The 115,343-nt window shown below is 44.3% G+C and carries 94 protein-coding genes and 4 tRNA genes (2 of these 98 only partly in view); 50 read left to right on the plus strand and 48 right to left on the minus strand.

Translation table 11 applies throughout. The annotated features are described in order from the left end of the window. The 4 genes from GJV22_RS04715 to GJV22_RS04730 all read left to right on the plus strand — a co-directional run. Positions 1-565: the 3' portion of a DUF6515 family protein gene (locus tag GJV22_RS04715; RefSeq protein WP_163709398.1), read on the plus strand. Its footprint begins 77 nt before the window's first position; only the last 565 of its 642 coding nucleotides appear in the window; its start codon lies off the left edge, out of view; the stop codon is at positions 563-565. A 158-nt stretch (positions 566-723) separates the two neighbouring features. Continuing rightward, positions 724-1,281: a GNAT family N-acetyltransferase gene (locus GJV22_RS04720; RefSeq protein ID WP_238480278.1), complete on the plus strand. Its 558-nt coding sequence runs from the start codon at positions 724-726 to the stop codon at positions 1,279-1,281. 119 nt (positions 1,282-1,400) lie between these two features. Then, positions 1,401-1,952 carry a hypothetical protein gene (locus GJV22_RS04725; protein ID WP_163709401.1) on the plus strand — a complete coding sequence of 184 codons (552 nt, stop codon included), beginning with the start codon at positions 1,401-1,403 and terminating at the stop codon, positions 1,950-1,952. 256 nt (positions 1,953-2,208) lie between these two features. After that, the gene (locus tag GJV22_RS04730) at positions 2,209-4,599 is read left to right on the plus strand and encodes an outer membrane beta-barrel family protein (protein ID WP_163709404.1); all 2,391 of its coding nucleotides are present in this window, start codon (positions 2,209-2,211) and stop codon (positions 4,597-4,599) included. 375 nt (positions 4,600-4,974) lie between these two features. On the opposite strand, the gene GJV22_RS04735 is transcribed toward GJV22_RS04730, so the two are convergent. From GJV22_RS04735 to GJV22_RS04760, 6 genes are all read right to left on the minus strand, one after another. Further along, positions 4,975-5,050, minus strand: a tRNA-Gly gene (locus GJV22_RS04735). A gap of 22 nt (positions 5,051-5,072) precedes the next feature. After that, positions 5,073-5,156 (minus strand) — tRNA-Leu (locus tag GJV22_RS04740). 8 nt (positions 5,157-5,164) lie between these two features. Then, positions 5,165-5,240, minus strand: a tRNA-Gly gene (locus GJV22_RS04745). Between the two features lie 123 nt (positions 5,241-5,363). Beyond that, positions 5,364-7,946, minus strand: a complete 2,583-nt coding sequence (gene mutS / locus GJV22_RS04750; RefSeq protein WP_163709408.1) for a DNA mismatch repair protein MutS — start codon at positions 7,944-7,946, stop codon at positions 5,364-5,366. 171 nt (positions 7,947-8,117) lie between these two features. Then, positions 8,118-9,293, minus strand: a complete 1,176-nt coding sequence (locus GJV22_RS04755; RefSeq protein ID WP_163709411.1) for a lipoprotein N-acyltransferase Lnb domain-containing protein — start codon at positions 9,291-9,293, stop codon at positions 8,118-8,120. 160 nt (positions 9,294-9,453) lie between these two features. After that, entirely contained in the window at positions 9,454-9,876 is a 423-nt protein-coding gene (locus GJV22_RS04760; RefSeq protein WP_163709415.1) for a DUF1761 domain-containing protein, read from the minus strand. A 141-nt stretch (positions 9,877-10,017) separates the two neighbouring features. On the opposite strand from GJV22_RS04760, the gene GJV22_RS04765 reads away from it, so the two are divergent. Further along, positions 10,018-11,151 (plus strand): PSP1 domain-containing protein, encoded by a 1,134-nt coding sequence (locus tag GJV22_RS04765; protein WP_163709418.1) that lies wholly within the window; start codon positions 10,018-10,020, stop codon positions 11,149-11,151. Between the two features lie 40 nt (positions 11,152-11,191). On the opposite strand, the gene GJV22_RS04770 is transcribed toward GJV22_RS04765, so the two are convergent. The 9 genes from GJV22_RS04770 to GJV22_RS04810 all read right to left on the minus strand — a co-directional run bounded on the left by GJV22_RS04770 (position 11,192) and on the right by GJV22_RS04810 (position 22,212). Continuing rightward, the gene (locus tag GJV22_RS04770; RefSeq protein WP_163709421.1) at positions 11,192-12,109 is read right to left on the minus strand and encodes a mevalonate kinase family protein; all 918 of its coding nucleotides are present in this window, start codon (positions 12,107-12,109) and stop codon (positions 11,192-11,194) included. A gap of 3 nt (positions 12,110-12,112) precedes the next feature. Further along, complete coding sequence (mvaD, locus tag GJV22_RS04775) at positions 12,113-13,144, minus strand: diphosphomevalonate decarboxylase (protein ID WP_163709425.1); 1,032 nt, start codon at positions 13,142-13,144, stop codon at positions 12,113-12,115. 86 nt (positions 13,145-13,230) lie between these two features. Next, a complete protein-coding gene (locus tag GJV22_RS04780) occupies positions 13,231-14,169 on the minus strand; it encodes a GYDIA family GHMP kinase (protein ID WP_163709428.1) in 939 nt (312 codons plus the stop codon). Further along, positions 14,153-15,478, minus strand: coding sequence for a hydroxymethylglutaryl-CoA reductase (locus tag GJV22_RS04785; protein ID WP_163709431.1), 1,326 nt, complete (start codon positions 15,476-15,478; stop codon positions 14,153-14,155). The genes GJV22_RS04780 and GJV22_RS04785 overlap by 17 nt, the downstream gene beginning before the upstream one ends. After that, positions 15,465-16,475, minus strand: coding sequence for a beta/alpha barrel domain-containing protein (locus GJV22_RS04790; protein WP_163709435.1), 1,011 nt, complete (start codon positions 16,473-16,475; stop codon positions 15,465-15,467). Before GJV22_RS04790 ends, GJV22_RS04785 begins: the two co-directional genes overlap by 14 nt. Positions 16,476-16,609: 134 nt before the next feature. Next, positions 16,610-17,770, minus strand: coding sequence for an acyl-CoA dehydrogenase family protein (locus GJV22_RS04795; RefSeq protein ID WP_163709437.1), 1,161 nt, complete (start codon positions 17,768-17,770; stop codon positions 16,610-16,612). Between the two features lie 86 nt (positions 17,771-17,856). Beyond that, on the minus strand, positions 17,857-19,827 hold the full coding sequence (locus GJV22_RS04800) for an acetyl/propionyl/methylcrotonyl-CoA carboxylase subunit alpha (protein ID WP_163709440.1): 1,971 nt from the start codon (positions 19,825-19,827) through the stop codon (positions 17,857-17,859). Beyond that, on the minus strand, positions 19,824-20,630 hold the full coding sequence (locus GJV22_RS04805) for an enoyl-CoA hydratase-related protein (protein WP_163709442.1): 807 nt from the start codon (positions 20,628-20,630) through the stop codon (positions 19,824-19,826). Before GJV22_RS04805 ends, GJV22_RS04800 begins: the two co-directional genes overlap by 4 nt. A gap of 16 nt (positions 20,631-20,646) precedes the next feature. Beyond that, positions 20,647-22,212, minus strand: coding sequence for a carboxyl transferase domain-containing protein (locus GJV22_RS04810; protein WP_163709445.1), 1,566 nt, complete (start codon positions 22,210-22,212; stop codon positions 20,647-20,649). Positions 22,213-22,529: 317 nt separating this feature from the next. Here GJV22_RS04810 and GJV22_RS04815 point away from each other — a divergent pair, with 317 nt between their 5' ends. The 3 genes from GJV22_RS04815 to ygiD all read left to right on the plus strand — a co-directional run bounded on the left by GJV22_RS04815 (position 22,530) and on the right by ygiD (position 24,895). Next, positions 22,530-23,360 carry a helix-turn-helix domain-containing protein gene (locus tag GJV22_RS04815; RefSeq protein ID WP_163709448.1) on the plus strand — a complete coding sequence of 277 codons (831 nt, stop codon included), beginning with the start codon at positions 22,530-22,532 and terminating at the stop codon, positions 23,358-23,360. 106 nt (positions 23,361-23,466) lie between these two features. Continuing rightward, on the plus strand, positions 23,467-23,994 hold the full coding sequence (locus tag GJV22_RS04820) for a YceI family protein (RefSeq protein WP_163709450.1): 528 nt from the start codon (positions 23,467-23,469) through the stop codon (positions 23,992-23,994). Between the two features lie 10 nt (positions 23,995-24,004). Continuing rightward, entirely contained in the window at positions 24,005-24,895 is an 891-nt protein-coding gene (ygiD, locus tag GJV22_RS04825) for a 4,5-DOPA-extradiol-dioxygenase (RefSeq protein WP_205461750.1), read from the plus strand. Positions 24,896-25,067: 172 nt separating this feature from the next. On the opposite strand, the gene GJV22_RS04830 is transcribed toward ygiD, so the two are convergent. Beyond that, a complete protein-coding gene (locus GJV22_RS04830) occupies positions 25,068-26,666 on the minus strand; it encodes a glycosyltransferase family 39 protein (RefSeq protein ID WP_163709454.1) in 1,599 nt (532 codons plus the stop codon). Positions 26,667-26,749: 83 nt separating this feature from the next. After that, positions 26,750-27,106, minus strand: coding sequence for an arsenate reductase family protein (locus GJV22_RS04835; RefSeq protein ID WP_163709456.1), 357 nt, complete (start codon positions 27,104-27,106; stop codon positions 26,750-26,752). A 175-nt stretch (positions 27,107-27,281) separates the two neighbouring features. On the opposite strand from GJV22_RS04835, the gene GJV22_RS04840 reads away from it, so the two are divergent. From GJV22_RS04840 to GJV22_RS04865, 6 genes are all read left to right on the plus strand, one after another. Continuing rightward, positions 27,282-29,183 carry a helix-turn-helix domain-containing protein gene (locus GJV22_RS04840; RefSeq protein ID WP_163709462.1) on the plus strand — a complete coding sequence of 634 codons (1,902 nt, stop codon included), beginning with the start codon at positions 27,282-27,284 and terminating at the stop codon, positions 29,181-29,183. A 188-nt stretch (positions 29,184-29,371) separates the two neighbouring features. Further along, a complete protein-coding gene (locus GJV22_RS04845; RefSeq protein WP_163709465.1) occupies positions 29,372-30,775 on the plus strand; it encodes a right-handed parallel beta-helix repeat-containing protein in 1,404 nt (467 codons plus the stop codon). A gap of 113 nt (positions 30,776-30,888) precedes the next feature. After that, positions 30,889-31,494, plus strand: coding sequence for a hypothetical protein (locus GJV22_RS04850; RefSeq protein WP_163709468.1), 606 nt, complete (start codon positions 30,889-30,891; stop codon positions 31,492-31,494). A gap of 206 nt (positions 31,495-31,700) precedes the next feature. Next, a complete protein-coding gene (locus GJV22_RS04855) occupies positions 31,701-32,090 on the plus strand; it encodes a DUF6122 family protein (RefSeq protein ID WP_163709471.1) in 390 nt (129 codons plus the stop codon). A gap of 322 nt (positions 32,091-32,412) precedes the next feature. Then, a complete protein-coding gene (locus GJV22_RS04860) occupies positions 32,413-32,859 on the plus strand; it encodes a YybH family protein (RefSeq protein ID WP_163709473.1) in 447 nt (148 codons plus the stop codon). Between the two features lie 94 nt (positions 32,860-32,953). Beyond that, entirely contained in the window at positions 32,954-33,388 is a 435-nt protein-coding gene (locus GJV22_RS04865) for a hypothetical protein (RefSeq protein ID WP_163709476.1), read from the plus strand. 88 nt (positions 33,389-33,476) lie between these two features. Here GJV22_RS04865 and GJV22_RS04870 read toward each other — a convergent pair whose 3' ends face one another. The 12 genes from GJV22_RS04870 to GJV22_RS04925 form a co-directional block, all read right to left on the minus strand. Next, positions 33,477-34,847, minus strand: a complete 1,371-nt coding sequence (locus GJV22_RS04870) for a C1 family peptidase (RefSeq protein WP_163709479.1) — start codon at positions 34,845-34,847, stop codon at positions 33,477-33,479. A gap of 341 nt (positions 34,848-35,188) precedes the next feature. Then, entirely contained in the window at positions 35,189-35,791 is a 603-nt protein-coding gene (locus tag GJV22_RS04875; RefSeq protein WP_163709481.1) for an NAD(P)H-dependent oxidoreductase, read from the minus strand. 87 nt (positions 35,792-35,878) lie between these two features. Beyond that, a complete protein-coding gene (locus GJV22_RS04880) occupies positions 35,879-38,236 on the minus strand; it encodes a glycoside hydrolase family 127 protein (protein WP_163709484.1) in 2,358 nt (785 codons plus the stop codon). A 6-nt stretch (positions 38,237-38,242) separates the two neighbouring features. Then, positions 38,243-38,797 (minus strand): DUF6144 family protein, encoded by a 555-nt coding sequence (locus GJV22_RS04885; RefSeq protein WP_163709487.1) that lies wholly within the window; start codon positions 38,795-38,797, stop codon positions 38,243-38,245. A 21-nt stretch (positions 38,798-38,818) separates the two neighbouring features. Then, positions 38,819-41,008 (minus strand): family 43 glycosylhydrolase, encoded by a 2,190-nt coding sequence (locus GJV22_RS04890; RefSeq protein WP_163709490.1) that lies wholly within the window; start codon positions 41,006-41,008, stop codon positions 38,819-38,821. A gap of 48 nt (positions 41,009-41,056) precedes the next feature. After that, on the minus strand, positions 41,057-43,648 hold the full coding sequence (locus GJV22_RS04895) for an alpha-L-arabinofuranosidase C-terminal domain-containing protein (RefSeq protein ID WP_238480279.1): 2,592 nt from the start codon (positions 43,646-43,648) through the stop codon (positions 41,057-41,059). A 27-nt stretch (positions 43,649-43,675) separates the two neighbouring features. Continuing rightward, positions 43,676-45,046: a glycoside hydrolase family 27 protein gene (locus GJV22_RS04900; RefSeq protein WP_163709494.1), complete on the minus strand. Its 1,371-nt coding sequence runs from the start codon at positions 45,044-45,046 to the stop codon at positions 43,676-43,678. Between the two features lie 684 nt (positions 45,047-45,730). After that, the gene (locus GJV22_RS04905; RefSeq protein ID WP_163709497.1) at positions 45,731-47,689 is read right to left on the minus strand and encodes a glycoside hydrolase family 127 protein; all 1,959 of its coding nucleotides are present in this window, start codon (positions 47,687-47,689) and stop codon (positions 45,731-45,733) included. 230 nt (positions 47,690-47,919) lie between these two features. Further along, positions 47,920-49,557 carry a RagB/SusD family nutrient uptake outer membrane protein gene (locus GJV22_RS04910; protein ID WP_163709500.1) on the minus strand — a complete coding sequence of 546 codons (1,638 nt, stop codon included), beginning with the start codon at positions 49,555-49,557 and terminating at the stop codon, positions 47,920-47,922. A gap of 20 nt (positions 49,558-49,577) precedes the next feature. Further along, on the minus strand, positions 49,578-52,856 hold the full coding sequence (locus GJV22_RS04915; protein ID WP_238480280.1) for a TonB-dependent receptor: 3,279 nt from the start codon (positions 52,854-52,856) through the stop codon (positions 49,578-49,580). A gap of 96 nt (positions 52,857-52,952) precedes the next feature. After that, complete coding sequence (locus GJV22_RS04920) at positions 52,953-53,945, minus strand: FecR family protein (RefSeq protein ID WP_163709502.1); 993 nt, start codon at positions 53,943-53,945, stop codon at positions 52,953-52,955. Positions 53,946-54,023: 78 nt separating this feature from the next. Further along, positions 54,024-54,587: an RNA polymerase sigma-70 factor gene (locus GJV22_RS04925; protein WP_163709505.1), complete on the minus strand. Its 564-nt coding sequence runs from the start codon at positions 54,585-54,587 to the stop codon at positions 54,024-54,026. 542 nt (positions 54,588-55,129) lie between these two features. Here GJV22_RS04925 and GJV22_RS04930 point away from each other — a divergent pair. Together GJV22_RS04930 and GJV22_RS04935 are read left to right on the plus strand one after the other, a co-directional pair. Further along, a complete protein-coding gene (locus GJV22_RS04930; protein WP_163709508.1) occupies positions 55,130-55,708 on the plus strand; it encodes a Crp/Fnr family transcriptional regulator in 579 nt (192 codons plus the stop codon). A gap of 710 nt (positions 55,709-56,418) precedes the next feature. Continuing rightward, positions 56,419-57,045 carry a fibronectin type III domain-containing protein gene (locus GJV22_RS04935; protein ID WP_163709511.1) on the plus strand — a complete coding sequence of 209 codons (627 nt, stop codon included), beginning with the start codon at positions 56,419-56,421 and terminating at the stop codon, positions 57,043-57,045. A gap of 282 nt (positions 57,046-57,327) precedes the next feature. Here GJV22_RS04935 and GJV22_RS04940 read toward each other — a convergent pair whose 3' ends face one another. The 4 genes from GJV22_RS04940 to GJV22_RS04955 form a co-directional block, all read right to left on the minus strand. Continuing rightward, on the minus strand, positions 57,328-58,134 hold the full coding sequence (locus GJV22_RS04940) for an HAD-IIA family hydrolase (RefSeq protein WP_163709513.1): 807 nt from the start codon (positions 58,132-58,134) through the stop codon (positions 57,328-57,330). Positions 58,135-58,431: 297 nt separating this feature from the next. Further along, complete coding sequence (gene mtaB / locus GJV22_RS04945; protein WP_163709516.1) at positions 58,432-59,733, minus strand: tRNA (N(6)-L-threonylcarbamoyladenosine(37)-C(2))-methylthiotransferase MtaB; 1,302 nt, start codon at positions 59,731-59,733, stop codon at positions 58,432-58,434. Next, on the minus strand, positions 59,730-61,082 hold the full coding sequence (miaB, locus tag GJV22_RS04950; protein ID WP_163709519.1) for a tRNA (N6-isopentenyl adenosine(37)-C2)-methylthiotransferase MiaB: 1,353 nt from the start codon (positions 61,080-61,082) through the stop codon (positions 59,730-59,732). Before miaB ends, mtaB begins: the two co-directional genes overlap by 4 nt. A gap of 60 nt (positions 61,083-61,142) precedes the next feature. Beyond that, positions 61,143-61,823, minus strand: a complete 681-nt coding sequence (locus GJV22_RS04955) for a ferredoxin--NADP reductase (protein WP_163709521.1) — start codon at positions 61,821-61,823, stop codon at positions 61,143-61,145. Between the two features lie 157 nt (positions 61,824-61,980). On the opposite strand from GJV22_RS04955, the gene GJV22_RS04960 reads away from it, so the two are divergent. Next, positions 61,981-62,484 (plus strand): flavodoxin domain-containing protein, encoded by a 504-nt coding sequence (locus GJV22_RS04960; protein WP_163709524.1) that lies wholly within the window; start codon positions 61,981-61,983, stop codon positions 62,482-62,484. On the opposite strand, the gene GJV22_RS04965 is transcribed toward GJV22_RS04960, so the two are convergent. Further along, entirely contained in the window at positions 62,481-63,191 is a 711-nt protein-coding gene (locus GJV22_RS04965; protein WP_163709527.1) for a tRNA1(Val) (adenine(37)-N6)-methyltransferase, read from the minus strand. The genes GJV22_RS04960 and GJV22_RS04965 overlap by 4 nt on opposite strands. Before the next feature lie 268 nt (positions 63,192-63,459). Here GJV22_RS04965 and GJV22_RS04970 point away from each other — a divergent pair, with 268 nt between their 5' ends. The 3 genes from GJV22_RS04970 to GJV22_RS04980 all read left to right on the plus strand — a co-directional run bounded on the left by GJV22_RS04970 (position 63,460) and on the right by GJV22_RS04980 (position 68,197). Then, entirely contained in the window at positions 63,460-63,660 is a 201-nt protein-coding gene (locus tag GJV22_RS04970; protein ID WP_163709529.1) for a hypothetical protein, read from the plus strand. A 542-nt stretch (positions 63,661-64,202) separates the two neighbouring features. Beyond that, positions 64,203-66,974, plus strand: coding sequence for a TonB-dependent receptor (locus tag GJV22_RS04975; protein ID WP_163709534.1), 2,772 nt, complete (start codon positions 64,203-64,205; stop codon positions 66,972-66,974). 113 nt (positions 66,975-67,087) lie between these two features. Next, the gene (locus GJV22_RS04980; protein WP_163709537.1) at positions 67,088-68,197 is read left to right on the plus strand and encodes a phytase; all 1,110 of its coding nucleotides are present in this window, start codon (positions 67,088-67,090) and stop codon (positions 68,195-68,197) included. 97 nt (positions 68,198-68,294) lie between these two features. Here the strand turns inward: GJV22_RS04980 and GJV22_RS04985 are convergent, their stop codons facing one another. The 3 genes from GJV22_RS04985 to GJV22_RS04995 all read right to left on the minus strand — a co-directional run bounded on the left by GJV22_RS04985 (position 68,295) and on the right by GJV22_RS04995 (position 71,941). Continuing rightward, entirely contained in the window at positions 68,295-69,176 is an 882-nt protein-coding gene (locus GJV22_RS04985; protein WP_163709539.1) for a diacylglycerol/lipid kinase family protein, read from the minus strand. A gap of 4 nt (positions 69,177-69,180) precedes the next feature. Beyond that, positions 69,181-71,028: an LTA synthase family protein gene (locus tag GJV22_RS04990; RefSeq protein WP_163709542.1), complete on the minus strand. Its 1,848-nt coding sequence runs from the start codon at positions 71,026-71,028 to the stop codon at positions 69,181-69,183. A 106-nt stretch (positions 71,029-71,134) separates the two neighbouring features. Further along, entirely contained in the window at positions 71,135-71,941 is an 807-nt protein-coding gene (locus GJV22_RS04995) for a TIGR02757 family protein (RefSeq protein ID WP_163709544.1), read from the minus strand. A 436-nt stretch (positions 71,942-72,377) separates the two neighbouring features. Between GJV22_RS04995 and GJV22_RS05000 the strand changes: the two genes are divergently transcribed. From GJV22_RS05000 to GJV22_RS05070, 15 genes are all read left to right on the plus strand, one after another. Further along, positions 72,378-74,999, plus strand: coding sequence for a valine--tRNA ligase (locus GJV22_RS05000; RefSeq protein ID WP_163709547.1), 2,622 nt, complete (start codon positions 72,378-72,380; stop codon positions 74,997-74,999). A 120-nt stretch (positions 75,000-75,119) separates the two neighbouring features. Further along, positions 75,120-76,601, plus strand: a complete 1,482-nt coding sequence (locus tag GJV22_RS05005; RefSeq protein ID WP_163709550.1) for a glutamine synthetase family protein — start codon at positions 75,120-75,122, stop codon at positions 76,599-76,601. A gap of 24 nt (positions 76,602-76,625) precedes the next feature. Beyond that, positions 76,626-78,008, plus strand: coding sequence for a phosphoglucosamine mutase (glmM, locus tag GJV22_RS05010; protein WP_163709553.1), 1,383 nt, complete (start codon positions 76,626-76,628; stop codon positions 78,006-78,008). 225 nt (positions 78,009-78,233) lie between these two features. Further along, positions 78,234-79,613, plus strand: coding sequence for an efflux RND transporter periplasmic adaptor subunit (locus GJV22_RS05015; protein WP_163709556.1), 1,380 nt, complete (start codon positions 78,234-78,236; stop codon positions 79,611-79,613). Positions 79,614-79,637: 24 nt separating this feature from the next. After that, a complete protein-coding gene (locus GJV22_RS05020) occupies positions 79,638-81,011 on the plus strand; it encodes an ABC transporter permease (protein ID WP_163709559.1) in 1,374 nt (457 codons plus the stop codon). 49 nt (positions 81,012-81,060) lie between these two features. Further along, positions 81,061-82,542, plus strand: a complete 1,482-nt coding sequence (locus GJV22_RS05025) for a TolC family protein (RefSeq protein ID WP_163709562.1) — start codon at positions 81,061-81,063, stop codon at positions 82,540-82,542. A 5-nt stretch (positions 82,543-82,547) separates the two neighbouring features. Further along, on the plus strand, positions 82,548-83,783 hold the full coding sequence (locus GJV22_RS05030; RefSeq protein ID WP_163709565.1) for an efflux RND transporter periplasmic adaptor subunit: 1,236 nt from the start codon (positions 82,548-82,550) through the stop codon (positions 83,781-83,783). A 147-nt stretch (positions 83,784-83,930) separates the two neighbouring features. Then, positions 83,931-84,857: a malate dehydrogenase gene (locus tag GJV22_RS05035; protein WP_163709566.1), complete on the plus strand. Its 927-nt coding sequence runs from the start codon at positions 83,931-83,933 to the stop codon at positions 84,855-84,857. A gap of 157 nt (positions 84,858-85,014) precedes the next feature. Then, positions 85,015-85,467, plus strand: a complete 453-nt coding sequence (locus tag GJV22_RS05040) for a retropepsin-like aspartic protease (RefSeq protein WP_163709568.1) — start codon at positions 85,015-85,017, stop codon at positions 85,465-85,467. 117 nt (positions 85,468-85,584) lie between these two features. Next, entirely contained in the window at positions 85,585-85,995 is a 411-nt protein-coding gene (locus GJV22_RS05045) for a hypothetical protein (protein ID WP_163709570.1), read from the plus strand. Between the two features lie 103 nt (positions 85,996-86,098). Further along, a complete protein-coding gene (gene secDF, locus GJV22_RS05050; RefSeq protein WP_163709597.1) occupies positions 86,099-89,095 on the plus strand; it encodes a protein translocase subunit SecDF in 2,997 nt (998 codons plus the stop codon). A gap of 132 nt (positions 89,096-89,227) precedes the next feature. Further along, the gene (locus GJV22_RS05055) at positions 89,228-89,554 is read left to right on the plus strand and encodes a Sec-independent protein translocase subunit TatA/TatB (protein ID WP_163709598.1); all 327 of its coding nucleotides are present in this window, start codon (positions 89,228-89,230) and stop codon (positions 89,552-89,554) included. Positions 89,555-89,565: 11 nt separating this feature from the next. Next, positions 89,566-90,597, plus strand: coding sequence for a calcium/sodium antiporter (locus tag GJV22_RS05060; protein ID WP_163709601.1), 1,032 nt, complete (start codon positions 89,566-89,568; stop codon positions 90,595-90,597). A gap of 31 nt (positions 90,598-90,628) precedes the next feature. Then, on the plus strand, positions 90,629-91,282 hold the full coding sequence (locus tag GJV22_RS05065) for an ABC transporter ATP-binding protein (RefSeq protein ID WP_163709603.1): 654 nt from the start codon (positions 90,629-90,631) through the stop codon (positions 91,280-91,282). 199 nt (positions 91,283-91,481) lie between these two features. Next, entirely contained in the window at positions 91,482-91,949 is a 468-nt protein-coding gene (locus GJV22_RS05070; RefSeq protein WP_163709605.1) for a pyridoxamine 5'-phosphate oxidase family protein, read from the plus strand. 103 nt (positions 91,950-92,052) lie between these two features. Here the strand turns inward: GJV22_RS05070 and ald are convergent, their stop codons facing one another. Then, positions 92,053-93,165, minus strand: a complete 1,113-nt coding sequence (gene ald / locus GJV22_RS05075) for an alanine dehydrogenase (RefSeq protein WP_163709607.1) — start codon at positions 93,163-93,165, stop codon at positions 92,053-92,055. 253 nt (positions 93,166-93,418) lie between these two features. On the opposite strand from ald, the gene GJV22_RS05080 reads away from it, so the two are divergent. Together GJV22_RS05080 and GJV22_RS05085 are read left to right on the plus strand one after the other, a co-directional pair. Beyond that, a complete protein-coding gene (locus GJV22_RS05080; protein ID WP_163709610.1) occupies positions 93,419-94,630 on the plus strand; it encodes a pyridoxal phosphate-dependent aminotransferase in 1,212 nt (403 codons plus the stop codon). A gap of 156 nt (positions 94,631-94,786) precedes the next feature. Next, positions 94,787-95,473, plus strand: coding sequence for a DUF4919 domain-containing protein (locus GJV22_RS05085; RefSeq protein ID WP_163709613.1), 687 nt, complete (start codon positions 94,787-94,789; stop codon positions 95,471-95,473). Positions 95,474-95,683: 210 nt separating this feature from the next. Here GJV22_RS05085 and GJV22_RS05090 read toward each other — a convergent pair whose 3' ends face one another. From GJV22_RS05090 to recQ, 4 genes are all read right to left on the minus strand, one after another. After that, positions 95,684-95,905: a hypothetical protein gene (locus GJV22_RS05090; protein WP_163709615.1), complete on the minus strand. Its 222-nt coding sequence runs from the start codon at positions 95,903-95,905 to the stop codon at positions 95,684-95,686. A gap of 200 nt (positions 95,906-96,105) precedes the next feature. Beyond that, positions 96,106-96,987, minus strand: coding sequence for a putative beta-lysine N-acetyltransferase (ablB, locus tag GJV22_RS05095; protein ID WP_238480282.1), 882 nt, complete (start codon positions 96,985-96,987; stop codon positions 96,106-96,108). Then, on the minus strand, positions 96,959-98,269 hold the full coding sequence (gene kamA, locus GJV22_RS05100) for a lysine 2,3-aminomutase (RefSeq protein WP_163709622.1): 1,311 nt from the start codon (positions 98,267-98,269) through the stop codon (positions 96,959-96,961). Before kamA ends, ablB begins: the two co-directional genes overlap by 29 nt. Before the next feature lie 347 nt (positions 98,270-98,616). Then, positions 98,617-100,800: a DNA helicase RecQ gene (gene recQ, locus GJV22_RS05105; RefSeq protein WP_163709624.1), complete on the minus strand. Its 2,184-nt coding sequence runs from the start codon at positions 100,798-100,800 to the stop codon at positions 98,617-98,619. A gap of 228 nt (positions 100,801-101,028) precedes the next feature. Here recQ and tatC point away from each other — a divergent pair, with 228 nt between their 5' ends. From tatC to GJV22_RS05155, 10 genes are all read left to right on the plus strand, one after another. Continuing rightward, positions 101,029-101,880: a twin-arginine translocase subunit TatC gene (gene tatC, locus GJV22_RS05110; protein WP_163709627.1), complete on the plus strand. Its 852-nt coding sequence runs from the start codon at positions 101,029-101,031 to the stop codon at positions 101,878-101,880. Positions 101,881-101,914: 34 nt separating this feature from the next. Next, entirely contained in the window at positions 101,915-102,637 is a 723-nt protein-coding gene (gene lptB, locus GJV22_RS05115; RefSeq protein WP_163709630.1) for an LPS export ABC transporter ATP-binding protein, read from the plus strand. Positions 102,638-102,833: 196 nt separating this feature from the next. Continuing rightward, a tRNA-Leu gene (locus GJV22_RS05120) sits at positions 102,834-102,915 on the plus strand. Between the two features lie 141 nt (positions 102,916-103,056). Further along, positions 103,057-104,412, plus strand: a complete 1,356-nt coding sequence (gene tig, locus GJV22_RS05125; RefSeq protein ID WP_163709634.1) for a trigger factor — start codon at positions 103,057-103,059, stop codon at positions 104,410-104,412. Positions 104,413-104,542: 130 nt separating this feature from the next. Then, on the plus strand, positions 104,543-105,214 hold the full coding sequence (clpP, locus tag GJV22_RS05130; protein WP_163709638.1) for an ATP-dependent Clp endopeptidase proteolytic subunit ClpP: 672 nt from the start codon (positions 104,543-104,545) through the stop codon (positions 105,212-105,214). A gap of 28 nt (positions 105,215-105,242) precedes the next feature. After that, complete coding sequence (gene clpX / locus GJV22_RS05135) at positions 105,243-106,457, plus strand: ATP-dependent Clp protease ATP-binding subunit ClpX (RefSeq protein WP_163709642.1); 1,215 nt, start codon at positions 105,243-105,245, stop codon at positions 106,455-106,457. Positions 106,458-106,518: 61 nt separating this feature from the next. Then, positions 106,519-107,139: an ABC transporter ATP-binding protein gene (locus GJV22_RS05140; RefSeq protein ID WP_163709647.1), complete on the plus strand. Its 621-nt coding sequence runs from the start codon at positions 106,519-106,521 to the stop codon at positions 107,137-107,139. After that, positions 107,136-107,924 carry an ABC transporter permease gene (locus GJV22_RS05145; RefSeq protein ID WP_163709651.1) on the plus strand — a complete coding sequence of 263 codons (789 nt, stop codon included), beginning with the start codon at positions 107,136-107,138 and terminating at the stop codon, positions 107,922-107,924. The genes GJV22_RS05140 and GJV22_RS05145 overlap by 4 nt, the downstream gene beginning before the upstream one ends. Positions 107,925-108,031: 107 nt before the next feature. After that, on the plus strand, positions 108,032-109,039 hold the full coding sequence (locus GJV22_RS05150) for an alpha/beta fold hydrolase (RefSeq protein WP_238480283.1): 1,008 nt from the start codon (positions 108,032-108,034) through the stop codon (positions 109,037-109,039). Positions 109,040-109,266: 227 nt separating this feature from the next. After that, on the plus strand, positions 109,267-109,665 hold the full coding sequence (locus tag GJV22_RS05155; protein WP_163709654.1) for an HU family DNA-binding protein: 399 nt from the start codon (positions 109,267-109,269) through the stop codon (positions 109,663-109,665). Between the two features lie 21 nt (positions 109,666-109,686). On the opposite strand, the gene rmuC is transcribed toward GJV22_RS05155, so the two are convergent. Continuing rightward, positions 109,687-111,021, minus strand: a complete 1,335-nt coding sequence (gene rmuC, locus GJV22_RS05160; RefSeq protein ID WP_163709657.1) for a DNA recombination protein RmuC — start codon at positions 111,019-111,021, stop codon at positions 109,687-109,689. 23 nt (positions 111,022-111,044) lie between these two features. Here rmuC and GJV22_RS05165 point away from each other — a divergent pair, with 23 nt between their 5' ends. Further along, positions 111,045-111,365 (plus strand): hypothetical protein, encoded by a 321-nt coding sequence (locus tag GJV22_RS05165; RefSeq protein WP_163709660.1) that lies wholly within the window; start codon positions 111,045-111,047, stop codon positions 111,363-111,365. Between the two features lie 11 nt (positions 111,366-111,376). Continuing rightward, entirely contained in the window at positions 111,377-111,895 is a 519-nt protein-coding gene (locus tag GJV22_RS05170) for an outer membrane beta-barrel protein (RefSeq protein WP_163709663.1), read from the plus strand. 130 nt (positions 111,896-112,025) lie between these two features. Here the strand turns inward: GJV22_RS05170 and GJV22_RS05175 are convergent, their stop codons facing one another. The 3 genes from GJV22_RS05175 to GJV22_RS05185 form a co-directional block, all read right to left on the minus strand. After that, a complete protein-coding gene (locus tag GJV22_RS05175; RefSeq protein ID WP_163709665.1) occupies positions 112,026-112,424 on the minus strand; it encodes an HIT family protein in 399 nt (132 codons plus the stop codon). A 6-nt stretch (positions 112,425-112,430) separates the two neighbouring features. Further along, complete coding sequence (greA, locus tag GJV22_RS05180; RefSeq protein WP_163709667.1) at positions 112,431-112,904, minus strand: transcription elongation factor GreA; 474 nt, start codon at positions 112,902-112,904, stop codon at positions 112,431-112,433. 158 nt (positions 112,905-113,062) lie between these two features. Continuing rightward, a complete protein-coding gene (locus GJV22_RS05185; RefSeq protein ID WP_163709670.1) occupies positions 113,063-113,524 on the minus strand; it encodes a hypothetical protein in 462 nt (153 codons plus the stop codon). A gap of 68 nt (positions 113,525-113,592) precedes the next feature. Between GJV22_RS05185 and GJV22_RS05190 the strand changes: the two genes are divergently transcribed. Next, positions 113,593-114,033 carry a Rieske (2Fe-2S) protein gene (locus GJV22_RS05190; protein ID WP_163709673.1) on the plus strand — a complete coding sequence of 147 codons (441 nt, stop codon included), beginning with the start codon at positions 113,593-113,595 and terminating at the stop codon, positions 114,031-114,033. Here the strand turns inward: GJV22_RS05190 and GJV22_RS05195 are convergent. Together GJV22_RS05195 and ahcY are read right to left on the minus strand one after the other, a co-directional pair. Then, a complete protein-coding gene (locus tag GJV22_RS05195) occupies positions 114,030-114,452 on the minus strand; it encodes a hypothetical protein (RefSeq protein WP_163709676.1) in 423 nt (140 codons plus the stop codon). The genes GJV22_RS05190 and GJV22_RS05195 overlap by 4 nt on opposite strands. 168 nt (positions 114,453-114,620) lie before the next feature. Beyond that, positions 114,621-115,343 carry the 3' portion of an adenosylhomocysteinase gene (gene ahcY / locus GJV22_RS05200; RefSeq protein ID WP_163709678.1) on the minus strand. Its footprint extends 696 nt past the window's final position, so only the last 723 of its 1,419 coding nucleotides appear in the window; its start codon lies off the right edge, out of view — the gene reads right to left on this strand; its stop codon occupies positions 114,621-114,623.

The raw sequence follows: 115,343 nt of genomic DNA on the forward strand, positions 1-115,343 counted from the left end.
CAAGAATAGCAACAGAAGTAGCAAACAAACTACAAACACCCGAAAAAGCAGCACCGAATCAGCAACAAGTTCACGAACAATTACAGTTCAATCTCAACCGGCAAAAGCTTTAAACCAGGTGAGCCGGTCTCAGGTGAGTTATAAAAAAACAACGCCTAAGGTCGTTGCTGTTCGCACTCAGAATCGGTCGAATATGAAGACCGTGAAACACAACAACAAGGACTTCTATTACGAATCGGGAATCTATTACCGAAAGTATAACGACAACTATATAAAAGTCGCTCCTCCCGTTGGGCTAAGCATTCAGTTGTTACCTCAGGGTTCCGTTCGCATTGCGATCAATAACCGGAACGTCTTCTATTTTGAAGGTGTGTTTTACCAACAGTCGAATAATGGTTACGTGGTTGAGACACCACCTGTCGGAGCCATTGTTGATGCCCTTCCGGCTGATTACGAAAGAGTAGAACTCAACGGATTGCTCTATTACGAATACAACGGCATTTTATACAGCCGCGTCCGCTACGACAGTGATCGCGCCTACCAGGTAGTTGGCTACCTCGAATAGCCATCCAGCAATTAAACAACAACAGAAACCAAAGCACTTGGCCCTCCAGCCAGGTGCTTTTGCTTTTACCGGCCTCCTGCAGGCTCTTTTCTCCGCCGAATCCAGACCTTCTTCTTTCAAACTTAAAGGCAAAACAGATAAATCCGTATATTGAATGCGTGACTGATTCAAAACTCAATATTGAACGGATAAAACCGGAAGAGCTTAGCGACCTGCAAGCCATTTGCAAAACAACCTTCATCGAGACTTTTGCCCACCAAAATACCACGGAAGACATGGAGCTTTATCTGCAGTTGAATTTCAATGCAGAACGTTTAACCGAAGAAATCAGCAATCCGGAATCGGAATTTTACGGTGCCCGAAAAGACGGTGCAATTGCCGGTTATTTAAAACTCAACTTTGGTCAGGCTCAAAATGAATTAAGAGACCAAAATGGGCTGGAGATTGAGCGAATTTATGTTTTAAAGAAATTCCAGGGAAAGCAAATTGGACAATCGCTTTACCAAAAAGCCTGTGCCGTTGCCCAAGCCAGGCAAGCTTCTTTTATCTGGTTGGGTGTTTGGGAAAAGAATTTCAAAGCACAACACTTTTATAAAAAGAACGGCTTCGTGGCCTTCAGCCAACACCTCTTTATTCTAGGTGAAGATGAACAAGTTGACATCCTGATGAAACGTTCTCTCCCGATAGATCCTGCCAAGCCGGCTAACCGATTTTAGGCAGCGCAATCATCCCTTCCTCAACCACCCATCAAACTCTTTAACCAAATAAAAACCATTCTGGCATCAATCTTGCGTATCTTTGATTCAGAATATCAGAAATCCTTAAATATCATCTTATGAAAACAATCTCAAAACTTCTAATGATTCTTTCTGTCGCCTTTCTGGTTTCCTGCCAAGGAGATCCCGGACCAATGGGACCTGCGGGATATGACGGACAGGACGGACAGGACGGAACAAACATCCTGGGTATCGTCTTCGAAACAGATGCCTATAACTTTAGCTTTTCGAATGATTTTCTGCTGTATTATGCGTTCCCGAACGATGTGGAAATTTATGACACCGATATTGTTGTGGTTTATGTTCTTTGGGAACAGGACAATGGATTGGATGTGTGGCGGGCATTGCCTCAATCGGTTTTCTTTAATGAAGGCACGATGATGTACAATTTCGATTATACGGCGGGAGATGTCCAGATTTTCATTGATGGAACCATGGACCCAAATCTCTTACCTTCGGGATATACAGACGATCAGATCTTCAGAATCGTGGTATTACCGGCTGATTGGTACAATAACAAATCGGTGGATTTGAATGACTACAATGCCGTGATGAAAGCGCTGAATAAAGAGGTTGAACCGGTTAAAGGAGTTCAGCTCTATAAAAGATAGCTATCTATCGGTTACCTCAAGGGTAGCCAATAAGACCCAAAAGATGACATTCTCAGCTAAGAATGTCATCTTTTTTTTACCCATCACCCATCATCCATCCCGTTTATTCCATCTCCGTAAATATTTCAATTACACCTACTAACTATTTCAGGATTAAGTCGTAGTAATTAAGACATAAATGTCTCTTTTTGGATGTTTACCTAATCCCTTTGCTATGATTGAAAAGAACTTTCAACCCTCCAACCTCCTTTTTACAATGACTTTATTACTGTCTTCAACACTGGCCCAGGCACAAATCCAGGGATCGGTGCGCGACACGACTGAACTCCCGGTTCCTTTTGCCAATGTTCTGCTTCTAAATCAAGCCGACTCAACAGTTGCTGTCGGAGTAATGGCCACCGAAGAAGGAACCTACAACATTAGCAACTTTACCCCGGGAAGCTACCTCATCGGTGTTAGCCTGATTGGATATGAACCGGCTTATTCCAAGCCTTTTATGATTAAAAGCTCCAATGAACACATCCATCGAAACCCCATGTACATGCGTTCCAACTCAAAGCAAATTGAGGACGTAAATGTTGTCGCCAAAAAGCCGATTTACGAACTGCAGATCGACCGGATGGTGGTGAACGTTGAAAACAGTATTACATCGAGTGGGAATACGGCCCTTGAAGTGTTGGAAAAATCGCCCGGCGTCATCGTCGACCGGCAAAACAACAGCATCTCGCTGGCCGGGAAAAGCGGGGTGATGATTATTCTGAACGGCAAGCAAACCCGCATGCCGATAGAAGCCGCTATGCAAATGCTGGATGGCATGAATGCCGAGAATGTCAAAAAGATTGAGCTGATCACCACGCCCCCCGCCAAATACGAAGCGGAAGGAAATGCCGGGATTATAAACATCGTACTGAAGAAGCATGAAGATTTTGGCACCAACGGCTCTTTCTCACTGGGCGCAGGTGTTGCCAAACGGGAAAAAATGAACGCCAGCCTCAACCTGAATCATCACATGGATAAAGTCAACTTTTACGGAACCTATAATGTCAATTACAACAACTTGTTTCACCAAATCGACTCCTACAGAAGATACCTGCAGGATGATCAAGTCAACGAGACAGAAGCCAGCAGCTACAGGGATGCCATTCGGCTGTTTCAGAATATCCGGATGGGTTTTGATTATACCATCAGCAGTAAAACAACCCTCAGCGTATTGACAAACGGATACGTCAGTGGCTGGGACATGGATGCGGTTAATGACATTCTGTATATGACAAGCGGAACGACAACCAAAACTTCGGTAATGGATAATCAGGAAACCAATAAATGGTACCATGCCATGGGCAACATCAACCTGCAGCATCATTTTAAAGAAGAAGAAACATTGGATATCAATTTCGATTACCTGAACTATTACAACGATAACCCTTCAAACTATGACTCGCAGGTTACCGATAACATGGGACAAACAACGTCGGAAATAATTGAAATTGAAAAGACGACGCCCATTGATATTCTCGTAGGATCATTGGACTACTCCAACCAGGTTAATACGGATTTCAAAATTGAAGCCGGAACGAAAATTACCTACACCTTATTTGAGAATGATGTTGCTGTTCGCTACCTGGAATCTGGGGGATGGACTTACGATCCGGAACTGACCAACAAATACAGCATGGATGAGAACATCATGGCCCTATATACTTCTGTTAGTTATAAAATTGCAAAGAACACCAGTTTTGTCGGGGGCTTGCGCTACGAATACATGAACTCGGTTTTGGACTCGGAAACTGAAAAAGGAATTGTCGATTTACACTACGGCGAATTCTTCCCCACCCTTTTCCTGTCGCAGAAGCTCGATGATAAAAATACACTGCAGGCGTCGTACAGTCGCCGGATCAATCGTCCAAGTTTCAACCAACTGGCGCCTTTTTTAATCATGAATACTCCCCAGAGCTTTATTTCAGGAAATGTGAATTTGCTGCCTGCATTCAGCAACATTTATAAAATCGAGTACCAATTTAAATCGGCGATGCTTTCGGTGGCTTATACCGATACCAAAGATGCCATTTCCCGGTTTGCTCCAAAAAACAGTGAAGACGGCGAAAAACAATATTTCTTTTCCCGGAATATCGACAAGAGTCAGACAATGTCGGCCACCTTAGCCATTCCGATCACTATTACATCGTGGTGGAAAATGCAGAACAACCTGATTTGGACCAAGCAGAAAGTCGACACGGAATACGATGGAACGGAGTATAAAATCGATCAGGATAACTACCGGATTACAAGTAACCAAAGCTTCTCCTTGTCAAAACGCCTGTCTGCAGAGATATCCTGTTTCTATAACTCAAAATCAATTTGGGGAATTTACGAGAGCATGGCTTTCGGCCGCGTGGATGCAGGTCTGCAATGGAAACTGAAAAACGAGAACAGCAGGTTTAATCTCAACATCAGCGATATTTTCAAAACCAATATTTACCGGAGTGTCGCCAGCTTGCCGGAGTTAAATATTTACAACCGGTGGCGCCTAGACTTTGAGCCCCGTGTCTTCCGTCTGACCTTCACCCAGAACTTCGGAAATGGTGCTGTAAAAACAAGCCATCGAACTACCGGTTCTGAAGAAGAACAGAATCGTGTTAATCCTTAATAATACAGGTTGCCGAGTGCCAACAACAAAAAAAAGATGGTCGCTACCATCCTTTTCTCCTAACCAAATCCTATCTCTATGAAAAAAAACTACTTATTACTTTGCGTCTTGTACCATACAAAGATACCGCAGACTTCCGTTAACGCCTGCCAAGGAGTGTTAAAGAATCTTATGGATTGAAAAGCGGCGCAACTGTTCCCCGCAATCGCTGTTCGTACCTATCGATAAAGGTTGATTGGAGTCAGAGAGTTGGCCGTCCCGGGAGTAGATCAAAGCTGCTTCACTGAGATTCGGTAGTTATTATTACACAGCAGATGTGATCGGAATAGCTACAAAAACAAAAAAGCACCTCAGAAAACTGAAGTGTTTTGACTTTGGAGCGAGAGACGGGATTCGAACCCGCGACCCCGACCTTGGCAAGGTCGTGCTCTACCAACTGAGCTACTCTCGCAAAAATCAAAAAGTATAAAAAGTACCCGGAGCGGGACTTGAACCCGCACGATCATAATGATCATTGGATTTTAAGTCCAACGTGTCTACCATTCCACCATCCGGGCATCCTGGATGGAGCGAGAGACGGGATTCGAACCCGCGACCCCGACCTTGGCAAGGTCGTGCTCTACCAACTGAGCTACTCTCGCAAATATACTTTTTAGAACTCTGCTATGCCTTTCGGAAACAGCGATGCAAATATATTGCTAATTTTTTTTTATCCAAAAATAAATCTCACATTTTAAAATCTATTTTTCGAGACGTCCCGAAAGCTATTTTAAGCCAGATAGTTTCTTAATTTCATTCAGCTTATTCAAGGCTTCAATCGGGGTCAGATTATTGATATCAAGGGCTGAAATCTCTTCCCGAATCGCTTTCAGCACCGGATCATCCATCTGAAAAAAGCTTAACTGGAAGCCTTCACGCTTCTCGGCCATGCCTTCCAGCGGCTTCGCCAAGCTGTCTTTTCGGTTATCACCTTCCAGTTGAACCAGAATTTCATCGGCCCTTTTCACTACCGACGGCGGCATACCGGCCATGCGAGCGACATGAATACCAAAACTGTGGTTACTACCTCCGCGAACCAGTTTACGAAGAAAAATCACTTTATTGCCAACTTCTTTCACGCTAACATTGTAGTTCTTCACTCGCGAGAATGATTTTTCCATCTCATTCAGTTCGTGGTAGTGGGTCGCAAATAAGGTTTTCGCTTTCGACTGCATCTGCTCGTGAATATATTCAACAATGGACCAGGCAATGGAAATACCATCGTAGGTCGACGTTCCACGCCCCAATTCGTCCAGCAAAATAAGGCTCCGATCGGAGAGGTTATTCAAGATACTGGCTGCTTCATTCATCTCCACCATAAAGGTTGATTCACCCAAAGAAATGTTGTCGGATGCACCAACCCGTGTGAAAATCTTATCGACATAACCGATACTGGCTGAATCTGCCGGAACATAAGACCCCATTTGGGCCATCAGTACAATCAGAGCTGTTTGTCGCAATAAAGCCGATTTACCGGCCATATTGGGGCCCGTTATAATGATCACCTGTTGCTCATCCTGATCGAGCAGCAGATCATTACTGATGTATTCTTCACCAATTGGCAACTGCTGTTCAATTACCGGGTGGCGACCGCCTTTAATCTCAATCACCTTCGTATCGTTTAACTCGGGCTTCCTGTAGTTGTTCGCTTGCGCACTACTCGCAAACGACAGCAAACAATCCATCCGGGCGATGACCACCGCATTCAACTGGATGGCTTGGATATATTCGGACAAGGCCTGCACTAAATCATTGAACAACCTGGCTTCCAGTGCCAGGATCTTCTCTTCCGCACCTAAAATTTTACTCTCGTACTCTTTAAGTTCCTCAGTGATATAGCGTTCAGCACTCACCAGAGTTTGCTTCCGAATCCATTCCTGCGGAACCTTATCTTTATGTGTATTTCGAACTTCGATGTAATAACCAAAGACGTTATTGAATGCGATCTTCAGCGAAGAAATTCCGGTCCGGGCAGATTCCCGCTCCTGCATCTGGTTCAAATAGTCTTTCCCCGAATATTGAATTTTACGCAGCTCGTCGAGCTCCTCCGAAATACCACTTTTAATCACATTCCCTTTATGCAGCAACATAGGTGGGTCATTGACTACTTCTTTCTCAATCCGATCGCGTATGGACGTGCAAGGATTCAATTGTTCGGCAAAGCGGTTCAAGACAGGGTGATCAACTTTTTCCGCATAATGCTTGATCGGCTCAATGGCGTTCAGCGCGTTTTTCAGCTGAATAACTTCGCGCGGGTTGATTCGCCCAACTGCTACTTTCGAAATGATTCGTTCCAGATCGCCGATGTGACGCAAATGCATTTCGAGTTCTTCTTTCTCATTCTCTGAATTCGCAAAATACTCCACTACCGAAAGCCGCTCATTTATCGCATTAATTTCTTTCAACGGTAATGCAATCCAACGCTTCAGCATCCGTGCTCCCATCGGCGAGATGGTTTTATCCAACACCTGAGCCAGAGTTTTCGCACCATCATTAATGACCCCGAACAATTCAAGATTACGAATAGTGAAGCGGTCGAGCCACACGTACTTGTCTTCTTCGATGCGTGAAAGCGCTGTGATGTGCTGAACCTGGTTATGCTGTGTTAAGTCGAGGTAATGCAAAATCACCCCTGAAGCAATGATTCCGTAATTAAGATCATGAACACCAAACCCTTTCAACGATTTGGTTTCGAAATGACGTAGCAAACGGTCATTGGCAGCATCCTCGTTGTACACCCATTCGTCCATCGTATAGGTGTAATACTTGCCGCCAAAATGTTCCGAGAACTCATTCCCTCTCCCCTTTTGGTACAAAACCTCTTTGGGTTTAAATGAATTGAGCAACTTGTCGATGTATTCGAAGCCACCTTCTGCAGTTAAAAACTCCCCGGTTGAAATATCAAGGAAAGCGACTCCTGCCATTTTTTTATCAAAATGAACCGAAGCAAGGAAGTTGTTTTCACGATGTTCGAGAATATTGTCGTTGATGGAAACACCTGGGGTTACCAGCTCGGTAATTCCGCGCTTGACAATCTTTTTGGTCATCTTGGGATCTTCCAGCTGCTCGCAAATAGCAACCCGCTGTCCCGCACGAACTAATTTCGGCAAATAGGTATCCAAGGCATGGTGCGGGAAACCCGCGAGTTCGACATAACTGGCAGAACCATTGGCCCGGCGGGTCAACGTAATCCCAAGAATCTCGGCAGCTTTCACTGCATCCTCACCAAAAGTCTCATAAAAGTCGCCCACCCGAAAAAGCAGAACCGCATCCGGATGTTTGTCCTTGATGTCATAATATTGCTTCATCAAGGGTGTTTCCACATATTTTTTTTGCTTCGACAAATTCAATCGTTTTTGTATGCTTAGCCAACAAAGATAAAGGAACTACCTGCAAGTTTAAAAGGGCAGGCGGGCTTGTTCCACGAAACTTATTAACAAGTTACCACGAAGCCAGTAATCCTAGTGATAGGCAATCGATTACTTTCTATCCAGCAAAAAACGGCTGTGAAACAGCGACCGAACTAAGAGCATCGCAATTAACAGGTAAAAACCAGGAACAATCTCTTGTGGCAGAAAAATACTGAGCGGAAAAAAGAGCAACAACCAGGCTGACAAAGCGACCCAATACCAACGCAACACAGGACGCCACTTTTTGACGAGCCATAAAAACAAGAATGGCAAATTGAGGCACACCGCCCAAAGTTGGTTGTAATTGGCATGCATCGCCGGATGTTCCGAATACAGAAAAAACCAAGCCAGAATTAGCCCAATAGTGCCATGCACAAGTAAAAGAACATAATCAATTCCGTAACGAATCCGACCACTTTTCAGTTGCCTGATGGTCGTCCAGAATATTAAAATCAGAAGGCCCAGAAGAATCAATTCCGGTGAATGAATGGTCAACCAGGAGGCATGGACACTTTCTGCATCATAGAGATCATTTGTCGCCTTTACCAAGGGAACTTGTTTGCCATTCCGCACAATGGTTGCATCGGCGAAATGCTGAAACAAATAATCCGGCAAAAACATTTCCTGGTAAGCCGAAGCGACTTCATCAGAAGGGCTTCCTAAAACCAGCTGAATTCCAAAATTCGTCCAGGGCAATATTTTCTGATATTCAGCAGCATGCTGCCGAAACGTTTTGCCCTCTCCTTCCATTGGAAATTTAACATCACCGTCAACCGTATTTTCCACCACATCGCGTACCCGGGTGGCACAGTTATCCATAAAAAAATTGTAGCGATACTCTCTGTTTTCAGGCTTCGCATTATCAATCAGGAAATTCAGAATGCTTTGTTTTTCGTTCTGTGTCAGGTTAAGAACCTGCTCCCTAATACTCCTTCCGTTTTGTATATATTCCTGGTAAAATTGATTGAAACGCTCCGGAGCCAGCAAATAATTGGCATTCCCCTTGGCAAATCGATAGACAAAATTAGGCTCACGAAAGCTGAAAACACCATAATTGAAAACAACATCCCATTGCTTTACCGGATCATGAACCCGAATAGCCGTATGCCCGTAGATCGCGTGAACTAGGTCGCTGGGGCCACAAGACATGATGCTTATTTCCGCCTGATTACTTAAACTGATTGTTTGACTTCTGGCCGAAAAGCTCATTCCTACGAGAAGGACAAAGAGGAGTATTCGTTTCACAATTTTTTCTTTCAAAAGAAGTAAAAAGCAACTGTAATGAGAAATAGAACAGGAAATTTTTACCTGCTTATCCGCTCGAATCACTTTAATCAAAAAAAAATACCGCAAAAAAAGCTGCCAGGGAAAGGCAGCTTTCAAATTATATGAACAGTAAACCCAATTAGCGCCATGCGCCAACAATTGCTCCCATTACGATATAAGAGACCAAATCATATCCTGCATGAATAAGGAAAAGGGAAAATTTCTGCTGCTCAAACAGGACAGTGTTCAGGCGCGATGTTGAGATCCAGAAAACAGCAATCATGAAGCCGGCAAATACACCGAACATTAGATCGCCTGCTGAACCTAAAAACATGGCCATCGAAAAGGCCGCCAAAAAGGAAGCAATGAAAGAACTTCCGAAAATGACAGGCATTGGTAATGCCCTATCTTTCATAGACTCTTCCGTAAAACCGTTAAGAGACATCCATTTTTCGCCGAAAAGGAAAGGTGAATACCACAGGCCTCCGATAACAAATGTACTTAGCGCTGCAACGATTACAGCCCAGTAGTTTACATGTGAAATCACTCCAACCAAATCCATAAATTCAATTTCATATTATTGACACGAACGCCAAATCAAGTTACAACTATTTTTGAAATTTCCCTTATTTAGACTTGATTAATATAGCTAAAGTTCTAATTTTAGATATTTTTGTCTGAATTTGAATTTAAATGAATAATTATGGGATGTAATGGATGTACCATGAAGATGGACAGTGATCGCCCGCAAATGCTGACAACGCATGATTGGTTGAAAGACCTCCCGGATACGAGTCACCTGAGTAAGATCGTGGAGGTCCGATTCAAAGGAACGCATAAAGACTTTTATAAAAATGAAGATATGCTTTCGCTCAAGGTGGGCGATATGATTGTTGTTGCAAGCAACCCCGGTCACGATGTCGGTTATGTGACCCTCACCGGGACACTGGCAAAGAAACAATTTGAACGGAAAATCAAACGCCCTGAACGTTATACCTGGAACAAAGTTTACCGCAAAGCAACTGAAACCGACAAACAAAAGTGGGAACAGGCGAAAAAACGCGAGTACGCCGTAATGGTTCGCTCCCGACAAATCGCAACGGAGTTGCACCTGGATATGAAAATCGGCGATGTCGAATTTCGTGGCGATGGTTCCAAAGCGATTTTCTACTACATCGCTGATGGACGTGTTGATTTCCGGGAGCTAATTCGCCGGTATGCGCGAGAGTTTCAGATTAAAGTTGAGATGAAGCAAATCGGCGCCCGTCAGGAAGCCGGCTTAGTGGGAGGAATAGGCTCTTGCGGCCGGGAACTGTGTTGCTCAAGCTGGCGAACCGATTTTTCAAGCGTAACTTCCGACGCCGCTCTAAAGCAAGGTCTTTCTCCGAATGCAGAGAAAATGGCCGGACAATGTGGCAAGTTGAAGTGCTGCTTGATGTATGAGTTGGATAGCTACCTGGAAGCTCAGGAAGATTTCCCTTACGAGTTATTGAACCTGGAAACTGAAAAAGGATTAGCCAAACATTTCAAAACTGAAATTCTAAGCAAAAGAGTTTGGTATATCATTGAAGGGGCCTATTCCAACAAACCAATTATGCTCGAACTGAAAGATGTAAAAGCCATCATTCAGCTGAACAAACGCGGTAAAAAACCATCCTTGGATCGCTACCTTGGAGTAGAAGAAAAGCCGGTAAATGAAATGAGCGTTGGTACTGTGGATATGGATCTGATGAAGCCGAAAAAACCGGTCAATAAGAATAGAAGGAAACCGAACCAAAAGCGTCGAAACAATAATCAGCCATCGCGCAACAACAGAAATCAAAAAGCGAACACTTAAGAACTGCGATAAACTGTTTCCGGGTTTGAAGAGAGAAATTTCAGAAAATCCGGAAACTCTTCTTTGTCTGCGGAAATACGACGTCCGTTGGTGCAAACGCCAATAAAAAACCTCCTCCTCCCGATCCGAGCAATTTCACCAGAATTCCTTTCATCTTCAATTCACTTATGAATCCCAAGCATGAATCCGGGATCATTTCCTGAAAATGTTTCAATTGAAACTCATGGAATTTTCCAAGCTGATGAAAAAAGGACTCTTTTTCATTATTCTGAAAAGCCTCAACCGTTGCGTCGTTGGCCGGCAAATAGCGTTTTTGAAACAAATCCGAAAAATCAGCTGTTTCCATCTTCTCCAAAAAAATCTTGACTAACGGTGAGGTCGGACTCGTAATTCCGGTATCAATCAGGTAAACTTTCCACGGCTGATCCTCCAATTTTAAATCGGGTAACCAGATCTTACCATTCTCCACTAAAACCGGCCTGTTCAGAAACGAAACCAAAGGATCAAGCCCCGAACTTCGCCCATGAAAATAGGATTCAAGCACGATGAAATCTTCCCGTAACCGGCTTATGATTTCTCCAGGATTCTCCAGCTTGAAGTCATTTTGGTTCAAAAAGCTGCCATAGCGATCGTATAAGCCAGCACAAAGTGCTCCCGAACTTCCGACTCCATATTGCAAAGGGATGTCGGATTCAAAGTACAATCCGCTTTCTAAATCACTTTTTAGCTTCTCTACGTCAAGCGGAAAATTCATCTGCGAAGCAAGCTTTTTATCTTCAAACCAACTGGCAAAACGATCCAATTCCGTCGCACTGTTCTGTTGGCACTCGTTCGGAGCAACGATATCCATCTTCGCAAAGTAACCTTTGAATTTCGGGAAGGGAACAGCCAGAGCCTTTGCTCCAAACATCAAACCGTATTCGCCAAACAGCAATAATTTCGCGGGATACTTCTTCATACGCTAAGCTTTCAACGGGCCATCACCAACCTGGTCATCCAGCCACTCCCCGTTTTCGGTATGATACAACAATTCGCCCTTAATAAAAGCATGCACCGCTTCCTGATCTTCTCTCCAATACAAAAGATGAATATTCGGTCCTGCATCAATTGTAAATCCGACCGGCAAACCCGTCTGCTGGCGGAATTCGCGAATCAGTTCAATAATTGCCACACTTCCGGGCTTCAACAGTAAAAAGGACGGAGTTGAACTCATCATCAGAGCATGTAGGCTCAGCGCTTCCTGCTCCACCAGATCAATAAAGGCCATGCGATTACCATCCTCCTTCATGAACCGCATGAGCTGTTCAATGGTACTGTTCACTTGTTTTAGACGAGCGGCCTGGTACGGATGATTATTCATCAACTCGTGACCTGCAGAACTGGAAACCTTTTTCTTTTTCGAATCAACCAGCAACACGGCATCACAAAGCGAAAAATAGCTTTTGTGAATCTGTTTTGAAACCGGAACAGCATAACAATCGGTAGACCCCGGCAAAGCATTTGATTTTCCCCACCAGGCGAAACCGCCGTACACCGATCGGGATGCACTCCCACTTCCCATTCTGGCTAGTCGAGAGGCTGCCTGAAAAAACTTATCATCATCATTTTCAACTCCCGTTATCTGCCGGCTTAAATCCTCCAGACAAAGTGCCAAGGCACCAAACGCCGAAGCAGAAGAAGCAATTCCGGTAGAATGAGGAAACGTATTTTCACTCGCTATTTGAAAAGCATAATCATTGATCCAGGGACGTTCAATTGACAACTTATCCAGGTATTTTTCAATCCGAGTGGCAAAAGGAGATTCCTTCCCCTCAAAAAGAAATTCCAGCTTCATGCTTTTTGCAGCTTGCAGGCTAACCGTTGTCCTTGTTCGGGCAAGCTTCAGACTAAAGCTCAACGAAGGATTCATAGGCAATTGTTCCGGCTTTTTGCCCCAATATTTCACCAATGCGATATTGGATGGACAAAGCCAGGTTGAAGTATAAGTTGTCATGTAGAATTATCCTTGTTTTGAGGTCAGAGACCTATTATTTCATATCTCTTTGTATCGGAACTGTTTGGCACAGAAATCAGAAACGCCTATTTCGTTGCATTCAACACCAGCTCCCGCCAAGGAAATACAACGCGCAATCCTTTTTGTTTAAAATAATTCAATACGTCACGATCATCCATCGGTGTTGCAATCAGATAAAAATCACCACCCCATGCGCCAAGCGACTTGACTTCGCCATTAAAATCGGAGAAGTACTGCGATTTTACGGTTGGACAGTCGAGCAACGCGGAGACCATGGCCTCATGCTCGACAATCAGTTTCTGGAAATCGTCCAACTTGGTGGCTCCCGCAAAAGCGTCTGAAAGCTGATTCATTTGCTCAACCTGCTGCAAGCTTACCGCTCCTTCACTCAGAAACCGTCTCACCTCATTCCGGGTACTTTTTTTGGCTCCTGAATAAATAAAATACAACTGATCCAAAAACGAATAGTCCAAATTTACAGGTTTGGGAACTTCATTCTTCGTATAAAAAATAGGTCCTTTGGCTGTCGCGCAAGCGATATCAAAACCACTTCCGTGGAAAACAAGTTCGTTCAATTTGAACGGATCAACTTTCGCCCATGATGCCAGATTCGCGATCAACGTACTACTGCTGCCCAATCCCCATTGGTTGTTAAAATCGATGTAAGTGTGCACATCAAGAGGGCGCTGCGGCTCAAAAGCCGGGTTCATTTGTTGAATGGTGCGAAAAGTGTCGCGTAAAATCACCGCTTTCTCAGCATCCGAACTATTGACAATCTCAAAATCGGGAAGTTTCAAATCGCAGGAGAACCAAAGTCCTTCCTGCATAAAAGCTTTCCAGCTCAAAATTCCGTCCTCTTTCCCGGCAGCAACTTCCATGCGCTGTCCGTATTGCAACGGCAAGGCAATAGATTTTGCTCCGCGCAGCACAAAATACTCCGCGGTCAATAACAACTTGCCGTGTGCCTGATAAGTCTCTTTGACTGTTTTAACGTCCTGTATCATGTTTCAGATATTGCTCAACATCGGAAAAACTCACTTCCCGTTTTTCAAAATAAAGGCGTGCGGCCGCTTTTTGTTCATCGGTCGCATTCAATGTATTTAAAATATTGCTCAAATGCATCTTCATATGCCCTTGCTGGATGCCAGTTGTCACCAACGCACGTACAGCCGACCAGTTCGATGCCAGACCAGCTACTGCCAGGTATTGCATCAGTTCCGTTGCCGATGGATTTTCAAGAATCTGCATCGCCAAACGTGCCATCGGATGCAAAGCAGTAACGCCGCCAACCACACCCACTGCCAGCGAAAGCTCCATTGAAAAAGTGAAGATCCCGTTCTCATTTTTGGCTTCACTCAAACCGGCATATTTACCGTTACGGGCAGCAAAGGCATGTCCTCCTGCTTCAATGGCACGAAAATCGTTTCCCGTAGCCAAAGCCAGTGCATCCACACCATTGAAAATTCCTTTGTTATGAGTCACCGCCCGTGATACGTCATTTCTCGAAATATGGACCGCACGAACAAACTTTTCCGCCAAACGGCAGGCCGCTTCCGGATCATCGTTTTCAGAAAGCTTCTCCACCGGACATTCGACCCAAACACGCACCTTACTAGCGGGCACATAGTTCGAAAGAATGGCCATAATGATTTCCGCCTCACGTTCCTCAGCATCCCAATCAGCTTGACTTGAGAGCCAATGATTGAGACTTTTACCAAACTGCTCCAAACAGGAATTAATGAAATTGGCCCCCATCGCATCTCTTGTCTCAAAGGCCACATCAAGCTGATAGTAATCCGGTAAAATCCCGGGTAAATATTTTAATTCAATTGATAGGATACCGCCCCCGCGTTTCTCCATCTTCTGAGTAATCGGAGCCGCATCAACACGCAATTGCGTTTCAAGTTCGTTAAAGTGAAGCTTCAATTTATCCGGATTTCCTTTCCATGAAAAATGAAGCTGTCCTTTCTTTTCTGTTCCCAAATTCTCAACATGAAAGCCTCCCCGTTTCGCCCAAAATCCGGCTGCTTTTCCTAAAGCGGCTACCACCGAACTCTCTTCAGTGACAAACGGGAATACACGATACTGCCCATTCACCAGGAAATTAGGCGCCACTGTGAAAGGAAAATGGAAATTGGAAAGGTGATTCTCGCTTAGGTCTTCAATGATTTTTTGCGCAGCCACATTCTTCGATTCAAAATCAGCCAGAAAATCAGCCGATGAAGCGTCTAACCCCAACTGTTGAATCAGCCAGTCCGTTTTTTGCGTTTTGCTGAATTTTGAGAATCCGGATATCGGTCTATTTTCCTTCATAATTCGGGTTTATACGCAAATATGCCTCTGCCATTCGGTAGGCTTTCAACAAATTTTCGATATAAATCTTCAAGTCTTTATAATCACCTGTTGCATGTTTCAACACCGACGAAGCCATGCCAAAAACAGCCGGAAGTTTACTTTTTGACACCAGGTAATAGCCATCCAAATAGGTCTTCACTCCGCCCGAAATAATTAAAGCGGGACAAGCCATATCTTGCTCTTCCACTAAACTGTTCACATCCCGTAGCATTTGTGAAGCATTTTGTCCGACGAAAGCAAACGGCTGATGCAGCTGTTTCAACGCCTCATCTTCCCGCATCATCTCAAGCTTTGAAAAATTAGTACCACCATAAGCTGCAAACTCAATCGCTGCCAAAGGCATTTTCAACAACTGCTTCAGACTTTCGCGCCCCATGCCTTGCCCGACTTCTTTCACAATCAGCGGAACATTAATACGCGTCATCAATTGCTGAATAGTCTCCAGTGGAGCTTGTGAAATGTGATCTCCTTCAGGCTGGAACCACTCTTGTAGCGGATTGACATGCACAATCAAACCATCGGCACGCAGATTTCCAACCAAATCGATGATCGCTTGTTCCTGCTTTTTAGCTAACAACTGCTCGACTTGTGCCACACCGAGATTTGCCCAGAATGGTTGTTCAGAACCGATTTCATCGCGCACATCAAAATCGGCCCAATAGGTTTTATCGAACAGAATTTTTCGGCACGAGCCCAAGCCCATTCCCAAACCAAATTCACGGCAGGCGCGTGCCAGATTTCGGTTGATGTCTTTGGCCACACCCGTTCCGCCAGTCATGCTCGACACCCACAAGGGGGCCCGCATCTGCTTGCCTAAAAATGAAAATGGTTGTGGATCTTTCTCCGGATGAGCAGACAGCAAAGGTTCGTAAACGAATCGACGATCCTGCTCCGGATAACTGGTTTGCGAATCAAAGGCCATCTGAATGTGCTCGAGTTTTCGGTCTTTTTCCATGAGTATCTATAAAAGGTAACAGGCAAATGTAAACAATGCATTTGCCTATTCCTTCCTATTCAGTTCAAAAATATTTTTGCGAGAACTTTGTACGCCGGAGCAGGTGCTCCACCCGCCATATCTCCATCTCTTTCTTACTTGTCTTTCAGCACATCGCGCGAAATCACCATACGCAACACTTCCGACGTTCCCTCTCCGATCGATAATAAACGCTGGTCGCGGAAGAATCGTTCAATCGGGTATTCATCGTTACGGAAGAAACCGGCGCCACCAAAAATCTGCATCGCTTCGCTGGCTACATCACTGGCAACCTGCGAGCAATACAATTTTGCCATCGCTGACTGTGTTCCAAAAGGTTCACCATTGTCTTTTAACCAACAAGCATGGTAAAGCAAGTTTCGCGCAGCTTCGATCTTAGTCGCCATGTCGGCCAGTTTAAAGGCGATGGACTGAAATCCGGAGATCGCATGACCAAACTGCTTTCGTTTCTTCGAAAACGACACTGCCATTTCGTAAGCCCCCTGTGCTAACCCAAGCCCCATTGCTGCAATCGACAAACGACCGGAGTCAATGGTTTTCAGCATGATTTTAATGCCCTGTCCGCGCTCTCCAAGCTGGTCTTCAGCTGGAATTTCAACATCTTTGAAATAAACCATTCCATTATCGGCGGCCCGCCACAAAAACTTTTGTTTCATAAACTCACGGGTGTAGCCCGGCGTTCCTTTCGAAACCATGAAAGTGGTAAATTCCTTCTTCCCATCAGGCCGCATACCTGTTTGGGCAACAAAACTAATTCCGGCTACCATGTCCGAAGCAGCATTGGTGATGTACTTTTTATGCCCATTCACCAACCAGCCTTCTTTTGTTGCCGTTGCGGTCGTTTCAACACCCTGTGCATCCGAACCGGCATTTTCTTCGGTCAACCCAAAAGCCCAAAGGTTTTCAGCTGTGCACAAGGCTGGTAAATATTTTTGCTTTTGAGCTTCCGTCCCAAAGGCCATTATCGGCCCAATACCGAGTGAATTATGTGCAGCTACCGTAGCAGCCACCGAACTGTCAACACGAGCCAACTCTTCCACAGCAATAATGAATGAAAGATAATCACTGCCTTGTCCACCATATTCAACGGGAGCATGCATCCCGAAAATATTCAGACTACGCATCGACTTGATCAACTCCATCGGAAAGATCTCCAAAGCCTCAAATTCGCCAATTACAGGCTTGATTTTTTCTTCAGCAAAAGCCCTTACTTTGGCTCTCACCTCGTGGTGTACTTTCTTGAGTAAAGCGTTCATAAATGGTTTTTCGTTTAAGGTCACTGACCTATTCTCTACTTTAGTTGTTTGCCACCGGGCAATATGAAAGACTTGAAACCACCATTTTACTGGGATTCCAAATCAACTAATATTTCTTTATCCTGAACGATTTTGCCTTTTGTCACATGAATGGTTTTCACAACCGCATCAACCGGGCTTTGTATCGTAAATTCAGTTTTCATTGATTCAATAACCAACAAATTCTGTCCTTTAATCAACTTGTCGCCCGCAGCTACAAACACGTCAATTACTTTACCGAACAAATCGGCAACAATGCGCGACTGTAACTCGCCGTTCAATTTCGACGATTGCCTGTTTAAACTCACCTGACCAGGCACCTGTTTACTCTTCAATTCAAAACGGAAGGTTTGATACTGGATTTCAGTTAAATTCTCCTTTTCAATCCAAAAGACATCCTGTTTTTTTCCGTTTAGGTTGAATGAAACGCAATTATTATTGTAAAAAACACGATTAACGGCAAGCGGTTCATTTTTGATGAAAAATAAGTAGTCTTTTTTATGCTTTCGAACATTGATTTGACAAATTTTGCCATCAACATCCAACTCAAAAGCCTGATTGAGACGCCAAAACCCAAACTTATTTTCGTCCGTGGTTTCTTCATAAAAATGATGCAAAATATAAGCGATGGCAGGAACTGCCGGGGAAATCACGCCCCGCGTATCTTCCAACTCTTGCAATAAGTCAGGCAATTTTTGTTCAATGTACTTCGTGTGAATCTTCATGCTTCGAAAAGCATCGTCTGCCGTCAGTATTTTCAAGAAAGACTGATTGGTTTTAATTCCCCCCAAAAAATGCAAATACAGGGCCTGACTCATATCAGCGATGGCCTGCCTGCGAGACGCCGCATGAACAACTAACTTCCCCAACATGGAATCGTAGGCCGGTGAAAGCTGACTTCCCGCACCGACAAAACTATCCCAACGCACGTTATCCGGAAATTGAACAGCAGAGATTGTCCCCGATGAAGGCACAAACTGATGCTGCGGATCTTCCGCACAAATACGCACCTCAATAGCATGTCCGCAAGCCTGAATTTCATCCTGCTTCAAAGGCAAACCATTTCCTGCAGCAATGTCGATCTGCCATTCCACCAAATCCAGTCCTGTGATAGCTTCCGTTACCGGATGCTCTACCTGAAGCCGGGTGTTCATCTCCAGGAACCAGCAGTTCTCCCGCTCGTCAACCAAAAACTCGATCGTTCCGGCTCCACGATATTTTGATGCCTTAGCTATTTGTAAGGCGAATTGATGCAAATTGGCTTTCGTTTCATCTGTAAGATTTGGGGCAGGTGCCTCTTCTACCACCTTTTGGTAGCGCCGTTGTAGACTGCAATCGCGTTCAAACAGGTGCACTGCATTTCCGTTACCGTCGCCCATCAGCTGAACTTCAACATGGCGAGCTTGTGCCAAATATTTTTCGACGAACAACTCGCCATTACCAAAGTACTCGTGGGCCTGACGTTGTGCTTGTTGCAATGCCAGTGGCAATCCGGAGGCTTCCTCCACAATCTGCATGCCCTTGCCTCCACCTCCGGCTGCGGCCTTGACTAGCAAGGGAAATTCCAAACCGCTGATGTCTCGAATAATATCACTCACCGCTCCCCGAACGCCGGGAATTACCGGAACACCGAGTTCCTTTACAAAATCAATCGCCTGAGTTTTCTCGCCCATCAAGCTGATCTGCTCCGGCGTAGCTCCGATGAAAGCAAGACAATTGGCCTCAACCAAAGCTGCAAAAGCAGCATTTTCGGATAAAAATCCGTAGCCGGGATGAATGGCGTCAGCTCCGGCTTCCTTTGCGAATTGAACCAACTTTTGCTGATTCAAATACGTTTCAGACAAGGTGCTCCCATCCAGTAAAAATGCCTCATCAGCTAAAGCTACATGAAGCGATCCCGCATCGTCCGACGCATAAACTGCCGCGGTACGAATGCCCATCTTTTGAGCCGTACGAATAATCCGAACGGCTATTTCACCCCGGTTCGCAATGAGTATTTTATGAAATTTACGTTTCAATTTTCGCTAACTTTTAATGCATTCCAGTCGGGCTTTCTTTTATCCAAAAACGCCCGCAGTCCTTCTTGCCCTTCTTCCGATTCCAATATTTCGGCCAAAACCCCTGCTGTATATTCACTGCTGTCGATATTCACCTCGCCCGAATCAACTTTCAAAATTAACTGCTTGCATGCTTTCACTGCATTTGGCGAAGCCTGCCTCAATTCCGAAATTAGCTTATCGACCACTTGCATCCGCTGATCATCACCGGCTACAAAATCCACCAAGCCAATAGCATGTGCTTCACTAGTCCAAATGCGTTCACCTGAGAACATCAGTTTTTTCAGGTTTTGAGTTGACAATCGTTTCGCCACAAAAGGCAAAATCGTAGCCGGAATAATACCCAGCTTCACCTCGCCAAATGCAAAAGCTGTTGCCTCCTCTGCAATTGCAAAGTCGCAGGCAGCCAAAATACCGTTCGCGCCTCCCAACACATTTTTATGTGCCGCGCAAATGGTCACTTTCGGGAAGTTGTATATTTTTTTCAGCAAATCGGCCATATGCAGGTATTCCTGCCAGTTCTCCGACTTGTCGCGGTTTACAGCATTGGCAAACCAACTGATGTCGGCACCGGCACAAAATGATCTCCCTTCACCGGCAATCACTACAAAGTGAATCTGTTCGTCTTCTTCCAACTCATCCAGCACCTCGTGTAACTCCGAAATCAACTCCGGATTCAATGCATTGTGTTGCCTTGGGCGGTTCAACAAAATAGTTGCCCGGTCATTTTCAAGCTGAAGAAGGATATGTTTGAATTGTTTCATTGTTTCAATTTTTGATTTACATGCGGAACACACCATAATTGGCTTGTCGAACCGGCTGATTCAAGGTCACCTTAAACAGGAATCCGAGCAGGTCGCGTGTATCTACCGGATCGAAAATCCCGTCGTCCCACAAACGTGACGAACTGTAATAAGCCGTACTTTCCTGATCAAATTGCTCAATCAGACTGTTTTCCTTACCGCTTCCTCCAATAGTTTGCAGTACGCCCGAAGCCTGTTCTCCACCCATCACAGCAATGCGTGAGTGAGGCCACATCAGCATAAAATCAGGATCGTAAGCGCGACCTGCCATCGCGTAATTTCCGGCACCAAACGAGCCACCCATGACCAGAGTAATCTTTGGAACAGTTGAATTGGCCACAGCGTTTATTAGTTTCGCCCCATCGCGGGCAATGCCTTCGTGTTCGTATTTTTTCCCGACAATAAATCCACTGATATTCTGCAAAAACAACAGCGGAACTTGTCGTTGATTACACAGTTGAATAAAATGGGCTCCTTTACGCGCAGCTTCGGCTGTCAGGAAACTCTGGTTTCCTAAAATCCCAATTGGAATACCCTTAATTCGGGCAAAGCCGGTCACCAACGTTTTGCCGTACTCCGCTTTAAATTCCGGAAAACGGCTCCCGTCAACCAGTCGCTCAATAATAGCCCGCACATTAATCGGCTTTTTCAAATCGGTTGACAGAAAATTGTACAGTTCTTCTGCCGGATAAACCGGTTCAACCGATTTTTCAATATCAATTTCCCGCTTCGAAACACGAGGTAACCCCTCAACCAAATCACGACAAATGCGCAAGGCATGTACATCGTCATCCGCTAAATGATCAGCTACACCCGAAATTTTGGTGTGCACATCGCCTCCGCCCAGATCCTCGGCGGAGACTTCTTCTCCTGTGGCAGCTTTTACCAGCGGCGGGCCACCAATAAAGATTGTCCCTTGGTTGCGCACAATAATGGTTTCGTCGCACATGGCCGGAACATAAGCACCTCCGGCAGTACACGAACCCATAACTACAGCGATTTGCGGAATACCTTCAGCCGATAAACGGGCCTGATTAAAGAATACCCGCCCAAAGTCGAATCGATCGGGGAAAACCTGCGCTTGTTCGGGCAGGAAAATACCTCCCGAGTCAACCAGGTAAATGCAGGGCAGCTGATTTTGCATGGCAATTTCCTGTGCCCGAATATGTTTCTTAATGGTCTCGCGAATGTAGGTTCCCCCTTTTACCGTGGCGTCGTTCGCCACGATCATGCACTCGCGACCATGCACAAGCCCGATTCCGGCAATAATTCCGGCTGAGGGGAAAGCGTCATCATACTGCCCGTAAGCAGCAAAGGACGAAAGCTCAACAAAAGGCGTACGCGGGTCAACCAGCAAGTCGATGCGTTCGCGCGCCAAAAGCTTGCCCCTCTCCCGATGTTTCGCCACGGCTTTGACGGTCCCATGCGAAGTGACAGCTACTACACGACGGTGAAATTCAGCAATTGCTTCGCGATATTCAGCGCCAGGTTCGTTACCGTTACTTGCCTTTTCGGCAGGATCATTGTGTTTAATTTTCTCCATACTCTGATTAAACAGAAAAAGATTGAAAAATCTCTTACTACGACAATAAAGCAGGACATAAGTTCACCTAATACGCTACTTTTTTCATGACACCAGGAACCAAACGCCAACTGTCTGAAATACATCGAATCGAATAAGTCTTCCAATCCCAATAAAGCGGAAAAGTATAAAAGATATTTATATCTTCATCTTTTAGTGCGATTTCAAAGTGAAATAATAATTCAAATTTAGCATGCCTGCTGCCAATGTTTAAATGAAATTATGCAACTTTCACCTTGCAAGCACTTTTTACTTAATCGTTGTTCTAGTTTTTGCCTATGATCGAAACGTTCAAAATATTTCAGCTTTCTTCCGAGGATGTGGAAAGCATTCAGGCGTCGGAGAACGAACCACACACACACGACTACGAAGAGTTATTAATTGGCGTGGAAGGGCGTCTGGAGCATTTCATCGATTTTGAATCGACCAAAATGGATGCCCCTTTTGTGAGTTTCGTAACCAAAGGTAAAGTTCACCGGGTAATCCCTTATTTAAAGGATGGTCGATGTAATATTTGGGCCGTCAGGTTTCGGAGTGAGTTCATTCCGGAAACGACTTTCCAACTGTACGCATACTATCATAATAATGCCAACATTCCGCTCCCTTCCAACCGATGCTTTCAACGTATGGAGACCATTTGCGAGTTGATGCAGGAAGAAACCCGGGAACGGAATCCGGATTATTCGATCATCCGCCATTTGCTGAGTGCCTTATTCACAATGGTGGAAGCCGAACGCAAGAAACTGGAGCCCGATCAATCGCAGTTGGTAAAAACGCAGAGTTCAACCTTCAAGACCTTCCTGCTTACCCTCGAAGAAAATTTCCGCCGTCCGGAAGGCGTGGAGTTTTATGCTGAGAAGTTATTCATGAGCAGTCGCAACCTCAATATTATTTGCCACAACATCATGCAACTAAGTGTTTCGGAGTTGATTGAAACCCGCAAACTGATTGAAGCCAAAAACCTGCTAATGACCACCGACAAAACTATTGCCGAGATCGGGTTCGAGCTGGGATACAATGAAAAATCATACTTCACCAGCGTGTTTAAACGGAAGTCCGGCATGACTCCAAGCGAATTCCGCAAGGAGATGCAACAGCTCATTTCCTGATATTACAACTCATTTTCCGAAAAGTGATACCCCTTGCGCCGGGGGATGTTGCAACTTTGTATCATCAAAATAAAACAAAGTAGAAACAATTTAAAATTCGAAGAAAATGAAAACAATTTGGACATTAGACCCGACTCACAGCGAAGTGAATTTCAAAGTAAAACACTTGATGATTTCGAATGTAAAAGGTGAGTTTAAAAATATCTCGGCAACCCTTGACGGAGATGATTTTGAAACAGCGAAAGTCAACGCAACCATTGAAGCGGCTTCAGTTTTCACGAACAACGACGATCGTGACAATCACCTGAAAAGCGCCGATTTTTTCGACATTGAAAATTACAAAGAATTGACCTTCGAAAGCAAGTCATTCAAAAAAACGGAGGACTACGAATATAAACTGACCGGAATTTTGACCATCAAAGGTGTCGCCAAAGAAGTGACTTTCGATGTCGAGTTCGGTGGAATCAACAAAGACCCTTGGGGTAACGAAAAAGCCGGATTCTCGTTAGAAGGTAAAATCAACCGGAAAGACTGGGGCCTGAACTGGAATGCCGCACTCGAAACAGGCGGCGTATTGGTCAGTGAAGATGTAAAAATTCAGGCCGAAGTTCAGTTCGTTAAACAAGTATTATAAACCAAATGGCATGAAACGGAAACAATTCCTGACAACTCTTTCTTTACTGCCATTAACAGGAACAGCTATGAAACTGAATGAATTAAATAAATTAACATCGTCCTTCAGCAGCACGGAACAGTTGCCCCTGCTGTTTTTGGGACACGGCAGCCCGATGAATGCCATCGAGGAAAACGAGTTCACCCAGGGTTTCCGCGACATCAGTACGAAATTCGAAAAACCCAAAGCGATATTGTGTATTTCAGCTCACTGGGAAACCCGCGGAACCTTTCTGACAGCGATGGAACATCCGCAGACAATACACGACTTTGGCGGCTTTCCGCAGGCACTTTTCGATGTGCAGTACCCGGCGCCAGGAAGTCCTGAACTAGCGCAGGAGGTGCAACAACTTATTACGAGTACCGATGCTGGCCTGACAGACAAATGGGGACTTGACCACGGTGCGTGGAGTGTGATTCGCCACCTGTATCCCCATGCTGACATCCCTGTGATTGAAATGAGCATTGACTATACCAAAGGGCCGGAATATCACTATGAGTTGGGCAAAGAACTGGCTGCCCTTCGCCGCAAAGGCGTGCTGATTATCGGCAGCGGAAACCTGGTGCACAACCTGCGCATGGTCGACTGGAAACGCATGAATGACATCGGCTATGGATTCGACTGGGCAGAAGAAGCCCGGGCTAAAATGAATGATTGGATTCTCTCGGGAAATCATCAAGCACTGATTCAATATGAACAGCAAGGATCTGCTTTTAAGCTGGCAATTCCGTCGCCCGACCACTATTTGCCTTTGCTATATGTGTTAGGCTTGAAAGATACCAAGGAAGAAATTTCACTTTTCAACGATAAAACCATGGCCGGTTCGTTAAGTATGACTTCGGTTTTTATCCATAAATCTTAAACCGGGATTTAGCGCTAGAATCCGACAAACTTTGACAAATAGCAGGAGAACAAATCGGGGAAGACAGAAGAGGTTGCCGCATAGCACCTCTTTTTTACTGTCAGAGCTTCTCCTCTGATGGATCAGCAGTACAATCAACCGCACCATCGTCAAGTGAACGCGAAAGTTTTACTCAAGGCCTCTGGATCTGGTAAACAGAGACATCGAAATAATTATACATCACTCTCTTTTCAACTTCAGTTAATTCGTGTGCATTGAAATTTGTCTTCAAATCATTCAATAAACTATCGGATAAATACATGGCATAAACCGTATCGTAGCTCTTCAGATCAAAGTCCTTTTTAAAATCGGGGTATTCCGGTTTGGCGTAAATCACATCTATATTCTCATTCTTACTAATGCGCATTAACGATAAAAATGCGGTATACCAATGCGGACTAACCACTTTAAAATCCGAAATAATCAAAATATGCTCATTGCCGGAGAACCTTTCAGCAGCATCTTTTACATGATAATACGCATCGGCTCGTTTCCCATCGGCGACATCGTTTGCTTCCTTTAACGATGACGTAATACCCAAAGCGATAACGATCAAAAACACACATCCAAACACCATTGGCCATTTAACCAGTGCACGCTTCAGCGAAAAACTGACTAAGACATAAAACCCAATAAAATTGAACAACAAGTAGCGTGACAAGTCAGAACTACCGCTTGAGCGGATCAGATCCATGGCTATTAGAACAGCCACACCCAGAAAAGCAATCAGCCCTACAAAAAGCTTCGGCTTCGCCTCGGCCCGCCGAAAAAAAACGATGACCGCAAGTCCCATGAGAATCCCGTAAAACCACCTACCTGCGGTTTGCCAAAACTCACCGACACCCAAATTGAAAAAATAAGTGAATGAATCAATGGTGTGGTTAATATGTATCAGGAGCAAGTCAAAAACCGACAAGTCACTCCACGAACCTATTTTTTGCCAGGCTAAGCTCTGAATAATATCTTCCCGATTAATAAAAATGAATATTAACCACGGCACACTTGTCAGAAAGATTATAAACTGACTCAGAACAATTTTCTTCCACAGTGCCCGATAATAGATCAAGCCATAAATGAAATGAGCCAATAAGGTTATAAAAACCAGGATCGTTGTGTGAATGGCAAAAAATCCGAAAAAAACGTATAACATCCACCACTTTACAGCTTGTTTCTCCAAAGCCATCAAAAACAAGTAGTGCATCAGAATAACTGCAAAAGCCCACAGCGTATAGTATCGGGCTTCTTGTGCATATTCCTGAAAAAAAGGTGAAACCGTGTAAAAGCTGATTGCAATCCAGCCGGCAAGACCGGAGTTGAAGATCTTTTTGGTCAGGAAAAACAGAATGGGAACAGATAGTAAAAAAGCAACCAGTGAAAAATAACGGAACACCCGGTAATCATCCCCGAAAATACGTGTCAGGAATATAAAGTAGTAGTAATGCCCCGGAGTTACCTGTGGCATTTCCATCAACCCGACAAATTGATCAGAAATCTTCAGGCCCCTGTCATTCAGTTTAAGTAAATCGTCGAAATATTTCTTGTGCAGTATTTGGTTGACCGGGATCTCCTTTTCATACTGAGACATCGGAACTCCGGACGTATGAAGAACGGTACACACTTCATCATCCCAAAAAAACTGCTGATTAATTTTATAAAATTTCAGCGAAACGCCTATAAGAACGATTACCAGAAAAAGATAGGGCGAACGGAACAGTTGATTGAGTTGAGACATAGTCAAATAATTGTATTCCTTTGCTTACGCAACACAGCTCAATATAGTTCAATCACCCCGGGGCAAAGTATCGGCGATGAATGCTATTCCCCTGATGCCACTTTAATTGCCTCAACGGTTTTCCTGGCATTACCCAGAAAGAGTTGGCCGTTAATTTCGAAGACAGGTCGCTTAAGGAACGTGTAATCCATCAACAACAGCTTTTTGTAATCAGCATCCTCTGTTATCGGGTTTTCGGCCAAGGCATCTTTCAGTTTACGGGCGCGCTTGTTAATCAACTCCTCGTAACTACCGGTATGCTTGTAGAAGCTCTCCACCTGCTCCTCAGTAACCGGATTGAATTTAATGTCCTGTTGTTCAAAGTTGTTGTCCACTCCAACTTCTTTCATGATTCGGTTACAGGTGTCGCAGGTCGACAGGAAATAGACTTTTCGTTGCATTGCTGTTTTCATTTTGTGGCGGGAAGATAGAAAAAAGTGAGCCTCAATAAAACAGGAACATAAACACTTTCGTTCGCTGTTGCGTATTTCTCAATTAGGAGCACTCCGCGAACAGCTTGTTCAATTCAAACACCCCGTGATTGTAACTTTGAAACTGGTATTTAAATCGCGACCCATGATCAACGGCCTTTCTACAGACCCGGAGTTTTTGAAAAAGCTCGGCAAGATCGTCGAAATGAATCTTGCTGATGAAAACTTTGGGGTGAAGGAGCTGGCGCGTAAAACGGGAATCAGCCGCACCCAGCTTCATCGCCGGCTAAAAGCCGCCAACAATCAATCGATTAGCCAGTTTATCCGCGAAATAAGATTGAACAAGGCCAAAGAAATGCTGCAACAAGAACTGGGAACTGTTTCCGAAATTGCCTACAAAGTGGGCTTTGGCAGTCCGTCCTATTTCATCAAATGCTTTCACGATTACTTTGGTTATCCCCCCGGTGTTATTCTGAAATACAATCCGGAAAAAGAAATCGCAGTGACGGAAACTGAAACGCCTACGCCGAAAGCGAAAAAAGGAAGTCTGCCACGACTTATGGTGGCCATTATGGGGTTCGTAATAATCGCCCTAAGCTTAACCGTTCTATTCGGAAATTTCGGAAGTAAAAAGGAGGACGTCTCCACAATGCTTGCGGCAACCACCAAATCGATTGCCGTACTTCCCCTCAAAAATTTAAGTGAGAACAGTGAAATTCAATACCTGGCCGACGGGATTATGGAAGACATCCTGAACCGGCTTTCGCACGTTCAATCCATTGATGTGAAGTCAAGAATATCCTCCGAACAATACCGCAATCCCCAAATCTCTGTTCCCGAAATTGCGAAAGAGATGCATGTTACACATGTTCTGGAAGGCAGCATATTGAACCAGGGAGACAAAGTCCGGATTTACGTGCAGCTTATTGATGCCAAAAATGACATTCATGTCTGGTCGGACGAGTACAACAAAGATCTGACGGATATCTTCAACTTCACATCGGAGGTATCAAAACAGATTGCAGAGGAGCTCGAGCTAATCTTATCTGCCGGGGAGATGGCCAATATCGAGAAAAAACAGACAAAAGATAAGGAAGCTTACAACTTATACTTAATGGGCCGTTACTTCTGGCACCGGAAAACAACAAAAGATGTGATAACCTGCATGAATTTTTACAAAATGGCCATTGAAAAAGATCCCAACTACGGCCTGGCCTATGCGGGCATAGCAGACGCCTACAATACGCTCACCTGGAATGGTTATTATCCTTTCGAAGAATCGGTGCCAAAGTGTAAAGAATATGCCATGAAAGCCATCAGCCTTGATCCCAACCTTGCCGAGGCACATGCCGCGTTAGGAGACTGCGCATCCGATTTTCTATGGGATTGGAAGCTTGCGGAGAAAGAGCTTAAGTTGGCCATCAAACTAAATCCCAATTTCGCACTGGCACACAAATATTACGGTGATTATTTAAATATTTTGGGAAAGAATGCCGAGGCCCGGAAACATTTAAATAAGGCCATCGAACTAAATCCTTTGGCCTATTCCATGTATCATTCAAGCGTGACGCTGTATTATAATGAGGGAGACTTTGATGGTATGCACAATGATCTTAAAAAGGCTATGGAGTTTAAGAAAAATTCACGTTCGGAACATTTTACCCGGCTAAAAGCGAACTTGTTCCAGGGGAAAGACCAAGAGGCTTTTGACGAATTGAAACGCTGGATTCCCTTTGTAGAGGATTCTGTAAATTACGATGACACATTGGACCGAATTTATGCTCAAACAGGAATAATCGGGGTGGTCCGGTGGAATTTAGATTACTTTTTCAAAACCTATAAGCCCGATGACAATTATCAGTTAGCCTCGCTTTGCGCCTATCTGGGCGATAAAGAATCAGCGATCGACTATCTTGAAAAAGATTTCAAGAATACGGAAAAACGATATAAACTAGCTAAAATTAAAAACGATTTCGACTTTAAGGTACTTCATGGTCATCCCCGATTCACTGCGTTACTAGAGAAAATGAACCTGGCGGACAACTAATCCCCATCGTAGTACCCCTCCTCTCGGACACTTTTAAACCCCTGCACTATTTTTTTATACTCTATCAAAAAAAATTGATACGATTGGAACATAGCTAATTAGTATCACCTCGCTAATTATCCCAACTTTGACAATAAGGTTCAGGTCTTTAATCACGATTTGTTTAACTAATGCAGGAGGAGATAATTATGAGACAATTTTTTCTGGCACTTATTAGCACAATGCTTATATTTTCATGCTCACAATCTCGCGATGAAGATTTTGCCGAAGATTTTTCAAATTTGAAATCTCAATCATTATCGGGTTGCGACGTGTATGTTGCTCCAAGCGGAGATCTCTCCGGAGTAACTGATGCGAATAATATCGAGCTGGCTCTGGATGAAGTAAAATCATGCGGAGGCACCGTCTTTCTTACTGATGGCAACAAGAGTTCCGTTGACCATTATTATACCAGCAAAAACATTGTTATAACTGGCTTTCAAGGGGTATTGACCGGCGAAAGTTTAAAAAACACGCAAATCCATGTTGTCCGGAAATCAGCGTCGGTTGGTTTTGAGGGAGCCTTTTCCCCCTGGTGGTCTCAAACTGACAGTCCGTACACACTTCCAACTCCAACGGTATTTCAACTCGATAACGCAGCAGGGGATGTTATAATCCGGAATCTTTCAATTTTTGTCAAAGACGATCAACCGTCAGATATTCACCCCGACTATTATGGCATCAACACAACATGTATCTCAACCATCATCGAGATTTTGGGTGGCGAGCACAATACCTGCATTGAAAACATCCGGATTGAAGGCAAGGAAACAACCGCTGAAGGCAATGTCCTCGGTATGAATATCGATGTAGGCATTCATGTTATGCTGGGAAGCCCGGTTGCAGGAATCAACGACACAGGCACGCTCTCCATAAAAAATGTTGAAGTCGAAAATACAGGCAATGGTGCAATCCTGTTTATGAGATTTGCTGCAGGTTCAATGGTATCGGTTGAAAATGTTCGTGCTACCAATGTCGGACAGGGAGTTTATGCCGGTGGTATTTTCGACTCACAGGTAAACATTTCCGATAATTACTTTTCAACACATGCCACCGGATACCAGGGCATTGCCTTGTGGAATATCCCGTCAGGTTTGCAGATCGTACATAATACGATACGAGAAAGCAGGTATTTTGGCATCTCCTTGTGGGATAATGTCCATAATGCAACCGTTTCGGACAATACCTTTATTGATCTGATGAAAAAGTTAAATTTTAGTGCAATTCTCACTTACGGATCAGGAAATACGTTTTCGCTGAATGACTACAGGGAAAGTAAATTACCCGGATGGACTGATGAAACCAACGGGCCAGGTGCGATAATCCTTACTGCCAGCTCTTCGAACAATTTGGTTCATGAAATGAAATTTCCTACAGGCAATTTCTCACTTTGTGAAATGATTTCGGATCGGACCGATAATCCCGGAACACCGGAATACGATGGACTGAATAATATTCACAACTACCAACCTTGTGATAACAGGGCAAGCCGGAATATGGCATTCGAAGAGGAGGGATTGGGATTCTTTGCGGGGTATAAACACAATCCCTAACTGATCATTGCAGCCGATTAGGCGATGTAAAAAAGCTCACCTCATCTGAGAGCAATAACTTTAGTTTGGCAAGACTATAAAACAAAGTGAAACTAACATTGGAGAAAAAAACCATGAAAGCATTACACAAATTTTTATTCGTGGCATTTAGTATAGGGCTTTTGCTCGCCTGTTCCAACAGCCAGGATGAAATTCTATCCGGCAAGCTGAAAAGCGCCAACTTAGGTGCAGACAAAAGCAGTGAAGTGAAAATGGTAACCGTACCGTTTAAAGCTACATTTACCGTGTGGCGGGCACTTCCACCAGGCACTGGTGAATGCGAACCGGGTAGTGCTCGAGAAACTATGATGATGAAAGGAAGTGGGCAAATGGCGCATCTAGGTCAAATAAAGGAAATTTATATGACATTTTGTGTAATCAGCGATGGTTCATATTCATTTGTCGAGCCGGGTAAATTTGTGGCAGCCAATGGAGACGAATTATACTTTATTGGTGAAGGTCAGGTATTGCCGTATACTGGTGATAATGTTGAATATCAGGCTCAGTTCAACGACGAATTTTCTTTTATTGGTGGAACCGGCCGTTTTGAAGGTGCATCTGGCAGTGCTAAAACCAATGCATATGTTCATGCCGGAAGTACCGATAATGAAGGCGATGATCCTTTCTATACCGATTTCTTTATAACCGACGGAACCATTACATTGAAGAAAGGAAATTAATCGCGGACCAAAACCGGTTTCAAATATGACCAACTCATGCCAGGCTGCAACCGAAGCGTTTCGATTGCAGCTTCGCTATGGTCTTTTCTGAATGTGAAAAACCAGCACTTATCTTGCCGCTGTGATTGAATAATTTGAATAACTTGCGGCACTGATTTTCCTGGCTCTGTAAAAGATTCGGGAACGGGATTAAGCTGCAAGCAACCATGCAAACATTCATTCACTACTTTTTACACTTGGTATTTCCGGCAATCATCGCCTGGCTGTTCTTCCGCAAAGAATGGAAAAAAGTTTATCTCATCTTTCTATTAACCATGCTGGTCGATTTGGATCACCTGCTGGCAACTCCGATATTTCAGGCTAACCGGTGCAGTATTGGTTTTCATCCGCTGCATTCGTATTATGCCATTGCCGGCTATGTTGTTTTGCTCTTCTTCCGAAAACCATTCAACATCATCGGCATCGGGCTGCTCTTCCACATGTTTACCGATTTAGTTGACTGCCTGTTTACCTTCAGCCAATGCCCGGATTGCCTTGTCAGTTCACCGGCTTACAAACTACTTCTTTCGATTGCCAATTGCATTGGGTTGAACTGAAAATAAGAGAAGAGAGGAAGTCACTATCCTGAACGAAAAAGTCACGACGTTGGAAGAGCAAGTCTTTGCCGTCTGTTACGGAACCGATTCGTTGCATCATTCATCCAGTTTGCTTTGCTATGCAACCGACAGGTTCTGTTTTTGAACCGGATTGCGGAACTGTTTTGCATCAAAGTTCCGGTGCAGACCGCGATAACCCGGAGGCACTTCAGAATCACTCTGGATAAAAGACTAAAATATCTTATTTTTAACACCAATCGTGTAACTCATTCACAAAAAAGCAGTAAGCTACTCTGTTACATTTAAGAAAGGAGTACATACTATGGCAAATGAAGAGGACGTTCGTAAAGCTTCGCAGGAGTTTTACAAAGCATTAAACCTGATGGTGAATGGTAATGCGGAAGCATTGAAAGTCATATGGTCGCACAGCGAGCAAGCCACCACCATGCATCCCGTTGGGGGAAGGCAGGTTGGTTGGAACGATGTTTGGAACACCTGGAACCAGGTAGCACAGGTATCCAGCGATGGGAAAGTTGAGCTGGAAGATCAACTCATTTTTGCATCCGGCGACCTGGCTTATGAAACCGGGGTCGAGAATGCCGGATTTAAAGTGGCCGGCACTAAAACCGAAGGTCAGGTTCGGGTAACCAACGTCTACCGGAAAGAAAACGGCAGCTGGAAGATTGTGCATCATCATACCGATTTGGTTCCGGCAATGGTCGAAGCTGTAAGCAAGCTGCAGGCAGGAGCGAAAGAATCTGCTGTTTAAGATTTCACATGCAAGTTAGAACAACACAATCAAGCAAATAAATGCCCCTTCAATTACACCAAACAACCCTACTTAAATTAAAGGAGGATAAATTATGAAGGTCAAATCACTAATCAGTGCATTCCTTTTCACAGTGTTCATTTACGGCGGTGTTGCGGTAGCCCAAGCTCCGCTTGAAGGCACCTGGCAGGCAACCTATCTCGAATTCAGTACACCTGATACAACTTTCACGCTCTCCGGCGACGAGGCTGCTTCTCAAATAAAAGTGATCAATCAAACGCATTTTGCAACTATTAAGCAAGGGGAAAACATGAAGTCAAGTATGTTTAACGGAGGAACCTACGATTTGACAGATAATACTTACACGGAGCATCTCAAATATTTTTCAAACACGGCTCAAATTGGACAGTCTATTACGTTTAACAGTAAGCTCGATAAGAATAAATGGGAAATCAGCGGTCCAATTGTAAAAGATGGCGAAGAGCCAGGCCCCTGGAAGCTACGCGAAGTTTATACGCGAATTGAGTAGATCACAATCTATTCCGGCTAAATGAAAGAGACAGTCAATAACGAAGGACACCTTTTGGGGTGGCCTTCGTTATTAGTTCGTTCTCAAACTAGAACATTGGATCCCAAGGTGGAAGCATTTCTGATTTCTCACCATAAATATCCAACACTTTTTGACTGATAAATTTCTTGTTAACGACGATGCGGAACATGTATTCATTGAACCATTCGTCGGTAAAGGTCAGGTATCCTTTTTCTCCCGCTTCGGCTCCCCAACTGTTTTCGAATTGCCATTTGACCGGCCTTTCATTTTGATCAACCTCAACAGCAATCAATGCCATTCCGTGGCTCGAACCACTTTCTTTCGTCTGAATGCGTTGAGCTTTATTCATTGTAAACGGCACATCATACACTGCTTCATAGTCGAAATTATCAACATCTAAAACGCCAAAGTCGCGGCGCAACTGTTTGCCCACATCACACGAAGCATACATCGCCTCGTTATTCTTAATCGACTCGATGCAGAATTGCTTGATCACCTCATTCGGCAGGTTCACATAGTGCCAGTTCTCGCCTTCCTGCACATTGCGGTAGTTTTCCACTTCGTAGTGTTTCCAGAACGGGCGGGTTGGGTCGTTCATCAACATCACATAGTCGCTCAACTGAATGTCACCCAATACTTCTTTCATGAACGACTGTGGGGTGAAGGTTTTCGCTTCGGCCAGTTGACCATCTTTATCCTGGTAGCGGTATTGAAATTCAACAGGCGGTTCACCTAAGTTCAATGCCAACATGCGATAGATCACACCCAGCATCTCAACTTTCCGACTGTCTATCACGTTGTCACTCTTATCGGCGTTTTTAAGGTCGCGCAGCTCCAGCGCCTGTTCACGCAGCTTGCGTTTCAACAATTTGGTCATCCAGGCTGTATTTTCGCTCGAATAGGTTTCTTCCATAGCTTCGCGCGGCACCATGCCGTATTTGTTGGCTAGGTTCACAAAGTTGATCCACTGCCCGCCGTCGTCAACGGGAGAGCTAAAGTACCAGCGCACTTTCTCGTCGTCGAACCCGCGATCGGCTGTCGCTACAACATTATTCAGGAAGAGATTGGATTTCTCGAACAAATCCCAGAAATAAAGGTAGTTCTGCGAGAACTCGAACGCTTTGGTACTGAAATGTTGCATCGCCATCGGACGAAACACATTAAGCGAGGTAAATAACCAGCAACGCCCTGAACTTTTTTGGTTCGTAATACCGGATACATCAACCTTATAAGTAAAATAATGATCGGTTGTACCTTCATTCTCGCGACTCCACGCCAATTTGGTAATCGGGTTCGCAGAAAGCGCATTTTGCATTCCAACGGTGTAATTGTCCTTCACAAAACCGGACCGAATCTTCTCCAAATCCTGCTGATCAACGCTTTGTGCCATCCCCCAAAAGGGCAAAGCCAAGCCGGCAAGCATAAGCCATTGCTTCATTTTCATCTATTTTCAGATTAATTGTTTTCAACTGGCGTCAAAAATAACAAAACCGATGAATTCGTTACCTGATGAAATTCATATCCATAAAACCAACGTCACTACCACAAATTCAATTAGCCTGAGGATACCTCAGGCTCGCGCTTATACTTCTGAATTATTTTAAAATCTGAAGTAGAGGGCTACAGCATCGCAGCAAAACGCGGATGATGGCCTATGGCAGCAACGTTCCTCTGCTATCCATTCCGGTCCGACAAAATTGATACTGACTGAAACGCCACCGAAGCATCCTCTTGGCCCCACTATTCCTGCTAAAGCCCTGTTTTTATCGGGCTTTTCACTTATATGGAATAAATAACCTTATTGAGATCGATTCTGGATTTTGGTTTCAGCGATGGCTGATTAAAGTCGTCCGGATCGCGATACCCCAAAGCAACCGCAAACAGCGTCCGGTATCCCTCGATGTTCAATATCCGGTCGTATTCCGCCGTGTTGATACCTTCCATTGGGGTTGAATCGACGCCAAGCGAAGCCGCACCACTTAAAAAGAATCCCAGCGACAGATAAACCTGGTGCGCCATCCACGCTTTAATTTCCGCTTCGGTACCGGGTTTGATGTTCTTGTTGTAATAGCCAACCGCCCCTTCGGGCAGGTTCTCGTTGATCTGCTTTTCAAACAAGTCAATGTTGTCAATTACACTGAAAACAACTAGGTGACTGGCATCCTTTACTTTCTCTTCATTGTGAAACGAACATGGAGCCAACTCTTCTTTCAATTTCGGGTCGCTTACAAAGGTAAAACGCCAGGGCTGGCTGTTAATCGACGAGGGGCTCAAGCGCAAAATCTCCTTCAACTCCGCAACCAGCTCTGCTGAAATCTGCTTTGTCGGATCGTACTTTTTGGTGGTGTAACGATCCGCTGCCAATGTCCTAAAATCCGTCATTTCTGTTCTTGTTTTCGTTGCTGGTAAAACTACAAAAAGAAAGCCCGACAACTGCCGGGCTTCCCTTGATATCAATTTTATTTAAGATTATTTTTTCATTAGCCGAACTTCGTAGATTCCGCCGGCAACAGAACTGGACTTCGCTTCAAACTTCACCCGCAATTTGCCCTCCGCCTGATCTAAAACCGACTGCGGAATTTCGTAATCAACGGTAAAGAATTCAAAGCCCTTGCTGCCATCCAGCGTCACATCGGCCAATTTTTCACCGTTTAGGCTAATGGCAAACGCTCTTCCACTATCCAGTCCGAAGTACATGATGCGCAATTTACGGGCTTCTCCGTTTTCATCGTTCAACTGATAACTAAACCAACCGCTTGCATCGCGCCAGTGCTTGCCTTGATTGACCCCCGAGTTGGTATTTTCAGACTGAATAAAGTGATCGGATTCGGGCTGTTGTTCGCCCGGAAAAACCAAATCGATGGTTGCTTCCGCCAAGGCTTTCTTCTCCGCTTCTTCCTTCGCCGTTTTATTTTCTAGGGCCTGCAAATCAGCGGCACTCACCACCTGAAAATAAATCATATACCGAGACTCGTGCAAGCGGAAGAATGGAATCAGCTCCAAATCTTTCCCGTCAGACAAACCACTCAGTGTAAACGTCATTGGCTTTCCGGCAACCGGCTTCACCATCGATGCCAATTCTGAAGCATCGCCAACGACCACCGGTATTTCGTTCAAGGGATATTTGGGGCCGGCAGCAATGTGTCCGCCACGGCTGTCGTCGGCATACAAACCGACCTGATTCGCGGTATCTGTTTTCGCCGCTAAAACAATTGGTCCGCGAAGAATCGAATAATAATTTTCACCGTCAGGCAATTGCTCAATAGTTGTTTGCATCGGGAAGTTCAACGCAACTTTGTCGCCTTTCGTCCACGTGCGTTTCAGAGCAACATACTCACCCGGCTTTCCGGCAACCGCCTCATCTTTCCCATTTACCCGGACTTTCAAAGCTCCGGTTTCCACCCATTTCGGATAACGAATGTACAGGGTGAACTCGCTTTTTTTCTTCGGATTGATGGTCAGCGTGCTGGTCTCCGCGTCCGGGAATTTGGTTTCCTGTGTGATCTCCATCGCCTTTTCTTCCCAGTTCAGGGTTGAAGGGATAAAGAGATTCACATAAATATCGTCACCGGAATGTGCATAAATTAGCTCTCCGTATTTCGTGTGATTTTCGAGCCCGGAACCAACGCAACACCAGAAGCTGGTTTGCGGTTGCGAGTACACCCGGTAATGACCGGGACGCATCGGCGTGAAATAGACAAAGCCTCCGTGATCGGGCTCTTCAGTCGACAAAATATGGTTGTACAAAGCTCGTTCGTAGTAATCCATGTATTTGACTTCCGGATCACTCAGGAACAAGTGCTTCGTTAATTTCAGCATGTTGTAGGTGTTGCAGGTTTCCGGTCCCTGCTCGCTCTCAATCATCGAGCTAAAATCATCAATCGGATGAAAATGCTCACGAACGCTGTTCCCTCCGATGGAGACCGAGCGCTTGTCAACCACGTTTTCCCAGAAATAGCGCGCAGCATCAGCCCACGCCTCATCGCCATCAACTTCGGCAACACGTTTATAACCGATAACTTTAGGTATTTGCGTGTTGGCGTGCATCCCAGTCAGGTGATCTTCGTGCTTGATCAAAGGTTCCAGAATACTTTTTTGCGAGAACTGTTTCGCCAGCTTCACGTATTTCTCATCGCCTGTAATGGCTGCCACATCGGCAAAGACTTCGTTTAGTCCACCATGTTCACTACGCAGCATATCCTGAATTTGATCATCCGTCAGGTTTTGCACCAGATGAATCGCCCAATCGGTGAGTTTAATCAGCATCTCTTTGGCTTCATCACTGCAACCAAAAAGATAGGCATCGCAAAGTCCGGCATAAATTTTATGAATATTATACAGTGGCACCCACTTCTTATTCAGGCTGAAAGATCCGGCATCAATCTTGCCTTCTGAAATTTCCTTCCACATGGCCTTTCCCCCCGGAACACCGGAAAGATAACCATCGCCACTGGCATCCTGTGCGCGCTTCAGTTCCGACAACATATAGTCCATTCGCTTTTTCATGCGCTGATCGCCGGTAGCTGCGTACATCTTGGACAAAGCCGATAAGTAGTGACCACCAATATGACCATCCAAGCCGGTATTTTCCCAGTTCGTGTAGTTTTTGGCCTTCGGCTGAAGACCGCCTTCTTTGAGGTAAGGCGCTAACAACCGATCCATATCCAAAGCAAGAATATAGTCCATATCGGTCATCATGGCTTTTTTAAAGGGGCTATCGAGCAAACGCACCTCCGACAGCGGGAACGCCTCGGTTGCTTGCCTTTGCTGCCCAACCGCCAACATCGGCACCAAGCCAATCAGGAAGATTAAATTTCTAAGTTTCATGTCAGGTTATAGTTTGATCTGATATTTGCACCGGTCGTTTCCCCGATGAATGGAGGAAATTACGTTGGCCTGAACTTGATGCCCTGCTACTTTCGAGAACATCAACTCGGCAAAACCCTCGGAGCAGTAACACAGCACGCCAATGTCCAAACCTTGCTGATGGTTGACCATTGGGCACACGCAAAAGTTTTTGTTTTCGTCGGCATGAATGATTCCGCTTTCTTCATCGAAATCGACTTTCCAGTTCCAACTGTCTTCCAGAAAATTGATAAACTCTTCCAGTTTACCGGCATAAGGTTGCAAAACCTCATCCATCTTCAGCTGGTCGTAATGCGCACGGGCACAACTTTTCATGATTTGACGAGATACTTCGCTGTCTGTTTGTTCATCCAGGCTAATCACCAATATTGAGATCCACTCCTGCATCAGCTTCTTTTGAGCATCCCCGGCAGCAGAATCATTATTGGCTTCAACTTGTTGACCAGCGAGGAAAGAGAAACCGCAGAAACACCCTCCTGCGGCACAGGCTTTTTTTAGGAAATTTCTGCGGTCTTTATTCATTTATTTTTGTTTAAGTCTATCTTACTTCACCGGATCAATCCCCTTGAAAGTAGGCTTTACTTCCAATATGTGTCCATCGGCATCAAACTCCAGTTTGTCAATACAAACTTCGCGATGAAAACCGCCGGAACCATTCGGCATATCCACGCCTTTGGGATAAGTAAACCGGTGATACACCAGGTACCACTCATCTTTACCCGGCACCTGAATCGCGGAGTTGTGACCTGTTGCAAAAATGCCGGTTTCAGGATCACCTTGCACCACAATGTTGTTTTCCGGGATTGTCAATGTTCCCATTGGGGAATCAGTCGTTCCGTAGCGCACTTTATAGTTCGGGCTACGGGTATCATCTTCCGACCACATGAAATAATAAGTACCGTTGCGGTAGATCACATAAGTACCCTCGCGGAAAGTTCCGTCGATATTGAATTGCTTCAAGGTTTTCATGTTCAGCGAAATCATGTCGTCATTCAGCTCGGCACCGGCCATGTAACCATTTCCCCAGTAAAGGTAGGTTTTGCCTGTTTTCGGATCGGTGAATACATCGGGGTCAATTTCCTGACCGCGATTTACACCCAACGTTTTGAAATCAATCAAAGCTTTACCACTATCCGTAAATGGTCCGGTTGGATCATCAGCGACAGCGACACCGATTTTCTGTGCTGCTGTGAAATAGTAGAAATATTTGTATTCACCGTTGACTTTCTTTTCGACAATACAGGGCGCCCAGGCATTACGATCAGCCCAGGTTACATCCTTGTGCAAATCAAGGATAGTCCCCTCTTCGGTCCAATCCACCATATTGTCGGACGAAAACACGTTGAAGTAATAGCCTGACCAGCTGTCGAAACCATCAGTCGTTGGGTAAATGTAATATTTGCCTGTTTTTTCAGAATACAAGATATCGGGGTCAGCATGGTAACCTTCCAGCACCGGATTGTGGTCTTCGGAAGCAGTCACCGAATAAACCACATCACCTTTTCCTGCAATAGTGAAGGTGTAAGCTACCGGTCCGCCGGTGAAATCCTGTGGTCCTTCCGGCTGCACCGAAATTCCCGGCCAACATTTAAATTTCGGATCAAAAGCTGTCAGGTCAACACCTGTTTTTACCGGCAAATGAATCGTTTTGGCATCTCCTTTCATATCGACATTCAACTTTTTCAGTTCTGGAGAAGTCGCTTCAACCAACAAATCATCGAAGCTGCCCCATTGACTCACCAGTCGTTTCAGTTCTTTACCGGTAATTGGCATCACTGTTCCATGACGGGGGTGAAAATTCATCGACACCTCTTCATCAATCACAGAGAAGTGTTGCAGGTCGGTACTTTTGGTAAACTGGTAGCGACCACTGGTGTACATATCGTACATCAGAATATATTCGTCCGAATTATTCAGTTTAAAAATACCACTGCCTTCAACCGGTCTGGTTTGACAATCAACGCGCTTATCACTCACTAATTCGTAGCCTTCAGTCAGCTTGTCTGAAATAGCCAGTTTGATCCCGGGATCGCCGTCTTCAGCCTTGTGAAACAAGTAATATTTCCCGTTAAACGGAATGATGTCGCCATCGATACAAGCTTTGGTATTACTATCAGCAGGCGGGAAGTATAATTGCTTCGGAGCAGCTTCCAAGCCGGTGAAATCTTTGTTGGCATAGGCATAGTAGATAATATCCGGATTGTCGCCCTGCTTCATCGAGAAGTAAATCATATACTTCCCGGTAGCCTCATCGTAAATGGTTTGCGGTGCCCAAACACGGTGCACATCACCCAATTCATCCGGATAAGTTTCCGGAATATTGATTACTGAGCTCTCCCAATGAATCAGGTCGGTTGACTTCAACATGATCATGGCAAAATTATTCCAGCCCTGCTCCGGTACATACAAGTCGGTAGCAACCATATAGAAGGTTTTGCCATCGGCACCACGCAAGATATGCGGATCACGCACTCCTCCGGATGTACTGATTTCTTTTGAATCGACCACCGGCTGATTGTCATTCAGCGCCCTGTAATTATAACCGTCTAAACTAACGGCAAATCGAATGGCCTCTTCGCCCGGACCATTACCGGTAAAATAAGCAAACAAATAAGCAGAAAGCTCATCATCAGCCGAATCCTTAACAGCACAGGAACTTAGCATTGACAGTGCAAGAACCAATACGCTCATCCACTTAAATGAAGATCGTTGTTTTTGATTGTGTAAACTCATAGTTTTTCCCTTAGTTCTCATATATAGATGAAGATTGTTTTTGTGTTCTTATTTGACTTTAAATCTGATTACTGAAAATGAATAAGCGGGAATGTTGTATTCAAACTTCGAAGCGACAGCAATCGTGCTGCTTTCCGGCATGGCCTTTTCGTCGGTCACTTCGCCCTGCAGAACGGTTAACGCTGCCTCTCCGGCTTCAACAGGCAAATTGGCCAGATCGATTTTGGAATTCACAGCAACAGGCAACAGGTTTGTCAACTTCAGAATATAATCCCCGGTTTTACTGTCGCGAACCAATGAGGAGGCGACCCGTTTGGTCATTTCCTTTTTACTCTCCGACAAGCTGACTTGCGAAGCAATGTACTCGTCGCCCGCGTTTTGACCGAACAACTTTTGCACATAGTAATCGACTGTTGGAAACACTTCCGTATTGTTGAAATAAATCAGGTCGGGATTCCATTGCGTATGCCCGTGTTTTGCAAGCAGCGGTGCGTAAGAGGTCATGCTCACCACATCGGCATTTCGTTCAACATTAATTAAGTGAAGTGCATCACACAAAGCAGTTTCGATGGTGAGTTTCCTGCCGGGAATATGTGTTGCATATTCACCCAGGTACACCTTGGGTTTTGAACGATCGTAGCGATCGTAATAATCCTGGTTGTTGAGATACCAACCCGGTGGCTGATAGTAATGCTCATCAACCATGGGTACCTCCAATTTGGAGGCAATATCCCAGCCAACCCGGTAATCGGTTCCTTCAGAGAACGGACCAACCGTTCCGATCACGGTAATCTCCGGGTACTTCTCTTTAATTGCGTTGAATATCATGGTGAAGCGTTCTCCGAAAATATCGTTGATCAGGTCTTCATTCCCAATCCCTACATATTTTAGCTTGAACGGCTCGGGATGACCGGCCTCTGCCCGTAGTTTTCCCCATTTGGTATTTTTGTCGCCATTGGCCCATTCAATGAGATCGAGAATATCCTGCGTGTATTGATCCATGTCGCACATCGGGATACCGCCTTGTTGACCATGCCCCCCGGTTTCGGAGTTTTGGCAAGGCACACCAGCAGCGATAACAGGCAGTGGTTCGGCACCGATATCTTCGCAAAACTGAAAATACTCAAAGTACCCCAGTCCCATTGATTGATGGTAATTCCAGATGTTACGGTCTGGCTTCCGGCTTTCCAGCGGGCCAATGGTGTTTTTCCAACGGTAAATGTTGTCCAGTCCATCGCCGTGTGAAACGCAACCGCCGGGGAAGCGAACAAAACGCGGATGAAGGTCTGCTATGGTCTGCGCCAAATCCGAACGTAAGCCATTTTTATGTCCTTTAAATGTTTTCTGCGGAAAAAGAGAAACCATATCAAGCGCCACCTTTCCGGTGAACTGTGGAATCAGCTGCAAACGGGCATTGGCAATATCTTCTTTCGCCGTAAGCGTCAGTTCCAGCTTTTTCCAGTCCTTACCAACCGACTTGCTGGTTCCTTCTGCGTAAACTTTCCCTTCGCCATCAACTAACCGGATGAGCAATTTTCCTTTGGCACCACCTAATCCCCGGGCAAAGACAGCAAAATTGTAGTTGTCGCCGGCTTTCATCGGAATGCCATCAAAGCCTTCGTTTTCCAATGCATCTCCTTGTTCTGCAATCGTGAGAACAGCATAATGCTTTTGATTGGGATGAACGGGCGCAATGGTATCGATTGAAAAGCCAGCGTCATCGCCGGTATAACTCCAGGCTTTCCTGCTATTCCAGTTTTTGTCGCGGAATTTGGTATCAGCTGGCTTGTACTCGAATCCCCTGTTTTGAACCAGTTCGGCATACAAACCACCATCGGCAGCATAGTTGATATCTTCAAAGAAAACACCAATTAGCAAGTCACTTATCGCCTTGCTGTTTTCAGGCACCGCCGTGATTGAGGCGTCCAATGGTTTCAAATCGGCGTAACGATCAACATCATCCGTCAACCGCTCGGCACGCTGCCATTCGTGATATTTCGTCAATTCATAAAACTTGATTATCCCATCAATGACCGACCACGAAACTTTCGAAACCGTCCCCAACTGCTTTTCACCGTCGATCAATACTTCTTCGCGCGCATTCAGTCTGTCGCTTTCAGTACCTTCAACTGTTGCTGTATAGGTTTCAAAGTCGGTTGTTGTTGTTTTACAGACCTTTTGACTACCATCCTGATCGCTCAGCCAGGTAATTAAATAGTGCTGTTCAGAAGTTTGATACGAAACTTCTGGCATCATTACATTCCCGTCGGTCATCACTTCGGGGTACGTTTGGGGCTCCCAGGTATACAGGTCATTCGTTTCGGCATGTGCAAATTGCCCGATTTTTTCATTTAGGCTCCAGATCTCATGCCATGTTCCCTTCTGATCTTGAAACAGGAAAGGTGTGAGCATGCGCTTTTGCGATCCCCAAGTTCCAAAATCGCAAAACAGGAAACGAAACTCAGGTCCTATGCTTTGCCAGTTTTCCCGATCGATACTCCAGGCGTAGTGCAAGCCATTCTTACCGTTATTTTTAATTGTAGCGTAAGAAAAGACATAAGCCGAATCAGGTTCGTTGGCAAATCCCTGCCCAACCACACTCAACACAAAAATAGCCAGTAGCCAATATGTTTTTTTCATCATTTATCAGTTTACAAGTTGAAATGATTAGTGAATGACCCGGTATAAAGCCGAAGCGTGTGCAGGCAATTGAACCTTGTAGTCTCCTGAAATATTTCCGGAATCTTCACCGGTCCACAGGTTGATGAGGGCACAATCACTGATATATCCAAGAGCAGTCATGTCAACAGTAATTTCAACCGGCTCCGGGCTGTCCGACATATTAAACAGCGCCAAATACAGATCGCCGCTATTCGGATTTTTTGAAACGATGGCCACTTTACCGTCTTCGTTGAAAAGCTGATGCACATCAGTACTTTCACGATGCATTTTCAGTACCTCTTTGTTGGTCAATAATGAAAGGGTAAATTCATCATTACTTGGCAGGTCACCACCAAACATCAACGGTGATTTAAAAATGGTGAACAGCGTCATCAAACTGTACTGCTCATCTTTGGTTAAACGTGTCATACGGTCTGCACCGCGTTCACCACGAATAGAGATGCGTCCCAATGGAATCATGTCACAATCGGGCCAGGTGCCGGGAGCAATATAAGGGTACCATTTCTGACAAATATCCATCAAATGAGTGATGTGCGGCCAGGTATCCCAAACATCATCAACCATGCGCCACATGTTGGCATGTTCTTTTACATGGCCAGCAGCTTCAATTGGTGTTTCACCCGGCGAAGTACTCAACACAATTGGACGACCACACTGATCAATTGCGTTTCGGATCAACTCAATTTCGCCTTGATGATATGGCCGGGAAAGGTCATCAACTTTTACAAAGTCAACTCCCCAGTCAGCATACAGATCAAAAATGGAGTTGTAGTATTCCTGTGCACCCGGCTTATCGGCTACAATCGTATAATTATCGCGCAACCATTCACATTGTAACTCAGTTGAATAAATCTGGTCGGCAGTAATGCCGTCTGTTCCTTTAATTGGCAACTTATTTTCGACCGCCACCTTCGGAATACCACGCATAATGTGAATCCCGAATTTCAATCCCTTGCTATGAATGTAGTCAGCCAGTTCTTTGAATCCTTTACCATCTTCGGCTGAAGGGAAACGGTTAACGGCAGGTTGATACCTTCCATATTCATCAATTACATAACGTGGATCGGTTTGGTTGTAACCACCGGCTTTATCATTTTCAACAAACCAGCGAATATCTACGACAATGTATTCCCAGCCATAATCCTTCAGTTTTTCAGCCATATAATCAGCATTGGCTTTCACTTCAGGTTCCTCAACCGTTGGACCATAACAATCCCAACTATTCCATCCCATCGGAGGGGTTTGTGCCCAGGTTTTAAATTCACCTTTTTTGAACGGTTCAGCCTTCTTTTTCGTTTGACAAGACGAAAAGAATGCCACCAAAGAAATTAGTAGAAATAAATTCAGAAGTCTCATTTTATGCAATTGTTTAGTATTGATTCCAGATGTGTTTAAAATTTTAAAGGTAAAAAGTACGTTTTTTCCGGTTATTGCACAATTATTAGTACTAACACAAATTTAAAAATGACTATTAAAAATTCACAAAAAACTATCAATGTGATCATTACGCGAACACCACCAATGACATCCCCCTAATAATTCAGTCGGATTCTAAACTAGCGGAACGTAATTTTGGAACACTGAGAAACCGTGAAAACAACAAGAAGTATCACTCCCTTTTCAAAAGAAACACGTTTATATAAAGACGTAGAAAGATTGTAAATCCCCTAATACTTTTTTGCGGACTGACTAAAATAGAGGAAAAGTCCACGGTAATCCTAAACCGGTCCCCTCAACACAAAACTTATCTAAAAACTGTATGAATCGTGGCAAGTGGTTTCGCATTTCCTTATTCATCCATGATGAAATTTGAGCTGCCCACTAGCCTTAACATTATAGGTACATCCCCGGCTAATACCCCGGCCAGATGTTACCTCCACATGCTTTTTACATTCCCTTTATAAATGGGTTTAATGAATAACACTCCGGTACCATTTCTAATTTGATTCCTATTCCGTCAAATTTTCCGTCCACCGCACATTAACTAAAAGCCCGGCAATACCGGGCTTCAAATACATGCTGGAATTAAACTGACTGGACTCACTCTTCAGTCAACCAAACTTTCATTTTGTTGGCACCACGGTTGTCCCAAACGTAATAGGGAATCGAGGTAAAAGCTTTTCCTTTAGCATCAGAAGCAGTAATTACTTCCACTCCCCCCAACAGGTCGGCCTCAAACGAATTATCGAAAGCTGTTTCCGGGGATACGCCAAGCTTGTCAACATCAGTGTTATCCGCTCCTTCAACACAATACACAATCGGGCCGCGCTCCAATGCAACCAAACCTCTGTCCGCCTCAACCAACTCATTCGCTTTTACTTTTCGAATTTCCATTGGAAGGCTGTATTCAATTACATCACCTTTTTTCCATTTGCGGGTCAATGTTGCATATCCGTTTTCCCGGGCATACTCAACAACCCCGCCATTCACGTTCATTACAACCGGCAATTGGCTGTTATTTTCGTAGGAATACAAATCGGAAGGAACCGGTTTGTTCTGAGCCCATCCCGGAATACGAATACAGACGGTGAATTCCTGCTCTGTTTCAGGAGATACTTCCAGCTCAACATCGCCACTCCATGGATAGTCCGTTTTCTGACTTAAGCCAACGCCAGTACCTGCAACATTGATATTAGTCGCGCTTTGGATGAACAGATTCACAAAAACTTTGTCCTCATCCTGCGCATAAATATAGCCCGGAACAGAAGGCATAAAGCGACAAAGGTTGGTCGGGCAACAGGAACAATCGAACCAAGGCTCACGGGTCAGACTTCCCCCTGAGTTAAAATGATATTCCATATCACACTCGAGCGGATTTGGATAAAAGAAGGTTTTCCCGTCCAGACCAACGCCTGAAATAACGCCGTTATAGAGGCTACGCTCCAATACGTCGATGTATTTGGAATCGCCATGAAGCAAGAACATGCGATAGTTCCAGTACACGTTCGCAATAGCCGCACAGGTTTCATTGTAAGCTGTCAGGTTAGGCAACTCATAATTATCTCCAAAAGCCTCCCCCTCATGGCGGGAACCAATTCCACCGGTCAAATACATTTTCTTCGATACGATGTTGTTCCAGATATTATCCACTGCTGTCCGGTAAGCTGCATCGTCATACAACGCCGCCACATCGGTCATCCCGGCATACATATAAGCTGCCCGCACGGCGTGACCTACGGCCTCATCCTGTCCCAAAACCGGCTTATGATCCTGCGTATAGGCCCCTTTGATTTCACGGCGAGTGCTATCTCCCCGTACATCCAGGAAATGGCGGGCCAGTTTTAGGTATTCTTCGTTGTGTGTGATCAGATACAATTTGATTAAGCCGGTTTCCACGATTTGGTGTCCGGGAACTTCATTGGGAAGCTTATTGTTGAAAACATCGACCAGCAAATCAGCATTCTTCGTTGCAATATCCAGGAAATTGGTTTTCCCGGTCGCGTGATAATGCGCTGCTGCTGCTGCCTCAAACATGTGTCCGCTATTGTACAATTCGTGGCTACATTCCAGGTGTTCCCAGCGTGCTCCGGCCGGACACCAGGGCCAACGAACGAAAGTGGTATCAATAGTTTTGTAAGTGGTTAAGTAACCGTCCTTTTCCTGTCCTATTTTAATAAGCGAGATAACAGAGTCGACATAATGATCCAGTTCCGGATCAGTGGTGGTGGTCATAGAATATGCCGCGCCTTCAATGATTTTATACACGTCAGTGTCATCAAAAGGCATTTCCCCTTTAACCGGGCCTTCCATTTTTCCTCCGGCAATCAGGAAATTATCCATACGTCCCATCTCCTCACATTTTGCAAAGGAAGCCGGGATGGTAACAGTTCGGTTTGTTTCAATTTTTGGAGCCCAAAAACTATCACTCAGGTGAACTTCGTTGAACGGAATTCCCTGGATAGCATAATCAGGTGTGTACTCAACATTCTCTTTCGTCTTTGGTTGACAAGCCACGGCCAATGTTACGACAAGGAATGCGATAAATTTTATTTTTTTCATTGTATCTGGCTTTATATTTATTCTTTAAGGTTGAGAACTGTCTCTCCGGCAGTCTCTTTCAATCGACTGAACTTCGTAAACGTCATCGCAACAGATGCACCTTAACGCTAATTTCAGCACAGTGACAAAAAACGAGCTTTTCTCTCAAGAAAAATTTATTGGTCCCTGGGAAAAAAGGAAAAAGTGGAGAATCGTCCGAAGAAGTTCTCCACTTTCGTAATTCATAAAGCTTATTCTACGTATCCGGGATTCTGCTCTAAATTTGAATTTGTTTCTCTGCGTCCACGTGGAATCGGGTAGATTGACCGATAATCTCCATTCGGTGAATGTGCAAAGAATGATTTGGTTGTGTACACACCAAAACGAATCATATCCTGACGACGACGACCTTCCTGGTTAAATTCCCAGGCTAACTCATCCAGAAAACGACCGTATTCAATATCATCACCACCTTCATGAGTCTCGGCACTCTGAGTCCGCAAGCCATAATCATAAACACTACCGTCCATCAGCTCAGCTCCTGTTACCGTGGCTTTTGCCGGATTGCTCTGGAATGCACGACTACGAACTTCTGATACAATTGCAGCTGCGCCGTCTGCATCGCCAGTCCTAAGCAGACATTCAGCTTTCATCATCAACACATCAGTATAACGGAAGAGTGGATAATCATTATTAAGCACATTGGATGATCCCAGACCAATCTCGAACTTTTCGAAGCGAAATCCGTGAATTTCTTCTGAAAAACCGATATCAGGAACTTCGTTGATCAAATTTAGCGGTTGACCAACAAGCCCACCCATTGTCACTTTCAACTCTTCTCCTGTGGTCGAATATTGCTGTCCCCTCATGAAGTTCGCTGTTAAACGACTATCATCCGGGTCAAACGTGTCGATGAACTGAGGAATGGCACACATACCGCCCCATGGTGTTTGTGTCAAATTATATTTTGCCTGCATGGACGGCTGGCAGGTTTGCATATGAATGTCAAAATCATTCCATCCTTTGGTATATTGATCATCAATAGCAATACCAAAAATAATTTCCGCGGAATTTTGATTCTCGGTTACAAAAACACTTTTCTGATTCGCTTCCATTACATAACCGGCTCCGGAGTTGATGATTTGGTTACAGGCATCAACACAGTCTGACCAATGTGCCGTTCCGGTATACACCTCTGCATTAAGATACATTTTAGCCAATAGTGTTAAAGCTGCCCATTTATTAAATCTTCCGTAAGTTGCAGCACTTCTTTCCTCACTCAACGAGGGAAGACTTTCGTTGATCTCACTAACAATAAAATCATAAACTTCCTTACGTGTATTTTGCTCGGGCAAGTAACCTTCAGGCACGTCAAAATCGGTTACAATGGGTACATTACCATATAAATCGCACAAGACGTAGTAATAGGCTGCACGCAGAACTCTCAATTCGGCAACGACTGATTCTTTGATATCTCCAACTGGAATAAACCCGGATTCAATTTGATATAGAATACGGTTACAGGTTGCTATCCCAAAATAAGTGCGATCCCATGTTTGGTAAACAATATCTTCATCGACTGTCCATACATGTTCATGAACGCGACGATAAATGCCACCATCAACCCATCCGTTCGGACGTGCAGGAATAACAATTTCATCAGCCCCTAATTCCTGAACGCGCCAAAAGCCATTCCAGTGATTTAAAATAGGAACCCAGGATCCGTAAGCATTTCCAATGATAGCCGGCACATCTTCTGCAGTAGGATCAAACTGATCTACTAATATTTCACCATAGCTGGAGTCGTACAATTTGGTACAACTTGAAAAGAAAGCTACAAGCGAGATTAACAGGATGCTCAATGCATTTTTATATTTATGAGTATTCATGTCAAACTAATATTTAAGGTTTAGAAAGTTAAATTAACACCAAGTGTAAAAGTTCTTGTTGTCGGGTATTTATCCCGTCCGTCATTCCCGGGAGTCAGACCACCGGAATAAACTTCAGGATCTATTCCTTTATAGCCTGTAATCACGAAGGTGTTCAATGTGGAAGCGTAAACTCTTGCTTTGCTCACATATTTACCTAAATTGTTGATTGTATAACCTAACGTTATATTGTCAATCTTCCAGTAGTCACCATTTTCAATGTAGTACGAGTTATACTCCAGATCCATATCGGTGCTCAATACAGCTTTTCCAAAAACAGGATCGTAAGCTGATTTCAACCGGTTGTATTGAACGGTCTTGGTGTTTTCCAGGTACATCCGTTCGAAATTCAGGATTTGGAAATCGAAAGCACCGCGCATGGTAATGGACAAGTCAAAATTTTTGTAGCGGAAGTTATTATTCCAACTACCAATGAATTTTGGAATACCGTTACCCAAAACTTGCTTATTCTCAAATGAGTGGTTAAAGTCGTCGTAGTTGACAGCATTTCCTTCAGCGTCTTCGTAAATCCACTTTCCGCTTTCATCAACATCAATTACCTTAAAACCATAAAAGTTACCAATCTCGCCACCAATATCCACTCGGTGTGTAAAGGTTTGAATGGGTTCTCCGGTTCCTCCGCCAGTAAAATAATCACTTGTTGACTGGTATAGCTCATTTGAAAGACTAATCAACTTATTGCTATTGGTGGAGAAGGTTACATTGGTGTTCCATTCAAAATCTTTGCCTGTAACAGGTATCGCATTGATCAGAATTTCAAGCCCTTTATTTTCCATCACCCCCACATTGGCACGAGTTGTATTCACGAGGTTTGGAGGAGTTGGAACGGCAAAGTCATATAAAAGACCATCAATTTTACGTTTATAAAGGTCGATGCTACCGGAAAGACGGTTCTTCAGCATGGCGAAGTCGACACCGATGTTCGTTTCTTTTTTCTCCTCCCATCGCAGGTATGGGTTTGGATTACGTCCCGGAGTCAGGGTTTGAATCCACTCTCCATTTGTATAAAAGGGACTACCGTATGACAGTGTACCGACACCAAGGAATAACTGATCGGGCTGTGTACCGGTAACACCGTAACCAGCACGCACTTTCAGGTCATTCAGAAAACTAACATTTTCCATGAATGATTCTTCAGTCAAGCGCCACCCCAAAGAAACGGCAGGGAAAGTTCCCCAGGGATCTTTAGTTCCATACAATTGGCTGGCAGCTTCGTGACGCACACTGGCCATTAACAGATAACGGTTTTTGTAGTTGTAATTTAAACGTCCGAAAAATCCAATCAGGTTAGTTTCTGTTTTTTCACTTCCAACGCCCCAGGAGGTACTGCCATTTATAATACCGGTACCTAAACCAATATTATTGTATCCGAACAGGTCAGTCGGGAAATCATTATTGTTGACATAGAAACTTCGTCCAACAAAGTCCTGCCAACTATAACCAGCCAAAACAGTGAAATTATGATCGCCGATACTTTTCTTATATTCGGCTGTTAAGTCAATCAATTTTTCTGCATTTTCATTCGCCGAGTCAGAAGCATATCCATTAACACCACTTCGAACATTCGAAATGTGGTTTTTGGTCTCGTAATAGCCGTAAGTTTGATTCCATTTTGAATACGACATCAAACTTTTCAGCGTCAACCCTTGCACTGGTGTTAAAGTAACCGAACCGGTAATCCGGGTAAGGTTTGTACTTGTTTGTCCTTCTGATTCCTTAATCCTTGCTAAAGGATTATCGTAGTTGAAAGCACCGGGTTGTTCTACCCATGCACCATTTTCATCTTTAATCGGAGATGTTGGGTTGTAAATAACCGACTGGCGATAAGTATAGCCGTTAAAGCCATTTAATTTCTCCGTACGGGACAAAATCCCCAGGTTGAAATTCAACATATCATCCAACATCGAATGGTTAATATCTGCTCTCGCTGTCAAGCGTTCAGTATATGACTCCAGAAAGATTCCGTCAATATCGCGGTAGTTAATGGTTGCCAGGTAATTTGTCTGGGCATTTCCACCTCTGAATGTCAGGTTATGAACATGATTGATTGGCGTTTGTGTAATCTGATCCAACCAATCGGTATCCGCTCCCAAATCATCTGACTGGGCACGTGTTCCGGCAGCGATTTGATCGCGATAATCCTGCGCAGTCAACATATCCAATTTGTTGGCAATGGTTTGTGTACTTACATATCCGGAATATTCAACATGGCTTTTCATATCCTTGCCAGCTCTTTTGGTGGTAATGATAATTACACCGTTTGTACCACGGGTACCATAAATGGCCGCAGCCGAACCATCCTTCAAAACGTCAATCGATTCAATATCTTCCGGGGCAACCGTATTCAGACTACTTGGAACGCCATCAACTAAAATTAACGGGTTCGAGCTTGTTCCGAAAAGTGTTGTATTTCCACGCAGACGAATGGCGGTTCCTGCTGTGGGGTCACCACTGGTTGTGTTTAACGAAAGACCGGCCACCTTACCGGCAATTAATTGTCCGGCATCCTGAACACTACCGGCATTGAAGTCTTCAGCTTTAACGGTTCCAACCGAGCTGGTTACGTCACCCTTTTTGATGGTACCGTAACCAATGGCAACAACTTCTTCCAATCCGATGGTTTCTTCTTCCATACTGACAGAAATTGTACTTTTCCCGGCAACCGGTACTTCAATTGGTTTCATACCAACAAACGAAAATATCAGTACAGCATCCGATTCAACAGCTTTCAGTGTATAGTTCCCATCAAAGTCGGTAATCGTACCGACAGTTGTTCCTTTAATAACAACCGTTACTCCGGGCAATGCTTCACCCGTGGCGTCAGTCACATTACCCGACACTTCACTTATTTGCTGAGCAAACGCTGAAACGGTGTCATCGCCTTTCTTTTTCAACACAATGTAGCGGTCGATCATCTTATAATCGAGCCCGGTCCCTTGTAGCAGCTGGCTCATCAACTCGTCGATATTACCATCTTCAACTCTAACGGAACCAGCCTGCACCCCTTGCACGTCGGGGTTATTATAATAGAAGTAATAGTCAGATTGTTCCTCGATTTGCTTCAGTGCATCGGTCAGCAACCCATTTGAAATCGTTAGGTTTAATTTCGAGTTCTGAGAATAACTGTTCGCGTGAACAGTGACTGTTAGCAGTATAACAAAAAAGGTCGTTAACTTCATAATACGCATAATCTTTTTAAGCAACCAGGGGTCGCTGTAAAACATACGATGATTTTTCATAAATTTGGATTGAATTAATAATGAAACATTTTTGTTTTATTGACAGGCGGTAAAATGTTTGCAGCATTTTATCGCCTTGTTTTTCTTACATAGGCCTTATTTTTTATAGATATTGATAATGTCCTTCTGATTTGATTTTGACAGATATTCTGTCCGAATAGGCGCTAAAAATTCGAACGCCTGAATAATCTGCTGAACCGGCTTATTCCGCAAAACAGTTCCGGTGATTTTATAATCAACCAGCGAAGGGTCCTGAATTTTTATTTGAACATTATACCAACGTTCCAGTTTTTGAGCAATTTCACCCAGCGATTCACCCTTGAACTCAAGTGTGCCATCTTTCCAGTTGGTATAATAATGGGTATCCACTTTTTTGACTACCAGCTTATTGGACTCCTGGTCCAGTTTGGCCATTTCCCCGGGAACTAATCTCGCAATCCCAGTTCCGTTCATCTGATTGAGTTGAACGCTCCCCTTTTCCAACACAACAGCTACGTTCGGATCATCGGTGTAAGCCGAAACATTAAACGATGTTCCCAGCACCTCAACTTCCATTTTACGCATCCTAACTTTAAAAGGGAGCTCTGCGTTGTGAGCTACCTCAAAATAGGCCTCACCCTCCAGGTACACATCGCGGACGTTCTGATTAAACTCTTTCGGATACTTTAACCGACTACCCGAATTCAACCAGACTTCGGTACCATCAAACAGGAAAAGGTGTCCCATCTGCCCGTCCATCACTTCTATTTCAGCATATTGGTTGCTGGTGTTTTCGCTTGTCTGCATCTGCAGGAGATATCCTACAAAAAGACTGACGACAATGATCGCTGCGTATTTAAAGGTGTTAAGGGTGATTTTACGAACTTGACCGTTGCGGATTTGCTGCCGGATAGCTAGCCAGGATGCACCTTGATTGGGAGTAGCCAGATGACTTAGTTCATCCAATCCTTTTTTAATTTTACCTGATAGTGCCCAATCATCCGGATTTTCCTTCTGATGCTGTTCCAGGGCGGCTAACTCATCGTCAGAGAGTTCATGTTGATGCTTAGCAGCAAAAAGTTCCCAATTTGTAGGTTTGTTCTTATCCATCGGTTCGTCGTTCTATTACTATGACGAAGAAAGATCGAAAACAGGGTGACAGGAAAATGATTTTTTTTTTGAATTTTCCTATTCTTCCGAAAAGCAGACGGTCAAAAACAAGAAAAAACGCTTAGCCCCAATCTCCTCTTTTAAAAACTGATAGGCACGTCCCATCTGCGTTTTCACCGTATTGACGGAGATATTCAAATTTTGAGCCACTTGTTTGTAGGTCATCGACTGAAAGGCGGCCAACTCTAATATTTGCCGGCGCTGATCAGGCAACTTAGCAATCGCCCGATATAAAACAGCATAGAATTCATGTTGATTGATTTCTTCCTCCGTAGGAATTTCAGGAATCTCGTCGGTCGTTGCGATAAGCCTGTTTTTATCGGAACGGATATAGTCCACCACCTGGTTGCGAACCATAAAATACAGGTAGGCCTTAACCGATTGATGGATCTCAATACTTTTTCGCTGTTCCCACAAACGCAAAAAACAATTCGAAACTAATTCCTCGGAAACAGGCAACTGGTGCAACGATTTATCGGCAAAATTGCAAAGTGAAAAAAAATACCGATCGTGTAAAAGCCTGAGTGCCTTCACCTCTCCGTTTCTTATTTCAGCCCAAATTTCCTGATCAGTTTGTTGCATAAGTCTTTGCTGGTAACACAAAAGTAAAGATTACTTTTAAAAACACATCAGAACAACTATTTAATGTTACAGAAACAAATCGAATTCAGCAAGCCTCCTGGTTCCGGTAAACCCGGCTCTATTTCAGAATTCGTCGAGTCGAAAACAGATTCCTCTAATTTTGACAGACATTTATTAAAGCTGCACGAGTCCTCTATTTGACTCATCAGACAAACATGCACACGAACAAGATCGTCAGCTATTTCTTTTGAATGCCAAGTATGGTCAATGAAGAAAAGGGTGGCCTTGGATTTCTTCCCTTTTGTTGTTTCAAATTGAACCACCTAAATGTTCGGATGTAATTATCGACGGACTCGCAGGCTTTTCGTTCCCCTCTCTATGCAACGAAAAAGAAAGGGTATCGCCGGAAAGCCCGGTTAGAGTCGCAAAGAACAAGCATCAAAAGCACAATCAAACCCATACATACTTCTATGCATCTGCTATTTAACTTGATTCTTAACAGTATTTGAATTAACTTATCTACCGTTAAAATTGCCTATCCTATGATCAACCTGATATCAATCGCTGATTTCCTCCGTCAATTCGGGGATTTTGAGAATAATGACTTGATTTATATTGCCAGTAAAATCGAAGAGTTCGATTTGAAAGCAGAGACCTGTCACCTGCAATCGCCTGTTCCGGCTTGCCGAATTAATTATTTGGTTGGTGGTATAATTGGTACTTTTTGTATTGACACGGATGGTAATGAATGTCTTCGTCACTTTATTCCGGAGAAACACTTTTTCACCGATCCCGACGGCTTTTTACCGGGGCGGTATGCCACATATACCTTTCGCGCCCTCACCGACTGCCAGGTACTGAGCATGAGTGCAACCAATGTGCTCGCCTTGATTGCCGAAATCCCTAACCTGGAAAAATTTTATCGTAACATCCGGGAACAAAGCTTGCTCGATCTGCTGAAAAGCTACGAATTTGTACGCACCGGAACAGCCGCAGAACAATACCAGCGCTTACTCATCTGTCATCCCGAAATCATCCGCAGTGTTTGGTACAAACACACTGCCGACTTCCTTGGAATTACACCTCAATCACTCAGCCGAATACGACATTTTCGACAATGATTTTTTAACCTAAGGTAAAAAATCTTTCAGTGGGTTATCCGAAATTTACAGTATCAATAATCAACCCATGAAATTCATCTTCTGTTTCTCCTTTTGCAAGCCTCTCTTCAGCCGATTGACCGGCATCCGATTAACTGATCAGCCGTTGTCAGGCTCCCGGGCTAAAAAGCAATTGACTTCCCCGCCCTTTTCTGAAACGGTTGCCGATGAAATTTCAAAACCCGACGACTTCCGGTCAACTCATCCGAATGACAACAAACAGTGCAGTCAAAAGCACAAAACTGACATTCACTTGTATTTAATTTGCCGTCACGTATTCAAATACAGCATTCGCTTGATCGAAAATCAGGCTATTTCTTGCAAACAATACAGCATTGTTCTCAAACAATGTGCTATTGTTGTCAAACAATACGGCGGTTCCCGGAAACAAAACACCATTGTTTCCAACCAATACGGCATTGTTTCCAAACGTGACCGTGTTGTTTATTCCTTTCGCGCGCAATCCCAGCCTTTTCGACCAGTCTTCCTACCAGCTGTCACTCATTCAAAAAGCTTAGTTGACCGGGCTTTCCAATGGCTGTGGGTACCTGGCTTAAGTTGCCGGGGACTTTCGAACTGCAGAGGACAATACAGCCCATTGACGACGACTTATTTTCGGTATCCAAAAGCTTCTTTCTTCTACTTTATACTAACCTTAATACCTTATAAAAATGACAATGAGTAAAGTATCCATCGACTTTTCATCGGGCAAGTTTCCCGATGCTGACTTGAGTGTGAAAATCAACCAGATTCTGGATAAGATGACCGGCAACCTGACCTTTCCCGATCCTGTTCCCACATTGGATGCCATACGTGCAGCCAATGTCAGCTATTACCAGGCCCTCGACAATGTGAAAGATGGTAGTCGGGAGGATACAGTTATCAAAAACAACTTACGCAAAAGTCTGGAGGCCGACCTTCACCAGTTGGGCGACTATGTACAACGCATGAGCGGAGGCGATGAAGCACTGATATTAAGCAGTGGGTTCGATGTACATAAAAAGCATGAAGCCGTAGGTCCGCTGTCAAAAGCCACCAACCTGGTGGTCAAACCGGGAAGCAATAAAGGCAGTATGGAACTGTCGTGCAATGTTGTTGACCATGCGACCTTCTATGTGTTCGAATACCACGAACTGCCCTCTGAAAATGCAAACGGATGGGTGCAAACCACCACAACCAAGCGCAAAGTGCTGCTTGATGGGCTGACAAGCGGAAAACAATATGCATTCCGCGTAGCAGGAGCCGGCTCAGACCCCTCCCGCAACTGGAGCGACGAAATAAACAGCTACGTCTTATAAACACTTCTTCAAGATTTTTCGGCCGAGGACGATGCTTAAGCTTACCGGCCCGACAAAGCTCAAAGCAAAAAAGAGAATTGATGTATTTCAATTCTCTTTTTTTAGTTTTGATTGCTTACAAGTTTCTCAACTCAAAAAATCACTAATTGCCACATCCTTTAGCTACTATTCCTCAGGGTTTTCAATTCTGACGACTTTAACTGCGGATTTAAAATCAGGATAAACAGGAGTTGTAAACTGCAAACTAAATCGGATTGCCGGTCCAGCATTATCCAGGAGCGACTATTCGCCCTTAAAGTCTTTCACAATCTCATTCACCCCTTCCAACACAAAATGCGGACGGTAGGCAAACTCATTGATCGTTTCGCGGCTCGAGATTCCGGATAATACCAGACAGGTATCAATTTCGGCTTCAATGCCGGCCACAATATCGGTATCCATCCGGTCGCCGATAATGATGGTATCCTCGCGTTGTACATTCAACTTTTTCAGGGCAATGCGCATCATCAGCGGGTTGGGTTTACCCACAAAATAGGCTTGCTTGCCCGTGGCCAGTTCAATGGGGGCAATCAATGCTTTGGTAGCCGGAGCAATGCCGTTCTCAATCGGACCGCTTAGATCAGGATTGGTACCAATCAATTTGGCTCCGCGCGCCACCAGGTTTACAGCCTTTTCGATCACCTCGTAACTGTACGACCGGGCTTCACCCATGACCACATAATCAGGATCAATGTTATTGCTCGAATAGCCAACATTGTAAATTGCATTAATCAAACCGGCTTCACCAATAATATAGGCGCTGCCGTTGGGCCGCTGGCTTTGTAAAAAAGCAGCCGTTGCCAACGCACTGGTATAAAAGTGCTCCATGCCAACATCGAGCCCCATCCGTGACAATTTCCCCTGCAACTCTTTAATGGTTCGCTCGCTGGAGTTGGTCAGAAAAACAAACTTCTTGTTTTCAGCTTGTAACCACGATACAAATTCTTTCACGCCATCAAGGATCTTATTGCCGTGATAGATAACGCCATCCATATCGCAAATGAAACCTGATTTATTCCGTATTTTCTCAATAATTGACTGATCGATCATAACTTGATTTTTGACTAATTTTTCGAGCCTTAAAGTACAACCTTTACAGCGATAAAAGTTCCTGACACCGCTGTTTTTCTGATTAAACTACGATCTGTCAAAACTAAATTACAACCCGTGCAGCTGCCTTTGCGCGTCTTGATTTGTAATCCTGACCTTGTTAACAGCGGATTATAAATCGGCTTAACCGAAATACAAAACGGAATTACAAATCCGATCCGGCGAACATCCGGCACAAAAACAAAAAGCGATCACATCAATGATGCAACCGCTTTCTTAGATCTTTTCAATCGTTGACTAACCGACTAATTCGCCGATCACCCGGGCATCTTCTCCCCGACCTTCAACTTTCACTAATTTCACCCTGGCAAAGGTATTCTTCTCCAATCCTTCCGCTTTAAAATGAACCGGAATGTAATGTTCACCGTAACCATTGGCAACCTGCTGCTTGTTGATTCCTTCAATCAAAACAGTTTCGGTTTTTCCAAGGAATGAATTCAGGTAACGATCACGACTGTCTTCTGAAGCTTCGCGAATTCGGGTTGAACGTTCCGTTTTAATTTTATCGGGAATGTGGTTATCCATGCGTTCGGCACGGGTACCCTTACGAACCGAATATTTAAAGGTATGCACATGTCCGAAATTATAGCGGTTCACCGCATCGATGCTTTCCTGAAAATCATCTTCCGATTCATCAGGGAAACCAACAATCAGGTCGGTGGTGAAATTGAAATCGGGATATTGTGCACGGAAAAGGTTCACGGTGTGTTCAAACTGCTTTAAATCGTACATGCGGCGCATGCGAAGCAACACTTTATCGGATCCACTTTGCAAACATAAATGCAGGTGTGGGGTCATTCTCGGATGACTAAACAACTTCACAAAATCGTCGCCAAAACCATCCGGCTCCAACGAAGAGATCCGAACGCGAAAATCTCCTTCAACACTTAAGATCGCTTCCAGTACATCTTCAAAACGTTTGTCTTCCCATTCGTAACGACCAATGTTCACGCCGGTAATCACCAGCTCTTTGAAACCATTGGCCAGGGTATTCTTGACATTCTCTATAATCTGCGGTAAGGGACGGCTCACGGCGCGACCACGTACCGTTGGAATGATACAAAACGTACAAAAATTGTCGCAACCATCCTGAATCTTGATGGCACTACGGGTATGGAGGCTTTTGTCAACCACCTGGTAGCTGAACACATCAGCATGCAGTTTTTCGGGGTGAATGAGTTCACCACCAAAATGGCCGTCAACCAAATTTAAAATTGAGCCTTTGCGGTTGTTTTCAACCACATAGGTAATCTTGTCTTCCCCTTCGAGCTTTTCCTTATAATTGTTAGCCATGCAACCGGTCACCACAACCACCGAACCTTTGTTGTTCCGGGCAGCCTGGCTAATGGTGTTGCGCGACTTTTGATCGCTCTGGTTAGTTACCGTGCAGGTATTTACCACCACCACATCGGCATGTTCTTTAAAATCGACCACTTCGTAACCGGCTTTATCAAAATCAGAAACCAAGGCATCGGTTTCGTATTGATTCAAGCGGCATCCGAGCGTTTTAAAGGCTATTTTTTTCTTTGCTGAATTCATTCGTTGATTGTTTCTTCCTGCAAAACCAATTCCCCACTCATTGAAAAATCCGCAGCTGTCGTAATTTTTACATCCACGATTTTCCCCATCAACTCCGGAGCTTTCCGGTCTAAACGAACATTGATCTTTCCTTCGGTCAAGCCGGTTGACAATCCGGTCTTCCGATCGGTTCCGTTTACCAACAACCGAATGGTTTTCCCAACCATGCTTTCGTTGTATTCCTTGGTATATATTTTCATCACCTCCGACAAGGCGTGATAACGTTCTTTTTTGACATCCTGCGATACTTCATCCTGCCAACGGTAGCTCGCTGCTCCCGGACGTGGTGAGTACATCGCGATGTAAGCCATATTGAATTTGAATTCGTGGAAGGCAACCTCGGTATTTTTATAGGCTGCATCATCTTCAGCCGTAAAACCGACAATGATATCAGTAAACAAAGTTGCTTGTGGAATCAACTCGCGAATGTCAGCTACAATCCGACGGTACTTGTCCATGGAGTGACGGCGGTTCATCTTAATCAGCACTTTCTCGTCACCACTTTGCATGGGCAAGTGAATCTGCTTGGCCAGGCAAGGATATTCCGAAATCACCTCAATGACGTCGCGGGTCATATCGTGCGGATGCGGCGAAGTGAAATACACCCAGAATTCTTCATTCGACTGTTTTCCGTATTCACCAATCTCGCGCAGCAGTTGTGCAAACGTAATTTCTTCCCCTTTTTTATCCAGACCATAAGAATTCACATTCTGCCCCAGCAGCGTGATTGATTTATAACCTTGATTAACCAGGTGGCGCACTTCGTCTACAATATCGACAGACGGACGCGAAACTTCCCGGCCACGTGTATAAGGCACCGCACAGAAGGTACAAAACTTGTCGCAACCGTTTTGGATCGGCACAAAGGCTTCGTAAGTCGATTCGTATTTCGGTTTGATCTGCCACAAATCAACGATATGTTCATTTTTCGGCATGACTGGCTTTGGCGTCTGTAACGAAGCCGCATTCACAACTCCGTAGTTACGGATCATATCCGGGAACTGACTTAGCTCGCTCATCGGGAAGATCAGGTCGAACTGCTTCAACAGCTTTTCTTTGTCAGCTGCCAACACGCATCCCGACAAAAAAGTAATCAGGTTGCGCTTATTTTTTTCCTTATTCCATTGGGAGATCTTGTTGTACACCTTGTCGATCGGCTTTTGCCGAACCGAACAAGCCAACATGCCTAACAAATTGGCTTCTTCCTCTTTATCCGTCCGTTCGTAGCCCATTTGTTCCAACACAGCTGAAACACGTTCGCTGTCGGACAAATTCATTTGGCATCCCAATGTAATTAAGTGATATTTCATCTTTTTAGTTTCAACGTAATCAATACAGTAGATACGCACCGCCGTGCTTATCTACTACGATTAAAAATATACTTCGCAATGAATTTGATCACGATCGAAACCTTTGTCTTTCAAGATCTCAAGCGCATCGAAAATCATATTGCTGTTACCACAAAGGTAGAATTGTGTCTTCTTCTCAAAGCTGGCACTCTTCAGGTATTTCGTCAATCGTCCGTGTACTTTTCCGGTTTTATCACCCGAAGTACACAGAATATGACGATCAGGTGCATATTCGTCTTTATCGTAGGCCTCTTTGCCGTAACGCACGCCGTGAATCAAAGTATAATCAAGATCCGGGTAAGTGCGAACCATACTGCGGAAAGGCGCGATACCCGTTCCACTGGCTACGAACACGAATTTATGATCGGCAGTTTTCTTCTCGTCAATTTTGAATTTCCCGAAAGGTCCGTTCACCTCAACCAAATCGCCGGGTTTCAACTTGCTCAATTTGGGTGTAAAGTACCCGTCTTCGACTTCTTTCACCAACACTTCCAGGCATTCATCGTTTTCACCACTGTAAATCGAATATTCACGGCTTTGATAATCGCCCTGAATCCCTAATGATATGTGTTGTCCGGCATGATAGGTAAAACGACTCTTCGGCAAACGAAGAGAAAAAGTTTCTTCCGTTAATCTTCTGACTTCTTTAACCTTATAAAAGGTCTCATCTAACTTAATGTCCGGTTTAAAATCCATTGTCATGGCAAAATATTTTGGGCTGCAAAGATATTCAATTTTTTTCAATAAAAGACATGACCGTCCTATTCGATATCTTTTCGCCGGTTAATTGCTTTACTTAACCGATAAAAAGCTACTTTGTTTGGTGCTAAAAGCTTAATTTTAACAGAAAAAGCCAACTATGGGAACCGTGATTATTTATATGTCCACGCATGGTTGTACAGCTCAAGTTGTTCAACAAATTGCCAACCGTCTGAGCGGCGATATTTCGATCGTCAACCTGAAACAAAAGCCAACCGTTGATGTCAACATGTACGAGCGTGTTATTATCGGCGGATCGATCCATAGCGGGAAGATTCAAAAAGGCATTGCTAAATTTTGCGAGTCCAATTTAAAATCCCTCATTCAAAAAGAAGTTGGTCTGTTCATTTGCTGCATGTACGAAGGTGACAAAGCGCGTGCCCAGCTGGAAGGTGCTTTTCCGGAACTCCTTCACCAATATGCCAAAACAGAAGCCATCATGGGAGGAGCGCTCAATTTTAAAAAGATGAACTTAGTTGAACGCTTTGTGGTAAAGAAGATTTCGGGACAAAATAAGAACACCGAAAAAATCGACAAGCAAGCCATCAGTAAGTTCTCGCGTGAAATGGAAAAGACTGTTCCCGACTTTTTACTATTTCATTAAAACGAAAGGTAGTAATCGCGGGTAAGCGTCCGGTATTGATCTGTGTAGACTCCGGTATCGGATTTTCGAAGGTAGATGCTTTCGATATAATCAACCTTCTGATTAAAGGATAACTCGACTAAAATCCGGTGCGACTGCTTGGTTTCATCCGAAAATACCCGGGCGCATCTAGTTACAAAAAGCTTGGATCCCAATGCCAATTCCCGCAACCGACTTTCCTTCTCAGCCGGCAATATTAAACTGATTCTGCCATCATCAGTCAACAGTTCTATCGACTTTTCCAACAAATCTTTTAACTTCAAGCTATCGGCATGCCGCGCTTTGGCTCTCTTTTCATCGCCCGATTTTACTGTGGTCTCAAAAAATGGCGGGTTCGAAATAATATGATCGTACTTATAATCAACCTCAAATTCCTGAAAAGCCAAACCATGAACAGTGATTTTATCAGCCCAGGGAGAATTCGTGAAATTCAACCGCGCTTCTTCTGCAGCTTCCGGTTCTACCTCAACAGCATCAACAAAAGCGGCTGTTCGTTGCGCCGCCATCAGAGCAAGTAAACCTGTTCCGGTACCAATATCGAGGATCCGAAGTTCCCCGTCAAAATCTGCCCAAGCTCCCAGCAAAACACCATCAATACCGACTTTCATTGCCGCTTTTTCCTGAATAATCTTAAAGTGCTTGAATTGAAAAAAGTTGTTTCCTGCCATACACTAATTTAAAATCACATTGACTCTTGCTGAATTTTCAGCAATCAAAAATAAGTGTTTACCGAGAATTAAATGTAAATTTCAGGTTACGCACAAAATAAATCACAACATTCGACTCAATTACAAACACTTACACATAAACTGTTATTAAATCCTTACTCCTATTTCAAGTTTTTTGCTTTTTGGGTACTTATTCGGTTGCGGATATAAAGTATTTTTTACTTTTGCCCCCGTAAAAAAATAAGCGCGTCGGCGCTTGATGACAGATATGAAGAAAAGAGATTATTACATTTTGGCAATTTTAGGCTGCTTGATTGTATATGCAGCACTTCACCGTCGCTCATTTGCGGAACAAGGCGTGAGCAAAATCGATACTATTCTGAAGCAAAATCAAAATACTGAGGCTCTTTCAAGCGCGAAAGACTCTCTGAAATCTGAAAATCTGAGATTCATGAAAGCAGAAATCTAGTCGCTTTCCCGAACTTGCTTCATCTCCCTAAACTTTAAAAATTCAATACTCCACCGTTTCTTCGGAATGGAAATATCCCTATTTCCTGTTCCCGAATCAGCATTTTAGCATCCCCATTTTAACTCAAAAACAGCACTTATCTTTTGCTGTACCGACAACATCACCACCCCTGACATTCTGAACTTGTGACCGAATTGTCTTCTATGAAAACGATCTGCAATAACCTTGTAATACGCGTTATTTCTATTGCAACCAATATGTATTATTTTGTTAAGAATTAATTTAGGTAGCCTTTTTCAGTCTGTCCAGTCACCATCAGACTATGAAACAAGCATTTATCCCGCCGAATTCATTTCGTCTTAACAAACAACAATGAAGATTAACCTTCACCTCACATTGAACGAACAGAATTAAATGCTGATATACCGCATCTTACGGAATACCAAAAGAGACCTTCATTTAGCAATCAGGTAACTTGTGATTAACATATTTTCAGGTCCTACCCCTCTACTTTTGCGCTCATTCAAACAAAATCTATCACTATGAATTCCAAACTTCTCTTATTGCTTGTTGCAATTTCTTTATTCTTTAATCAATCAATTTTTGCAGAAAATGAACCCGAAGGTGATCTGCCAACAAACTTTGGCGTCATTGCCGGACGAGTTCTCGATCAAGATAAATTGCCTTTGCCAGGAGCAACGGTCATGATAAAAAGTCTGAATCAGGGAGTGGTGTCTGATGTAAACGGCTTTTACCGGATCGTAAAGCTTAAAGCCGGAACCTATGAGGTCATCGTTAGCTACATTGGCTTCAAAGATGCCAGCCAGGAAATCCAGGTTGAACTGGGTAAGACTAGCAGCTTGAACTTCTACCTGGAAGCCGGGATTGACCTAAACGAAGTTGTCGTAAACGGTTCGATGCAAGGACAATCAAAAGCCCTAAACCAACAAAAGAACAGCGTAAATATCACCAACGTCATCTCGTCAGACCAGGTTGGTCGCTTTCCGGACGCCAACGTAGGAGATGCTTTGAAGCGAATCCCCGGTATCAGTGTACAATACGATCAGGGGGAAGCACGCTTTGGTACCATCCGCGGGGCATCTCCGGAATACAACTCTGTGACCATCGATGGTGACCGTATTCCTTCTGCTGAAGCGGAAACCCGGGCCATTCAGCTCGACCTGGTTCCATCAGACATGGTTCAAAGTATTGAAGTTAGCAAGGTTGTTACCTCCGACATGGATGCCGACGCGATTGGTGGTTCAGTGAACCTGGTAACAAAATCAAACCCATACGCCCGCAGAATCAGCGGAACAATCGGAGCAACTTATAACATGCTGACCGATAAAGCTGCCGAAAACATTTCACTCTTGTATGCTGATCGCTTTTTGAACAACAAGCTGGGGATGACCCTGGCAGGATCACGCCAGAACAACAAACTCGGTTCGGACGACTTGGAAGCAGAATGGGACGAAAGCGATAATGGAATGATCATGACCGAATTGCAGGTACGCACCTACTATGTCCAACGCTTGCGTCAAAGTTATTCCGCTGCTTTCGACTTCGAAATCAACCCTTCGAATAAAATTGAAGCTAAAATGATGTACAATCACCGGAACGACTGGGAAAACCGCTTCCGTGTTGTTTACAAAGACCTGGACGAAACCGGTGATTCAAAAATAGAACGTGAAGTAAAAGCAGGTACAAACAAGAATGCCCGTCTGGAAGATCAACGCACCTGGCACGTCGCTGTGAAAGGTGACCACCAGCTTGGTGCCTTTGAAATGAAATGGCAAGCTTCATACTCGAAAGCGAACGAAGACCGTCCGAACGAACGCTACCTGAATTTCACTTACAAACACGTCGATATTCAACAGGAGTTGACGGATACTGAAAAACCTCAGGTAGTTGTATCAGATCCGGATGCTCAGGATTTCAACGCCAACTGGGGCTTTGATGAACTGACTGAGGAACACCAATACACTGAAGATATCGACAAAGCATTTAAAGTTGATTTCAAACTGCCACTTGCAGAGAGCAGCAAATCGAAGGTGTTGCGTTTTGGTGCCAAATACAAAGGCAAATCAAAATCGCGCGACAATGACTTCTATGCTTACGAGCCAACCGACGAAGACGCTTTTGTGGCCGACGCCGTTGCGCACACAAAAATCCAAACCAAGAGCAACTACCTGGCTGGTGACTATACTGCCGGAACATTCGTAACCAAGCAATTCGTTTCAGGATTAAACATTGAAAATTCGTCAGACTACACGAGAGAGCAAGATCCGGAAGAACTTGCCGGCAACTTCGATGCCAGCGAAGACGTGGCAGCAGCTTATCTCCGTTACGATCAAACGTTCGGAGATCTGGACCTGATTGCCGGTGTTCGGATGGAAAATACCAACCTCAAATACTCCGGTTACGCAGTTACCTTAAATGAAGACGGAGACTTTGAAAGTCTGGACAAAACACCGGAAGAAAAAAGCAAATACACCAACATCCTGCCTTCATTGCTATTTAAATACAATTTCAACAAAAACACACAATTGAAGGCTGGCTGGACCAACACCATTGCCCGCCCGCGCTATTTCGACTTAGTACCTTATGTTGAAACAAACCGCGAAGACAATGAAATCAGCGTTGGTAACCCCGAACTTAACCCAACTTCATCGATGAACTTCGACCTGATGTTCGAACAATACTATCAGTCTGTCGGGATGCTCTCCGCCGGAGTGTTCTACAAAGACATCAACGACTTCATCGTAGAAAGAACCGTGGAGGACTACAGCTACCTGAACAACTCCTGGGACAAATTCACCCAGCCCATTAATGCCGGCGACGCCAAACTATATGGTTTCGAAGCAGCCTTCCAACGCCAGTTCGACTTCCTACCGGGCTTCCTGAGACAGATGGGATTCTATGCCAACTACACGTACACCAAATCAGAGGTGAGCAACTTCCAGATTGAAGGACACAACGAAGATGATGTGACTTTGCCAGGTACGCCTGAAAATACAATGAACGCATCGTTATACTATGAAGGCAAAAAGCTTTCGGCCCGCATTTCGTTCAACTATGCGAGCGATTTTGTTGACGAATTTGGAAGCGCAGCTTTCGAAGACCGCTACTACGACAAAGTAACTTACCTGGATGTGAATGCCAGCTACGCATTCAGCAAACGTTTCCGCTTTTTCGCCGAAGCCAATAACCTGCTGAACACACCGCTTCGCTATTACCAGGGCGAATCGAAATACACCATGCAGGCAGAATACTATGATGTAAAACTCAACATAGGATTGAAGTTCGATTTATAATTTAAACAGCGAAGAGATCCCCGACTTCTTTTCTGAAGCGGGGACTTCTTTTTTTTTCAATCGGCGACGAGTTTGTATCTTCTCGCCGAAAACAAGCAAGAAACTACAGAACTATGAAACAGACATATTCAACATTAAAACACCTGACACTAATTGTCATGCTGCTGGCTGGTTTTGCCTGCCAACGAATCAGTGAAGGGTCAAAAAAAGCTTCCGAAAAAATTAAACTGACCACGACTGCACGTTATGAAACAACAGCGATGCCTCAACCTGTTGATGAGGATGCCGCTGACGATCCGGCCATTTGGCTGAACCCCAAAGACTCGACGCAGGCATACATTATTGGCACAGACAAAAAAGGTGGTTTAGCAGTTTATGATCTCAAAGGCAAGCAACTGCACTATCATGCCGACGGCAACATGAACAATGTTGATGTCTGCTACGGCTTTGTTTTAAATAACGACACTCTTGATTTGGTTTGTTGTACAAATCGCAGCACCGAGGGGCTTTCAATCTATAAAATACAAGCCGATGGCAGCTTGGTAAACGTTTCCAACCGCGCCATTAAGACACAAATGAGCGGAGAAGTTTATGGCTTTTGCATGTACAAAAGTCCGTCAACTCAAAAAATCTTCGCTTTTATGAACAGCAAAGAAGGAGACGTGGAGCAATGGGAATTGTTTGCATCCGACTCCTTAGTTGATGCCCGCCTGGTTCGAAGTTTCCAATTGGGAACCCAGGTTGAAGGGATGGTTGCCGACGATGACAATCAAGTGGTTTTTATTGGTGAAGAGGTCGATGGAATTTGGAAGTTCGACGCGGAACCGAATGGCAGACCCGAAGGTGTAAAACTGGCCAAATCGAGCGAAACGGATAATGAAAACATCAGCTTCGACATTGAAGGCTTGTCGATTTATTACCTCCCCGATGGTGACGGCTATTTGCTGGCATCAAGCCAGGGAAATTACAGCTATGCTGTTTACGAGCGCCAAGCGCCACACAAATACCTCGGTAGTTTTCGCATTGCCGACGGCGAAGTTGATGGCGCGGAAGAAACCGATGGAATTGACATTTTCAGCACTTATATGAACGAGGACTTCAAGCATGGCCTGCTGGTTGTTCAGGATGGCTACAACTATGACGGAGAGCAAGCCATTGCACAAAATTTCAAATTGGTGCCTTGGGAAAACGTTGCCAATCTTTTAAAATTGAAGCAGAACTAAATACGCTTAAGAACAGTATGAAACGGAAAGCGGCAAAGGACCTCGAGTCTTTTGCCGCTTGTTTATTGTTAGTAATCGCTTAATTCAATTTGTGGAACTATTGCCCAGGCACAAGCAGGTTCAGCGCTTTCTCTTCCAAACTTATCTTCACCGGCATTTGGGCATCATATACATCTCCGTCGCAATGAAAGTAAGCTGAAGCAATGGATCGGACTTCAACCGTTTTGACTTGCCGTATTTCGACATTCGGAAGTTTATGAATCCACTTTCCCATCAAAGCCAGGGCCAAAACCGGAGCCATAACCAAGGGAAAAGGACGAATGAATGTCACATCCAATAAACCATCCTGCAAATCGGCATGAGGAGCAATAAAAGCATCGTTGCCATATTGATTGGCATTAGCAAAAGTTACGGTAAAAAAACGGCCACTCAGGTCTTCGCCATCTAAAACAAGGTGAACCTCAACACCCCGATAGCTCCAAAATTGGTTGAACACCGAACGCGCGTAGGTCCAAAAGCCACGAGTCTCGCTTTTGCTAAAATCATGAGCAATCAACGCATCGAAACCGAAACCGCAAGTACAGAAGAAGTAGTCGTCATTAATTTTCCCGACATCAATCAAGCGGCCAACTCCTCGCTCCAGGTAATCCGGAATCTGATCAATCTTTCCGGGGATTTTCAACATACGGGCCAAGCCGTTTCCCGACCCGCGGGGAATGTGAGCCATTTCACGCGAAGTACCAACCAGCACCGAAGCAGCTTCATTAAAGGTGCCATCTCCACCAACCGACACAATAACAGCTTCTGATTTGACAAGGCGTTTCTTGACCAGCTTGGGAGCATGACCAGCACGTTTCGTCTTTTTACTATCGAAAGATATTCCTCGTTCCCGCAGCTTCGCTTTTAGCTGCTTAAAATATTTGACATTATCCCGTGGCCCGGCAATCGGGTTCACAATAAACTCGAAACTTCTTTTCATCAGATCAGTCTTTTAGCGGATCGTCGTGCAAATACTGCACATAGGCTTTGGCGAAATTCATGACCGAATCGACTTTCGCCGGTGCATAGTTATAAAAGAAATCCTGCTTCTGCGTGTTTTCATTCATAAACCAGCCCATTTCGGGAGAAATAAAACCCCAGCCTTCACCCCGAAAATAAAACGCATAACTGTCATCAACAAGAAAGTCTTTCGACAACAGGTCGGGTTTGTGCTCCCACCCCAATTGTTTTACCAACATGGGTGCCAAATCGTTGTGATTACCGATGCGTTCGCTAATGAAGTGCTGTTTCACCACACCGCCGATAAAAATAAGCGGAATACGATAAGTCGCCGGCTCGGTTATATCACTGGGACCCGGCTCCAACGAGGTATGATCGGCCGTGATCACCACCAGGGTATGATCCCACATGGGTGTTTGCCGCAGCGAATCGATAAAAACGCCCAGGCAACTATCAGCATAGGACGCGACGTTTAAATACCGGTCCTGAGTACTTTTCCCCGGGAATTTATGATAGCCGGGAATATCGAAAGGCTCGTGACTGCTAATGTTATAAACCATGCTAAAGAAAGGCTCTTTCTCCTGTTTCAAATCTTCGAACATGCGGGCATAAAGAAATTCATCCGGCACGCCCCACTTTTGTTTTAAAGCCAGCTCGAAAGGGAAATCTGTTTTCGAGACAATCTTGTCAATCCCGGATTGTATCATCACGGCACGCGTGTTGTAAAAGTTCACATCGCCGCCGTAATAGAAAGACATATTATAGTCGTGCTTGGCAAAGTACTTCGGAAAGTAATCCAGCTTGCTCATTTTATCGGGAAAAGCCAGCACTGTTGTTCGGCTCATATCCGAAGGATGTCCACCAATCAATGCCGATATCCCTTTATCGGAACGGTTACCGGTTGAAAAGAACGACTTAAAAGCAATTCCTTCGTCGCAAAATTCATTTAAACGTGGGGTTACACCGGGCAATCCGCCCAACGGCTCAATCACTTTATTCGAAAAGCTTTCCAGCAAAACCACAACGACATTGGTCGGCTTTCCTTCAACCGGGTGAATAATCTGCGGAGCTTGCAAGCCGTTTTTGTCATGTGCCTTCAAAATGGCTTCAGCTTCATCGTGCGCCATGTATTTTACCTCAACCTTCGACTTTTTATTCTTCAGGACACTGTGCATGAAATTCCAAAAGTAGTTATATGCAAATTGATTGGCCTCCAGGTGATCGCTAAAATACACGTTACTGTGGTTCATCGGTGCCCGGTCAACTCCGCCCCGGATCGGAATAATCAAGGCAGCAGTCAGAAACAGAACCACCGGAATACCGAACCACTTCATCCGGATTTCAGCCAGCTTTTTACGTGGCAGAAAACGGTTATAAGCCCCGAAGCCTACCCACACAATTCCAAACCACAAGACCGGGAAAAGGATGAGCTGCCACCAGCTCATCGAAGCATAAATACCTCCGGGAGTTTCCAGGTACATGAGTAGTTGAGCATTCAACCGGCTCCCCCAAGCCGGATAAAGTCCGGCATCAGACAAGCCAAGAACCGTTAAAAAGATAAGAACGCCTAAGGTGTAATATTTTAAGAAGTATGAACTGAAACGACTGGTAAACAAAAATCCAAGTGTAAAAATTAAGCCTGGCACCATACTGAAATAACCGGCAACCGACAGGTCCATCACAATACCATGGCGAAAGATCCCCCAAAAGTCAGCCGATGGCAAATTAGCGACTACATCGTAATTGTAGACAACAAAGAATACTTTAAAGGCGGTCAGAAAGAGAACCCAAAAGAGGTAATATTTTAAAAAAGCAACGATTACTTTCTTCATCCGAAAACATAATTTTAGAAAATGCGACCGGCGAAATTACAAAATTATTAGCGAGGCTTTAATTATTTTGTATTTCATTAACAGAATGGCAACCTGAAACAGGAAGCTAAAGCTGCGTGAAAGCTCCCAGCCCGAACAAGGCAAAATCGTATTTTATCGGATCATTCGGATCGAATGCTTTGAGGTGCTCCGTGACTTCCAGCACTGCTTTCCAGTCATCCTGTTTCCGGGTCAGTAAGCCCAACTGCCGTGCCTGCTTACTCGTGTGCACATCCAACGGCAGCAGCAATTCCGATGCCGGGATGCCATTCCAAATACCAAAATCAACGCCGGCGTCATCCTTCCGGACCATCCAGCGCAAGTACATATTTAACCGTTTAGCTGAGGCTCCCTTGTCAATATTCGAGACATGCTTATGCGTTCGGCGATCGCCTTCAACTTCGAAGAACACCTTGCGGAAATAGCGCAACGCTCCGGAAACAGCCCCTTCCTGTTCGTAACCGTGGGTAAAAACGGCTTCCAGCCCACCGTGATTTTGGTAGATATTCTTCAGCGAACGCAGAAAGAACAGGCAGTCGACACCGTTGAATGTCCGATGCTTAAATCCCTCGAAATGCAGCCATTCATCTTCATTCGTATTCAATAAAAAAGCATACGGATCATGATCCATGGCTTCCATCAGCCATTTCCCGTTCTTAATAATCGTGGGCCGTTGTCCCCAGGCAATGGTTGCCGCCAGGAAACCGGCAATTTCAATATTTTCTTTCTGTGCGAACTGCCGCGGAATCTGAATCGGGTCAGTCGCAATAAAATCCACACAATTGTATTGCCGCGCTTTCTCTTCGAGCAATTCAAAAATTTCAGAAAAAGCTAATCTGTCAGTTACGTCTATTTTGGGGTTACTCTTCGCCATTATCTTGCTAATTGTTTACAGCCGGTCAAACCGGAATTTGCATTTCCGCTACCAGAACAACAAATTAAGGCTGAATGTTCCTGTAAAATCTGACTGCCGCTTGCCGGGCTAATACAACCGAGCCTGGGATTGACCCGCCAAAGACTTCAGCAACAAATCCGACCCTCAGATTGGTCGCCTGAAGTGCCGGGTCGCAAAAACCGACCCTCAGATTAGTCCACCGAAGTCTTCATCCGCAAATCCGAGCCTGGGAATAGCCCGCCGAAGTGTCGGGCAGCTCCCCCCGCCTTTACGTAGCTGCTTAAACCGAGCTATCATTCAAGCGAAATTTCGTTTCCCGGCTCAACTTCGCCCACAGATAACCTCATATTCGTCAAACTTTTATATTTTTGCAGCCTCAAATAAAATCATTCGAAATACACAATTAATAGATACGATGGAGATTCCCAGCAAGTATAATCCGGCCGAAGTTGAAGACAAATGGTATAAGTATTGGATGGACCAGCGTTTTTTCCACTCTGTTCCCGACGATCGCGAACCGTACACGATTGTCATTCCGCCGCCAAACGTAACCGGCGTGCTGCACATGGGGCACATGCTGAACAATACCATCCAGGACATCCTGACCCGCCGTGCGCGCATGTTGGGTAAAAATGCCTGCTGGGTGCCGGGAACCGATCACGCGTCGATTGCAACCGAAGCGAAAGTGGTTAGCAAACTGAAGGACGAGGGAATCTCGAAATCAGACTTAACCCGTGAAGAGTTTTTGGAACATGCCTGGGAATGGACCCACAAACATGGCGGTATCATTCTGGAGCAGCTGAAAAAACTGGGCGCTTCATGCGACTGGGACCGGACGTGTTTTACCATGGACGAAAAACGCAGCGAGTCGGTTCTTAAAGTGTTTGTCGACCTGTATAAAAAAGACCTGATTTACCGCGGTGTGCGCATGGTAAACTGGGACCCGGCTGCCAAAACGGCCCTCTCTGATGAAGAGGTGATCCACAAAGAGCAAAGCGGAAAGCTTTATTACCTAAAATATAAAGTAGAGGGTGAAGACGACTACGCAGTTGTAGCAACGACCCGCCCCGAAACCATTTTTGGCGACGTAGCTGTTTGTGTCAACCCGAACGACGAAAAAACAGCCCGTTTCCGCGGGAAAAAATTGATTGTTCCGATTGTGAACCGAGTGGTTCCCGTTATCGAAGATGACTATGTTGACATGGAATTCGGTACCGGATGTTTGAAAGTTACCCCGGCGCACGACGTGAACGACTACATGCTGGGTGAAAAATACCAACTCGAAACCATCGACATTTTCAACGATAACGGCACTCTGAATATCCACGGACTTCACTACAACGGCAAAGACCGTTTCGATGTTCGTCAAGAAATTGAGCAGGAGTTAACCGGTAAGGACCTGATGGAAAAAACCGAAGCCTACACCAACAAAGTAGGTTGTTCGGAACGTACCGGCGTCCCCATCGAGCCGAAGCTTTCGACCCAATGGTTCCTGAAAATGGAAGATTTGGCGAAACCGGCATTGGATGCGGTAATGGACGATATCATCAAATTTGTTCCCGAAAAATTCAAAAATACGTACCGCCACTGGATGGAAAACATCCGCGACTGGAACATCTCGCGACAACTGTGGTGGGGACACCAGATTCCGGCTTATTACCTGCCCGATGGCAGTTATGTGGTAGCCGAATCAGCAGAAAAGGCACTACAACTGGCACAGGAAAAACAACCGGATCTGAAACTGGAAGATCTGCGTCAGGACGAAGATTGCCTGGACACCTGGTTCTCGAGCTGGTTATGGCCAATCTCTGTTTTCGATGGCATCAACAATCCTGAAAACGAAGAAATTCAATATTACTACCCAACCAACGACCTGGTTACCGGACCTGATATCATTTTCTTCTGGGTAGCCCGAATGATTGTTTCGGGTTACGAGTACCGCCAGGAGCCCTGCTTCAAAAATGTGTACTTCACCGGTATTGTGCGTGATAAGTTAGGCCGCAAAATGTCGAAGCAACTGGGGAACTCACCCGATCCACTCGACCTGATTGCCACTTATGGTGCCGACGGTGTTCGCGTGGGAATGATGCTTTGTTCGCCTGCTGGTGGTGACTTACTGTTCGACGAAAGCTTGCCACAACAAGGATCCGGTTTTGTTACCAAACTGTGGAATTCGTTCCGCCTGGTAAAAGGGTGGGAAGTGGATAATGCCATCCCTCAACCCGAACATTCGAAATTAGCCATTGAATGGTTCCGTCAGCAGTTCAGCCAAATTGTTGCGCAAACCGACGATCATTTCGACAAGTTCAGGATCTCGGATGCGCTGATGAATGCCTACACGGCTGTTCGCGATGAATTCTCAGGTTGGTTACTCGAGCTGGTAAAACCGGCTTACCAACAACCAATCGACGCGAAAACCTACAGCGAGCTGATCGACATCTTCGACGAAGTGTTGCGCTTCATTCATCCGTTTATGCCATTCGTTAGTGAAGAAATCTGGCAATACCTGAAAGAACGCAAAGAAGGCGAAAGCATCATGATTAGCAGCTGGCCAAAAGCGAATGGTTACGATGCAGACTTCCTGCAAAAATTTGAAGATGCCAAAGAAATCATTTCAGGCATCCGCAACATTCGTACAAAAAACAACATTGCCAATAAAGATAGTCTGGAGCTCTCTGTAATGCCGGGCGACAAAGGCTACAATGCCGAATTGAACTCCGTAGTCGCCAAACTTGGAAATCTTTCAGCCTACACAGAAGTAAAAGAAGAAGTAAGTGGCGCCGGTTCATTCCTGGTAAAATCGAGTACCTTCTTTGTTCCGCTTGGTGAACTGGTCGATGCGGAAGAAGAACTGAAAAAACTGGAAGAAGAGTTGAAATACACTAAAGGCTTCCTGAAATCGGTGATGGGCAAATTGAGCAACGAGCGTTTTGTGAGCGGTGCACCCGAAGCTGTTGTGGCTAAAGAACGCGCCAAACAAGCTGATGCCGAAGCCAAGATTAAGGTTATGGAAGAACAAATTGCCAAACTGAAATAAGCAATTCAAAACAATAAATACCGAGAGCCTTCTGTTTTACAGAGGGCTTTTTTATTTTACGAAAGCGATTAATTCCCGAAAGTCTGCTTATTTTTGAGCTCGTAACCATTTAGTCAGAATATGCTAACACACCCAAATCCGCTGGTTCAATACCTGCAAAAACCGGCTTCGGCTTTTACTAAAGAAGACATCATCAGGTATGTTGAAGAACGACAGATTGAAATGGTGAATTTTCGATACACGGCCGAAGATGGCAAGCTGAAAACCATCAATTTCATGATAACCAGCAAAGAGGATCTGGATATGATCCTGACCTCGGGAGAGCGGGTGGATGGTAGCGGTGTTTTTTCATTTCTTCCTCCGAACAACAGCGATCTCTATTTGGTTCCACGTTATAAAACGGCTTTCATCAATCCTTTTTCCGAGATCCCGGCAATCGACATTTTGTGCTCGTTTTATGCGCCCGATGGTGATCCGCTGGAAAGCTCGCCAGTTTATATCTTGCGAAAAGCTCGCAATCAGTTCAATAAATCCACCGGGATGACCATCAAGATGATGGCTGAGCTGGAATACTATGTGATCAGCGATATTGATGAGCGAACAGTCGTTGCCGAAAACGGATATCATGGCTCTGAGCCATATTCTGCTCATGGGAAGTTAAGAGTTGAAGCCTTAAAACTAATTGCCCGTTGTGGCGGCAAAGTTCGCTTTGGACACGCCGAAACCGGAAATTTCATATACAATAAAAAACTGTACGAGCAGCATGAAATTGAATTCGCTGTAGGAGATCCGGAAGATGCTGCAGACCAGCTGGCGGTGGCGAAATGGATTTTACGCATGCTGGGTTTAAAGTACAATGTTAATGTGACCTTCATCCCCAAGATTGCCCTTAACCAACCAGGCAGCGGATTGCATATCCATTTCATGGTTGAACATGGCGGGAAAAATGTGTTAATGGACCAGGAAACATTGACAACAACCAGTTTAAAAATGATTGGAGGGCTGCTCAACCTGGCACCTGCCCTATGTGCTTTTGCGAACCCAACACCGGTTTCGTTTTTGCGATTAATGACCGGACAGAAAACGCCCAACTCAGTTTGCTGGGGCATGCAAAACCGCTCCACATTAATCCGTGTTCCGCTGGGATGGAATCGGATGGAATCCCTTTCTGCTCATGCTAACCAGAATGTTGATAACCCAACTGACTTCACCTCAAGGCAAACGCTGGAATACCGGGGTGCCGACGGGTCGGCTAACCCTTACTTTCTTATCGCTGCAATAATCGTCGGAGTGCTGTCTGGATTGATGAATCCTGAATCAGTCAAAAAAGCTGATGGGTTGGAGACGGATGCGAATCTGTTTCTCGAGCATTCCGATTCGAAATTCGAGCCCCTTCCGAATTCCTGTGACGAAGCTGCACTGGAGCTTGAGAAATGCCGGGAATTCTTCGAAGCAGATGCGGTTTTTCCGCCTTCAATCATCGACCACACCATTACGAAACTTCGTTCATTCAACGACAAAGAATTAATCAACAACTTCAAAACATATGGCGAAAACCAGGACTTTGTAAAACTGGTTGACAGCTATCTTCATTTTATGTAACCGAATTGACAAACAATACTAGATATGACTTTGATAAAATCTATATCTGGAATCCGCGGAACGATTGGCGGAAAACCCGGAGACGGACTTTCTCCGCTTGATGTCGTGAAATTCACGGCTGCCTATGCCAAATGGCTAAAAAGCGTTTCAGCCACCATTCGACAAAAAGTGGTTGTTGGCCGCGATGCGCGAATTAGTGGCGAGATGGTGAATGCACTGGTTTGTGCAACTCTTTCCGGAATGGGCATTGATGTTGTAAACCTGGGCCTGGCAACCACCCCGACGACTGAGATCGCAGTTACGGCAGAACAGGCCGACGGCGGAATCATCCTGACGGCAAGCCACAACCCCAAGCAATGGAATGCGCTGAAACTACTCAATGCTAAAGGTGAATTTATTTCGGCTGCCGATGGAGCTGCCATTCTGAAATATGCCGAAGAAGAAAGTTTTGAGTTCGCGGAAGTTGATGACTTGGGTAAGATGGTTGAAAAGGACTATACCGCCGAACACGTTCGCCAGGTTTTAGAACTGAATTTAGTCGATGTTGAAGCCGTACAAAAAGCGAATTTCGCCGTTGCATTCGATGCCGTCAATTCCGTTGGCGGAATAGCCATTCCTGCCCTGCTCGAAGCAATGGGTGTTAAAAATATCGTGCCCATCAACGACGAAGCGACGGGCCAATTCGCTCATGTGCCGGAACCACTTCCCGAAAATTTGGTTGACACCTGCCGGATCGTGAAAGAACAAAAAGTTGATGTGTGTTTCGTTGTTGATCCCGACGTTGACCGGCTATCTATTATTAGCGAGGATGGCAGCATGTTTAACGAAGAGTACACGTTGGTAGCTGTTGCCGATTACATTCTTTCCAAAACTCCGGGCAACACCGTTTCGAACATGTCCTCGTCGAGAGCGCTTCGCGTTATCACCGAAAAATATGGTTGCAGTTATGCAGCCGCTGCTGTTGGCGAAGTAAATGTTGTTAGCAAGATGCGGGAAACGAATGCCATCATCGGCGGAGAAGGAAATGGTGGAGTAATCTATCCGGCCAGCCACAATGGCCGCGATGCCTTGGTCGGCATAGCACTGTTCCTGACCCAACTGGCTAAATCGGGGCTAACATGTTCTGAATTACGCAAAACCTTTCCGGATTACTTCATCTCGAAAAACAAGATTGAATTGACACCGGAAATTAATGTTGACAAGGTGCTCGAAAAAATTGAAGCCTTGTACACAAACGAACAAGTCAGCACAATTGACGGCGTGAAAATTGACTTCGCGGACGAATGGGTACACTTAAGGAAATCGAACACCGAACCGATTATCCGGATTTACGCTGAATCCACGTCACCCGAAAAAGCCGACGAATTGGCTAAAAAGCTAATTAAAGACATTCAGAATCAACTGTAGCAAGATTAACAGATAGAATAGGAAGCCGGTATTTACCGGCTTTTTTTTGGTACAATAATTGTGATTAACAATATTTAATTAATCCCACCAATGGCAAACAACTGAAGATAACTCAAACTATCAATTTTTGTTAAGATTTCATAAACAGTATGAAAATATTACTCATATAAATTCACAGTTCCGTAAATTTGCTTACAACCTTTACAAACCCCGAACAAAGCCGTTATGAAAAACAAAAAAAACCTATTCTTCCTGTTAATTCCCATTCTTTTGCTGATCTTGATTTTTGCCTTTCGGGCCCAAAATGAGGAAAATGTTCTACTAACCGCCAAAGTCAAGCGCGGCGACTTCCAGGTAAAAGTCTATTCCTCCGGACAAATCGAATCAGAAAACAAAGAAAACATCCAGGTGCCAGCCAAACTGTCTGATCGCAGTCTCCGGATTTGGAATCTGAAAATTACAGAATTGGTGGAAGAAGGAACCTATGTGGACTCTGGTGACTTTGTAGCCCGGCTCGATCCGGAAGCAGTCCTGGAGCAAATCAAAAACGTGCAGGACGAAATGGACAAATCCTTCACGGAATACGAAGACGCAAAAATTGATTCGAACCTGAATTTATCGAACCAACGCGATGCCATTACCAATGCCAGTTTGGATATGGAAGAAAAAGACATCATTGTGAAAGAATCAATTTATGAGTCGCCTTCCATCCAGAAAAAAGCGCAAATGGATTACGACAAAGCAACACGCAAACTGGAACAGGAAAAAAATGCTTATGTCCTGAAAAGAAAGCAGGAAGAAAATAAGGTTAACCGGCAATTCATTAACTACCGCCAACTAAAAGAGCGCCACGATGGGCTACAGGAGCTTTTCAATTCGCTAACAATTACAGCTCCAAAATCTGGCATTATAACCTACATTAAAAATCCGTGGGGCATCACCAAAGTTGGTTCCGATGTTGGAGGCAACGGTTCCGTAGCGACGATCCCGGATATGACCAACCTCATTTCACGCACATTCATCAACGAGATAGATATATCAAAGGTCAAGGAAGGGCAAAACGTAGCGCTCGGCATTGATGCCTTCCCCGATAAAAAGATGACAGGCAAAGTGCTCACCATTGCCAACATCGGGCAATCGATGCCGAACAGCGATGCCAAGGTTTTCGAAGTAAAAATAAAAGTGTTCGGCGAAGACAAAGACCTGAAACCGGCCATGACAACCAGCAACGTGGTTTATGCCAACCTCTACAAAGACACACTGAGTATACCGGTGGATGCCGTTTTTAAAAATGACAGCCTGCAATTTGTGTATCTGAACGACGGAAAAATCACTCGCCAAATCGTTAAACTGGGTGAATCGAACGAGAACTACGTGATCGTGACCAAAGGGTTGGATGAAGGAGATATTGTTTGTTTGAATGAACCGGACAACGGGACGGAACTTTCGCTGAAAGGGATGGAGATATACGAAGAGATCAAGCAGGAAATCGAAGCACGGAAAAAGCAAGCTGAAGAAGAGCAATTGAAAGGCGAAAAGCAACCGGACAAATCGCCTGATCATGCTCAGGCCGGCGCTCCCCAAACGATCGTGATTAGCCAGTAAAACCCATCCTAAAATTCAGCTAAAATGATTATCAAAAAATACTTGCACGACATCGTCATTGCAATCGAAGCCATTTTTGCCAACAAGGTAAAATCCCTGCTCACCGCGCTTGGAATCATCTTTGGAGTAGCAGCGGTTATCAGCATGATGGCAATTGGGAACGGCGCCGAACATGAGATCCTGGAACAAATCAAGATGGTTGGTGTGAACAACATCATCGTAACCCCCTCCGATTTTGTTGTTGGAGAAAACAACACCAATAACAGCGACGAAAAAAACTCAGGCAAAAAATTTTCCAAAGGGCTGACCCTTATGGATGTTCAGGCCATGAAGGAAATTATCCCCTCTGTTTCAAAAATATGTCCGGCCGTTTCATTCAACTATTCCGCGATGATTGACGGGAAAAGTAAACCGGTTGTACTGGAAGGAACCACCGAGAACTATTTTGAACTCTTCAACATCAATCTCCAGAGCGGCCATCTGTTTAACGATTTTCAGGATAAATCGGGGCAACCCGTTTGCATTATCGGCGACAATGTCAAGTCCGTCTTCTTCAAACAGGACGACCCTGTTGGCAAATACATCAAATGCGGCAAAATATGGTTGAAAATTATCGGAGTGGCCGAACGACGTGACTTCACGGCATCTGCATCCGACGAAATGGGCATCAGCAGTTCCGACAACAAAATATTTGTCCCCATACAAACTTTGCTGCTTCGATTCAAAGACCGCTCGCTGATTCGTGCCGACGAAGTTGAAAAGGTGAACTCGAACAAAGGAGGCGGCGGCGGCATCATCATCATAGGCGGTATGGAGCAAAAAGATGATGCCATTGATGAAGACCGGAATATCAACCAACTCAGCAAAATTGTCATTCAGGTGAAGGAAACCGAGCAACTCAGCGCGACAGCCAGCGTGGTCAAAAAAATGCTGCTACGTCGCCATTCAGACTTGTACGACTTCGAGGTAACCATTCCGGAACTACTGCTGAAACAACAGCAGCGAACTAAAAACATTTTCAACATTGTGCTGGGTGCCATTGCCGGCATTTCTCTTATCGTAGGTGGCATCGGGATTATGAATATTATGCTGGCTTCTGTTTTGGAACGCATCAGGGAAATAGGTCTGCGCCTATCAATCGGGGCATCCAAGAAAGATATCGTCGCCCAGTTTTTAGCCGAATCAACGCTGATTAGCATTACCGGTGGCTTCATCGGAATCATCTTCGGCGTTGGCCTTTCCATGGCGATTACAGCAATCTTTGACATCAAAACCATCGTTTCCTTTTTCAGCATCGTAATCGCCTTTGGTGTTTCCGCCATTGTTGGAATCTCCTTTGGTTACATCCCTGCGAAAAAAGCCGCAAAGAAAGATCCGATTGAATCGCTCCGACAATAAAATGACAACCCAACTTTTCAAAAAAAACCAAACTGAAAAACACACAACAATGAAATATATCGCACTCCTTTTAATTGTATGTAGTATTTCGGTCAATGCATTTTCGCAGAACGACCACTTGCAGCTGACCCTGGACGACGTGATTGAAATGGCCTCCCTAAATTCAATCGATGCCTTTCGTATTCAAAACATGTATCGCGCCAGTTTCTGGGAATACCGTTATTATAAGGCTGATCGTCTGCCCACCCTGACTCTCTCGGCCACGCCGGTCGACTTTAACCGCTACCGAACCCGGGAATATAACTTTCAAACCAACGAAGAAGAATACGTTCAGCGGGAATACCTGAATTCTGACTTCAGCCTTTCGCTGACTCAAAATATAGCGCTTACCGGAGGTAATTTCTTTTTGAGTTCCGATCTGGGAATGGTTAAAAACCTCGGCGACAGCCAGAACGACAGTTACCAGTCGACTCCAATTAGTATCGGCTACCAGCAAAGTCTGAACGGCTACAATGCCCTGAAGTGGGAAGCGAAAATTGAACCACTCAAATTCGAAAAAGCAAAAAAAGAACTGATCGAATCCCGTGAATCATTGTCAATCACGGCCTCCTCAAAATTTTTCAACTTGGTTGATGCACAAATTCAACTCAATATTGCACAAAACAATCTGGCCAGCAATGACACACTTTATCGGCTGGGGAAAGGTCGTTTCCAGGTGGGAACGGTAACCCAGGACGATTTGCTAACTTTAGAATTGAATTTACTGAAAGCTAAACAATCCTTAAACGAATCAAACTCGGAGGTGCAGCGGGCCCAGGCCGACCTGAATTCGTTCTTGGGATTAGATAAAACTACGGTGATCGATTGCACCATTCCTACTGATATTCCGGACATGCAGATTAAGGCCGCCCAGGCAATTGACAAGGCGTTAGAAAATAACCCAATTACACTCGAGCATCAACAACGACTGCTGGAACAAGATGAATCGGTCGCAAAAGCGAAGGCAGAGGCTGGTTTCAATTCGAGCATATATGCGGTGTATGGTCTAGACCAGTCATCCAATGAATTTTCAGAAGTCTACAAAAGCCCCGAAAATAGCCAACGTTTGCGTCTGGGCATCAGTGTCCCCATTGTCGATTGGGGCCGCCGCAAAGGCCGTTACCAAATGGCTCAGTATAACCGGGAGGTTGTGAAAGCGACCATTGAGCAAGCACAGATCGATTTTGAGCAAGAGCTTTTCCAGGATGTTATGGAGTTCAACCTGCAGGCCGAACAGGTAAAAACTGCCGGACTGGCCGATACGGTTGCCCACAAAGGATATGAAGTCGCTCTGCAACGGTTCCTGATTGGCAAGGTTGACGTCGTGAAACTCAATATCGCCCGAAATGATCTTGAGACCGCCCGCCGCTCTTACATCAGTGCTGTTCGCAAATACTGGAACTATTATTACACCCTCCGAATGAAAACCTTGTTCGATTTCGTAAAGAATGAAACACTATCCGCCGAATACGATAAGTTACTTGAAAAATGATCCTCATGAAACAAAATAAAAAGATCTTATTCATTGCGGCAGCAGCAACTTTGATCGTCACAATTGCCGTCATCACGTTGACGACGGGGACTGAATCAGGCAATAGCAAAACGATTCGACGAGGCAACCTGGTAGCTGCGATCAATGGACGTGGCGAAGTTCAAGGTGAAAAGTCCGTCCGAATTGAGCTGCCAGAGGCCGTTCAGGATAACCAATTTCGGGTTTGGGGTTACAAAATAACCGACATAATCCAGGAAGGGAAGAAAGTAAAAAAAGGCGATTTCATCGTCCAACTCGACCCGAGCGAATTAATGAACAACATGCGGGAGCAAATGACCAGAAAAGAAAAGGTTGATGCCGACCTTAAAAATGCGGTCATTGACAGCACCGTAACACTGACTGCCAAGCGCGAAGACATATTAAACGCCAAACTGGAATTGCAATACAAACAGATTGACCTGGACATGTCCCAATTCGAATCGGGAGCAGAACAGCGGAAAGCCATGATGGCCTACCAAAAAGCGCAAATTCAACTCGACAAATCGAAACGGGATTACCTGCTGGCACAAAACAGGTTGAAAATTAGAATCTCCCGATACGAATCGAATGCTTATCAACTGCAACAACTAATCAACAGATTCCAACAAGCCTTGGCAGCCATGCGCATTTCATCGCCCGGCGAAGGAATTGTAATGATCGGAGAAGATTTTATGGGAAAGAAACTAAGCAAAGACAGCCGCATCAGCACCTGGATGCCGCTGCTGGCCACCCTTCCCGACATGTCATCCGCTATCGTTGAAACTTACATCAAAGAAATTGAAATCACCAAGATCAATCTGGGAGATTCAGCCAGCATTGTGGTTGATGCGATCCCAAACAAAACCTTTACCGGAAAAGTGATTAAAATTGCCAATATGGGTGAGGAGAAAAGTGGCTTCGACATGAAAGTATTCCGCGTCATTATTCGCTTCGACCATGTTGACGGAGATCTGAAACCCGGGATGACCTGCAACAACGACATTATCTTCGCGAACTACGGAAACCAGCTGTTGGCACCACTCAAAGCCATCTTTTCAAAAGGCGACAACCGCTACGTCTACCTGAAACGCAGCGGTGAAGTTGTGGAACAAGCTGTTGAACTGGGTGCTGAAGACGATCAGAATGTCGTTGTCATAAAAGGCCTGAGTGAAGGTGATCGGGTTCTGCTGTACCAACCCGACTCGACTGAAATCAAGAGTTAACCCTTCTAGAGACCATAAATATTGATTCCAAACACGGAGTCATTCTGACAAAATGTAAAAGATCATTAAAATCAGTCGCCTAATCCACAAAAGATTTTATCTTTGTTTACCGTAAAAATTAGTGAAAAAAAATCAAAATATTAAGTTATGAAAGTTACAGTAGTTGGTGCAGGTGCTGTAGGTGCTAGTTGTGCAGAATATATCGCAATTAAAGATTTCGCTGACGAGATTGTTTTAGTTGATATTAAAGAAGGTGTTGCAGAAGGAAAAGCAATGGACTTGATGCAAACTGCTTCATTGAACGGGTTCGATTCAACAATCACCGGTTCAACGAACGATTATTCAAAAACAGCAGGTAGCGATGTTGCAGTTATCACCAGTGGTATTCCGCGTAAACCAGGTATGACTCGTGAAGAATTAATCGGCATCAATGCTGGTATCGTAAAAACAGTTGCTGAAAACCTGATCAAATATTCTCCCAATGTTATCCTGATTGTTGTTAGTAACCCAATGGATACAATGGCATATTTGGCTCATAAAGCAACAGGTCTGCCTAAAAACCGCATCATCGGCATGGGTGGCGCATTGGATAGTGCTCGTTTCAAATTCCGTTTAGCTGAAGCGTTGGATTGCCCGCAATCAGATATTTCGGCAATGGTAATCGGCGGACACTCTGACACTGGAATGGTTCCTTTAATTGAAAAAGCAGTTCGTAACAGCGCCCTTGTTTCAGAATTCCTTTCAGCAGAAAAAATGGCTGAAGTTGTTGAAGCAACCAAAGTTGGTGGTGCTACTTTGACAAAATTACTGGGTACAAGTGCCTGGTATGCTCCAGGAGCAGCAGTTTCCGAATTGGTTCGTGCCATCGCACTGGACTCTAAAAAAATGTTCCCATGTTCGGCGTTGCTGGAAGGCGAATACGGCTTGAACGATATCTCGATCGGTGTACCTTGCGTACTCGGTAAAAACGGAATTGAAAAAATCGTTGAGGTTTCACTTTCTGATACTGAGAAAGAAAAATTAGCGACCAGTGCCGAAGGCGTTAAAAAAACGAATGCCTTACTTCAAGCTTAAAATCTACTATTTCAACATAGAAAATGCCACTGCAATTGTAGTGGCATTTTTATTTTCCGGCCAACCGCTCCCCTGGTCTAAACATTACACATTTGGAAGAAAATTAATTCCCTTATATTTAGCCTCTCCGAAAAAACAACGATTTAATTGAGAACTGATGTTTCGAAAAACGATTGAGTTGCCCCTTGAAATGATTGAGTTGGAAGAAGACAATTACCACCTGATGCTCAAAAGCCGCCTATCGGACGGAGAAGATGCCTGGTGGATTGTTGATACCGGCGCTTCAAAAACTGTTTTCGACCGAAATCAGGAACACTATTTCACGTTGGTTGAAAGCCAAAGCAAACAGCAATATCAGAGTGCCGGCATCAACGAAGGCATGGTTGATACCAAAGTGGGAAATATCACGAAAATCCAATTCGGCCCGCTGAAAATAAAAAACCTGAAAGTCGCGTTGATTGATCTGAAGCATGTCAACGACATCTACCAAAAATACCACGACAAGCGCGTTGCCGGGCTGTTAGGAAGCGATGTGCTGGCCGTTTATGGCTGCCGAATTGATTACCTGAACAAAAGCATTTCCTTTCAAACCAAACCCATTCAAAAATAAGGAGCAAAAAAACTGTTCTAAAATAGATTACGATCAGGTGCACTTTCTCTAAAAATGAATATATTTGCGACCTGTTGAAAATAATGCAGAGCTAATTAGCTCATTTAATTGAGGTCGATGAAAGTCAAAAAATACATAACCCGAAAATTGATTTGCCGCTTGTTGCTTTTTGCAGCAGTTGTGCTTTCGGCTGTATTATTCGACACTTATCATCAGGGATCTGAGCAATTCGCCCAGGAAATGAGTCACCGTTCAGAACCTACTCAAAGCACAATTAGCACACCTGAATTTTGCGTCACCCCCTTAAGCTCCTTCAAGCTACTTAGCGGTGCCGACAAACTGTTTTCAGGCTTGGTTTTCGCCGGAAGCCAAAATGATTTGCTCGCTGCCTGGCACAACTACCGTTCCTTTCACCTGCTAAAAGCTGATTCGGTAAACTTGCCAAACACCTTCTTACTTTCGGCACATTTCATGAAATTTAATTGTTGTCACCACTCCAGTCCCGACGACAGTCCCGCTTCTGCTTAATTCATTACCAAAACTCAGGCCAATTTCCGCAATGGAAGAATTGCGCCTTCCCTATTCGAATCATTTTCAATATAAAAACGATAGATTTTAAACTTTATACCAAATGCAAAACAAAGGATTAATCAGAACTTTTGCCATTTTGCTGGCATTGGTTTGTGCTTATCAGCTCGCCTTTACATTTGTCGCTCGCAAAGTCGAAAACGACGCCAGCGAATATGCTCAAGGTGACAAAATGAAGGAATTGGTTTACCTGGATTCAGTATCCAGCACAACCGTTTACAACTTCCTTGGATTGAAAAAATACACCTATAAAGATGTGAAAGCCCTGGAGATGAACCTGGGTCTTGACTTGAAAGGTGGTATGAACGTTACGCTGGAAGTTTCTGTTGCTGACTTGATCAAGTCACTTTCAAACTACAGTACCGACACAACTTTTAACGCGGCCCTGTCTCTTGCAAAACAAATGCAACGCGACAGTCAGGACGACTTTGTAACTCTGTTCGGAAAAGCTTTTGAAAAAATCGACCCTAACGCTCAGTTAGCTGCGATCTTCAATACGCTGGAACTGAAAGAAAAGGTGAAATACAACTCGTCGAACGCGGACGTCATGAAAGTTATCCGCCAGGAAACAGAAGCGGCCATCGACAACTCGTTCAACATCATTCGTACTCGTATTGACCGTTTCGGTGTTGCACAGCCAAACATCCAAAGACTGCAAACTCCGGGACGCATCCTGGTTGAACTGCCGGGAATCGACAACCCTGAACGTGTTCGTAAACTGCTACAGGGGACTGCTAAGCTGGAATTCTGGGAAACCTACGACAACAGCGAGGTTTACCCGATTATCATGCAGGCAAACGAAAAGATCAAAGAAGTACTTTCGCTGTCTGATGAAAAAGAAGCTGCCGCTGCAACAACTGAAAGTGAAAAAGCAACAGCCACTGCCGATACAACCGGCAACAGCTTGCTGAAAGAACTGGAAAGTTCTAATGATTCAGCTTCTGTAGATCAAATGGCTGACTTCAAAAAGCAATATCCTTTATTTGCAGTGATGCAACCAAGTACTAGCGCTGACGGACAATTGTATCCGGGACCGGTTGTTGGTACATCTCACTTCAAAGACACCGCTACAGTTAATCGCTACCTGAAATTACCACAGGTAAAATCAATTATTCCACGTAACCTGAAATTTATGTGGACTTCGAAACCTGTTGACGAAGGTGAAAACTACTACCGTTTAATCGCCATTAAAGTAACCGGTCGCGACGGACGTGCTCCACTTGATGGTGACGTGATTGTTGACGCTCGCCAAGACTACGAACAATTCGGTAGTCGTCCTGAAGTGTCGATGACAATGAACTCGGAAGGTGCAAAAATCTGGGCTCGTCTGACAAAAGACAACGTTGGCAAATCAATCGCCATCGTTCTGGACGGCTATGTTCGTTCATTCCCGAATGTAAACGGTGAAATCACCGGCGGTCGTTCAAGTATTACCGGTTTGGAATCGGTTGAAGAAGCGAAAGACTTAGCAAACATTCTGAAGTCAGGTAAAATGCCTGCTCCGGCACACATTATCCAGGAAGAAATCGTAGGACCTTCATTAGGTCAGGAAGCCATTAACAGCGGTATATGGTCATTCGCGATCGCTTTTATCATGGTATTGGGTTACATGCTTTTCTTCTACAGTAAGAAAGCCGGTCTGGCTGCAAACATCGCGTTGCTTGCCAACTTATTCTTTGTGATTGGCGTGCTCGCTTCAATCGGAGCAGTATTAACACTGCCCGGAATTGCCGGTATCGTATTGACCATTGGTATGTCGGTGGATGCGAACGTACTTATATACGAACGGATACAAGAAGAAATTAAAGCCGGTAAGGGCTTGAAATTAGCGATCACTGATGGTTATAAAAATGCTTACTCTGCCATCATCGACGGTCAGGTAACAACATTATTGACAGGTTTCGTTCTTTACTTGTTCGGTTCAGGTCCAATTAAAGGTTTTGCAACAACCCTGATCATTGGTATCTTCACCTCTTTGTTCTCTGCCATCTTCCTGACTCGTTTGACTTTCGAACGTCAATTGTCAAAAGGTAAAAGCATAACCTTTACCTCTAAGATGACTGATAACTGGTTGCGCAACGCGAAAATCAAATTCCTTGAAAAACGCAAAATCGCCTACTTCATTTCAGGTGCCTTAATCATCATTTCATTGCTTTCAATCGCTACCCGCGGATTCAACTATGGTATCGACTTCAAAGGGGGACGTACGTTTGTAGTTCGCCTGGATGAGAACGTGAAAGTAGCTGAAGTTGGTAAATCATTGGCGGCTGTTTACGGAGAAAGCCCGGAAGTAAAAACATTCGGTGGCGCCAACCAGGTTAAAATTACAACCGAGTATAAAATTGACGAGTTGTCAAGTGACGTGGACGATGAAGTAGAACAACTGTTGCTGAAAGGTTTGCAGGAAGGTGGATTCATCGCATCCGACGTTAACATGGATAAATTCGATTCAGAATACCGAATGAGTTCTCAGAAAGTTGGCCCGACCATTTCTGATGATATCAAAAATGACGCGATGATCGCTATCGGCTTCTCGCTGATCATTATCTTCCTGTATATTCTGCTTCGTTTCCGCAACTGGCAGTTCGGACTGGGGGCGATTGCCGCCTTGGCTCACGATACGATTATCACCCTTGGTTTCTTCTCAATGCTGCATGGCCTGCTGCCATTTTCACTGGAAATTGACCAAGCCTTTATTGCGGCAATTCTGACCGTGGTTGGTTACTCGATTAACGATACCGTGGTTGTGTTCGACCGTATCCGTGAATACCTTGTGATTCACCCAAAACGTTCGAATGAAATTAATATGAACGAAGCGATGAATTCAACACTGCGTCGTACCTTCAGTACTTCGTTAAGTACCTTGGTTGTATTGCTTGCCATCTTCCTGTTTGGTGGTACTTCAATACAAGGCTTCACATTCGCCCTGTTGATCGGGGTTGCTGTGGGTACTTATTCTTCGATTTTCGTTGCGACTCCGATTGTATACGACACTTACAAACGAGTTGAAAAAGTTAAAACAAAGAAAGCAAGCAAATAATTTCTGCTTGACACAACATAGAAGGCCTCCGGAAATCCGGGGGCTTTTTTATTGCACAGTCAAATATTGAATTTTCGATCAAACTAAGGAAGTCATAAAGTTGTTTGTATATTTGCTTAAAATTGATTGGATATGACGCATTCTTTATTATTTATCAGTGGTGGCGAAATCGTGATGGTTATGCTGATTGCCCTTTTATTTTTCGGGTCGAAGGCGATCCCCGATATTGCCAAAACATTAGGAAAAGGACTGCGTGAATTTAAAAAGGCGACTAACGAAATTCAACGCGAATTGGAAGCCAACACCAGTGACTTCAAACGCGAAGTCAATGATATACAATCAACGGTTCGAAAAGAGACAACACGGATCTCTGAAGATATTAAAACCACCTCCAGTCACTTGGAGGGAAAAGGCCGGGAAATAAGCAAAAGCGTTGAAGAAGAGCTCAAAAAGAATTAAATCCTTTCTACATGTTCGACTTAGTCCTTTCTGCAGCAGCCATGTTGCTTTGCTTTATTTTACTGGCTCGTATTGTTGACAAATTTTTTGTTGCTTCGCTCGACCGAATTTCCCACGACTGGAAATTATCATCCGACGCTGCGGGAGCAACCCTAATGGCTGTTGGGTCCAGTGCTCCGGAGCTGTTTGTGGCCTTGTTTGCCGTCATGAGACCCGGCGACCACGATGCCATCGGGATCGGAAGCATTGTTGGAAGCGCCCTGTTTAACTTACTCGCTATTGGTGGTTTGGTAGCCCTTGTGCGTAAATCGACACTGACCTGGCAACCGATGTTCCGCGATATTCTGTTTTATTTCATTGCCGTAGCCTTACTGCTTTGGGGAATTATCGACGGCGATTTCAGCATTGCCAATTCAATTGCTTTCCTGACACTTTATGTCATTTATGTATTTGCCGTTGTACGTTGGAAAAAATGGTTCCCTTATAAAGACAACGGCAGAGACCATACCGAAGAGGAAGTGGAAGAAGAAAAACCGAACCTGGTTGACCGGTTTGTCGGTCTTTTCTTTCCCAATGAAAAACATTATTACTGGATATTTATCATCTCCATCTTACTGATCGCCGGGATGAGCTGGGTGCTGGTCGAAACAGCCATCCATGTTTCGCACATCCTGGACATCCCCGAGTCAATCATTGCTCTGACCGTATTGGCAGCAGGCACCTCTATCCCCGACCTTATTTCGTCGCTCATTGTCGCCAAACAAGGACGTGGTGATATGGCCATCAGCAACGCCATTGGCTCTAACATTTTCGATATTTTAGTTGGTCTGGGCTTTCCGTTCCTGCTGGTCATCTTAATCAGCGGCCGAACGATCGAAGCAGGCGGACAAAACCTCGAAAGCTCGTCAATCGTGCTCTTTGCCTCTCTCATCGCCTTCACCATTTTGCTTTTGGTCAAACGATGGAAAATCAATTGGTTTACCGGAGTCGTCTTGCTGGGACTTTACGTCGCCTATTTAGCACGCGAAATCATTCTACTTTAATTATCTTTAGCTCAACAAAAATCAACACCAATTGATAACAGCTAAAAACATTACCAAAGCATTTGGTGACCTGCAGGTTTTAAAAGGAATTGACCTTGAAATTCCGGCCGGCAAATTGTACTCCATTGTCGGCCCAAGCGGAGCCGGAAAAACCACCTTATTGCAAATACTGGGAACCTTGAGCAAACCCGATTCCGGTGACGTGGAAATTCTGAATAAATCGGTTTTTGGCTTGGGCGAGCGTCAATTGGCTGCCTTTCGAAATAAGGAGATTGGCTTTGTATTCCAGTTTCACTATTTGTTGCCCGAGTTTAACGCGTTGGAAAATGTCTGCATCCCTGCCTTTATTGCCAAGAAAAGTAAAAAGGAAGCCGAAACCCGCGCCAAAGAACTGCTCGACTTTTTAGGCTTGTCGCAACGGCTGACGCACAAACCTGCAGAACTTTCCGGTGGTGAACGCCAGCGGGTGGCTGTTGCCCGTGCACTGATTAACAACCCCGCAGTAATTATGGCCGATGAGCCTTCCGGCAACCTCGACAGTCAAAATCGCGACGACTTGCACGATCTTTTCTTTAAGCTGCGCGACGAATTCAACCAAACCTTAGTGATTGTTACCCACGACGAAGACTTTGCCCGCCAGTCGGATCGTATCATCCGCATGCGCGATGGACTGATTGAAGAATAATTCCCTTCATCAAGGACATACGAGAACTCTCCCCGCTTCAACCACCGCGGTCTAAAACACTTTTCCGTAACTTCCGGAGAACACAACTTTATCTTTTCTTTTCTATTCGGGCTTTCATCGGAGCTCAATGGAAGTCGATTCTGCAATTTCAATAAGTTTGCAAAAACACCATTAATCAACAAGCACTAAATACCCAATTATGCAAGCTCGAATGAAACAAAATCAGCTTTCGCCCGAAGCAATCGAAGCGCTGATGAACAAACAGGAGGTAGGTCACCTGGCCACCCAAAATATTGACGGATTTCCGTATGTCGTTCCGGTACACTTTGTATTTACCGGCAGCGAAATTTACATCCATGGTTTAAACTGCGGACAAAAGCTCGCCAATATTCAGGCAAACGCTAAAGTTTGTTTCGAAGTAGAAGAAATGGATCGTCTCATCATGGACGAAAAAGCCTGCGATGTGAATACCAAATACCAAAGTGTAATTGCCTTTGGCCATGCCGCAATGATTGAAAAAACCCCAGAAAAAATTTCAGCTTTGGATAAAGTTGTTGCCAAATACACGCCACAACTTGCGGGACAGGAATACCCGGAGAACATGCTTAAAGCAACCGGCATTATTAAAATTACCATCGAAAGCATTACCGGAAAATATTTTGGATAAAGACTTCCGAACACGATTGTTCGAAGATGATTAATCCAAACCGATCTGCAACAAAAACCCCTGCCTGCCGGCAAGGGTTCTCATTCAGAATAATTTTCATCAATTATAATACGGTATCAACAGCAGTATAAGGCAGGCCAAAAGCTTCGGCTACTCCTTCGTAAACTACTTTCCCGTCAACTACATTCAATCCTTTACGGAGTGCTAAATCATCAGAACAAGCCTGTTTCCAGCCTTTAGTGGCCAGCTGCAACGCATATGGTAAAGTTGCGTTTGTCAATGCTAACGTTGATGTACGAGGAACGGCTCCCGGCATGTTCGCCACACAGTACTGAATCACGTCATCAATCACAAAAGTTGGATGGTCGTGTGTTGTGGCCTTGGTTGTTTCAAAACAGCCACCCTGATCAACAGCCACATCAACCATTACCGTTCCCGGGCGCATGGTTGGTATCATATCGCGAGTCACCAATTTCGGAGCTTTCGTTCCCGGAATCAACACAGCACCAATAATCACGTCATGTGTTTTCACCATTTCGCGCAAGTTGTAATCATTGCTCATCATGGTTTTCACGTTGGCTGGCATAATATCGTCGAGGTAGCGCAGACGCTTCAGGTTTACATCCATAATCGTTGTGTCTGCACCTAAGCCGGCAGCCATTTTTGCTGCTTCGGTACCCACAATACCACCACCAATAATCAACACCTTAGCAGGAGGCACTCCGGGAACCCCGCCTAGCAGCACGCCATAGCCACCGTAAGTTTTCTCGAGATACTTGGCACCTTCCTGAACCGACATACGACCGGCAACTTCCGACATCGGTACTAAAAGCGGTAACGAACGATCGTCAAGCTCAACAGTTTCGTAAGCCAAACAAATCGCGCCACTTTCAATCATCGCATTCGTTAAAGGCTCCGACGAAGCAAAGTGAAAATAGGTATACAGAATCTGTCCTTTTCTGACCAGTTTATATTCCTGCTCAATGGGTTCTTTTACCTTCATAATCATCTCGGCAATGCCATAAACATCCTCAATTGTCGGTAAAAGCCTGGCCCCAGCATGTTCGTAATCTTCATTAGCAAATCCACTACCATTTCCGGCACTCTCCTGAACATACACAACATGACCACGTTTGACTAACTCTGCAGCACCGGCTGGCGTCAATGCCACGCGGTTCTCGTTGTTCTTAATTTCCTTCGGTACACCAACTATCATAACGATTTTTTTTATTTTTTTGTTTGACCAAATTAGTTTGGTCTCCTGTTGCAAAACATGATAAAAGACAACAATTTCGCTTTTTACTGCAATTTTGTCTATCAATTAAGTGCGAATCATTACTAATTGTTCACTCCCTTATAATTTATAAGAATAAATTGCAAGAATATTTCATTTTTATGCTGTTGCAGCTCATTCAATTTAAATTTGATAATTGTATATTTGCCCTCCGAGCAAAAATTTGTTACTGAATATGCCAACTACGTCCATTCGGGGAAATAAAATGCCTGATTCACCGATCAGGAAACTGGTTCCATTGGCCAACAGCGCCAAGGAAAGAGGAATAAAAGTGTACCATTTAAATATTGGTCAACCGGACTTACCGACACCACAACGAGCGTTAGATGCCATTCGGAGTATCGACCGGAAGATTTTGGAGTACAGTCCAAGTGAAGGCACTTTGTCTCTCCGTCAGAAACTGGCGGCCTACTACCACAAATTCAAAATCAATGTGGAGGTTAAAGACATTATTGTAACCACCGGAGGTAGTGAAGCGGTCACCTTTGCATTTATGTCGTGTTTAGATCCGGGTGACGAAATTATTGTTCCGGAGCCGGCCTATGCCAACTACGAAGCATTTGCCATTGTTGCCGGAGCGATTATCAAATCGATTCCTGCTAAAATTGAAGAAGGTTTTGCTCTTCCTCCAATTGAAGAATTTGAAAAGCTGATCACTCCGAAAACAAAGGGGATCATGATCTGCAACCCCAATAATCCAACAGGATACCTGTATACCCAAACCGAAATGAATGCCATTCGGGATTTGGTGAAGAAATACGATTTGTATCTTTTCTCGGATGAAGTATACCGCGAATTTTGCTACACCGGGGCTCCTTATATCTCTGCTTTCCATTTGGAGGGTATTGAGCAAAATGTCATCCTTATTGACTCGGTATCGAAACGGTACAGCGAATGCGGCATCCGTATCGGCGCGTTGATTTCGAAAAACGAAGCTGTTCGCCGCAACGTGATGAAATTCTGCCAGGCACGGCTTAGCCCGCCATTGATTGGACAGATTGCTGCTGAAGCATCGCTGGAAGAAACCGATGGCTATTTAATGGATTCGTACAATGAATACGTTGAACGCCGGAAGTTCTTAATCGACGGCCTGAACCGGATCGACGGTGTTTATTCGCCCATACCTATGGGAGCTTTCTATACCGTTGCACAACTACCTGTTGACGATTCTGACAAGTTCTGCGCCTGGCTGCTTGACGAATTCAATTATGAAGGAGAAACCATCTTTATGGCTCCGGCTACCGGTTTCTACACGACCCCGGGATATGGAAAAGATGAAGTCAGGATTGCCTATGTCCTAAAAAAGAAGGACCTGGCAAAAGCCCTGAAAATACTGGAGGAAGCATTGAAAGTGTACCCAGGAACCGTCTACAAAAACCACCATTAAGAAATAAATTGCACACAAAAAAGGCTGATCAAATTGATCGGCCTTTTTTTTATGGATCCAGTCAATCACTTTTTGCCAAACAAACTGCCACTATAATATTTCACAAATGCATTACGTTTATTCAAGTAGACTAATCACTTAAGCTGCTTGAACCAAATGAAAAATGCGTCATTAACCATTTGCTGTTGCTTGCTTCTCAGTCTAACTATATCGGCTCAAAGCACAGACGTTGAACGCCCCGATTACCGAAAAATCAGAAAAGAGATCGAACAGAAAAAAAGTTCCTTTTATTATCCTTACTTGATGCAACGTTTCCTGGTGGCTGATTCAACGTTAACTCTACAGGAAAAAAGGCACCTATACTATGGTTATCAATTCCAAGCCGGATATGCACCTTATGCTTCCCCGAAATACATCGATCATATTCTTGTCATATTAAAAAAGGAGACCCAGAGTATAAACGATATCGATCGAATCATCCAATTGTCGGATTCAATACTGGTCAAAAATCCGTTTTCGATGCAAGCGCTGAACTATCAACTTTACGCCTTAAGGCTACAAAAAGATGAAAATCAGGTTCAACTTCGAACGACGCAGATTCAGATTATCTTGGACGCACTTTTAAGTTCCGGAGACGGAACCACTAAAAAAGACGCTTTCTATGTCATTGATCCATCGCACGAGTACGCAATCATTGATGCGGTAGGTCTGCAGTTTCGCGGCGCACAGTACCTAGTCGACCACTATGACTTTTTGGAATTGAAAGAAAACGAGCTCGGATTAAAAGGCTTGTTTTTCGACGTTAGCCCTAGTCTAAACCATCTCAATAAAATCTTTCCCTAATCTATCTTTTCAAAATTTCGGGCAGGTCAAAGCTAACCCAATCGCGGCTATATTGCTAAGCAATCTGCGAGCCCTGACCAACTCCGTCGAGAATGAGGGGTGTGGGTTACGGATTACTTCTGCCAATACAACACACGGCATTAATTAGTGAGCGCCATTTGACTCTGCTCGATTGCTGGCACGATGCACAATGATATGGGCTGTGATTAATCAACTAAGATCTACCTTCAGGGTGTAAAAAGGTGCCTGTTCCCGGTTAGTCAAAACTTCTTTTGACTCTAACGAACTGACATACTGTTTTCCTTTTTGGTAGCTTAATTTTAAGTGCATCAAAATGTCTCCCATCATGCACTTTCCCTTTTTGTGAACCAACTTGATGATTTCACGTTCAACTTCGTCTGTTACTGTTTTCAAGTCTAATGTCTCTTTCATAGGCTTCTATTGTTTTTTATATGGCGTTGCTGTTGACGGAACTTCGTCCTCCGTCTCAGCTAATTGAAATCTCACACAGTTTTTCCACCCTTTAATTCCACGGTTGCAAAAAACATTCTTAATCAGCATCAATGGCGCCTTTTCAACAATCAAAGTCCCATGAAATACAGGACAGTTTGATGAAAATGGACATCGTTTCCCTAAATATTGAATTCCGGCCATACCTCTATGTTTTTATAAAACACATTCATACTTTCAATTTGCCCGGCTATCTGTGTATTATTGACCAGTACGCCACCAAACCGATAGCCACTGTTTATGAAGGTTTTATTCATACCGGGCGATTTTAGCCGACAAATTGTATACAACACCCGAAAACCTTCAGCAGTCATTTCTTTTTCCATTTCCTGCAACAGATAAAGAGCCAGCTTGTGTCCTCTATAAGAAGGCAAAACCGCAAAATCGGTCATCTCTGCATTTCTATTTCCCCGATCAAGCTCTGCCGAACTCAAGCCAACCAACTCTGCTCCTGCCCAAACACCAAAATAAATTACCTGTCCTTCCTGTATGGTTTCCTTCAAATATTCCGGATCAAAAATTGGGAACGGATATGACTTAAATACTTGCTGATATAAATTAGCCATTTTTCCGCAATCCGCCATTGTTATCCGGGCAATATTAAACGTTTTCTTAAAAGAATAATCATTTTTTCTTATGCCCTCGCCGAGCCAAACATCAAACGATGCTTTCTCATCCTGATCCACCACGCTCCGAAACTGATCGAAATATTTTGCCATAAAAGCCACGGCATCACCGCTTTCGAAAAAACCAGGAATATGAGCCTCCTGCCGATACCCGGCAGCTTCAAAAACAGCCAAACTCCCCATGGGCACTTTGCCTATAATTTTTGTATACCCGTTTTGAAGAGCTAAAGCCTCCAGCTGTTTAGTAATAACTGGTACATCATCTGAATGAAGCTTCAATAGATACACGCGATTATTTTCCGAGCCATGGTGTATGAGCGATTGACCTAACTTCTCAACCTTATCCATGCTACACCTTTCTCCTACTATGCCGATCATTATTTTCAGGAATCAATGAAATTGAATCATTTTCGTCCGACAATAACTTTTCAATTCCCAAAGCGTGAAACTCATCTCCTTCCTGAAGGTTCAATTCAAGTTTGCAATCGGAACAATCGCGATCACAGAATTTATTTTCGTAATGCTCTGGTTCTTTGTAAGTCGTAATAACACCTTCGTAGTTCCGCAGGACAACCTTATTGGTCGACCAACTAATCAAATAGTTAGGCATAACCGGTATTTTACCACCGCCTCCGGGGGCGTCAATCACATAGGTTGGAACCGCAAATCCGCTGGTATGTCCAATCAGGCTTTCCATAATTTCAATACCCTTACCAACTGGCGTACGAAAATGCGAAAGACCTTCCGATAAATCGCATTGATATAAGTAGTAAGGACGAATGCGGTTCTCAACCAATTTTTGGACAAGCTTTTTCATGATTCGCGGACAGTCGTTCACGTCGGCAAGCAACACAGTCTGGTTTCCCAATGGAAAACCACCGTCAGCCAATTTCCGAACAGCCTCTTTTGCCGAACTCGTAAGCTCACGAGGATGATTAAAATGTGTGTTTATCCACACGGGCTGATATTTCTTTAATATTTGAACTAAATTATCCGTAATCCGATAGGGTAAAACGACTGGCATTCTAGTTCCTATACGAATAATTTCAACATGTGGGATAGAACTTAGTGCACTCAGAAGCCAATCGATCTTCTCATCCGACAACATAAATGGATCACCACCGGACAAAAGTACATCGCGCACAACCGGGTTATTTCGAACATACTCAATACCTTTTGCCAGTTGCTCTTTAGATGGGATAAAATCGTGATCACCAACCTTGCGTTTACGCGTACAATGCCTGCAATACATCGAACAGATATTGCTGACATGGAATAAAACCCGGTCAGGATAGCGGTGGGTAATTCCCTCGACAGGGCTATCACTTTCTTCTGACAGCGGGTCTGCCATCTCGTTCTCCAATACGATTAGCTCCTTGCTATCAGCCATCGCCTGTTTAAAAACCGGATCATTTTGGTAATTGTCTTCATCAATAAGTGAAGCGTAGTAAGGTGTAACCGACAATGGAAACTTGTCTAATGTTTCTTTCAGGTTTTCCTTTTCATCTTCAGTAAAACGGATTCCGGTCAGGAACTCAAACTGGTCAATGGTTTTAATTGTATTTCGCAACTGCCATTTCCAGTCTTTCCAATGTGAGATCGTTGAATTTTCTTTAATTCGGTTTGCAATAACTTGCTGGGGTTCGTTAAAAATCTTCATCAATGCCTTTAATAGTTTCTATACGAACAAAACTACACCAATGCCCTGTAACCCCAAAATCAGGCGACCTTCACAAATCAGTTAAAATCAGGAATGACACGACTAACCAATTGACTGCTTGCGAAATGAAAGGCTTGTTTAGAATGAGAATAGATTAAACACATGATTTACTGAATGATGAAAGAACAGAACCGCAGCTCGCGAATTCAAAATCAACAGAAATTCGATTTCCAGCAACAAAAAAACGATGTCCATCGACATCGTTTCATTTATAAAGTTAATACAATACTAGTTCATTATCTCAATTATTCGCATAGAAACTATTTACAAAAAAAGTAAACTCCAAACTAATTCCCAAGTTCCGACATAAACTTAATCCGCATAAAACGGATATCCTCTTCCGAGTAATCGTCTTCCCCCAATTCGTCTAAAGCAGCCTGAATGGAGTCATCTTCCGCTTCCCTAAAATATTCGAAGACTTCTTCCTGATGCTCTTCATCCATCAACTCATCGATATAATAATCGATATTTATTTTAGTGCCTGAGTTCACAATCGCCTCAATCTCACTGATTAACTCAGGCATTTCAATCCCTTTGGAATCAGCAATATCTTCAAGTGACATTTTCCGGTCGATGGCCTGAATGATTTCAACTTTAGTTTTTGATTTATTGGCAACAGTTTTCATCACCAAATCCTGCGCCCGCTCAATACCATTATCCTCGACATAGCTTTTGATCAGAGCTATAAATTCCTTCCCGTATCGCTTTGCTTTCCCTTCACCTACTCCCTGAATATTTTTCAACTCATCGATCGAAATCGGGTATTGAATAGACATATCCGACAAGGAAGGGTCCTGAAAGATTACAAAAGGAGGTAAATTCATTTTCTTCGCCACTTTCTTACGCAAGTCCTTCAATTGCTGAAACAATTCCGGATCACCGGCGGACCCCGAAGCGGCCCCCGACACAGCATTGTATTCTTCCTCTAACTCATTATAATTGTGATTTCGAACGAGCAAAAAAGGCTCCGGTTTTTCAATAAAGGCCAATCCCTTGGGTGTTAATTTCAACAACCCATAATTCTCGATATCTTTACTAATCAAGCCTGCGATCATGCTTTGACGGAAAACAGCATTCCAAAAACGGTGACTGTGTTCAGCGCCATTTTTAAAAGCTTTCAATTCATCGTGATGAAATGACTTAATCGCGGCAGTCAGCCGACCTGTCAAAATATCTGAAATATGCTCGGCTTTGTACTTCTCTTTCACCTCCTGAATCGCGATCAGAGCGCGTTGCACTTCATCTGAAGCTTCCACCTGCTCTTTTGGATTGAGGCAGTTATCGCAATTACCGCAAGGCTCCTCCAGTGTTTCTCCAAAATAATTCAGCAGAATAATCCGGCGGCAAATAGCCGATTCAGCGTACGATGCTGTATCCAACAACAATTGTCGTCCAATCTCTTGTTCAGCAACGGGTTTACCCTGCATAAACTTCTCCAGCTTCTGAATATCCTTATAAGAGTAGAAGGCAATACACTGTCCTTCACCTCCATCGCGGCCCGCTCGCCCCGTTTCCTGGTAATAGCCTTCCAGACTTTTGGGAATATCGTAGTGAATTACAAAGCGAACATCGGGTTTGTCAATTCCCATCCCAAAAGCAATCGTTGCAACAATAACATCCACGTCTTCCATCAGGAATTTATCCTGGTTTCCACTTCGTGTAGCAGAGTCCATTCCGGCATGATAGGCCAAAGCACTAATTCCGTTCACCATTAACAGCTCTGCAAGTTCTTCGACCTTCTTGCGGCTCAAGCAATAAATAATACCACTTTTCCCCTCATTTTCCTTAATAAACCGAATAATCTGAGCTTCCGGTTTCACCTTGGGTTTTAAAGCATAATACAGGTTCGGGCGATTGAAAGAGGCTTTAAATACATTGGCCTCCAACATCCCAAGATTCTTTTGAATATCGTGCTGAACCTTAGCAGTTGCTGTCGCAGTTAAGGCAATAATCGGCGCACTCCCGATTTCATGAATTATTGGTCGAATACGTCGGTATTCTGGTCTGAAATCGTGCCCCCACTCTGATATACAGTGAGCTTCGTCTATCGCGTAAAAGGAAATTGTTATCGATTTTAAGAAATCAACATTTTCTTGTTTCGTCAATGACTCAGGCGCAACATATAACAACTTTGTTCTTCCACTGCTAACATCTTCCTTCACCTGCTGTACGGCCTGCTTCGACAATGATGAGTTTAAAAAATGGGCAATCCCATCATCAGTTCCAAAACTTCTAATTGAGTCTACCTGATTCTTCATCAGGGCGATCAGCGGTGAAATAATAATGGCGGTTCCATCCATAATTAACGCCGGAAGCTGGTAACACAACGATTTACCACCACCCGTCGGCATCAACACAAAAGTGTCATTTCCATCCAAAACACTTTTTATTACATCTTCCTGCTGACCCTTAAAACGATCAAAACCAAAGTATTTCCGGAGTTGATCGGTTAATATGAGATTATTCTCCATAAAGCCAATAAAATTTGATCTCCTTTATCACGTTTTCGTAAACGAAATCTAAGATAGCTAAAAACATTCTCAAAATACAATGATTTTTTTTTTGAAAATAGCCCACATTAACGATGCTTATGAAATTTTAAGGTTTTGCTTTTTAGTACAATTATGAATATAAAACTATATTTGTTCCCGCCTGCACAACCCAATTCGTGCAGTTAAGTTTCAACCCATTTGCGCATTATGGCCGAAGAGCAAAGCACAAAAAAAAAGAAGAAAACAAAAGTCGAAGAAGAAGAAATGTCCTTTCTCGACCATCTGGAAGTTCTGCGATGGCATTTAATCCGGGCATTCGCTTCTGTATTTATTTTCTCGATTTTGGCATTTATTAATAAGGACATCATATTCGATAAAATCATCATGAGTCCGAAGTTACCTGGTTTTTGGACCAATCGAATGTTCGGGAAACTGGCGGACTTAACAGGGGCTGATTCGCTTCGAATCAATACCTCGGAGTTAAAATTAATCAGCATCTCCATGTCGGGACAGTTCATGACTCACATCTGGACATCGATTATTGCCGGATTGATCATTGCTGCGCCTTATGTTATCTGGGAATTTTGGCGTTTTATAAAACCTGCCCTTTACGACACCGAGCGACAACATTCCATTGGTGCCGTTTTCTATATGACATTCCTTTTCCTGACCGGTATTCTTTTTGGTTACTATCTAATAGTGCCTTTATCCGTTCACTTTTTAGGATCGTATTCCATTAGTGTCGAAGTAGCCAATCAAATCAACATATTATCGTACATCAGTACGGTTACATCAATTACTCTGGCCTCCGGCGTTATTTTCGAACTACCGGTATTTGTGTATTTCCTGAGCAAAGTGGGAATACTCACCCCCGAGATGATGAAAAAGTATCGCCGTCATGCCTATGTCATTCTGTTAATACTTTCAGCAATCATCACTCCACCCGATGTATTTAGCCAGATCATGGTTTGTCTGCCCCTGGTTTTTCTGTACGAGGTTGGAATTGTTATTTCGAGAAGAGTTCAGAAAAAAGCGAAGGAAGCCATGGACGCCATTTAATATTGTAATTTTGCAGCAAAAGCACAATTAAGCTATGAAGTTAAGAGCCGATAACATTGTAAAGAAATATAAAAAGAGAACGGTCGTAAAAGGCGTGTCATTTGAAGTCAATCAAGGTGAAATTGTAGGGCTACTGGGTCCCAACGGTGCCGGCAAAACAACGTCATTTTACATGATTGTTGGATTGGTTCAACCCTTGAGTGGTAATGTTTACCTCGATGATATGAACATTACCAACATGCCTGTTTACAAGCGAGCTCAAAAAGGCATCGGCTATCTGGCACAGGAAGCGTCCGTTTTTCGGAAATTAAGCATTGAAGACAACCTGCGCGCAGTTTTGGAAATGACCAAACTAAGCAAACAGGCACAAATCGAAAAAACAGAATCGCTGCTGGAAGAATTCAGACTAACCCACATTCGGAAAAGTAAAGGCTATCAACTTTCAGGGGGCGAACGACGCCGTTGTGAAATTGCCCGGGCACTCGCTATCGACCCGAAATTCGTATTGCTGGACGAACCTTTTGCGGGGGTCGACCCAATTGCTGTTGAAGATATCCAGGACATCGTTCGGACTTTGGTCGAAAAAAACATTGGCGTTTTGATTACAGACCACAATGTACATGAAACCTTATCGATCACCGACCGCTCTTACCTGTTGTTCGAAGGCTCGATTCTTAAAGCAGGTACAGCCGAAGACCTGGCAAACGATGAAGATGTCCGTCGTGTTTACCTGGGGCAAAACTTCACCTTGCGTTAGCAAATCCCGTCAACAGAGATTCTCAACTCCCCTAATACCAACACACACAGCTGCAATACAGCGCCTTCAACTAATTAATCCGCTCAATGTCAACCCCTAAACACCTGAGCAATTCTATTTTCCACCTTTTTCATAAAAAAGATTCACGAAGCACTTGGGGAATAAAAAAAAATGCTCTACATTTGCGCCTCGATTAGCGGACGTGGCGGAATTGGTAGACGCGCTAGACTTAGGATCTAGTGCCAAACGGCGTGGGGGTTCGAGTCCCTTCGTCCGCACAAAAGAAAGCTCAACCGCTATGCTTGGCGAATTCGCCAAGCAAGCGGTTTTTATTGATTTTAGACGTTGGAGAACAACCAACTTTCGATGGTAACTATTTGGTTATCAGATCTTTTTCCAAAAAATTAAGTGGAACTTTTATGAATATTACAAAAGACAACATCAACGAGCTAAATGCTACAATTACCGTAAAAATTGAAAAAAACGATTACGAAGCTACGGTAAATGAAGTTTTGAAAGACTATCGCAAAAAGGCTAACATGCCTGGCTTCCGTCCTGGTAAAGTTCCTGCCGGTTTAGTGAAAAAAATGTACGGAAAAGCCATTTTGGCCGATGAAGTCAACAAGATGTTATCTAATAATTTGTCAAAATATTTGGTTGACGAGAAATTAGACATTTTGGGAGAGCCTCTTCCAAACGAAGAAAAACAACCAAAAATTGACTGGGATACTACTGAAGATTTCGAATTCGTATTCGACATTGCTTTAGCTCCCCAAATTGACGTAAAACTGGATAAACGTAACAAGTTTGGTTACTACAACATCGAAGTTGATGAAGACATGGTAAACAAACAAGTTGAATCATATACAAGCCGTTTCGGACAAAACGAAGTTGCTGAAGTTGCCGGTGAAAAAGACACACTGCGCTGCGACATCGTTCAACTGGATGCTGAAGGCAACGAATTGGAAGATGGAATCAAAGCTGAAAAAGTTGTGATTGCAATCGAACAGATGAAAGACGAAGCCGCTAAAAACGAAGCGATCGGCAAAAAAGCCGGCGACGTATTGGTTTTCGATCCAATCGCTGTTTACGGAGACAGACACGAAGTAGGCCACATGTTGAATGTATCTCATGAAGAAGCTGAGAAAATTGAAGGAAACTTCAAATTCACCATCGCTGAGGTACTGTCATTCCAAGCAGCCGAAATCAACGAAGACTTATTCAAAAAAGCTTTCGGCGATGACACTGAAATCAAAACAGAAGAAGAATTCCGCGCTAAGCTGAAAGCAGAGCTGGCTGAAAACTTCATCTATTCAAGCGATTATAAATTCGCCATGGACAGCCGCGATGCATTGGTTGAAAAAATCAGCATGGAGCTTCCTGAAGAATTCCTGAAACGCTGGTTGAAAGCAACCAACAACGAATTGACTGACGAGCAAATTGAAGCTGATTTCGATAACTTCATGCAAGACCTGCGCTGGCAATTGATCAAAGACCGTTTAGTAAAAGACAACGAGCTTAAAATTGAAGAAGGCGAAATCACCGAATTGGCCAAAAAAGTTGCTGCGATGCAATTCGCCCAATACGGTATGCAAAACGTTCCGGACGAACACCTCGAAAATTACGCCGGACACATTCTTCAAAACGAAGAAGAACGCAAGCGTTTAGCCAATAAAGCAATCGAAGACAAAATCCTGGAAGTGATTAAATCAAAAGTAACCTTGGAAGAAAAACCAATCAGTTACGATGAATTTAACAAACTACTTGAAAAATAGCCCCCGACCATAGGGCAAAAGCATATTTTTTTAACTTTGTAAAAGTCGGTTCTCATGCGCTTTCTAAAAGGTAAGTGAGAAAGTAGAAACCGACTTTTACAAAGTTTTTTTTTAACTGGAGGACTATTAAATGAATGACGCTAAAGAATTCCACAAATATGCTACCAAACACAAGGGTATCAGCAGTTTATCAATGCATCGGTATGATTCTGTTATTACAAGCAGTCTGACACCCTACATCATTGAAGAACGCCAATTGAACGTAGCATCAATGGATGTCTTCTCTCGCTTGATGATGGATCGCATCATTTTCCTGGGAACCCCAATCGATGATTACATTGCCAACATTATACAGGCGCAGTTATTATTTCTGGAATCAACAGATCCAACAAAGGATATTCAGATTTACTTTAACACACCGGGGGGATCTGTTCATGCAGGTTTAGGTATTTATGATACCATGCAATACATTTCACCCGACATCGCCACCATTTGTACAGGAATGGCAGCCTCAATGGGAGCTGTGCTGTTAACAGCCGGAACCAAAGGCAAACGCTCTGCACTAAAACACTCACGCGTGATGATTCACCAGCCAATGGGTGGTGCTCAAGGTCAGGCATCTGACATTGAAATTACAGCTCGTGAAATTCTGAAGCTGAAGAAAGAATTGTACGACATTATCGCTAAACACGCCGAAAAATCATACGAAGAAGTTGAACGTGATGCTGACCGGGACTACTGGATGACATCAGAAGAAGCCCAGGCTTATGGTATGATCGACGAACTTTTAGTGAGAAGCTAAAGTTATTTGACAAAGGAGAAATTACACTATGGATAAATGTTCTTTTTGCGGACGGGAGAAAAAAGATGTAAACCTGCTGATTGCCGGGATGGAAGGTCACATCTGTGACCGATGTATTGAGCAGGCGTATGCCATTGTCGAGGAAGAATTCAAAACTGATACTGAATTTGACTTGTCTGGCGTTCAGCTCCTGAAACCAAAAGAAATTAAAGAGTTTTTGGATCAGTACGTCATCGGTCAGGATCAGGCTAAAAAAATCCTTTCCGTTGCGGTTTACAATCACTATAAGCGTTTGAACCAAAAGGCACAGTCGGACGAAACAGAAATTGAAAAGTCAAACATCATTTTAGTTGGCCAAACCGGAACTGGTAAAACATTGCTGGCCCGGACGATCGCTAAAATGCTACATGTGCCCTTCACCATTGTTGACGCAACGGTACTCACCGAAGCCGGTTATGTGGGTGAAGACGTGGAAAGCTTGTTAACCCGCCTGTTGCAGGCTGCCGATTACAATGTTGAAGCAGCTGAGCGAGGTATCGTTTTTATTGACGAGATTGATAAAATTGCCCGTAAAGGTGATAATCCGTCCATTACCCGCGATGTTTCCGGAGAAGGTGTTCAGCAAGGTTTGCTGAAACTGCTGGAAGGTTCAACAGTGAACGTTCCGCCACAAGGAGGACGCAAGCACCCCGAACAAAAGATGATTGCCGTGAATACCAAAAATATTCTTTTCATCTGTGGTGGTGCATTCGATGGTATCGAGAAAAAGATCGCCAACCGCATGAACACAAAAGTCGTTGGTTACGGTGCCCAAAAGAAAAGCGATAAAGTTGACAAGGAAAACCTGTTGCAGTATGTTGCTCCTCAGGATCTGAAAAGCTTTGGTTTGATTCCGGAGATCATCGGTCGTTTGCCGGTTCTCACTTACCTGAAACCGCTCGACAGAGAAGCACTGCGCGACATCCTGACTGAGCCGAAGAACTCCCTGATCAAACAATACGTCAAGCTATTTGCGCTCGACGAAATTAAACTTGCCTTTGAAGAAGGTGCTTTAGAGTACATTGTTGACAAAGCAGTTGAGTTTAACCTGGGAGCACGGGGTCTCCGTTCTATTTGTGAAAATATCATGATTGATGCCATGTACGACAGTCCGTCTGATGGTGTGAAGGAATTGCTAATTTCACGGGAATATGCGGAATCCAAGTTTGACAACGAAGATCATCATCGCTTAAAAGCAAGCTAAAATATTAAATGCCGGATTCATTTCCGGCATTTTTACTTTTGTCAAACCTTACTTATGCTTCATGATTCGCTTTAAAGACGTTTCCCTGAAGTTGGGGAATAAGCAATTACTCGAGCACTTCAATCTCAACATCGCGAAAGGCGATAAGATTGTCATTTCCGCTCCTTCCGGCAGCGGCAAATCGACCCTGTTAAAACTCATCCTGGGATTTCACCAAGCCGATCAGGGCAAAATCATCTTCAACCAAAAGGAAGTAAATTCCGAAAACATGCGCGCCATCCGGAGCCAAATCGGGTACCTGAGCCAGGATATCGACCTCCCGAACGGCAAGGTCGAAGAGGTCTTCAACGAAATCTTTCATTATACAGCCAACAAGAACCTGCCATTTAGCCAACAACTGCTGCTGGAAAAGATTCGCGAGGTACAGCTGGGCGAGGATATTCTGCAAAAGAACACCAGTGACATTTCAGGCGGAGAGCGCCAACGCCTCGGCTGGATCCTGATTATGCTGCTGGACCGCCCGGTGCTGCTACTGGACGAACCAACCTCTGCACTGGACGAACCAATGAAACACTTTTTCGTCGATTACATGAAGCACACAAACAAAACGGTTATCTGCTCCAGCCACGATAAAGAGTGGCAAACCGAGCCTATCCGGGTCATCTCAAATCTACTCTTATGAACACACCCCTTATCAGTACAAGCGGGATCCTGGCAGGTCTGTTACTCCTTGTTCCAGTTGTGCTGCTGGTGTGGAAACTGAAACTGGGTTTCAACCGGAAGCTTTTGATTTCGGTTGCCCGAATGCTGGTACAACTTGGCCTTGTTGCGGTATACCTGATCTACATTTTCAAACTCGACAATGTGTTTATCAACCTGGCCTATGTGTTTATGATGGTGTTTTTTGCGGCTCTTTCCGGCATCAAAAACTCAGCGCTCCGGCTGAAGCGCTTCCTGACACCCACTTTTTTGGCCATGCTTATCCCCACCATCTTCACCCTGATGTACTTCAACCTGGCGATTGTCCAGATTGAAAACCTGACAAGAGCCGACATCCTGATTCCGATTTGCGGACTACTGTTGGGGAACATTTTACGGTCGAATATTGTGGCGCTGAAAACCTTCTTCACCCTCGCTGTAAAAGAGGAAAAGGTGTACCTCTACCTGCTTGCAACCGGTGCCAGCCGCAGCGAAGCACTACGGCCCTTTTTCAAAGAAGCGGTACGCACAGCCATGGCGCCCAATATTGCCACGATGGCTACAGCCGGTTTGGTCTCGCTTCCCGGGGTCATGACCGGTCAGATTCTTGGAGGTTCCGATCCGGCACTGGCAGTAAAATACCAAATCATGGTGATGTTGATTATCTTTTTCACCGGGCTTCTAAGTATCATCCTTCAGCTGCTGTTTGCCAGTAGCCAGGGCTTCGACAAAAACGACCGGTTGGATAAACGCATATTCCGCCCCTAACCGGCGATCGTCTTATCAATTATTAACAAAACAATTCGTCCCCGCCATCAACCATCGCGATTACGGACTGTTCTTCTTTTCAACAAACTCCAAAAAGAAAGCAGCATATGAATTTGAAGAAGATGATGAGTTTTGTACTCGTATCGCTCAGCCTGATCAGTATCACCACGGCCCAAAGCAGCCAATTAAAAGAACTGGATATCAATCTCGAAAATTACGACTATCCGTTTCCGGTGCATTTTATTACGCTCAACAACCAACACGTTAAGCTGGAAATGGCCTATATGGACGTTCATCCTGAACATCCAAACGGCAAAAACATCCTGCTGTTGCATGGGAAGAATTTCAACGGCGCTTACTGGGAACAAACAGCCAAACGCTTGGCTGACGAAGGGTTTCGGGTGATTATCCCTGATCAGATCGGCTTCGGCAAGTCGACCAAACCGGCCAATTACCAGTACACCTTCCAACAATTGGCTCTGAACACCAAAGCCATCCTCGACAGCCTGGGGATTGAGCAAACGAGCGTGCTCGGACACTCCATGGGCGGCATGCTGGCAACCCGTTTTGTGTTGATGTTTCCGGAACGGACCGATAAATTCATCCTCGAAAACCCCATCGGGCTGGAAGACTGGAAGCTGAAAGTGCCTTACAAACCCGTTGACTGGTGGTACCAGAGTGAATTGAAAAAATCGTACGAAGGCATTAAAAAGTACCAGCTGGAAAGCTATTACGACAACAAGTGGAAGCCCGAATACGACGAGTGGGTGAACCTGTTGGCCGGCTGGACACTGAATACAGACTACCCGATCATTGCGTGGAATGCTGCGCTGACCTACGATATGATTTTCACCCAACCGGTGTGCTACGAGTTTAAAGATGTGACCGCCCCAACCCTGCTCATCATCGGGCAGCGCGACCGCACAGCCCTGGGCAAGCCGCTGGTAAGCCCCGAAGTACGGGCCACCATGGGCAATTACCCCGAACTAGGCCGCCAAACGCAGCGCGAAATTAAAGGCAGCCAGCTGGTCGAAATCGATAACATTGGCCACTTGCCGCACATCGAAGCCTTCGACCGGTTTATTGAACCCTTGGTGAAATTCCTGAAAGAATAGCAGCAAAAAACCCCGATGAACAGGTAATTCCGGCCATCGGATCACCTTGTTAAGCACCTTCGGTAAGGAGAAGACAGACCAACTTCAGTGTTGTATTGGAATTTTAATACCTGTTAAAAATATTTTTAACAGGTATTAAAATATTTTTTGATACGTATCATTTTAGATTTTAATACGTATTAAAATTTTAAACCACAGGTATAAACTAATTCAAATATCGTGAAGTTATGAGCGTTAAATACCGACTAATACAGCAAGCCACGCCGGGGATCAAAGGCGGAGGACAGTACAAATACTACGCAAGAGCCTGCGAACGCCGCAAAGTTACGCTCGACGAAATCGCGGATACGCTTTCGCACCGGTCGTCGCTGACCCGCGGCGATGTTGTTGCAACATTGGTTGGCCTGGTCGATTTAATCCCCGATTTGCTCCTGAACAACAACACGGTGGAGCTGGGCGAACTGGGTACGTTCAGCCTTAATTTGAAAAGCAAGGGATCGGTTGAGCCGCGGGCGGATGGTTTCCGCCTGATCGACAGGGCCGACATTAGTTTTCTGCCCAGCCCGCGCATGAAAAAGGCGGTGAAGAACGCCGAATACAGCAAGTCGAAAACCAGCGAGTGGTGAGCCCGCCCGCGCTGCGGAAGTCTACTCGTCCAAATATTTGGCGGGCAATTCTTTGCTGGCTTTGGCGCCCAGCTCGCGCAATTTTTCGGCCGAACGGATCAGGTTTCCACGGCCGTCGTACAGCTTATTCATCGCCAAATCGTAGTTCTTGCGGGTCTGATCAAGGTTATTCCCAACCTTCTCCAGGTCGGCAATGAAGTTCACAAACTTGTCGTAAAGTTTCCCCCCTTGCTCTGCAATTTCCAGCGCATTGCGGGTTTGATTTTCCTGTTGCCAGATAGAGGCAATGGTTCGTAAAGTAGCCAGCAGGGTTGAAGGACTGACAATCACAACCTTGTTATCCCAGGCGAAAGAAAACAGCTCCTGATCGGCTTCGATGGCCACACTGAAGGAAGATTCGATGGGCACAAACAGCAAGACAAAATCGGGGCTGTTAATGCCCTGAGCCAGCTGGTAATGTTTATCGCTGAGCAGTTTCACATGCGACTTTAAACTTTGCAGGTGTTCCTTGATGAACTTCGAACGATCGTCCTCTTCCGTTGAATTCACCCAGCGCTCGTAGGCCACCAGCGACACTTTGGAGTCGACAATAATGTGCTTCTGATCGGGCAGGTTGATCACAATGTCGGGTTGAATCCGCTGCCCGTTCTCATTCAGGGTGCTGAACTGCTTGCTATACTCCTGCCCTTCTTTCAAGCCCGACCGCTCGAGGATTTTCTCCAGAATTACTTCGCCCCAGTTGCCTTGTTTCTTCACATCGCCCTTCAGCGCTTTGGTCAGGTTGTTCGCCTCGTCGCTGATCTTCATGTTCAGATCGTGCAGCTTTTTCAACTCCGCCTTCAGGTCCGTCTGATCTTTCAAGCCTTTCTCGTAAGTATCTTCAACCTTCTTTTCAAACAACTGAATCTTCTCGCGCAATGGCGTTAAAATTTCACTGATGTTCTTTTGGTTCACCAACGTAAATTCCTGCGAATTCTGCTTTAGTATTTTATTGGCCACATTCTCAAATTCGGTGGTAAATTTCTTTTGAAGCTCTTCCATTTCCTGTTTCTGCGAAGCCAGCTTCTCGCGCAAATTGGCAAATTCAACCTCCGCTTTGGCTAAGCGCTCGGCCTTTTGCGCGCGCTCCAGCTCCGTTTGCCCCAACTGTTCATTCAGACGGCCTTTCTCGGCGTGCAAATTAGACACGCGTTCCTCCAGCTGTGCCTTATTCCTTTCGTACTCGGTTTGTGCTGCTATCCGCTCGGTTTCGAACGACTTTGTCTCTAACTCCTGAGATTTTGATTTCAATTTAAAAACAAGAAATGCCACTAAAAAACCAATTAGCAGGCCCGCAAGCAGATAGATAAATTCCATTGTAGATCAATTTTGATGGCTAAATGTACGAAGAACTAACACACGAGAAAAGAAAGATCCGGATGAATTCGCTACCGCATTATGGCCGGCTGCTAGCGGTTCGAAGCGCGGTTTTAAAGTCGATTGTTGGGGAAATAATTTTCGTTCAGCCGGTTGAATGGCGAAACATTATTGTAAAATCTGTCCGTTCGTGCTTTATACCTGGACGCAACGTCGTAAATTTATACCAGCGATTCATCACAACAGGGTATTCCCACGATGCCAATCAATACCTGGCACACCAATTGCCGACTCAAAGCATCGGAATGAAGCCCCACACGAAACAATTTAAAAACAACAATTAAAAACAAGGACAATGAAAAGATTTATCGGATTAGCAACAATTATGCTTTTGGTATTCACGCTGCATGCGCAGGATACGAAGCTGGGCGTGCGTGTCGGTTACCAGAATACCCGCATGTCGGTTGACGGCGACAAGGTCGGAGATACCGGGAACTCGTTCTACTTAAACGTATACAAAGATTCCAAAATCATCCCGTTCCTGTTTTTCCATAGCGGGATTCAGTATTCGCAGGCAAAAGCGGGATTCGACAATGGCGATTACCGGATCAATTACCTGGGCGCGCCGATCGGCTTGAAGGCCAAAGTCGGGCCTTTGTATGGTTTAGCCGGAGCGACTTTCAACGTAAAACTAAGCGACGACAACTCTCCGACCGGCGAATCAGCCAAATGGTACGATACCAATACCTTTGTCGGACTGGGATTCAGCTTTTTGATGCTGAATGTTGAAGGGCGTTACGCGTGGGGTTTAACCGACATTAACCAAGGCATTCATAACAATGCGTTCCAGATTGGGTTAGGGTTGAGATTCTAACCATCGAAATAGCAAAAAGGAAAAAGGCATCTGCCAATTGGAAGCAGGTGCCTTTTCTTTTGAATATTTTCGTTAGCGGGACAGCAACAGTCACAAAAAAACCACCAGGAGTACTGATGGTTCAATTCATTTAAAGCGAAATATGTTGAGCAATCAATTCAGCTGCTTCCGCGAATTCTTCAGGTGTAAATTTCTTTTTATCTGAAAAATTCAAGAGATCAGCTTCAGACTGCATGGGTACCAAGTGAATATGCGCATGCGGAACTTCGAGACCTAAAACCATCACCCCGACTTTCGCACAAGGGATCGCTTCTTTCAGCCCTTTGGCCACTTTTCGGGCAAACAACTGAAGGCCGGTATAGGTATCGTCATCCAAATCAAACAGGTAGTCAACTTCTTTTTTAGGAATAACCAACACGTGCCCTTTAGCTACCGGAAAGATATCCAGGAAAGCCAGGTAGTTGTCATCCTCTGCCACTTTGTAGGCCGGGATTTCTCCTTGAACGATTCGGGTAAACAAACTAGCCATAACGCATTAAAGTGAAATGTCCACAATTTCGAATGCAACAACTCCTGATGGAACCTTAATGTCCACCACATCACCAACCTTTTTGCCAATCAAGCCTTTGGCAATTGGTGTTTCAATCGATATTTTTCCCGATTTCAGATCTGCTTCGTGCTCTGAAACTATCGTGTAAACCATCGTTGCATTGTTCTTTTTATTTTTGATGGTTACTTTGTTCAGAATCTGTACTTTGTCAGTATCGATTTTTGATTCATCGATAATACGGGCATTTGCAATTTTATCGCGCAAAATGGCGATTTTAGCTTCCAGCATTCCCTGAGCATCTTTGGCTGCATCATATTCCGCATTTTCCGAAATATCACCTTTTTCAATGGCTTCACCAATTTGCTTTGAAATAGACGGACGCTCAACGTTCATCAACTGATCAAGTTCTGCTTTCAGTTTATTTAAACCGTCTTGAGTAATATAGGCTGCCTTTCCCATTTCTTAAACTTTTATTTTTTTGTAAGTGACTTCATATATAAACAAAAAAGAATTCCGACGAGCGGAACTCTTTGTGTATGCAAAGCTATATAAAATATTTGATTTTAACGAACGCTCTTTTCTGATTTTGACTTTAAAACCTTGTCAGTTAAAAAGTTCTAATATTTCCGGTTCAGAATCTCCGAATAGATTACAGCCTTTCTCAGTGAAAAATCTTTGCGTCTAAAATTCTTTGATCTGAATTTCGATTCATCCTCTTTTTGCAGCTTTTCCAACTCTAATGACGTTGATTTCCGTTCCTCTCTCACGTAGCTATGCTTCAATCCTTCCCGCTTAATTGGCTTATATGCCATCCTGGCGGGAGCTTCCATTTTCACGGGAGCTTTCATTTTTTCCTTTTTCGGAGGAGCTGGTTTTACAATCGGGGGAGAAACCATCTCTTGCGGGTTCCCTGTCATAAATACATCATCTTCGAAAAGTTGGTCAAAAATCGAATTCGAAGTTCGTTCCTCTTCATCATCCATACCGCGCATCGCCTGTTCCCTTTTCTTTTTCTGTTGGTTCATGGCGCCAAACACCGATAACACAATTGCTATAATGATAAAAATATAATCTTCCATCGTGATATTTTTGACGGCAATGAAATAAATTGCCCGTACTTTTGGTTTTGCTTATAAAGGTATAAAAAATGAATGGCTTCAAACGATATTTTAAGAGAATTACTTTTGCCCTGTTTACACTAATGCTCACTTGTTATTCCTGTTCCGATAACTTTGAATCGTCAATCCCATATGTTTATGTTTCGATTAACCGAAGTCTGACAAATCTAAATGAGTTATCCATTCCTAGTGGATTTGTGATTTTTCCGAGTGCCGGTTATGGAGGAGTTGTCGTTTTTAACACGGGAATCCCTGATGCAGAATACGTGGCTTTTGACTTAGCTTGTCCCTATGAAGCTGACAATACAATTGTTCTCGAAGTGGACAACTCCGGGATTGGAACATGTCCGACCTGCGGTTCAACATACAACCTATGGCTTAGCGGGGCAATTGAATCCGGCCCAACGACAGAACCTCTTCTACCTTACAGTGCTTTTGTTTCAGGAGGGTATTTATACGTATCCAACTAGAGTTCGAACAAGCGTTCATTCCTCATTTCCAACAGAAAAACCCGGTCAAAGTCTGAATGAAAGAGCCTGTTTTCAAGCTTATTTTGAAAATTAAAATTCACGTTTTGAGTCAGTTGTTCCACATGAATGAGTAACCAAATGCGGTATAATTTTTTTCGTCGGTAAAGAACCAGTTTTTCATTTTTTGCCGTAATTGTCTCCTTCAGGTATGCAAAAATGTTCGTCGGATTCAACAAACCCCCTGTATGATTAATAAAGTCCTGCCCCTTTAGTTCGGTCAGTTCTATGCCGATCGATTTCCTGGTATTGATTTTCAGAATGAAATCAGGCGATTCACCTGCCTGCAGTTTTCCCTTAGGCCATTCGTGATACAAACGGGCAAATTGCTGAATAATAATATGTTCATTTTTCTTATCCATACTTCATGGACCGGATGAAATAAATTTTGTCCTGTTGCAGTACTACACCATGAGCAGAAAGCAGCCCTTCAAAAACCAAAAATAAACCGCACCTTAAGATAAGAAAAAAGCAGCCCAATGAGCTGCTTTCGAATGATATATCAGTTGAAAAATATCTACAAAATAAAATTAATAGCGGTAATGTTCCGGCTTATACGGACCACTTTGCGAAACACCGATGTATGCTGCTTGCTCTTTAGACAATTTGGTCAGTTTTACACCCAGTTGCTCCAGGTGTAAACGAGCGACTTCTTCATCCAATTCTTTTGGCAAACGGTAAACATCCAGTTTGTATTCATTTTTCCACAGTTCAATTTGAGCCAGTGTTTGGTTCGTAAATGAGTTACTCATTACAAAACTTGGATGTCCGGTTGCGCATCCAAGGTTCACCAAACGGCCTTCAGCCAACAAGTAAATCACATGACCATCTTCGTAAGTATATTTGTCAACCTGTGGTTTAATGTTGGTTTTCACCACTCCTGGCCAACGCTCCATACGAGCCACCTGGATTTCGTTGTCAAAGTGACCAATATTACACACAATAGCCTGATCCTTCATGGCAGCCATGTGTTCGGCAGTGATAATATCTTTATTTCCGGTAGTCGTTACATAAATGTTTCCTTCAGAGAGCGCATCTTCCATGGTCTTTACTTCGAATCCTTCCATAGCAGCCTGCAAGGCACAAATCGGGTCAATCTCGGTTACAATTACACGGGCTCCGTAGCCACGCATCGAGCGGGCACATCCTTTACCCACGTCTCCATAACCGGCAACAACCACTACTTTACCGGCAATCATTACATCGGTAGCACGTTTGATACCATCAGCCAATGATTCGCGGCAACCATACAG

The sequence above is a fragment of the Mangrovibacterium lignilyticum genome (assembly GCF_010882175.1).
Taxonomy (GTDB): Bacteria; Bacteroidota; Bacteroidia; order Bacteroidales; family Prolixibacteraceae; genus Mangrovibacterium; species Mangrovibacterium lignilyticum.

Coding starts and splice junctions, on each gene's coding strand:
- GJV22_RS05060 (WP_163709601.1), top strand. CDS start 89,566: ATGTTCGACTTAGTCCTTTCTGCAGCAGCCATGTTGCTTTGCTTTATT.
- GJV22_RS05150 (WP_238480283.1), top strand. CDS start 108,032: ATGAATTTGAAGAAGATGATGAGTTTTGTACTCGTATCGCTCAGCCTG.
- GJV22_RS04855 (WP_163709471.1), top strand. CDS start 31,701: ATGCAAACATTCATTCACTACTTTTTACACTTGGTATTTCCGGCAATC.
- GJV22_RS04895 (WP_238480279.1), bottom strand. CDS start 43,648: ATGAAAAAAACATATTGGCTACTGGCTATTTTTGTGTTGAGTGTGGTT.
- GJV22_RS05080 (WP_163709610.1), top strand. CDS start 93,419: ATGCCAACTACGTCCATTCGGGGAAATAAAATGCCTGATTCACCGATC.
- greA (WP_163709667.1), bottom strand. CDS start 112,904: ATGGGAAAGGCAGCCTATATTACTCAAGACGGTTTAAATAAACTGAAA.
- GJV22_RS04725 (WP_163709401.1), top strand. CDS start 1,401: ATGAAAACAATCTCAAAACTTCTAATGATTCTTTCTGTCGCCTTTCTG.
- GJV22_RS05155 (WP_163709654.1), top strand. CDS start 109,267: ATGAGCGTTAAATACCGACTAATACAGCAAGCCACGCCGGGGATCAAA.
- recQ (WP_163709624.1), bottom strand. CDS start 100,800: ATGGAGAATAATCTCATATTAACCGATCAACTCCGGAAATACTTTGGT.
- GJV22_RS04860 (WP_163709473.1), top strand. CDS start 32,413: ATGGCAAATGAAGAGGACGTTCGTAAAGCTTCGCAGGAGTTTTACAAA.
- GJV22_RS04940 (WP_163709513.1), bottom strand. CDS start 58,134: ATGATCGATCAGTCAATTATTGAGAAAATACGGAATAAATCAGGTTTC.
- GJV22_RS04805 (WP_163709442.1), bottom strand. CDS start 20,630: ATGAAACAATTCAAACATATCCTTCTTCAGCTTGAAAATGACCGGGCA.
- GJV22_RS04730 (WP_163709404.1), top strand. CDS start 2,209: ATGACTTTATTACTGTCTTCAACACTGGCCCAGGCACAAATCCAGGGA.
- GJV22_RS05145 (WP_163709651.1), top strand. CDS start 107,136: ATGAACACACCCCTTATCAGTACAAGCGGGATCCTGGCAGGTCTGTTA.
- GJV22_RS05025 (WP_163709562.1), top strand. CDS start 81,061: ATGAAATATATCGCACTCCTTTTAATTGTATGTAGTATTTCGGTCAAT.
- GJV22_RS04915 (WP_238480280.1), bottom strand. CDS start 52,856: ATGAAAAATCATCGTATGTTTTACAGCGACCCCTGGTTGCTTAAAAAG.
- GJV22_RS04970 (WP_163709529.1), top strand. CDS start 63,460: ATGAAGAAAAGAGATTATTACATTTTGGCAATTTTAGGCTGCTTGATT.
- GJV22_RS04760 (WP_163709415.1), bottom strand. CDS start 9,876: ATGGATTTGGTTGGAGTGATTTCACATGTAAACTACTGGGCTGTAATC.
- mtaB (WP_163709516.1), bottom strand. CDS start 59,733: ATGAATTCAGCAAAGAAAAAAATAGCCTTTAAAACGCTCGGATGCCGC.
- GJV22_RS04890 (WP_163709490.1), bottom strand. CDS start 41,008: ATGAGTTTACACAATCAAAAACAACGATCTTCATTTAAGTGGATGAGC.
- kamA (WP_163709622.1), bottom strand. CDS start 98,269: ATGAAGATTTTTAACGAACCCCAGCAAGTTATTGCAAACCGAATTAAA.
- GJV22_RS05015 (WP_163709556.1), top strand. CDS start 78,234: ATGAAAAACAAAAAAAACCTATTCTTCCTGTTAATTCCCATTCTTTTG.
- GJV22_RS04980 (WP_163709537.1), top strand. CDS start 67,088: ATGAAACAGACATATTCAACATTAAAACACCTGACACTAATTGTCATG.
- GJV22_RS04935 (WP_163709511.1), top strand. CDS start 56,419: ATGACAATGAGTAAAGTATCCATCGACTTTTCATCGGGCAAGTTTCCC.
- GJV22_RS04995 (WP_163709544.1), bottom strand. CDS start 71,941: ATGGCGAAGAGTAACCCCAAAATAGACGTAACTGACAGATTAGCTTTT.
- GJV22_RS04925 (WP_163709505.1), bottom strand. CDS start 54,587: ATGCAACAAACTGATCAGGAAATTTGGGCTGAAATAAGAAACGGAGAG.
- ygiD (WP_205461750.1), top strand. CDS start 24,005: ATGAAACGGAAACAATTCCTGACAACTCTTTCTTTACTGCCATTAACA.
- mutS (WP_163709408.1), bottom strand. CDS start 7,946: ATGAAGCAATATTATGACATCAAGGACAAACATCCGGATGCGGTTCTG.
- GJV22_RS04790 (WP_163709435.1), bottom strand. CDS start 16,475: ATGGAAAAAGACCGAAAACTCGAGCACATTCAGATGGCCTTTGATTCG.
- tatC (WP_163709627.1), top strand. CDS start 101,029: ATGGCCGAAGAGCAAAGCACAAAAAAAAAGAAGAAAACAAAAGTCGAA.
- GJV22_RS05020 (WP_163709559.1), top strand. CDS start 79,638: ATGATTATCAAAAAATACTTGCACGACATCGTCATTGCAATCGAAGCC.
- GJV22_RS04815 (WP_163709448.1), top strand. CDS start 22,530: ATGATCGAAACGTTCAAAATATTTCAGCTTTCTTCCGAGGATGTGGAA.
- GJV22_RS05035 (WP_163709566.1), top strand. CDS start 83,931: ATGAAAGTTACAGTAGTTGGTGCAGGTGCTGTAGGTGCTAGTTGTGCA.
- GJV22_RS04965 (WP_163709527.1), bottom strand. CDS start 63,191: ATGGCAGGAAACAACTTTTTTCAATTCAAGCACTTTAAGATTATTCAG.
- GJV22_RS04865 (WP_163709476.1), top strand. CDS start 32,954: ATGAAGGTCAAATCACTAATCAGTGCATTCCTTTTCACAGTGTTCATT.
- tig (WP_163709634.1), top strand. CDS start 103,057: ATGAATATTACAAAAGACAACATCAACGAGCTAAATGCTACAATTACC.
- GJV22_RS05140 (WP_163709647.1), top strand. CDS start 106,519: ATGATTCGCTTTAAAGACGTTTCCCTGAAGTTGGGGAATAAGCAATTA.
- GJV22_RS05190 (WP_163709673.1), top strand. CDS start 113,593: ATGAATGGCTTCAAACGATATTTTAAGAGAATTACTTTTGCCCTGTTT.
- GJV22_RS04765 (WP_163709418.1), top strand. CDS start 10,018: ATGGGATGTAATGGATGTACCATGAAGATGGACAGTGATCGCCCGCAA.
- GJV22_RS05030 (WP_163709565.1), top strand. CDS start 82,548: ATGAAACAAAATAAAAAGATCTTATTCATTGCGGCAGCAGCAACTTTG.
- GJV22_RS05090 (WP_163709615.1), bottom strand. CDS start 95,905: ATGAAAGAGACATTAGACTTGAAAACAGTAACAGACGAAGTTGAACGT.
- GJV22_RS04795 (WP_163709437.1), bottom strand. CDS start 17,770: ATGAACGCTTTACTCAAGAAAGTACACCACGAGGTGAGAGCCAAAGTA.
- secDF (WP_163709597.1), top strand. CDS start 86,099: ATGCAAAACAAAGGATTAATCAGAACTTTTGCCATTTTGCTGGCATTG.
- GJV22_RS04900 (WP_163709494.1), bottom strand. CDS start 45,046: ATGAGACTTCTGAATTTATTTCTACTAATTTCTTTGGTGGCATTCTTT.
- GJV22_RS05175 (WP_163709665.1), bottom strand. CDS start 112,424: ATGGCTAGTTTGTTTACCCGAATCGTTCAAGGAGAAATCCCGGCCTAC.
- GJV22_RS04785 (WP_163709431.1), bottom strand. CDS start 15,478: ATGAAGGAAAATAGACCGATATCCGGATTCTCAAAATTCAGCAAAACG.
- clpP (WP_163709638.1), top strand. CDS start 104,543: ATGAATGACGCTAAAGAATTCCACAAATATGCTACCAAACACAAGGGT.
- GJV22_RS04930 (WP_163709508.1), top strand. CDS start 55,130: ATGATCAACCTGATATCAATCGCTGATTTCCTCCGTCAATTCGGGGAT.
- GJV22_RS04975 (WP_163709534.1), top strand. CDS start 64,203: ATGAATTCCAAACTTCTCTTATTGCTTGTTGCAATTTCTTTATTCTTT.
- GJV22_RS05045 (WP_163709570.1), top strand. CDS start 85,585: ATGAAAGTCAAAAAATACATAACCCGAAAATTGATTTGCCGCTTGTTG.
- miaB (WP_163709519.1), bottom strand. CDS start 61,082: ATGAAATATCACTTAATTACATTGGGATGCCAAATGAATTTGTCCGAC.
- GJV22_RS04780 (WP_163709428.1), bottom strand. CDS start 14,169: ATGATACAGGACGTTAAAACAGTCAAAGAGACTTATCAGGCACACGGC.
- GJV22_RS05055 (WP_163709598.1), top strand. CDS start 89,228: ATGACGCATTCTTTATTATTTATCAGTGGTGGCGAAATCGTGATGGTT.
- rmuC (WP_163709657.1), bottom strand. CDS start 111,021: ATGGAATTTATCTATCTGCTTGCGGGCCTGCTAATTGGTTTTTTAGTG.
- GJV22_RS04880 (WP_163709484.1), bottom strand. CDS start 38,236: ATGAAACTTAGAAATTTAATCTTCCTGATTGGCTTGGTGCCGATGTTG.
- GJV22_RS04885 (WP_163709487.1), bottom strand. CDS start 38,797: ATGAATAAAGACCGCAGAAATTTCCTAAAAAAAGCCTGTGCCGCAGGA.
- GJV22_RS05185 (WP_163709670.1), bottom strand. CDS start 113,524: ATGGAAGATTATATTTTTATCATTATAGCAATTGTGTTATCGGTGTTT.
- GJV22_RS05040 (WP_163709568.1), top strand. CDS start 85,015: ATGTTTCGAAAAACGATTGAGTTGCCCCTTGAAATGATTGAGTTGGAA.
- GJV22_RS04960 (WP_163709524.1), top strand. CDS start 61,981: ATGGGAACCGTGATTATTTATATGTCCACGCATGGTTGTACAGCTCAA.
- GJV22_RS04910 (WP_163709500.1), bottom strand. CDS start 49,557: ATGAATACTCATAAATATAAAAATGCATTGAGCATCCTGTTAATCTCG.
- GJV22_RS04870 (WP_163709479.1), bottom strand. CDS start 34,847: ATGAAGCAATGGCTTATGCTTGCCGGCTTGGCTTTGCCCTTTTGGGGG.
- GJV22_RS05170 (WP_163709663.1), top strand. CDS start 111,377: ATGAAAAGATTTATCGGATTAGCAACAATTATGCTTTTGGTATTCACG.
- GJV22_RS05085 (WP_163709613.1), top strand. CDS start 94,787: ATGAAAAATGCGTCATTAACCATTTGCTGTTGCTTGCTTCTCAGTCTA.
- GJV22_RS04985 (WP_163709539.1), bottom strand. CDS start 69,176: ATGAAAAGAAGTTTCGAGTTTATTGTGAACCCGATTGCCGGGCCACGG.
- ablB (WP_238480282.1), bottom strand. CDS start 96,987: ATGATCGGCATAGTAGGAGAAAGGTGTAGCATGGATAAGGTTGAGAAG.
- GJV22_RS04770 (WP_163709421.1), bottom strand. CDS start 12,109: ATGAAGAAGTATCCCGCGAAATTATTGCTGTTTGGCGAATACGGTTTG.
- GJV22_RS04840 (WP_163709462.1), top strand. CDS start 27,282: ATGATCAACGGCCTTTCTACAGACCCGGAGTTTTTGAAAAAGCTCGGC.
- GJV22_RS04875 (WP_163709481.1), bottom strand. CDS start 35,791: ATGACGGATTTTAGGACATTGGCAGCGGATCGTTACACCACCAAAAAG.
- GJV22_RS04810 (WP_163709445.1), bottom strand. CDS start 22,212: ATGGAGAAAATTAAACACAATGATCCTGCCGAAAAGGCAAGTAACGGT.
- GJV22_RS04920 (WP_163709502.1), bottom strand. CDS start 53,945: ATGGATAAGAACAAACCTACAAATTGGGAACTTTTTGCTGCTAAGCAT.
- clpX (WP_163709642.1), top strand. CDS start 105,243: ATGGATAAATGTTCTTTTTGCGGACGGGAGAAAAAAGATGTAAACCTG.
- GJV22_RS04835 (WP_163709456.1), bottom strand. CDS start 27,106: ATGCAACGAAAAGTCTATTTCCTGTCGACCTGCGACACCTGTAACCGA.
- ald (WP_163709607.1), bottom strand. CDS start 93,165: ATGATAGTTGGTGTACCGAAGGAAATTAAGAACAACGAGAACCGCGTG.
- GJV22_RS04820 (WP_163709450.1), top strand. CDS start 23,467: ATGAAAACAATTTGGACATTAGACCCGACTCACAGCGAAGTGAATTTC.
- glmM (WP_163709553.1), top strand. CDS start 76,626: ATGACTTTGATAAAATCTATATCTGGAATCCGCGGAACGATTGGCGGA.
- GJV22_RS04850 (WP_163709468.1), top strand. CDS start 30,889: ATGAAAGCATTACACAAATTTTTATTCGTGGCATTTAGTATAGGGCTT.
- GJV22_RS04955 (WP_163709521.1), bottom strand. CDS start 61,823: ATGACAATGGATTTTAAACCGGACATTAAGTTAGATGAGACCTTTTAT.
- GJV22_RS05070 (WP_163709605.1), top strand. CDS start 91,482: ATGCAAGCTCGAATGAAACAAAATCAGCTTTCGCCCGAAGCAATCGAA.
- GJV22_RS04845 (WP_163709465.1), top strand. CDS start 29,372: ATGAGACAATTTTTTCTGGCACTTATTAGCACAATGCTTATATTTTCA.
- GJV22_RS05165 (WP_163709660.1), top strand. CDS start 111,045: ATGTACGAAGAACTAACACACGAGAAAAGAAAGATCCGGATGAATTCG.
- mvaD (WP_163709425.1), bottom strand. CDS start 13,144: ATGACAACTTATACTTCAACCTGGCTTTGTCCATCCAATATCGCATTG.
- GJV22_RS04830 (WP_163709454.1), bottom strand. CDS start 26,666: ATGTCTCAACTCAATCAACTGTTCCGTTCGCCCTATCTTTTTCTGGTA.
- lptB (WP_163709630.1), top strand. CDS start 101,915: ATGAAGTTAAGAGCCGATAACATTGTAAAGAAATATAAAAAGAGAACG.
- GJV22_RS04990 (WP_163709542.1), bottom strand. CDS start 71,028: ATGAAGAAAGTAATCGTTGCTTTTTTAAAATATTACCTCTTTTGGGTT.
- GJV22_RS05000 (WP_163709547.1), top strand. CDS start 72,378: ATGGAGATTCCCAGCAAGTATAATCCGGCCGAAGTTGAAGACAAATGG.
- GJV22_RS05195 (WP_163709676.1), bottom strand. CDS start 114,452: ATGGATAAGAAAAATGAACATATTATTATTCAGCAATTTGCCCGTTTG.
- GJV22_RS05005 (WP_163709550.1), top strand. CDS start 75,120: ATGCTAACACACCCAAATCCGCTGGTTCAATACCTGCAAAAACCGGCT.
- GJV22_RS04905 (WP_163709497.1), bottom strand. CDS start 47,689: ATGAAAAAAATAAAATTTATCGCATTCCTTGTCGTAACATTGGCCGTG.